Below are 115,343 nucleotides of genomic sequence, written 5' to 3' on the forward strand. Positions count from 1 at the left end.
ATGACAGCCTACGGAGAACTCGACCTCATTAAGGAATCCATGAACTGGGGAGCCGAGCGTTATTTTACCAAGCCGTTTGACGTCTTTGAAGTGCGAGACGCCGTTCAGCAACTTTTAAAGCAGTAAACAAGGAAGAAGTAGCGTAAGTACTGGGTTTTTGATATAGTATAAAGGATATTCGCTTTAAACATTGCTGAGGAGGAATACTAAATGCCATTGGTTTCAATGAAAGAAATGATGATAAAAGGAAAAGAAGAAGGATATGCAATCGGTCAATTCAACTTAAACAACTTGGAGTTCACGCAAGCTATTCTATTAGCTGCACAAGAAGAGAACTCTCCGGTCATTTGTGGAGTTTCTGAAGGAGCAGCCCGTTACATGGGTGGATTCACAACAGTTGTGAATATGGTCAAAGGATTGATGCATGATTACAAAATCACTGTACCTGTAGCAATTCACTTGGACCACGGTTCAAGTTTTGAAAAATGCAAAGAAGCGATTGATGCTGGATTCACTTCAGTTATGATCGATGCATCCCATCACCCATTTGAAGAAAACATCGAAATCACGAAACAAGTGGTTGAATATGCACGCCAACATAATGTTTCCGTAGAAGCGGAATTAGGTACTGTCGGTGGACAGGAAGATGACATCATTGCAGATGGTGTTATTTACGCTGATCCAAAAGAATGCAAGCAAATGGTCGAGCAAACTGGAATCGACTGCTTAGCACCAGCTCTTGGTTCGGTCCACGGTCCTTATAAAGGTGAACCAAACCTAGGATTCGCGGAAATGGAAGAGATCTCTCAGCAATGTGACGTGCCGCTTGTATTGCACGGAGGAACTGGAATTCCGTTAAAAGACATTCAACGTTCTGTTTCACTTGGTACATCAAAAATCAACGTGAACACAGAAAGCCAGATTACATCGGCTCAAGCAGTCCGTGACACATTAAACAACGATCCGGATGTTTACGATCCGCGTAAATACATGGGACCAGCCCGTGAAGCGATCAAAAAGACAGTTATCGGTAAAATGCGTGAATTCGGTAGTTCAGGAAAAGCTTAATAAGAAGACAAAAAAAGATGGGGGAGAAGTTTCCGAAAGGCACCTTCTCTTTTTCCCGTCATACTGGAGGAGAAAAAACTATGAAGTTTTTCATCGATACAGCAAATTTTGACGAAATTAAAGAAGCACATTCGTGGGGTATTCTTTCAGGTGTTACAACAAATCCATCGTTAGTTGCAAAAGAGAAAAACGTTTCATTCCACGATCGCCTAAAAGAAATCGCAGCACTTGTTGACGGTTCTATCAGCGGAGAAGTTATTGCGCTTGATGCTGAAGGCATGATCAAAGAAGGCCGCGAACTGGCTGATCTTGCTCCAAATATTACAGTGAAATTACCGATGACACCAGACGGTTTGAAAGCTTGTTCGGTTCTTGCTTCAGAAGGTAAAAAAGTAAATGTTACCTTGATTTTCAGCGCGAACCAAGCTTTGCTTGCAGCACGTGCTGGAGCGGCATACGTTTCGCCATTCCTTGGACGCCTTGACGATATCGGACACAACGGCATGGACTTGATTGCAACAATTGCTGAGATCTTTGCTATCCATGACATTTCTTCAGAAATTATCGCTGCTTCAATCCGTCACCCGCAGCATGTTACAGACGCTGCTTTGAATGGTGCACATATTGCGACAATGCCAATTAAAGTAATGAACCAAATGTTCAAGCACCCATTAACAGACCAAGGAATCGACGCATTCCTTGCTGACTGGGAAAAACGTTCTGTAGAAGATGCTGTAAAATAAAGAAAAACTTCAATATAGTGGGGGCCATCTCCCGCTAATTGATAGTTGATCCAATCGGACTTTTATGGTCAGTAGACTTCCCGCTAGCATAAGTAGGAGTCGTACTTGACCGTTAAAGCGGGATACAGAGAAACTTCAATCAGTGGAGCTTCTCCGCTGATTGATAGTTGATCCAATCGGACTTTTATGGTCAGTAGACCTCCCGCTAGCATAAGTGGGAGTCGTACTGACCGTTAAAGCGGGATAATTTAAAGTTGTGATCGGCCATCATTTCAAAAGCCGAACCAATGGAACTTTTCAAGACAAACAAGCTGTCCGAAAAGTGGATAAAGGAGAAATTTAATGGATGTTTATAAAATAAAGGGCGGCAACCGCCTTTCCGGAACAATAAAAGTCAATGGCGCTAAAAACAGTGCAGTAGCCTTGATTCCTGCTTCGATTTTGGCGAACTCGCCAGTATCGATCGAGGGATTGCCGGGAATTTCCGACGCATGGACACTAAAGAGTATTTTGGAAGAAATCGGCGGGGAAGTGACATTTGAAGACGGAACGATGAATATCGATCCGACAAAAATGATTGATATGCCTTTGCCGAATGGCAATGTGAAAAAATTGCGTGCTTCCTATTATATGATGGGAGCAATGCTTGGCCGCTTCAAGCATGCGGCGATCGGTCTGCCGGGCGGCTGTTTCTTAGGACCCCGTCCAATCGATCAGCATATTAAAGGGTTTGAAGCGCTTGGCGCCAAAGTGACGAATGAACACGGTGCCATCTATTTGCGTGCCGATGAACTTCGCGGAGCTAAAATTTATTTGGACGTTGTCAGCGTCGGGGCAACAATCAACATCATGCTGGCAGCTGTTATGGCCAAAGGGCAAACGACTATCGAAAATGCTGCAAAAGAACCGGAAATCATTGATGTCGCGACTTTATTAACCAATATGGGCGCGAAGATCAAAGGAGCCGGAACAAATGTTATCCGGATTGATGGCGTGGAAGAATTGCACGGCACCAATCATACAATCATTCCTGACCGCATCGAAGCTGGTACTTTCATGATCATGGCAGCCGCAGCAGGAGATGGTGTGACCATCGATAACGTAATTCCTTTCCATATGGAAGCGTTGACTGCTAAACTGCGTGAAATGGGCGTAGATGTCCAGGAAGGCGAAGAATCGATTTATATTCCTAAATCTGAAAATTTGCATGCTATTGATGTGAAGACATTGGTTTATCCTGGATTCCCAACAGACCTTCAACAGCCGTTTTCTGTGCTGATGACCCAGGCTCAAGGATCTTCCATGATTACCGATACGATTTACTCTGCGCGTTTCAAGCATATTGATGAATTGCGCCGGATGAATGCAAGCGGGCGTGTTGAAGGAAGAGCGGCAATTATTACAGGTCCGACTCCACTGACATCTGCAACCGTAGTAGCATCCGATTTGCGCGCAGGAGCGGCTTTGGTTATTGCTGGACTGCTGGCAGAAGGCGAAACTGAAATTCGCGAAATTTACCATATCGAACGGGGCTACTCGTCCATTATCGAAAAATTGCGGGGCCTTGGTGCCGATATCCGGAGAGAGACGATTGATCCGGTGACAAGCATGAAGTCCGACCTTAGCCAGGACGCAAATTGATTCTCTTTTAGCATAAAATTATGTGCTACAATTAATGAGGACATAGCTAAAGCTGAACGGGAGGAACAAATGGTATGGAACGAAGTCTATCAATGGAATTAGTGCGCATCACAGAAGCGGCAGCAATTGCTTCTTCAAAATGGATGGGCCGCGGCATGAAAGTTGAAGCGGATGATGCAGCTACAACGGCAATGAGAACGGTATTTGATACTATTCCAATGCGTGGTGTTGTTGTCATCGGTGAAGGTGAGATGGACGAAGCGCCAATGCTTTATATCGGTGAAGAATTAGGAACAGGCAACGGTCCAGAAGTGGACGTTGCGGTAGATCCTTTAGAAGGTACAAACATTGTGGCAGCAGGAGGATGGAATGCTTTGGCAGTCCTGGCAATTGCTGACCGTGGAAACCTTTTGAACGCACCGGATATGTATATGGAAAAAATTGCGGTTGGGCCGGAATCAGTAGGCAAAATCGACATTAATGCTCCAGTCATCGACAATCTTCGTGCAGTGGCAAAAGCCAAGAATAAAGATATCGAAGAAGTTGTAGCTACAATTATGGATCGGCCACGCCACCAGGATATCATTGATCAGATCCGTGCAGCCGGAGCCCGTATCAAATTGATCGACGACGGCGATGTCGCCGGTGCGATTAATACGGCATTCGACCAGACAGGCGTTGACATTCTATTCGGAACTGGCGGAGCACCTGAGGGCGTAATCGCTGCAGTCGGCTTAAAATGCCTGGGCGGCGAAATCCAAGGGAAACTGGTTCCACAGAACGAAGAAGAAGCGCAGCGCTGCATCGATATGGGTATTGATGTGAGCAAAGTTCTGATGATGGATGACCTCGTCAAAGGGGACGATGCTATTTTTGCGGCTACAGGCGTTACAGACGGTGAATTATTAAGAGGTGTTCAGCTGAAAGGCGGTTTCGCGGAAAGCCATACATTGGTTATGCGTGCGAAATCAGGAACAATCCGCTTTATCGAAGGGCGTCACAGCCTGCAGAAAAAACCAAATCTCGTAATGAACGATTAACGATCCTACTTCATAAAATGAGTCCGGCAATTTGCCGGACTTCTTCTTTAAAGATCTTCTCAATCATTCACTACTGATCCTCAAATCTTATAAGTTGAATCAAAAAAGTATTTTGCACATTGCGAGTTCAAAGCGAGCCAATGTTTTCTCCCTGTTTTATAAAAGTTGTAAACTAAGATAGGGGAAACTGCCTCAGTATAAGTAAAGTTAAAGTACGAGCATAGAGTTTTCAGAAATGCTTTTATAAATATTACTGGGTGAGGAACATTACTTCAACTTATGGAATAAATGATGTAAAAAAATAGTGCCTTCATTCAACTTATCTACAATCCTTAAAAATAATACGAATAAGTGTGGTGTCCGATACATGGCAACGATAACGATCTCCGCTTTGGAGAATATGACTTTAAAAGAGCTTTATAATCTGGCAAAAGAATACAAACTGATCAACTACAGCAAGCTGACCAAAAAAGAACTGATTTTCGCGATTTTGAAAACACGTGCGGAACAAGAAGGTTTCTTTTTTATGGAAGGTGTTTTGGAGATCATCCAATCAGAAGGCTTTGGCTTCCTGCGTCCGATCAATTATTCACCAAGCTCACAGGACATCTACATTTCCGCTTCCCAAATCCGTCGTTTTGATTTGAGAAATGGCGATAAAGTTTCGGGTAAAGTGCGTCCGCCGAAAGAAAATGAACGTTATTTCGGCTTGCTTCAAGTGGAAGCAGTAAATGGTGAAGACCCGGAAGTAGCCAAAGAACGCGTTCATTTCCCTGGATTGACTCCACTTTATCCAGACCGCCATATTCGTCTGGAAACAACGCCAGCTCATTTATCCACTCGGATTATGGATTTGGTTGCGCCTGTAGGCTTTGGGCAGCGTGGACTTATCGTTGCACCGCCAAAAGCTGGGAAGACGATGTTGCTGAAAGAAATCGCCAATTCGATTACAACCAATCATCCGGAAGCGGAATTGATTGTCCTGCTGATCGATGAGCGTCCGGAAGAAGTGACGGATATCGAGCGTTCGGTTAATGCGGATGTGGTGTCTTCGACATTTGATGAAGTTCCTGAAAATCATGTCAAAGTTGCAGAACTTGTGCTTGAACGTGCCATGCGCCTTGTTGAACACAAGCGCGATGTTGTTATCTTGATGGATTCCATCACGCGTCTCGCCCGAGCATATAATTTGGTCATTCCACCAAGTGGTCGTACACTATCAGGAGGGATTGATCCAGCAGCTTTCCATAGACCGAAACGCTTTTTTGGAGCGGCCCGCAATATCGAAGAAGGCGGCAGCTTGACGATTTTAGCGACAGCTTTAGTAGAGACCGGCTCACGTATGGACGAAGTCATTTACGAGGAATTTAAAGGGACAGGCAATATGGAATTGCATCTGGACCGCTCTTTGGCTGAACGCCGCATTTTCCCGGCACTTGATATTCGCCGTTCCGGCACACGCAAAGAGGAATTGCTGATCGAACCCAAGCAGCTTGAAAAACTTTGGTCGATTCGTAAAACCTTCTCGGATTCACATGATTTCGGGGAGCGCTTCCTGAAAAAGCTGAGTCAAACGGATACGAACGAAGAATTTTTTGAGCAATTGACTACGGAAATGAAGACCCACCGCAGCAATAAGAAGATGATTTAATTGCTTGCAAATGATGCGGGAATTTGATATGATTATGAGAGTGAATTAAAGCAAAGCTATTGCATATACGGTCTAAAGAACCGTGTAAGGCAATAGTAAAAATAGATTAAACTCTGTTCCAGATGGTTCAGGGCGAGAGGAGAAAAAATTATGAAAACAGGTATTCATCCAGATTACAAACAAGCTACAGTAACTTGCTCATGTGGGAACACTTTCACAACTGGTTCTGTAAAAGAAAACATCAACGTTGAGCTTTGCTCTGAATGTCATCCATTCTACACTGGACGTCAGAAATTCGCAGCAGCTGATGGCCGCGTAGACCGTTTCAACAAAAAATACGGCTTAAAAGAAGAAATCAACGAGTAAATAAAAATATACCTGCCTAGCGCGAAAACGCCTGGCGGGTATTTTTTTTTCGTCTTATATCTGAAAAACAGCTTACATATTCCGAAAAATAGCAAGCAACCGTATTATTTTGGTATGATTAAAACAACAAAGTGTTTGAAAGGGGTCTCACCTATGTATGTCATGAAACAAACAGGATGGGTCGAATTGATCTGTGGCAGCATGTTCTCCGGGAAATCGGAAGAACTGATCCGCCGCGTCCGCCGTGCTCAATTTGCAAAACAAAAAATCGCTGTATTTAAACCGAAAATCGATGACCGCTACAGCAAAGAAGCGGTAGTTTCGCATAATGGAACAACTGTAATCGCCTTGCCAATTTCTCATTCTACTGAGATGTGGGAGTATATTACCGATGAATTCGATGTCATTGCCATAGATGAAGCTCAGTTTTTTGATGAAAACATTATTGAAAATGTACAGAAACTGGCTAACCACGGTTTCCGAGTCATTGTTGCTGGACTGGATCAGGACTTTAGGGGTCTTCCATTCGGGCCCATGCCATCTCTGCTGGCAATTGCTGAACAAGTAACAAAACTTCAAGCCGTCTGCACAGTTTGCGGATCTCCGGCAAGCCGGACACAGCGTCTCATTGACGGAAAACCGGCAGGATCTGATGACCCGACAATTCTGGTCGGCGCATCAGAAGCCTACGAACCGCGCTGCCGCCATCACCACGAAGTGCCGACTGGCGTTACTGTTAAGTGAATAATAACTAGTTTTAGTAGTTCTAAAGAAATCATTTAGAGCGGAAGCTTTTTGCTGCCTCCGCCGCCTTCTATACTTCCATTTAAGAGTCATAAGAATAATGAGTTAAAATGACAATTCCATTTAAACTTACGATAAATCTATTATTGAATCATATTGAAAACTTGATTAATAATTTCATTTACTATGATATGGAGCAAATTAGCGGAGACTCCCGCGGAAAAGCGAAGTGGCGAAATCCACTTGAGCGTCATACTCAAGTTAGTCCGGCGCAAGCCCGCAGGAAAGCGGAGCTAGTTTGCGGAATATCAATTTTAACTGTAAAAAAATAGAACTCGAGGTGACACCCATGTTTGATCGATTACAATCAGTAGAAGATAGATATGACCGTTTAAATGAATTACTGAGCGATCCTGACATCGTCAGCGATACCAACAAGCTGCGCGAATATTCAAAAGAACAATCCGACCTGCAGGAAACGGTCGAAACTTACCGTGAGTATAAAGATTTAACAACACAATTGGCAGAAGCAAAAGCCATGTTCGACGACAAGATGGACGGTGACATGCGTGAAATGGTCAAAGAAGAAGTCAATGAATTGGAAGGGCAGATTACAATTGTCGAAGAGCGGCTGCACAAGCTGTTGATTCCAAAAGATCCAAACGATGATAAAAACGTCATCATGGAAATCCGTGGTGCCGCGGGTGGAGATGAAGCGGCCTTGTTTGCCGGCGATCTTTATCGCATGTACACCCGGTTTGCCGAAACAAATGGCTGGAAAGTACAAGTGCTGGATTCGAGCCCAACCGGCCTGGGTGGATTCAAGGAAATCGTCTTTATGGTTACAGGAAAAGGCGCTTACTCGAAGTTGAAATACGAAAATGGAGCCCATCGCGTACAGCGTGTTCCAGAGACAGAATCTGGCGGACGCATTCATACCTCTACAGCTACGGTTGCTTGTTTGCCGGAAGTTGAAGAAGTGGAAATTGATATACATGAAAATGATATCCGTACAGATACTTACGCATCTTCCGGCGCTGGGGGACAATCGGTCAACACGACAATGTCAGCTGTCCGCTTGACGCATATTCCAACAAATACTGTGGTAACGTGTCAGGATGAAAAATCACAGATTAAAAACAAAGCAAGTGCAATGAAAGTATTGCGTGCACGCGTCTACGAGAAATTTCAGCAGGAAGCTCAAGCTGAGTATGATGCGGTCCGGAAATCGGCAGTTGGAACGGGCGACCGTTCTGAACGGATTCGGACATACAATTTCCCTCAAAACCGTGTGACGGATCACCGGATCGGTTTGACGATTCAGAAGCTGGACCAGATTCTACAGGGCAAAATGGACGAAATCATCGATGCCTTAATCGTAGAAGAGCAGTCTGCGCGTATGGAAAGTTTGAACAATGACCAATCTTAAGTATGTTTATGAGGCCCTCAAGAGGGCTTCTTCTTATTTAGAGGAGAACGGACGTGAAGAAGGAGCTGCACGCATTCTTCTTCAACACGAATTGGGCCTCTCGTATTCAGGTTTAATTGCTGCGATGCGCGACGAAATCAGTGAAGAGCAGTTTAAAGAGTTCTGGGTGAAAGTTGAGCAGCACGCTACCGGAATTCCGGTGCAGCATTTGACCGGAAGTGAAGAATTCTATGGAAGAAACTTTCTGGTGAGTCGGGATGTATTGATTCCAAGGCCTGAAACAGAAGAGTTGATAGAAGAAACTTTACAGCTGATTAATCGCTATATGGCAAAAAAAAAATTGGCCATCGCCGATATTGGAACAGGAAGCGGTATTATTGCCATTACGCTTAAATGTGAGTTGCCGGAAGCACAAGTTACAGCGACTGACATTTCCCAGCCCGCACTGGAAATGGCAGCCCGAAATGCCAAGCGTTTGGATGCAGAAATTGATTTTCGTTTAGGAGACTTAGCTGAGCCAATTGAAGACGAAAAATGGGATGTCATTATATCCAATCCGCCTTATATTGGTTATAGCGAAGCAGCTGGTTTGTCAGACAGTGTCAGGGAGTTTGAGCCGCATCATGCTTTGTTTGCGGATAAGGAAGGCCTCGCTCTTTACGAAAAAATGGCAATGCAATTTCCGAAATTGCTCAATAATCCAGGTATTATCGGATTTGAAATAGGTTATCAACAGGGACCAGCGGTCGAAAAGATGCTAAAAGACGCTTTTCCCACAGCCATCGTTTATAGTAAGAAAGATATCAACAAGAATGACCGGATGGTTTTTGCCATAATAGAGTAAGTTACACACAAATTACGCACAAACGACAATGGTTTATCCACTGTTTGTGGATAAAAGGTGAAAAACCCTGATAAATAGGAGTTGTTCATGTGAAAACGGAAATTATTTTTGTGGATAAAAATGTGGATGAAGAAGAAAATTATGCACAGGCTGTGGAAATCCTGCGTGATGGTGAAATTGTGGCATTTCCGACTGAAACGGTTTATGGATTGGGCGCAGATGCTACAAATCCGGAAGCGGTCAGCAAAATTTTTGAAGCAAAAGGTCGGCCTTCGGACAATCCTTTGATTGTCCATGTCGATTCAAAAGAAACCGCTCTAAGTTATGTACAGGAAGTTTCACCAAAAGCGCTGCAATGCATGGATGCATTCTGGCCAGGCGCCTTAACGCTGATTATGCAGGCGAAACCTTCGAGATTTGCGAGCAATGTTACTGCAAATCTTGATACAGTCGGGATTCGTGTCCCGAATCATCCAGTGGCATTAGGGTTGTTGCGCAAGCTGAAATTGCCATTGGCGGCTCCAAGTGCCAATACCAGCGGCAAGCCCAGCCCGACTTTGGCAGAGCATGTCTATCACGATATGGAAAGTAGAATTCCTTTGATTTTAGACGGTGGAGCGACAGAAATTGGCATCGAGTCAACAGTTCTGGACATGACCAGTGAACCGCCGGTCATTTTACGCCCCGGAAAAATTTCAAAAGAACAAATTGAAAACGTCATCGGCACGGTTCGATCCGCATCTGAAAATAAAAACAATGTACCCAAGTCTCCAGGGATGAAATATGCCCATTATGCGCCTACGGCTCCATTGTATTTGATTGAGAATGAAGAAGGTTTGATTGAAAAAGCGATTGAGCACGTTCAGAAAAAAGGGAAAAAAGTGGCTGTTATCAGCGCCACCGAATATCCGACAGCTGACTTTCATTTTCCGCTATCCATGGAAACCCTATACGCCAGTTTGCGGAAATGCGACTCGACAGATGCCGACTTGATTTTGGCATCCGTCGAAAAAAATGTTCAATCCAGTGATGCACTGATGAATAGGCTTGAAAAAGCAGCGGACCATAAATGGTTCAGCTGATTTATTGAAAGGAGATGCAGAATGAGGATTCTTTTTGTTTGTACAGGCAATACATGCCGAAGCCCGATGGCTGAAGCCATTTTGACTGCCAGAAATCTGACGGGAATCGAAGCTCGTTCTGCAGGCATATATGCAGGCAGAACACCGCTCTCCCAAAATGCGCATACTGTGTTAACCCAACAGCAAATTTCTTTTACCCATACCTCTAAGCCGCTCGATACGGAAGATATGTTATGGGCAGAAGTGATCTTAACGATGACCAATTCACATAAAATGACGCTTTTGCAGGCATATCCTGAAGCCGCTACAAAGCTTTATACGCTAAAAGAATTCACCGAAGGTTCTGCAGAAGATATCAGCGATCCTTACGGAGGTCCACTGAAACTTTATGAGGATACATTTCAGGAACTCAAGGCTTTAATCGATAAATTAATCGTCAAAGTGACATGAATGAAAAAGACAGACATGCTCAATGAGGCTTAGTCTGTCTTTTTTGCGTAAAAATGATAGAATAAATTAAAAGCGTAAAGGAAATTCGGCATAATTCGACAATGGCGCTTTTGCTGATTTATAAATTAGAGTTTAAGAAAAGAGGGTATATCATGAGAGTGGCAATTTCATCAGATCACGGCGGCAATACTTTGCGAAAAGAAATCGTTAACCTAATGAACGAAATTGGGATTGACTATCAGGACTTTGGTCCGCATACAGACGATTCAGTAGATTATCCAGACTATGCAAAACCGGTTGCTGATCGTGTAGCAAACGGGGAATTTGAACGGGGAATTTTAATATGTGGAACCGGCATCGGCATGTCCATCTCGGCCAATAAAGTCAAAGGCATCCGTTGTGCACTTGTTCATGATGTGTTCAGTGCAAAAGCGACCCGAGGACATAATAATTCAAATATCTTGGCGATGGGTGAGCGTGTTGTTGGACCAGGACTTGCGCGTGAGATCGCCCAAACTTGGCTGACGGAAGAATTTGAAGGCGGCAGACACGAAAAACGCATCCAAAAAATCACAGACCTCGAAAAATAAGGAGGAGTCGGCATGCAAACTTTATGGCAATTACAACTTGAAGAGGTTTTAAGCGAATTAGAGCAGCAGATCGAATTCAGGAAAGGCCAAGTGTTTGTAGTCGGCTGCTCAACATCAGAAGTAGCAGGAAAGCGGATCGGAACCGGTGGCGGTTTGGATATAGCAGAAAGCCTGTTTGAGCCTTTGGAAAAATTTGCGGCACGCCATCATATCTTCCTGGCGTTTCAAGGGTGCGAACATATCAACCGTGCATTGACGGTGGAGCGGCAGGCAGCTAGTAAATATGGCTGGGAACCTGTTTCGGTGATTCCGGTAGCAAAAGCGGGTGGTTCGATGAGCGCATATGCTTTCAGTAGTATGGCCGACCCGGTCGTAGTGGAAGAAATTCAAGCCCATGCGGGAATCGATATCGGACAAACAATGATTGGCATGCATTTGAAAAGAGTTGCCGTTCCACTGCGAACATCTGTTAAACTAGTAGGTGAAGCGATTGTGGCAGCTGCAACTACACGTCCGAAATTGATCGGCGGTGAACGTGCGAGCTATAATCGTGAGCTTGTTCAATCACGGGAGGGATATACAGATGGAATTGATTAAGGCGCAAGACCCAGCAGTATATGAAGCGATGAACGCAGAAAAAGGAAGACAGGAAGCGAATATCGAATTGATCGCTTCTGAAAACTTTGTCTCACAAGCAGTTATGGATGCACAAGGATCAGTATTGACCAACAAATACGCGGAAGGCTATCCGGGCAAACGCTACTACGGAGGCTGCGAATTTGTGGACGTTGTTGAAAACATTGCCCGCGACCGCCTTAAGGAAATTTTTGGCGCGGACCACGCGAACGTTCAACCACACTCAGGATCACAGGCCAACATGGCTGTTTATACAGCAGTTTTAGAAAAAGGCGATACCATTCTTGGGATGAACTTGAACCATGGCGGGCATTTGACACATGGCAGCAAAGTGAATTTCAGCGGTATGCAATACAACTTCGTTGAGTATGGTGTTACAGAAGAAGAGCAATTGATTGATTATGAAGCAGTCCGCCAGGCAGCATTGGAACACAAACCGAAAATGGTGGTTGCTGGAGCAAGTGCTTATTCACGTCAATTGGATTTCGCTAAATTCCGCGAAATCGCTGATGAAGTTGGAGCATACTTGATGGTTGACATAGCTCATATTGCCGGTCTGGTCGCTACTGGAGCTCATCCTAATCCTGTCCCTCATGCCCATTTTGTTACATCGACGACGCATAAGACACTTCGCGGACCACGCGGTGGGTTGATTCTCTGCAATGAGGAATTTGCGAAGAAAATCGATAAAACTATTTTCCCGGGAATTCAAGGCGGCCCGCTTATGCACGTAATCGCAGCAAAAGCTGTAGCATTCGGTGAAGCGCTGCAGCCGGATTTCAAAACCTATATTGAACAAGTCGTGAAAAATGCTAATGCACTCGCTGAAGGTTTGATTTCAGAAGGTGTGGACATCGTCTCAGGCGGGACAGATAATCACTTGCTGCTGCTCGACCTCCGCTCGTTGAAACTGACAGGGAAAGTCGCAGAGCATGTGCTTGATGAAGTTGGTATTACGACAAATAAAAATACTATTCCATTTGATCCGGAAAGCCCATTTGTCACTTCCGGCATCCGACTTGGAACTGCAGCCGTTACATCCCGTGGTTTTAAAGAAGAGGAAATGAAAGAAATTGCTTCTATTATGGCAATGCTTCTGAAAGACCCGGAAAATGAATCTGTCAAGAAAGATGCTGCAGAACGTACAGCCAAATTGACTGCTGCGCATCCACTATATAAATAAGTGAATACAGCTGCCGGAGCAATAGTTCTTGGCAGCTGTATTTTTACTCTACATAAGCTATACTGAAGGCCTAGCATGTCAAAAGATTCAAGAAAAAAATGTCTAAAGAAATCCCAATTACCCACTATTGTTTAAAGTTTCCATAAAATTCTTAGTTTTGTCTTGAATGGCATAAGAGGTATAGGAGAGCAATTTCTTTTATTCATTTAAATACATAGGATTTCAACAGGAGGGACGCGTCGTATGCACACGCATGAATTGAAGAGAGATAAAAAAGTAATCATGGAGTGGTTGCGCCGTCTTGGTGTTGAATTCCATACATCGTTTTTAGTAGTTAATTCGGAGATGGAAGACCAGCCTATTGTTTATGCCAATGAAGCTTTTTACAAAATGATTGGCTATAGCGAAGCGGAAACGCTCGGACGAAACGGCCGTTTTCTCCATGGAGAAAAAACGGCAAAAGAAGCTAGTGAGAAAATTCGCGACTGCGTGGACTCGGGAGAAAGCGGCATCGTTGAAATCGTCAATTACCGAAAAAATGGTACGCCTTTCTGGAACGAAATAACAGTCCAGCCTTTGTCATTTCCAGAGAAAAATTTTAAGTTCACCTTGATGCTGCAGCACGACATCACCGACCGTAAGCGTGCGGAGGCTCTGATTAAGCTCCAAAAAGAGACCTATACAGGAATTGAAAAAGGCTATATGCTCAGCATGCTCTTGCAGAATATTTGCCAAACCACCGAATCTTTCTTCATTGACGGTGCAAAATGCACCATTCTTTTGATTGATGAAACGGAACTTTACAAAATTGGCGCAGCGAATTCCATGCCGAAGGATTTCCAGGAGGCTATCAATGGACTTGTGGTAAAAGAAGATATCGGAACTTGCGGTGCAGCCTTTCATAAGCAACAACCGGTGATTGTCGAAGACATGAGTACGGACTACCTATGGCGAAATCATCAGCAATTGGTGGAAGAGTATGACCTGGTCTCGAGCTGGTCAATTCCAATTTTCAGTGTAGAGGGAACTGCCATCGGTACGTTCGGCATTTACTTTCCTGTGGCATTGTCTCCGCATGAAAATGATTTGGAATTTATGGAGGAAGTCGCTTCGATTGCCTCACTGGCGATCAAATACTCCCGGCAGCAGGAAGAAATTTTGCAGCTTGCTTATACCGATGGAAACACGGCGTTACCCAACCGCAATTATTTCAGAACCGAAATTGCTGAATTGCTGATGGAAGAGAAGGAAGGCTTTGTCGCTTTTCTTGCCACAGATGAATTTACCAAAGTAGTAGATCAATACGGCCATCACGCAGGTGATACCATCATACGTGAAATCAGTAAACGTTTGATGCTGACACAAAACTCGGCGAATGATTTGATTGCGCGCTTTTCGGATTCCACACTTGCCATGTACAGCATGACCCCGTTCACAAGAATTCCGGAATACCTGGATCAGCTTTTGCAGGGACTGGTCGAACCTATTACTGTCGGAGACATGGAATTGTTTTTGACCTTGAAAATGGGTGTTGCTATCGTTACACCTCATCAGAGAGATTCGGAAGAATTAATCCGGTGTGCGGACAGCGCATTGTCGCAGGCCAAGCTTCAAACCGGCGAAGCGATCTGCTATTTTGAAAGTGAATACGATGAGTTCATGATGAAGGATTTACGTGTTGCAAACGAATTGACAGCGGCACTCAGACGCAATGAAGTCGGTGTTCATCTGCAGCCGAAAGTCGACTTGGCAACTGGTGAGATTATAAGCTTTGAAGCGCTGGCCCGTTGGACATCACCGGATCTTGGCACGATCCCTCCGGATGTCTTTATTCCAGCTGCAGAAAAAAACGGCAAAATTCGTATGTTGGAGCAGAATGTTTTGAAGCAGGTGCTGGAATGGATGAAGAAAAGAGCGGACCAAGGCTTGAAGCTTCGGCAAGTGGCCATCAATATATCGGCCGATCATTTTTTTCATCATTCCTTCGTCCCCTATTTGATGGACATGACAGCCGCATATGGCATCGATTCTCAGTGGATTCAATTGGAAATCACTGAACGCATCGGTTTTGTCGATATCGAAACGGCGAATAAAGTATTCAAGCATTTAAAACATTGCGGCTTTACGACATCGATCGATGATTTTGGAACCGGTTATTCTTCGCTCAGCTATTTGCAGAAGCTGCCTGTCGAAGAACTGAAAATTGACCGTTCCTTCATTTCAAATATGGAAGAAGCCGGTACTTTGGCAATTATCCGGACCATTATCCAGCTCGCGGAAAACTTGGACTTGCGTGCCGTTGCAGAAGGTGTAGAGACGGAAAAAGATCGCCAGACCTTGCTGACCCTAGGATGCAAAGTGGGGCAGGGGTATTTGTTCTATAAACCGATGCCTCTTAATGAAGCGTTCTTATTATAGAAGAAACGCTTTAGGTTGAAGAACTTTATAGGTGCCGATAAGATTTGATGATTGATAGGAAGAGCTGCTTCATGAAATGTCTTCTAGGAAGTTCGCAGATCAAACTTCTGGCATTCAAATAAAAGCTTAGAGACCGTAATTTATAAACAAAGTGAAAAAAACCGGGGAATTATTTCCTGGTTTTTTTCTTTGGAGAAATAAAGCATAGGCGAAAATAACTGAATAATGACAAAGCGGGATCTGGCAACTTGAGCCAATGATTTTCTGTTATACTATTTAAGATAATGTTCAAAAAGGAGAGATAGGCCGTGGGAAAAGTATACGTTTTTGATCATCCGCTGATTCAGCATAAGCTGACGTACATCCGTGACAAGTCGACAGGGACGAAAGAGTTTCGTGAATTGGTTGATGAAATTGCTACATTGATGGCTTTTGAAATCACACGTGATTTGCCGTTGCAGGAAATCGAGGTAGAGACGCCGGTTCAACTGGCAACTTCCAAAGTTCTTGCAGGAAAAAAATTAGGTGTCGTACCTATTTTGCGTGCAGGCATCGGCATGGTCGATGGAATTTTGAAACTGATTCCAGCTGCTAAAGTCGGACACATCGGTTTATACCGCGATCCGGTTACCTTGCAGCCGGTCGAGTATTACTTGAAATTGCCTTCCGATGTACAAGAGCGGGACTTCATCGTTGTTGATCCAATGCTTGCGACAGGCGGTTCTGCAATCGAAGCAGTCAACTCAATGAAAAAACGCGGCGCTACGAAAATTCGTTTCATGTGCATCATTGCAGCTCCTGAAGGTGTAGAAGCACTTCAAGAAGCGCATCCAGATGTCGACATCTACATTGCAGCACTTGATGAGAAGTTAAACGAAAAAGGATACATCGTTCCAGGTCTTGGAGATGCTGGAGACCGATTATTCGGAACGAAATAAGAGAGCGGGGTACATCAGCTTGACGAAAAAATGGAAAGTAATGACGATATTTGGTACGCGTCCAGAAGCCATTAAGATGGCACCGCTTGTGTTGGAACTTCAAAAACACCCTGAGACCATCGAACCGTTGGTAACGGTGACAGCACAGCACCGTGAAATGCTGGATCAGGTGTTGGATACGTTTCAGATCACGCCTGATTTTGATCTGAACATCATGAAGGACCGCCAGACATTGACCGACGTCACAATGCGGGCAATGCAAGGGCTGGATACAATCATGAAAGAAGCCAAGCCGGATATCGTACTCGTGCACGGCGATACAACCACAACCTTCGCTGCCAGTCTTGCTGCTTTTTATAATCAGGTGGCCGTCGGACATGTGGAAGCAGGTTTGCGTACGCACAATAAATACTCACCTTATCCAGAAGAAATGAACCGTCAGCTGACGGGAGTCATGGCGGATATTCATTTTTCGCCAACTGAAAAATCTGCTCAGAATCTGCTGGATGAAAACAAGAAAGAAGAAACAATCCATATCACGGGCAATACAGCCATCGATGCACTTCAAACAACCGTGCGCGAAACATATACGCACCCAATTTTGGAGAAAATCGGCACTGACCGCATGATCCTATTGACGGCACACCGCCGCGAGAACCTCGGCCAGCCGATGCGCAATATGTTCCGGGCCATTAAACGCCTGATTGAAGAGCACGATGATATTCAAGTGGTTTATCCGGTACATATGAACCCTGCTGTGCGTGAAGTGGCAGACGAAGTATTAGGCCGTGATCCACGTATCCATTTGATTGAACCGCTGGAAGTTCTGGATTTCCACAACTTTGCGGCTCGCTCGTTCTTTATTCTGACTGACTCAGGCGGAATTCAAGAAGAAGCGCCTTCACTTGGCAAGCCGGTACTGGTCTTGCGCGATACGACTGAGCGTCCTGAAGGCATTTCTGCTGGAACCTTGAAACTTGCAGGAACAGACGAAGAAACGATCTACGGAATGGCGAAAGAATTGCTGACGGATGAAGAAGCTTATAAAGCCATGTCCCAAGCATCGAATCCATATGGAGACGGCAAAGCATCCGCCCGGATCGTTGAAGCATTGCATGGTTATTTTTCAAAGCTGTAAAGAAAAAACAGCCGATTCCGCATTTCTTTTCAAAGTTTGTCGACAATATGTCAGTGGAAAATCGCTTGTGAAGTTTTTCACTTCTACTAATTGACATGATTTTACCCCTATTGTATGCTTACAAAGGGTATGCATGAGAAGGTTTTCTTACATAGATTATGTGGTCTTGGAAGCCTGATGCGACTGCTCTTTTTAAGGGTTTAATGTCAAATCAACGAAGTTCGAGGGAGTTATCATGCGCCCAACAAAAAGTCCCTTACAAGCGATGGCAATTTACAGCGCCATCCTCTCACAACTTGTCGGGTCCGTGCTCATCGGTGTGTTCACAGGTATGTGGCTCGATGAAAAAGTCGGAACCGCACCGTTTTTCATGATCATCTGCCTATTCATAGGCATCGCTGCCGGTGTTTGGGCAATGCTTCAGACTGTCCGCAAATTCGAATCAGGAGACAAGTAGAAAATGGATGGACTCAGGGAGATTTATACAAGGCTGAAAAAGATGATTTTTTTCATCTGGGCGTTCTGCGTTATTGGTTGGGGGTTTACCCCTTATCAAGAAGTGTTCGCAGGTCTCATAATCGGAACTTTGTTCGGCATTTACAATATGTGGATCCTGGTTCGTCGGATGGAGAAATTCGACCGTGCGGTGGCTGAAGGCTCGAAAGTTCGTTCGCTTGGAACGGCATTGCGGTTTGCATCAGGTGTTGCAGCTGTGGCGATTGCCATTTTATTCGCAGAGCACATTCACTTGGTCAGTACGGTAATTGGGTTGATGGTCCCTTATGTTCTGTTATTAACAGAGCGGATTGTTTATCACGTGAAACACCATTAACAAAGTGGAAAGAGAGGTGAAACTATCGTGGAACATGGCGCTCCTATGCTCGAGGTGTTCGGGATCTGGTTCAACTTATCGAACGTTATGATGCTACTTGTGGCCGCTCTTATCGTATTCCTTATTGCTTTTTTCGCTACACGAAACTTGCAGCTCAAACCGACGGGCATGCAAAACTTCATGGAATGGATCATGGATTTCGTGAAAGGGATTATTAACAGCAATATGGACTGGAGAGATGGTGGCCGATTCCATGTTCTTGGAATTACTCTGATTATGTTCATTTTTGTTTCGAATATGTTAGGGCTTCCATTTGCAATAGTTGTCAATGACAATCTTTGGTGGAAATCACCGACAGCCGATCCTACGGTAACAATGACGTTAGCCGCAATGGTACTCATCTTGAGTCATTATTACGGCATCAAGCTGAAGGGGTTAAAAGGATATTCAGCCGGCTACATCAAGCCAATGAAATTCTTATTCCCACTGAAAGTCATTGAGGAATTCGCAAATACGCTGACACTCGGTCTGCGTCTTTACGGTAACATCTATGCGGGGGAAATCTTGTTGACTTTGTTGGCAGGCCTCGCATCAGCAAGTATTTTCGGATTTGCAGCAGCCATTCTGCCAATGATGTTATGGCAAGGGTTCTCGATCTTTATCGGGGCGATCCAAGCGTTTATTTTCGTTATGTTGACGATGGTCTATTTATCGCATAAAGTTGCCGACGACCATTGAGTATAAAACTGCTCGTAGAGCAAACAAAAAAACAACTATCCTGAGGAGGACACATTACAATGACAGGTTCATTAGGTTTATTAGCAGCAGCAATCGCAGTAGGTTTAGCAGCACTAGGTGCAGGTATCGGTAACGGTCTTATCGTTTCAAAAACAGTTGAAGGTATCGCTCGCCAGCCAGAAGCACGCGGCGTTCTACAAACAACAATGTTCATCGGGGTTGCATTGGTTGAGGCATTGCCGATCATCGCCGTAGTTATCGCGTTCATCGTTATGAACCAATAGTATTTATACAAAAAGTTAAATGGTGGGGATGCTTCGATATGGTTTTCGCCATTTAAACTTGTATGAAGCAATTTGCTTTTGAAAATCCATCTTACACAGACAAAGATCTTACTATAGAAGAAATTGTATTTTAGGCTCTTGAAGGGAGTGAAACAATCGTGTTTTTTGATCACCTCGTACTCGGTGCAACCGGGGAGTTTTTGAATATTGGAGACATTATCGCAACACTTGTCATCTTCATTTTGCTAATGTTGCTTTTGAAGAAATTCGCATGGGGTCCTTTGATGGGCGTAATGCAACAGCGTGAAGATTTGATCAAGAGTGAAATCGAAACTGCTGAAAACAGCCGTCTAGAATCACAAAAATTGCTTGATGAGCAGCGCAGCCTTCTAAAAGATGCGCGTACACAAGCACAAGAAATCGTCGAAAACGCTAAAAAGCAAGGCGAAGTTTCGCGTGAGGAAATCATTACGACAGCGCGTGCTGAGTCTGGCCGCATGAAAGAAGCTGCGGTTCAAGAAATTGCCAACGAAAGAGATAAAGCTATTTCAGCTGTTCGTGAAGAAGTTGTGGCATTGTCATTGCTTGCTGCTACGAAAGTGCTTGAAAAAGAAATCTCTGAGGAAGACAACCGCCAGTTGATTAATGAAACGATTGCGAAGGCAGGCGAAGTTCAGTGAGTCAAGTTGCAGAACGCTACGCTCTAGCATTGTTCCAAGTCGCTCAAAAGCATGAATCGGCTTTGGAGGTAGAACAGGATCTTCGTGAAGTGAAAAAAGTCTTCGAAATGACTCCGGAGCTTTACAATTTGATCATTTCTCCAAAACTTTCAGCTGATAAAAGAACAAACTTGATCAATGAAGTATTTAAAGAAGCGAATCCGCTTGTCGTAAATACACTTCAATTGATGGCAGAACGCAAACGATTGAATGAAGTCGGCTCTATGGTTGACGAGTTCGTCGCATTATCCAATAATGCACAGGGAATTGAAGATGCAAAAGTATATTCTACACGTCCTTTGACGGAAGAAGAGCGCGCATCCATTTCTTCGGTTTTCTCAAAGAAAATCGGCAAACAATCTTTACGAATTGAAAACATCATCGATCCATCGTTAATCGGCGGATTGCGTCTTCAAATCGGAAACCGCATTTACGACAGCAGTGTGAGCACCAAATTGTCACGCCTGCAGCGTCAATTAATCGGTTAATTTATGAAATTATGAGAGGGTGACATACATGAGCATCAAAGCTGAAGAAATCAGCGGTCTGATCAAACAACAGATTGAAAATTATCAATCAGAGATGAAAGTTGACGACGTTGGTACAGTAATCACCATTGGTGATGGTATCGCGCGCGCTCATGGCCTCGACAACGTCATGGCTGGAGAACTTGTAGAGTTCTCAACTGGTGTCCTTGGTATGGCGCAAAACTTGGAAGCCAACAATGTTGGTATCATTATCCTTGGCCCTTACACAGACATTAAAGAAGGCGATGAAGTACGTCGGACTGGCCGCATTATGGAAGTACCGGTAGGACCTGAACTTATCGGACGTGTAGTAAATCCACTTGGACAGCCTGTTGACGGTCTTGGACCAATCAACACGACAAAATCTCGTCCAATTGAAAGCCCTGCTCAAGGGGTTATGGCCCGTAAATCGGTACATGAACCACTTCAAACAGGCATCAAAGCGATTGATGCACTTGTGCCGATCGGCCGTGGACAGCGTGAATTGATCATCGGTGACCGTCAGACAGGTAAAACTTCTGTAGCAATCGATACGATCTTGAACCAAGCTGACCAAGACATGATCTGTATTTATGTTGCAATCGGACAAAAAGAATCTACTGTACGTAACGTAGTAGAAACTTTCCGCAAAAACGGAGCGCTTGATTACACAATTGTTGTAACGGCTTCCGCTTCACAACCAGCTCCATTATTGTTCCTTGCTCCTTACGCGGGCATCACAATGGCTGAGGAATTCATGTTTGAAGGCAAGCACGTGTTGATCGTCTATGATGATTTAACAAAACAAGCATCTGCTTACCGCGAACTTTCACTATTGCTTCGTCGTCCACCAGGCCGTGAAGCTTACCCAGGAGACGTTTTCTACTTGCACTCACGGTTGCTTGAACGTGCTGCGAAGTTGAACGAAACTCTTGGAGCAGGATCAATCACAGCATTGCCGTTCGTTGAAACTCAAGCTGGCGATATCTCTGCATACATTCCAACAAACGTTATCTCGATTACGGATGGCCAGATCTTCCTTCAATCGGATCTATTCTTCTCAGGTGTACGCCCAGCAATCAATGCGGGTCTTTCTGTATCACGTGTTGGTGGTTCAGCTCAGATCAAAGCAATGAAAAAAGTTGCGGGTACATTGCGCCTTGACTTGGCTGCTTTCCGTGAACTTGAGTCATTCTCTCAGTTCGGTTCAGATCTTGATGCTGCGACTGCTGCGAAACTTGAGCGCGGGAAGCGTACAGTTGAAGTCTTGAAGCAGGACTTAAACAACCCGATCAAAGTTGAAAAACAAGTTGTGATTTTCTATGCGTTGACTCGTGGATTCCTTGACGACATCGCCATCAACGATATTTCTCGCTTTGAAGCTGAATTGACAAGCTGGTTGGATTCTAACCACACAGACATTTTGGATACTATTCGCACAACTCAAGGTTTGCCTGCTGACGACGCATTTGGTGCAGCGATCAACGAATTCAAGCGCACATTCGCAAAATCAGAGTAAAGAGAAACTGTATTCAGTGGGGGGCTTTAACCCCACTGAATACTAGTTGATCCAATCGGACTTTTACGGTCAGTTGATCTCCTGCATGTAAATGCGGGAGACATACTGCCCGTTAAAGCGGGGTAATACCGGGTTCGAATATGAAGAAAAAATAATAAGGTGGTGAAATACCAGTGGCATCTTTACGCGATATAAAAACACGTATTACGTCAACCAAGAAAACGAGCCAGATTACACGAGCCATGCAAATGGTTTCGGCATCTAAACTAAGCCGTGCGGAAGTGAACGCGAAAGCGTTCGTTCCTTACATGAATAAAATACAGGACGTGGTAGCATCCATCGCAGCTGGGTCTGCGGACACAAGCAACCCGATGATGACTGCACGCCCTGTAAAGAAAACAGCTTATTTAGTAATCACATCGGATCGTGGCCTTGTAGGCGGATATAACAGTAATATTCTTCGTACTGTCATGAACAGAATCCGTGAACGGCATACATCCAATGACGACTTTGTTATCCTAAGTGTCGGCCGGAAAGGGAAGGAATTCTTTACAAAACAAGGAATGACCATTCTCGAAAGTGCAATTGCGCTTCCTGACCATCCGACATTTTCGGACATTAAAGAAATAACGCGCAAAGCTGTTGGTATGTTCTCAGATGGTACGTATGACGAAGTCTATATGTATTACAATCACTTTGTTTCAGCTATTCAACAAGAAGTCACAGAGACAAAAGTCTTGCCGCTGACGGATATTCAACCGACAGGGTCTACTGCATCGTATGAGTTTGACCCTTCAGCAGAAGCGATTTTGGAAGTTCTTCTTCCACAATACGCGGAAAGCCTGATCTTTGGGGCCGTTCTTGACGGCAAAGCAAGTGAACATGCTGCATCCATGACTGCAATGAAGAGCGCGACCGATAATGCGTCTGACTTGATTAATGGATTGACACTTCAATACAACCGTGCACGCCAAGCGGCAATCACTCAGGAAATCACTGAGATTGTCGGCGGAGCAGCTGCATTGGAATAAAAAATGGAAGTGCCCATGCAGATGGGCACTGAAGTTTGCTTATCTATAAATTGCGAACATCCCTGATGGGGAGTTCTAAAAAAGTAAGACAGGAGGGAACAGCATGAACACAGGACACGTTCTTCAGGTTATGGGACCGGTTGTAGATATCAAGTTTTCTAATGGTCAACTTCCAGCTATCTACAATGCCCTAACTGTAAATATTGATCGTCCCAACCAAGCTCAAGTCGTATTAACGCTTGAAGTGGCTCTTCACCTTGGTGACGATTCAGTACGCACAATCGCAATGGAATCCACTGATGGATTGCAGCGTGGTTCAGTAGTAACTGACTTGGGCAGAGCAATTTCTGTTCCAGTTGGAGATGTAACATTAGGCCGTGTATTCAACGTACTTGGCGAGATTATCGATTTAGGGGAAGAAATTCCGTTAACAGAGCGCCGTGATCCAATTCACCGTTCAGCACCTACATTCGAACATCTTTCTACAGAAGTTGAAATCCTTGAAACAGGTATTAAAGTTGTTGACTTGCTTGCCCCTTATATTAAAGGTGGTAAAATCGGTCTCTTCGGTGGTGCCGGTGTAGGTAAAACAGTTCTTATCCAGGAATTGATCAACAACATTGCTCAAGAACACGGTGGTTTATCCGTATTCGCTGGTGTTGGCGAACGTACACGTGAAGGAAATGACTTATTCCACGAGATGAGCGATTCTGGCGTTATCAAGAAAACGGCAATGGTCTTCGGCCAGATGAACGAGCCGCCAGGCGCACGTATGCGTGTTGCTTTGTCCGGTTTGACAATGGCAGAATATTTCCGTGACGAACAAGGCGCGGACGTTCTTCTTTTCATCGACAACATCTTCCGTTTCACACAAGCAGGATCTGAAGTATCGGCACTACTTGGCCGTATGCCATCAGCCGTTGGTTACCAACCGACACTTGCTACAGAAATGGGTCAATTACAGGAACGTATTACAACTACAAGCGCAGGTTCAGTAACATCGATCCAAGCGATTTACGTACCAGCCGATGACTATACGGATCCGGCTCCGGCTACAACTTTCGCCCACTTGGATGCAACGACTAACCTTGAGCGTAAACTTTCTGAGATGGGTATCTACCCAGCGGTGGATCCTTTGGCTTCAACTTCACGTGCATTGTCACCTGAAATTGTTGGCGATGAACATTACAAAATCTCACGTGAAGTTCAAGAAACGCTTCAACGCTACAGAGAACTACAAGATATCATCGCAATCCTTGGTATGGATGAGTTAAGTGATGAAGACAAGCTGACGGTTAACCGTGCACGCCGTGTCCAAAACTTCCTTTCTCAAAACTTCCACGTTGCTGAACAATTCACAGGCCAAAAAGGTTCTTATGTTCCTGTTCAAGAAACGATCAAAGGATTCAGAGGAATTCTTGATGGAAAATATGACCACTTGCCAGAAGATGCTTTCCGTTTGGTCGGACGCATTGAAGATGTTATTGCAAAAGCAAAAGGCATGGGCGTAGAAGTCTAAAACCAGGGACCAGGAGGGAAAAAAATGAAGACCATTACAGTCAATATTGTCACTCCCGACGGCCCGGTATACGATTCAGAAGTATCTATGGTTATTGCAGTTACAGCAACAGGCGAAATGGGCGTTCTGCCCGGCCACATTCCGACAGTCGCTCCTCTTGGAATCGGTGCAGTCCGATTGAAAAAAGAGAACTCGACAGAATTGGTTGCTGTAAACGGCGGATTTCTTGAAATTCGCCCTGAAAAAGTGACCATTCTTGCACAATCGGCTGAACGCGCTACAGACATTGATCTGGCACGTGCTCAGGAATCCGCTAAACGTGCAGAAGCACTTTTACAGGCAAATAAAAATGAAATCGACTTTAAACGTGCAGAATTGGCGTTAAAGCGTGCGATGAATCGTATCAACGTTTATGAGGGTAACATTTAAAGAAAAGCGAAAGCGCCTGTGTAGATTCGACGTGCATAAGGCAGACCAGCGAAGTGGCGCTCTTTGCCACCCAGCTGGGATGACTTATGACCCTAGAATCTAGGCGCTGAAGCTAGACAATAAAGAAAAGCGTAAGCGGCCGTTCAACTCCGACAGGCTTAAGGCAGAATGGCGAAGCGGCGTTCTTTGCCGCATAGCCAGGCTGACTTAAGACCCCGAGGAGTTGGCCGCTGAAGCTGGCCAATAAAGAAAAGCGAAAGCGGCCGTTCAGCTCCGACGGGCTTAAAATGAATTTCCGAAGCGGCGCTTTTTGCCGCATAGGAAGGGCAGCTTAAGTCCGAGGAGTTGGCCGTTGAAGCTGGACAATAAAGAAATGAAGCGGACAGAAGGGCATTCGACTTTTGTCCGCTTTTTCTATTTTAAATTAAAGCAGATCATTTTAGAATTCTGACCTGAAGTTAAAGATACAGCGAGACATGAGAGTAAAATAGAATGATAAAAATAAGAGCATAAGGTTTCAAAATTCGTTGAACCAATTTCAAAGAATATAAAATTCGCTTGCGAAAGGATGGATAAGATGGAAACCATGATTGGTCAAACAGCTTTAATATCAATTTTCAGTCACATTTTCTTCACGGGCGTCGCTTTTTATGCAATGCGTGCTGTAATGTTCGAAAAATGGATACACAAACATCATGTGCTGCAGGCACAAATTCTTTATATTTTTCTCAGCATTGCGATCGGGACCATGGTATCTACTTTTTTCCTAAATATTTCAACTTGGTCAAGGCAATTGCCTTATTTGTTTTAAAATTGCCGTTTTGCCATGGCTCTGAAGCTCATGGCTATGGCAAAACGGCAAAAATTTTATTTCCTAGGAAATAAATTCGTGTATAATGTTTAAGCATAGGATAGAGGGGAAAAGGTCTAGTAGCTCGAAGTTAAAATGTGACTTTTAGCCCTGACGGACATAAAAAGAGACAGCTTCTCGAATAATGTTACGCGTTGATGAAAAAATAGCGCAAAATGTGAGTATAGTTGCTTGTTTTTTACTAAATAAAAAGTTAGTATAAGTAAGGTTTTGTTTCTAAATTATGACATTGGACTTTTAAACGTATATGGATACATATAGATGACTATTAAACACATGGAGGGCATATCAGTGGATCAAATTATTGTAAAAGGCGGCCAAAAATTAAAAGGGAAAGTACGGGTGGAAGGTGCCAAAAATGCAGTTCTTCCGGTATTAGCTGCGGCTTTACTAGCTTCAGAAGGCAAGAGTATCATCAAAGAAGTACCTAATTTAGCGGATGTTTATACTATTCAGGAAGTGTTAAGAAGCTTGAACGTTTCCGTTGAGTACTTTCCCGAAAAAAATGAAATGCTGATCGATTCTTCAGCAACTTTATCAAGCGAAGCGCAATTTGAGTATGTGCGCAAAATGCGTGCTTCGATCCTGGTAATGGGACCAGTCCTTGCGCGTAATGGATTTGCTCGTGTAGCTTTACCGGGTGGTTGTGCAATAGGGTCACGTCCGATCGATCAACACCTAAAAGGTTTTGAAGCGATGGGCGCGAGCATTACGATTGGAAACGGATTTGTGGAAGCAAAAACAACTGGCCGTTTACGCGGGGCAAAAATCTATTTGGATTTCCCGAGTGTAGGGGCAACTGAAAACATCATGATGGCTGCCGCTTTGGCAGAAGGTACAACACTCATTGAAAATGCTGCCAAGGAGCCTGAAATCGTTGACGTAGCAAATTACATCAATGAAATGGGCGGCCGCGTTATCGGTGCTGGTACAGATACAATGCGTATCGAAGGCGTAGAAGAATTACATGGCGCTGAGCATTACATTATTCCGGATCGCGTTGAAGCAGGTACATTTATGGTTGCAGCTGCAATCACAGAAGGCGATGTTATTATTGAAAATGCTGTGCCTGAACACATGACAGCATTAATTTCCAAAATGGGTGAAATGGGTGTTGATATTCAGGAGACAGAAGAAGGGTTACGCATCCGCGCAAACCGTCCACTTCGCTCTATTGATATTAAAACAATGCCGCATCCAGGTTTCCCAACTGATATGCAATCACAGATGATGTCATTGATGCTGACTGCTACAGGTAACGGCATCTTGACAGAAACCGTTTTTGAAAACCGCTTTATGCACGTGGAAGAATTCCGCCGCATGAATGCATCGGTTAAAATTGAAGGACGTTCAGTAATCATGGAAGGTCCCTCATCACTTCAAGGAGCTGAAGTTGCAGCTACGGATTTAAGAGCCGCAGCCGCATTGATTCTAGCTGGACTTGCTGCAGACGGAATTACACGGGTCAACGAACTTTATCATTTAGATCGTGGCTATGTTGACTTTCATTTAAAACTGGAAGCCTTAGGCGCTGATATTGAGCGGGTAACGGTTGAACAGGCTGAAGAAAAAGTTGAGCAATTGGTCTAATCGTTTTATATAGGGCTTGCGGCGCTGGTTATCAGCTTCGCAAGCTTTTTTAATGTTATTGTATGAATTGATGAATTTTTGTCAATGCGATCCTCACTATGATAAAATATTCAGTTAAGAGAATCTTTTTTAATACATAAAAATGTAGAGAAACTCCAATCAGTAAGGTCTTTACCCTTACTGGTTGATGAGATGGGATTAATGGTTCAGAAGGAGTGCGGGCTTGATGTTTTCAAAAGATATCGGAATTGATTTAGGAACTGCGAATGTATTGATATATGTTAAGGGCAAGGGAATCATCTTGAACGAACCTTCAGTAATGGCAATGGATCGGAAGACCAATCAGGTGCTGGCTGTCGGGAAAGAAGCACGCAAAATGATGGGGAGGACGCCCAAGCATATTGATGTAATTCGGCCGTTGAAAGATGGAGTCATCCATGATTTTGATGTCACTGAAGCGATGCTAAAGCATTTTATTCACATCTTGAAATTGAAAGGCTTCATGACGAAGCCGCGTATTTTGATTTGCTGCCCTACGAACGTCACAAGCATTGAACAGAACGCTATTCAGGAAGTCGCTGAAAAAGCGGGTGGAAAGAGAGTGTACGTCGAAGTGGAACCGAAAGTTGCTGCCATCGGAGCCGGCTTGGATATTTATCATCCGAATGCCAGTATGGTGATCGATATCGGCGGCGGAACAACGGATGTCGCCGTTTTGTCCATGGGTGACATTGTCACAAGCGAGACGATTAAAACAGCCGGTGACCGGTTTGATCAGCAAATCATGAAGTACGTCAAACACCATCATAAGTTGTTGATCGGAGAAAAGACTGCTGAAAAGATCAAGATTGAAATCGGTACAGCAATCAAACGCGCTGAAGAAAAGAAAATGGAAGTCCGTGGCCGTGATATGATGACTGGTTATCCGAAAACGCTGGTCATCCATTCGATGGAAATTGAACAAGCCTTGAGAGAATCGGTTCGAACGATTGTGGAGGCTGCCCGGATGGTATTAGAGAAAACACCACCGGAATTGGCTTCAGATATTATTGAAAGCGGAGCAATTTTGACAGGCGGTGGCGCTTTACTCGATGGACTGGACCAACTGCTGGCCGAGAAGTTGGAAATTCCGGTTTCCATTGCGGAAAATCCAATGGAATGTGTCGCGCTGGGCACCGGCTTAATGCTGGAAGCAAAAGAGAGCATCTTTCGCCAAAAGAAACAAAGCCAAATTGCAGATAGCAAAAAAAGCGTATTCTAGTTATAATAACTACAGTTTGTATAAAGTGAAACTTCACTCAGAGGGAACGCATCTCTACTGAGTACTAGTGAGATGAGCGAACTTTGCCCGTATTTCGGGAATTCAGTAGATGGAAAGGTTGACGGAGTGAATGGCTGAGCTGAAAAAAAACTTTCCTATTCGGAAAAAAGCTAAAAAAGAAGCATCAGAAACTCAAGAGCCGAAAAAGACATGGTGGGTTCAAATCCGCCTGTTTCCAATCTGGCTCCGTATTGTCATTGTGATTGCGCTAATCGCCTTAGCCGCTGTTTTAGGGGCGATGGTGGGCTTTGGTGTCATTGGGGACGGTAAACCGGCCGATGCACTGAAATGGGAAACCTGGCAGCACATATTGGATATTATGAGTGGAAAATAAGAGGAGATGAATCGATTGTTGACAACAGAACAAGTTCAAGCAATTTTACCGCACCGCTATCCATTCTTAATGGTGGATCGCATTTTAGAAATCGACGCCGGTAAAAAAGCTGTAGGATTAAAAAACGTATCAGCAAATGAAGAATTTTTTAATGGGCATTTTCCTGGCTACCCGGTAATGCCGGGTGTCTTGATTGTTGAAGCGCTGGCACAGGTTGGCGCAGCCGCTGTCCTGCAGCTGGAAGCCAATAAAGGCCGTCTGGCGTTTTTCACAGGCATCGACAACTGCCGCTTTAAACGTCAGGTCGTACCAGGTGATCAATTGCGTCTGGAAGTCGAATTGACGAAATTGCGCGGTTCTATGGGCAAGGGCCATGCAATTGCCACTGTAGATGGTGAAATCGCTTGTGAATGCGATATTCTCTTTGCATTAGGACCAGTTGCTGAAAAAAAGTGATTCCAAGCAATACAACGATAGTGACAAGACTCACTGCATCCACATAGAAAAAAAGCAGTTCCTGAAAGTCATTTTTTTGACCTTCAGGAACTGCTTTTTTTATTGATGGCGATTACTCGTTATGATTTTGACTCGTCTTTGCGAAGACCCGGACGCGTACGCATATCGGTTTCAAAGCGATCCAGCAGCTCCTGTCCTTCAAGTCCATCTTCCAATAGCTCTGAAAGCAGGGTTTCCGCGTATTTCCGGCGAGCCCGTTTCAAGGTGCCTTTCATCAATACGGAAATATGATCACCCATAATTTTTACAGCATGGACTACCACTTCAAAAGGAGCCGGTTCATTTCCTGGATAGGAGATCACGACCTGGACAGCTATCGTTTCCTCGGTTTGCTTTAAGCTTTCGAAGGTTTCGTGGTGTGACAAGTCGACCAGCATTTCAAGAATCCATGAACGTTCATTGTTTTCCTGGTTGATGATGATGCCGTCATGTACTGGATAATCGGCGACTTCATCATCTTTTTCAATCCCCAGTGACAGCATTTTAAATGTTTTCATTCAGCGATGCCTCCAATACTAGCTTTGTTTCAGTATAGCATATAGAAGATTTTGCGGGCGAACGGAAAATAGGCTGCGAAAAAAACGGATATTCTTCTAAAAGTCATTTTTAATTCAAGACATCATTTTGTGGAAACTCAATCATTTCACCAAATACAACCAGAAATAATTTTTGGGAAGACTCCAAAAATGAAATATGGAAGCGGAAAATCCCTTAAAAATTATTTTTCCGGTTTTGCAAAGAATTCAATCTTCTTAGTATGCTTCATGTAAGCGAAAGGGGGTGAGAAAATGAATCAAGTCGGAATTGTAGGGCGTTTAACCAAAGATCCAATCATGCGTGTGATGAATGAAGGCCGCGTACATACTTCCTTCATCGTAGCAATTTCCCGGAATTACAAAAACCAGAAAGGAGAGACAGAAACAGATTTTGTTCTTTGTTCTACTTGGGGGAAGCCTGCCCACAATGTCTCGAAATACTGCGTCAAGGGTTCACTGGTCGCTGTCACTGGCCGTCTGCAGTCGCGTTCTTACGACAAAGAAGACGGAACACGCATTTACGTGACGGAAGTGCTTGGTGATCAAATTCGCTTCCTCGACAGAAGAAAATCACAAGAAGAAACCGTCCCTCAGCAAGAAATACCGCAGTCTGATGCAGACTTCGATTTTCAGCCGCCGGGGACGGAACAAGTAAACGTATAAGCAACTAAAAAGGAGGCACTTAGCGATGCCAAAAGATGTACAGCTGCAACTGGAAGTGCATATGGAGCAATTGATCAAACTAACCGCTTTGCTTCATCAACGTTTGGCAGAGGCGGAGCGGGAACTAAGTGAACTGAAATCGATCTTCCGTTCCGTTCAAAAAGGGTGAGTATTCACGTCTAAAAGGGGAATCCGGCCAGGTGGGGACCTGGCCGGATTATTTAAAGCTCGTTAAATTGAATAGGTGAACAGTTCCTTCAGATCGTTATCCGAAAGCTCGGTCATCCACTGACTGGATTGAATGAATTCTTCAGACATCGATTGCTTCTGCACCAGCAGGGAATCGATTTTTTCTTCAATTGTCCCAATGGTCACGAATTTATGGACATGGACGAATTGAGTCTGTCCGATGCGGTAAGCACGGTCTGTTGCCTGGTTTTCAACAGCCGGATTCCACCATCTGTCCGCATGCAGTACGTGTGTCGCAGCGGTCAAGTTAAGCCCAGTCCCTCCCGCCTTCAGAGACAGGATGAAGATCGGGAATTTACCGGCCTGGAAAGAGGCAACTAAAGAATCACGCTGTTGTTTCGGCATGCTGCCCGTTAGGAATGGCACTTCATGGCCATACAGTTCGTTGATGGCCTGCTGCAGCAAATGCCCCATCCCAATGTATTGGGTAAAAATCAAACATTGTTCCCCGCGTTCCGCAATTTCCCCGGCCAAGGTCACAATGCGCTCCAGTTTTTGAGAACGGGGCATGATTTCAGCGGCGCTCGTATACGGCTCTTTTAAATACAGAGACGGATGATTACATAGCTGCTTTAACTTGCTCAGCATTTTTAATACAAGCCCTTTTTTCTCGAAACCTGTGAGCGTCTCCATTTTCTGCACCGTATCCTGAACGAGACCTTCGTATAGTGCGGCTTGTTCCGGCGTCAGTGGACAATACTCCAGTTGTTCCTGCTTTTCTGGCAAATTCAATTGCAGATCCGGATCTTTCTTCGTCCGGCGCAGCAGGAACGGCTGAATCCGCTGACGTAATTTTTCTTTATGTTCTTCAGAATTATCGCGTTCAATCGGAATCATAAAGTTTTCCTGGAATTGCTTAATGCGGTACAAGTAGCCTTTATTAATGAAATCGAAGATCGACCATAATTCAGACAGGCGGTTTTCAATCGGTGTTCCTGTCAAGGCAATATGATGATCACCCTTGAATTTCCGGATTGTCCGCGATTGTTTGGTATACATATTCTTGATGTTCTGTGCTTCATCGAGTGTAATGCTTGCCCAGTGCAGGCTCTGCATTTCCACGTCGTCAGAAGACGCGATGCCGTAAGTCGATAATACGACATCCGGTTTTTCTTCCGCTAAAAAGGCAGTGAATTCTTCGCCTTTCGGCCGGATGCTGCCGTAATGGGTGACAACTTTCAAATCAGGCGCAAAACGCTCCAATTCTTTTTGCCAGTTGCCGAGTACGGAAGTCGGGCAGACAATCAGTGATGGCCGCTCCGGATTTTTTCCATGGACGTGGAGCAAATACGTAATGAGCTGAACGGTTTTGCCCAGCCCCATATCATCCGCAAGACAAAGGCCAAAGCCTTCTTCGCGCATGAAGACCAGATAATCAAAGCCGATTTTTTGGTAAGGACGCAACTCGGTCAGCAGATTCTGCGGCAGGACCGTTTCCGGCAAGTCGCGTTTATCCAATAACTTATCAAGCAAAGTTTTCAGCGATCGGTTCAAATGGAATTCAACCAGTGGATCTTCTTCATCCGCTGTCTCCTCCAACATGATTTCAGGAACGTTCTGGAACAGCATGTCTTTGATGGTCCAGTCCGCATCTTCGGCTTCTTCAATCATCTTGCGCAATTGCATCAACAAGTTTGAATCGACGCGCACCCACTCATTGCCGATGCGAATAAATTCCTTGTTGTCGGTAACAAGGCGCTGGAAATCCTGCATGCTGAGTTCATGCCCGTTCAAGGAGAACTGCCAGTCAAAATTGATAATCTGGTCAAGTCCGACAACCGACGCTTTCTTGATCGGTGAGTTGACATTGGCTTTGACGCGGATTTTCGATTCCTGGACAGCTTTCAACCATGAAGGGATTGATACTTCAATGCCGAATGCCTGCAAAATTTCTGCATCGTTGCGCAGAAATTCAAGAATTTCCGCATCGGTCCATTCCACCCGGTAAAAGCGGTCTTCGTCATACCGATCGACAGAAGGGCACAAGCTCAACAGCAAGGATTGACGTTCTTTAATGTCTTCTGCAAAAGGCCGCCACTTTTCCGGAAGGGCCTTGTCGATCGGTTCATCTGCACGTCGCTTGGAAGGGGACCAATAAACACTGCCCCGTTTTGAGCGCATGACGACTTTGAAGGACCAGTATTCATCCGCATCCGGTTCGCTCAATTGAACAGCGACAACGTAATCATCCGCATCCGGCAAACCTTGCCAACCAGCCTGTTGGACAAATCCTTGGATATAAGGCAATTGGGCAACGGATAAACCTTTCTGGCGCAATTGATGCTGAATGGTATCGCCAAGGAAAGCCCGGATTTCGTCGTCGCCATATTTGTCGCTAATGATAATCTCACTGCCTTCAACAGAAACATGATCCCATAAATCGGGATCGCTTAACGAATCGGCTACTTTTCCAGCTAGCTTTAACCAGCTTTCATCTTCTGCACGCTGCCCGGCAAACGTCACATAATGGTGAGGTTCGCTTTGGAACAGACGGACAAAATCAGCAGGAGTCAGCACCAGATCTAAGCCATCAGTCTGTGCCGTCAATCCGAAGAAGCTGTCTTTATCGAGAAAATACAAATACGGTTTCCAGATTTCCGGAGGAATCCGGTTGCCGGCTTCATTGGTCGCCTGGATACGGAAAAGTTCTCCACGGTTGATTGTTAAATAGTAGAGGCGGCTTCCTTCAGTTTGGAATTGATTCATATAAGATTTCCTTTCTCGATCTCTTCCTGTAGTGCACGCAGGCGTTTGTTCTGTGTGCGGATTTCATTGATGTACGCTGTCCAGAACTCCATTTGGCCGCTCTTTTTGCAGGCGGCTTTCATCTTTTTCCAAATGCGGACAGCCTGTTTATAACTCGGGCGATTGCGTTCTTCAAGATGAGCGAGTGCGTACCGGTGGAATAGCGGCAGTACATAATCCGGTGCCGCTGTCTGCACTTCTTTGAGCCCACATTCTTCAGCGAAATACAAAGGCGAATTATGAAGATGGTGCAGCTCTGCCCACTGTTTGTATAATTGCTTTTCGATTAAATAAGCGGAATAGGCGGGGAGCCCGTAATGGCCAAATTGCTTGAACAAGTCTTCCCAGTCCAATTCGCTCAACTCGATTTGAGAAAACAAACGGCTCAGTGTCCGTACATATTGGTGACGATACTGCGTATAGAGCCCTTCAAACAAGAAGGTTTTCACATGCGGTTTGATTGCCATCAGAATAGTGGTCAATGCTTGCCGATGGTTTTCTTTTTCAGCAAGAACTGCAAGTTCGACCCAGTCATGCGTCTCATTGGGTGAGATTTTTTTAGCATCCAATTCCTTTTTCAAAATGATCGCAAAAAAGGCTTTTAGCCGTTCATCAGGATTTTTCAGCGCAGTTAACTCTTCTTCGCGCAGCTTGTTGTTCGTGAACAGATTGTTCCAAAACAATTGATAAAGGGTAAAACGCTGTGAAAACGAGCTGTCTTTCACTTCCATGAATTCACGGATCAAGGTTTTCAGGTGTTCAAAAAAAGCATCTGCTTCGAATGTGCGGTGCTGCCCACGCAGCTGGCCCAGCAAATCGCGTAATTCATGCAGTTCATCGTCAAACCAGGTCTTAAAGAACGAATGATGGACTTCTTGTGTGCCCGCGATAAAAGTCGACCACACCTCTGTCAATGAAATAAAATGGGCATAAGCGCGGTAAAGCACCTTCCATTCACGTTCCAACGGCACATAGGATAAAGCGTTTTTTAGACGGCCATCATACATTTGTTCAAAATAGAAATAATTGCGCGTAGTATAATCTGGAATGGCATCACGCCAGATGCTGCGAATCAATGTCGTCCACTGCTCAGGAGAACGTTTTTCCGCCAGCAAGGTTAGCTGCTTGTTTTCCGGCTCCCGCCACGAAGCAACCCATTCGGAGAGAGAACCGATTTTTTGGTAAAGCGCAAAAATGACCGCCAGCCGGTGTCGGCACATCGAGTCCTGCGGACAGGCGCAAATTGCCGTAAGTTTATCGAAATTAAGTATTACTTTTACTGAATGTGCATCTTTGACAATTGCTTCAAGCAAGAGGCGTTCTTCATTGAACGACTGAATCTGTACGCCGTCATGGCGCACTAAAAAGACTGCTTTTCGAACCATTTCCTCATCCAACGCACGCGTCGGTAGAAGTGATTTGTCGATAGCAGCCATATAATTGTGAATCGTATCTTCGAATCTTTTCGCCAGGGATTGAACCGTAGCCATATGCATCGCCCCAAAATAAACTTTCCTTCTATTATACGACTTTCTGACTGCTCCGTAAACGATGAAGAATAGTTGTCTATTTTATAAGCTAGAAAAGCGCTGCTTTATTTTTAGTGAGTCCTTGTTTTATGTAAATCAAATGGTATTATAAAAGTAATAAAGGCCTAATTAAATTGTTTTAGATAGGAGAATGATAGTTGCTCAATTCGTTCGTTTTGGAAATCCCCGACTTGCGTTCCGTTTTGCATCCAAAGGACGTCGTGGCTTGGGAAGTAGTCTATGCAAAGGCTGAATTGGTATTTGGTAAAATCAGCTGGCAAATTTCTTCAGATGGTGAATGTTACAGTATCCCAAACCCTCGATTGTTTCCGGAGTACCTGGAGCAAATACAGGTCGATTTCAAAATGAACCGAATCATCTTTTACAAACGGCAACTATCTGATGAAGAATTCCATAGCCTGGTTACATACATTATGGAAAAAGTATCGCTTTACATCAATCCGAACGAAATGCATTTCATGGTAACTCCGCCGCGCCATCGCCATCAGCAGCTGCGCACTAAAAAATAACCAATTTTTTCGAAACCCCTCAGATCCATTCCCTTTACTCAGGATGATGTGTGGGGTTTTAAATTAGAAAAATGCGAGCTTTTATACAGTTAAGTCTGGAAGGTGAGGGTAAAATTATAAAACTTGCCTTAACAAAACAGTTTTAATATCGCTAGGATGCTTTTTACTATAGAAAAAACCTGTAAGAACGAGCAAAAAGAGATGACTTCTCTACAAGAGACAGTTGTCTCTGACAATTTTTTTAATAAAAAACAATTTTTTTCGTAAAAATGTGTGACAAAAATGTGCCTATAAACGTCTATTATATATACCTGTTCTCATGCAATTCTATTCTCGAAAAAAGGTTTTTATGGTATGATATATATAATCAGAATATTACAAAAAGATGGGGGTGAGTCAGATGTTGCATGTGAAGCTCATGAAGCCGTTCTACACAAAGAAAGAAGGGCATTTGGTGAAGTTCGTGTTTGCTTATCAGTACTTCTCTATCATGAAAGACGACGAGCTGTTTCATTTCATTCCTGTGGAAGGAAAAGAGATTATCGTCAACCTTAATACGTTCCAAGTAGAAAATCTCTCTGAAGTCTTTGTCTTCCAAAAAGGTAATCGCTTTATTCGCTTGCCTCTATACCAATTGTTGCTCGTGTCGGATATTCACAGACATCTCCAAGCGATTTTGCAGGAAGAAAGAGCCGAATTGATCGAAGTGAACGATCAATCGAGAAAAGAAGCGGCCGACGCCATTTATTTTCTTGAACAGGAAAACTACAACCGCATGATCGATGAAGCATTAAGCGCGGGAGACCGAGCGATGTTCGATGAATTAATAGCCCAACAGCGGGAATCACAACAACTACATGGAGGTTTGTAAAGTGAAATCAGCAGCCTATGGATAACGTACGCCTTTCCGGATCAATCAATGGGGAGGCGTTTTTGTATGCGAAAAAAAGCACATTAAAAGCTCTTTTCCGCTTGATAGGGAAAAGAGCTTTTAGGTTTCTGCGTTCTTCATAGGTCACCCCTTACATTAAAGTATAAAAATTGATAAATAACATGACTGCCGTCGAGCCAGCTACTCCGATTGCAAGATCTCCCCAGCCGAGTTCAAGTACTTTGTCGAAATTCATCACGATCCGCTCCTTTACGATTGGGTGTTATTGATGGAAGATCTTACAGGTAAGTTACCATGTGCAATAACTTGTTTTCAGTATAAATAACTGATTCATAATAAACATCGTCCAAAATGACTAAAAATTCTAAAAAATAAAATAAAAAGAATTTTTTGTCCAGATTTTTGTCAATAGAGTGGCTACCGCTGGATTGAACTATGGAGCGGGTATTGGTACATTGAGTCATAGGGAGAGTGTAAATAGCCAAGGGAAGGAGTCTTTAAGATGAAATTCTATTTATCGATGGATATGGAAGGCGTCACAGCCTTACCGGATTATACATATGTAGATTCCAATGAAGCCAATTACGAACGAGGGCGCCGATTAATGACGGAAGATGCCAATGCCATCATCCGTGGTTCAGTTGACGCTGGAGCCCAAGAATTTTTGGTTAACGACAGCCATTCGAAAATGAACAACTTGATTGCTGAAGAGCTGTGTGAAGAAGCGGACTTAATTACGGGCGGAGTCAAAACTTATTCGATGGTCGAAGGCTTGGATAATCGTTTTACCGGTGCATTTTTTGCTGGCTACCACGCTCGCGCAGGGCAAAAAGGGGTTATGGCACATTCGATGATATTTGCGGTTCGCACAATGTGGATTGATGAAGTGGAAATCGGAGAACTTGGCTTTAATGCCTATGTGGCCGGCTACCACGGAGTCCCGGTTTTATTGGTAGCGGGAGATGATTGCGCATGCCGGGAAGCGGAAGGCTTGATTCCGAACATTACAACAGCAGCAGTCAAACAGTCGCTGACGCGTTCGGCTGTCCGAACGATGCATCCCAAAAAAGCACAGCGGTATTTGCGTGAGCAAACCATTAAAGCCATCGAGAACCGAAGAAATGTCAAACCCCTGGTGCCGCCAGAAAAGCCGCTGCTGAAAATCGAGTTTACCAATTACGGAGAAGCGGAGCTAGCTGCTATGATGCCAGGCTGTGAACTAGAGAAAGGAACGACAATTGTACGTTTCCAGGCGAAAGATATTTTGGAAGCCTACCGCGCCATGCTGGTGATGACTGAGTTGGCGATGCAGGCGAAATTCTGTTGAACCGGGGTTGGGTTAAACGGTTTGCCATAAAGGTTATAATGAAAAGAGCATGAAATTATAAAAAAGGAGTAGATCATTTTGCGTAATATGCCGAAACGACTGAAAAAAGGGGATACCGTTGGCGTAATTGCGCCTTCTAGTCCGCCAAATCAAGAAAATTTGCAGAAAGCCTTGCCGTTTCTGGAGGCGCTTGGATTGAAAATTAAGCTGGGCAAATCACTCGATGCGGCATACGGTTATTTAGCTGGTACCGACGAAGAGCGATTGGCCGACTTGCATGCCATGTTTGAAGATCCGGAAGTGTCAGGCATTATATGTGCTGGCGGAGGATTCGGTGCAGCGCGCTATGCGGACCAAATCGATTATGCCATGATCATGGAAAACCCAAAAGTGTTCTGGGGATATTCAGATATTACATTTTTACATACCGCTATTGGGGAATACGCCAACTTGGTAACCTTTCATGGACCAATGCTGGCGTCGGATGTCGGCAAGAAGGAATTCCACGAACGCAGCGGGCGCATGTTCGGTCAATTGTTCGAGCCATTCGAGCTGCATTATACGGAAGAAGTAGCGCCTCTCGAAACGCTTGTAGGCGGAGTCGCACAAGGTGAATTGGTCGGGGGCAACTTGTCGCTGATCCGCAGCGCAATCGGCACCAAATTTGATTTAGACGTCAAAGGCAAAATCCTTTTGATTGAAGATATCGATGAAGAGCCTTACGAAGTGGATGAAATTCTCAACCAATTGCGGATGGCGCGGAAATTCGATGAAGCAGCGGGCATTGTCATCGGTGACTTTAAAAATGCCGAACCGAAAAAACGCAAGCCCTCATTGACGTTGGACGAAGTATTCAGCCACTACTTCAGCGACTCGAAAATCCCTGTCGTCAAAGGCTTTAAAATCGGCCATTGTGAACCGCATTTCTCCGTTCCGCTTGGTGCGCTTGCACGACTGGATGGGGACGCCAAAACCTTGACCATTCTGCCGGGTGTCGAGTAACGACTGTCGCACTCCGTGGGAATCGGCCATCAATCGACAAAACAGAATAAAACGATGAAATCAAGAACGAAATGGAGTGAAGAGCTTGCTGCAAACAGAATCGACTGCATGGGTATGCAGTGTTCCAGTCGCAACCGTCTGGACCGCGCCTGAAAAAGCGCGTCCCGTCGATACGGAGAGCATCGCTGAAAACCCAAATATCAATAAATGGCTGCAGGAAATGAGCCGCGAGGACAATAAAGATTTGACTGACAGTGGCCGCATCCAAACGCAGCTTCTCTACGGGGAGCCTGTGCTGATCGAAGAAGTGGTGGAAGGCTGGGCAAAAATCATTGCACTTTGGCAGCCGTGCCACAAAGATGAGCGCGGATATCCAGGGTGGGTGCCCGTCAGCCAATTGAGGGAAGTAGAAGCTTTAAGTGAGCTGGGCTATGCCCGTGTAAAGGCAAATAAAGCGCAGCTCTGGACAGCAGAGTTCAAACCGTTAAAAGCAGTATCCTTCAATACCTTACTGCCGGTCAAAGAGCTCGGTGACTTTATTCGGCTGCAGACACCGGATGGCGATGCCATGATTATGTCAGAAGCGGTAGAAATCGTGGCTGGATACAACCGGGGGCCGCAAGGGGACGGTATGGACATCGCAAAGTTGGGGGCCGGATTTTTGGATCTGCCTTATTTATGGGCGGGCATGTCGAGCTATGGCTATGACTGCTCAGGATTTACTTATAACCTGATGAAAGCGAATGGCATTATCATTTCACGCGATGCTGCTGACCAGGCTGAGGAAGGCATCGAAATCGATCAGCAGGAGCAAAACTCCTGGCATATCGGAGATTTGCTGTTCTTCGCCTATGAAGAAGGAAAAGGAAGCATTCACCATGTAGGTGTCTATTACGGCAATGGCTTAATGCTGCATTCGCCGACTCCCGGAAAAGCGGTTGAAATTATTGAACTCGCCGGCACAAAACATGAAATCGAGTTATGCGCCGTTCGACGCTTTACAGAAAAAGAAGACCGGGACCAATGAAGAGAATTCCTCTCTGTATTTTCCAAACCATCGACTGTCACCGACTTTGAGAACAAAGTCATACTGTTCTTAAGTTGGCTTAGAGGTGAAATGATTGGCGAATTGTGATATAATATATAGATAGTGTTTTAAAAAGAGAGGCGTGGTAATGATGGCATTCCAACCCCATGAAAAAGAAGTATCAGAATTCGTAGCAGCCCGCTACATTGGCGAATGGATTTCTTTCACTCGCAACGGCGTCGATGTTAACGGCACCATCTTTAAAATTATGGACAACTCGGTGATTGTTGAAATTTCACCAGAAGACGCAAAAGAAATTGGTGCGGCATCCAATATGACCGTAATTTCACATAAGAAATACCGTATCGTCGAAGCATAATTTGCTGAAAAAGACTGTTCATCATGAACAGTCTTTTTTTTTGTATGTTTGGAAGCAGTTTTGCAGAGGTTCTATAATGGCTTCGCCGCCTCCGGAAAGCATCCGCCTGGAGTGCATTCCTACCCTGCCACAACATTACTTCATCTCTCTTCAACCACACTCCTATGTCTTTTGGCTCAAACGTTTCAAATATTGTAAAATGTACCAGCTAATGCGTTCCAAAGAAGAAGCTTTTTTGGTAAAGTAAAGTGAAGCAGAACGTCAATTGCCTTGAAAGGACATACGCGCATGATATCAGACTTTAGATTCTGGCACTTTTTCCCAAGACAAGGACAACTTATACATAATATACAACATACCGAAATGCGCAATATCAATAAGCGCATCGCCTGTATCATTGCTATTGGCCTCTTGGTATTTGCCATCAGAGAGATATGGGGCATGAACACCGATTCGCTGACGCCGCTGCTGGCGGCAGGCATGTGGGATGCCTATACACTGGCGCGTTGGACCTCGCTTTTAGGCACGCTCTTATGGGCAGGTTTTTATTTGGCATTCCATCTGTATGGGGCCGCTTTTTTATTCAGCAAGATCCTGAAGATGCCGTGGCGAGCAGCGATTATTATGCAAACTTATGTCACTGCTTTACTGGTCATCGAAAAAGGCTTGATTTTTCTATTATTTGCACTGACCGGCTATACGATGTCCGTATCAATTTTCTCGTTCGGACCGATTGCTGCCACGTTCTTGGATAACAACTTCTTAATTTACTTTTTCAATCAACTGACATTATTCACTTCCTTGATTATTGCGGTTCAGTACCGTTTTATCCGCAGTTTTACGAAAATCAACCCAAAACTGATTTTATTGGGCTTGATTTTGCTTCACATCTTCGCCGCTTTGATCGTAGCGTCATTCAGTCTTATTCCGGTGGATGATATGCTCAGTGGCTTCATGGAAGGAGGGAATCCGTTTGAATAGATTCTTTTTTGTGGGCTTATCTGTTGCAGTCATCGCTTTTCTCACGGCCAACACCCTGTTAATGTTTGGCGACAAAAGCATCCTTCCTAAAAGTGTTTACGTCAGTGACTACGAACAGGCCTATACGCGTACATACGAAACCAATCTGTTCAAGGAAGCATTGACGGCACCACAGGGAACTGTGGAAATCTATGTGCAGAACCATGAAGCGCTTCAGCAATGGATGGTGAATGAAGGCGACACCGTAACCGCAGGATCCGAGCTTGCTATGTTGAATGAAGCCGAAACAGAAGAACAGCGTGCCATTTGGGAAACGCAGAAAACCGCTTTGGAAGGACAGCTGGCAGAAGTGAAAAGCTCACTTGCTACGCTCCAACAAGCAAGAGCTGCTCAAGGGGGACCTGTCTCCCAAGACGCAACCGATAATTCCGAAATCACCGATGAAAACGATGAAACCATCAAATTTGATGTAAATGTTTCTGTAGGTGTCGCAGTGCCGCAAGACGGCTCTTACGCCGCAGGCATTGCTCAGGCCGAGCAGCAGCTGGCTTCCATTGAATCGCAGTTGGCGGTGCTCAATGCACAGCTCTCACAAAGCCTGTCGAATCCGTCTGTCATCAGCCCCGTAGATGGAACCGTAGCCAAGATCAACCGGGATGCCGAACCTTTGAGCATTGAAATCTATTCAAACGAAAAAGTATTCCTCAGCTATGTGCTGGAAGACGAATGGCCGCTCGTTGAAGTGGGAGATCCGGTCAAAATTGACGGCGAAGGTTTGGATGGTGTTAACACGGGAACGATTCAAAGTGTTTCCGAGATGCCAGCTGAAGAGTCTAAGTGGCTTGAAGCCTATCATCAATTAGATCCGAAAGAACAGAATAACCCGCTGGCTTATTACGAAGTGCGGATTGCGATGGATACACCGATTGAAACGCCAATTCCTTATGGCAGCAACGTCAACACATCGATTACTTTGGAAACAGCCGAGGATGCCGTTGCACTTCCGACTGCATGGCTTTTCGACTACGATGGAGTTGAAGGAAAAGCCCATACCTTGAACATCAATGGCCGTCCAAAAGCAGTGGGGGTAGCGGCAAACTTTGAAGATGGTGCAAAAACTGTGTTGACTGAAGGACCAGAAGCAGGAACGGTGATCATCAATGAAGACAAACTGGAAGTATTTGTGTCGCCTCCTAAAGTCTTCATGCCGTTTCCAGATCGTCAGCCCAATTTCGAATACGCCAAGAGTACGTATTGGCGGGCATATGTCGAATATTTGCTTGCCCGATAAAATTAGTCGAATTAACCCGAAAGCAGCTGCTTTCGGGTTTTTCATATTTAAAATAAAGGAAAAAGAGGGTTAATCTCCTGGGACCAATAGTGTACGATATATTCATGCAAAGTGAAATAACGCAGCGGACATCCGCTTACTGCGTACTGATTTATCCATTCTTAAACAGAATGGAACAAGTAATTGAATGGAGTGTATACCATGGAAGAAACGGATTGGCGATTTAAAATAGCCCATCGGGAAGCATGGATCGGCGTCGGTTTGGCGCTGTTCAACTTTGTCTGGTGGTTTGGATTTGCATACGGCATGGGTTCACGGCCGGTTGAAGAATATAGCTACGTTTTCGGTTTGCCCGATTGGTTTTTCTACAGTTGTGTCGTCGGCTTTTTGCTGATTGCAGTACTGGTCATTGTCATCGTGAAATTCTTCTTTGTAGAAGTGCCATTTGAGGAAGAGGAGGATTCACAATGAATTATGCTGTATTGGTCCCAATGATTGGCTTTTTGCTGGTCATCTTCTTTATCGGCTATTGGGCGAGCCGTAAGCTGTCGTCGTCTTCCAACTTCGTCAGCGATTATTTTCTGGGCGGCCGTGAACTCGGCGGCTTCGTGCTGGCGATGACGATGGTCGCAACCTATGGCAGTGCGTCCAGTTTTCTGGGTGGACCCGGAACAGCCTACACAATGGGGTTCGGGTGGGTGCTGCTGGCAATGTCGCAAGTGGTCACTGGCTATTTTGTGCTGATGATTCTCGGCAAAAAATACGCCATCATGGCACGCCGCTACAAAGCAGTTACCATGATTGATTTTTTAAAGTCGCGCTACGATAGTACCGCAGTTGTATTGCTGTCGGCATTTAGCATCATCATTTTCCTGTTTTCGGCCATGGCTGCGCAGTGGATCGGCGGCGCACGTCTTGTGGAATCACTGACGGGCTTATCTTATAATTCGGCTTTATTTTTATTTGCTGTCAGTGTGCTTGTCTACGTCACCATCGGCGGCTTCCGGGCAGTTGCATTGACCGATGCTGTGCAGGGGGCGGTCATGCTGGTCGGGACCCTGGTGCTGCTGATTGCTGTCATCATCGCGGGTGGAGGCATTCCGAATATCGTCAATGATCTCATCAATGAAAACCCGAACCTGGTGACGCCTTACGGAGCGGCAGGTAATTTAAGCGCCGCCTATGTGTCATCGTTCTGGATTCTGGTCGGTGTCGGCGTTGTCGGCTTGCCGCAGATAGCCGTACGCGCTATGTCCTACAAAAATTCGCGCTCGATGCATCGTGCCTTGATCATCGGGACAATCGTCACCGGATTCATTATGCTCAATATGCATTTGATCGGTGTTTTTGCGCGTCCTGTACTTCCGGGAATTGAAATCGGCGACAAAGTCATTCCGCTGATTGCGCTCGAAACGCTGCCTCCGTGGGTGGCTGGCATTGTGCTTGCCGCTCCGATGGCGGCTATCATGTCGACGGTCGATTCTTTATTGCTGCTGGTCAGTTCGTCGATCGTTAAAGACGTCTACTTGAATTACGTCAAACCGGATGCAACATTAAAAACCATCAAGCGCATTTCCTTCGGTGTCACCGGCCTGCTTGGCATCATCGTCTTTTTATTGGCCTTAAATCCGCCGGAGCTGCTGATTTTCCTGAATTTATTTGCCTTCGGGGGATTGGAAGCGGCTTTCATTTGGCCAATTGTGCTAGGGCTGTATTGGAAATGGGGCAATAAATACGGAGCGATTGCTTCAATGGCAACAGGAATCGTCAGCTATATCGGGCTGCATTTCTACAATCTGGAAAACGGCAACCTGTTTGGTGTTCATACAGTGACTTTGCCGGTGCTGCTGTCGCTCACTGCCTTTATCGTGTTTAGTTTATTGATCGGCAGGAAAGCATATAATTACAATATTTCTGCCCACAAATAAACCTTTGAACATTTACAGATGCCGGAAACAGGCGTAAAATACAGGCTTATATTCGTTTTGTTGAAAGAAGGTTTTTGTACTTGAACCAATGGAAAATTTACGGCATCTTAACGGCAGTGATGATCGTCTGGGGCTTTAACTTAGCTTCTGTTAAATATATGGTGGAATTTGTAGAGCCGGTGACCTTAACGGCGTTCCGTATTTTATTGGCTGGCTTATCCGTCATGGCAATCTTGGCAAGCTTTAGAATGCTGCGGTGGCCAGCTAAAAGCGACTGGAAATTCATCTTTCTTGGTTCGCTGCTCAATGTTGTCAGCCATCATTACTTTCTATCAAACGGCTTGTCCTTAACCACCGGTTCGAATGCCGGTTTGATTCTTGGCACAGGGCCGATGCTGACGGCGGTACTGGTGTCGCTTATCATGCGCAACTATCCCTCTAGATTGCAATGGATTGGTGTTGTGGTCGGGTTTGCTGGTGTCGCGGCAACGGTATTGGTAGGCAATGGGGCTGCAACCGGCTTGAATGTCGGTGACATTTTCGTATTTATTTCGATTTTGGCGCAGGTATTGAGCTATATCGTCATTGCCCGTGCTGCACGTTCCCTGGATCCCCGCCTTTTAACAGGCTATATGTTCGTGGTGGGTGCGGTCGTTCTGTTTATCATCTCGCTTATTCAGGAACCGGGAGGAATGCAGGCGTTCGCTGCCGTTCCGACGTCGTTCTGGATCGCTTTCGGGTTCTCAGCGATGCTTGGGACAGCCGTGGGCCACATGCTTTATAATTATTCCATCGGACAAGCAGGGCCGACAAAAGCCGCAATCTTTATGAATCTCAACACTTTATTTTCATTAGTCGGGGCCAGTGTGATTTTAAATGAAAAAATCACAGTCGGCCACATCTATGGATTGGTATTGATTGTTATCGGGGTACTGTTCGGTTCTGGTGCAGCGGAAGACCTGTTGAAAAAACGTAGAAAGCGGCTCTCGCATTGAGCCGTTTTTGTATGGATTGATTTACTGAAGTTGACCGACAAGGGCATATTTTTGCAGCCTCTTTTTATTTAGCATAAAGTTAACTATAATAGAAGAAAGTTAGTCAGCAAAGAACAACCAGAGGAGTGAAGAGCCGTGGCCACATTATGGGGAACGCCAGAGCAGTTAGAAGAATTATTGTGTGAACTTGTCAGTTGGAAAAGCCTGACTTTGACAGATGGGGAAGTGGAGTTTGCCTATAAACTGAAGGACAAACTCATGGAGCTTCCATACTTCCAGGAACATCCGGAATATATCGGTTTGGGTGAAGTGAATTGGGAGCGGCAGAACGTTACTGCTCTCTATAAGCATCCGGAAGCGGTCGACACCATCGTTTTAATCAGCCATTTCGACACGGTGCATACAGGAGAATACGGAGATTTGGAACCTTTGGCGTGCAGTCCCTATAAGCTGGCGGAAGCCTTCAAGCTGATTCGCGACGAACTTGACGCGGACACATTAAGCGACCTCGATTCCGGAGAATACCTCTTCGGGCGCGGGACGATGGACATGAAAGCAGGGCTCGTTCTGCACATGGCTTTAATCGAAAAGGCCTCAATCGAAAAATGGCCAATCAATCTATTGCTGATGACTGTACCGGATGAAGAAGTCAACTCAGCAGGCATGCGCTATGGCGTGGCTAAGCTGCTTGATTTGGAACGGGAGCACGGACTGGAATTTATCCTGTTCCTTAACGGTGAACCGGTTTTTGCGATGAAACCCGGCGACAAGGCACATTATCTCTATACAGGATCAATCGGCAAAATCATGCCATCGGCGCTGTTCTACGGCAAAGAAACGCATGTCGGCGAACCGCTGTCGGGCATCACATCGAGCTACATCTCGACGTACCTGACACATCGCATGGAATGGAATCCGGCTTTCAAGGAAATCGTTTACGGCGAAACAACGCCGCTTCCGGTAACCCTGACGCAACGTGATATGAAATTGTCTTATTCTGCACAGACGCCTTACCGTACTTCTGCTATGTACAATGTGTTCATGATGGAACGCAATGCAGAAGAAGTGTTCCAGATTTTTGAGAATGTCGCAAAAGAAGCGGCTGCCCACTGCGAGCGGGATTACCACGCTATGTGCGAACGCGAGAACATCCAGCCGGTCGGTCCTATTACGGTCATGCGCTATGAAAAACTGATGGAATACGCACTCAATAAATTCGGATACGACTACATTACCGATTTGCTGCACGATACTTTGATGCACCCTGAATGGGACGTTCGGGAAAAATCCATGCACGTCACGGATATCCTGCTCATCAATTGCCAGGAACTGACGCCGGCCATGGTGCTGATGTACGCACCGCCTTATTATCCGCCAGTCAATTCATCAGAAAATGAACTGGTAAAGCTTTGCGTCGAACAAGTCACAGCCAATGCTAAAGAAAAGTTCAACTTGGATATCGAACAAGTCCATTATTTCAACGGCATCTCAGACTTGAGCTACGTCAATTACAACGACCAAACGGGCGGCTGGATAACCTACGAAAACAACACACCCGTCTACGGCGATTCCTACAGCATCCCGTTTCAAGCAATGAAAGAATTGACCGCGCCCGTTTTGAACGTCGGCCCTTATGGCAAAGATGCCCATAAACGAACCGAGCGCCTGCACATCAAAAACACATTTGAAGAAATGCCTGTTTTATTAGAAGAAATGATTTTGTCTATACCTGTGAAAAGCCGCCATTGAGGTGGCTTTTTTGGTTTATGGCTTTTCGCAAGCGAAAAGCGTTCTTTAGGGCTTGGCATCTGTGTACGTGAAGTGAGTTCAAAACTCATTTTTGGGAGCTATGTAGTGTTTAAAAATGAGTTTTGGATATAAATGGTAATTATTATCTGCTCCTGATAAACTAGTGAGAAAAGGAGGGAGTTCATGATTATTAAATACCGGAAAGAACCAGTTAAAATTCTGGGGTACGAAGCTTTGCTGAAAAGATTGCCGCCCAATCACCTGAAAAGAGCGGCCGTGAAAAACAGCCTCAATAGCGCAAGGGCAGGCTATGGAGGAGAAGAACGCTTGGATCGTGCCATGGAATACTTTGATCCGCCCTATTCCCATCAAATCATCCAGGATTTTTCATTGCCGGCTCCGTACAAAATCCAAGTGGATACAGTTGTGCTCACACAAAGCGGCGTATTCTTGCTGGAAGTCAAAAACATCACCGGAAAACTTCAATTCAAACAAAACCCGAGCGTGCTCCACTCAATCCTCTCAGATGGAAAAATCAAAAGTTACAAAAGTCCGATTACCCAAATGAACGAAACCTCGATGCGCCTTCGCATGTTTTTGAAACAGCTTGGCTGTCCGTTGCCGGTCACCAGCATGATCGTTATTTCGTATCCCTCGCAAATTGTAGAAGATGCACCGGCCACTGCACATGTTTTATCGGTAGGGGAAGTTAATTACTATTTATCGGAGATGACACAAGCAAATCCGGTTCTTTCTATAGAAGAACTCGATTCTCTTGGCCAACAATTTCTGAGCGCCCACCAAGACTACGAACCATTTCCACTGGCTCCAAAGTTTCAAATTGATCTATCAGACATCGAACCGGGCGTCTTCTGTCCGCGCTGTCTTCTTGGAAAAATGACCAAGACGACACTGGCATGGGAATGTGAGACGTGCAGACTGATCAGCCGGAACGCGCATGTCCATGCGCTCGACGAGTGGTTTATGCTAATGAAACCGACAATTAGTACAGCTGAATGCTGTGAATTTATTGGACTAAAAAGCCTCGATGCAGCCAAGCATTTCCTTCTCAAAAACGGCTGCCAGCCTATAGGCAGCCGGCGGTATCGACAATATGTCCGCAAACCAGTGATCAAATAGAGGCGTTACCGGTTAGAATTGCGAACACCCGGGTTGAACGGGCGAACACCCGGGTTGAAACAGTGAACACCCGGGTTGAACAATTTCACCCAGGTTGAGAAAGCGAACACCCGGGTTAAAACAACAAACACCCGGGTTGAAACAGTAAACACCCGGGTTAAAAACAAAATCCAATCACCATTTCTCCACAAATCTCCTCTTTCCTCATGTACAATCAAACTATCAGACCGTATTTCTCATTCCGAAGGAGACGACTACATGGACATCAAACAGCAAATACTTGATTACTTCAACCATTTCCACAGCCATCCGGAAGTTAGCTGGAAAGAGGTAGAGACCACCAGGAAACTGGCAGACATCCTGAGCGACCTTGGAGTTGGGCATCGCACATTTCCGGATATTACCGGAGTGATTGCTGAAATTGGTGAAGGAGAGGAAATTGTCGCCGTGCGGGCAGACATCGATGCACTATGGCAGGAAGTGGATGGCAACTTGCAGGCGAACCATTCATGCGGACACGACGCCAATATGGCGATGGTTCTTGGTGCGCTTTTGTATTTAAAGGATGAAACCCTGACAAAACGTGTGCGTTTTATTTTTCAGCCGGCCGAGGAAGTGGGCAATGGCTCGCTGTCAATGATTGAGCGGGGCGCGATTGATGGGGTATCACATTTATACGGTGTTCATTTGCGGCCGATCGAAGAGCTGCCTTTTGGTAAAGTAACACCTGCGCTCCATCATGGATCGGGCATCTTTCTGAGAGGGAAAGTTACAGGAGTGGACGCACACGGAGCGCGTCCTCATCAAGGCAAAAATGCTATCGATGTTATTGCGGCTATTCATCAATTTGTGAAATCCATCTATTTCTCGCCGTTTGAATCGTATTCTGCAAAGCTGACGCACATCCAGACAGGCGGAGACAGCTTGAACATTATACCGGGAAATGCGAAATTCGCATTGGACGTCCGTTCCCAATCAAATGAATTGATGGCAGAACTTCAACAGAAAATTGCGGAAGGCTTAATGGCCATTGCCGACTTGCATAACGTGGATATTTCGTTTGAATGGACCGACTATACGCCTGCTGCAGAAGTATCGGAAGTGGCGATGAAGATTGCAGACAGCGCCATACGGGAAACGCTTGGGGATCAAGCGACAGCACCGCCAATCCACACAACCGGAGCTGATGATTTTCATTTTTATACAATCAAAAAACCTGAACTTCATGCAGCGATGATTGGAGTGGGGGCAGATCTTTCCCCGGGGCTTCACCATCCGGATATGACGTTTAACCTCGATGCCTTGCATATAGGAGCGCGGATTTTAGCCAATACTTTAAAAGCTACGTAAGGCAGTATTCCCCGGGAAATAACTTAAAATACTAATAATTCTTAAAGAGAGCAATTACATGGTATGATGAAGCCAGCCGATATCCGAGACCCTCTTTGACTAGAGGGTCTCATTTTTATATCAGATGGCAAAGAACGTTTTCTGCTGGTGGAAATAGGGTATTGTTAACAAGTTTATTAAAAAGGGGAGAAATTGTAATGGATGCTTTTTTAGATGGAGTCACGTGGTTCGTTGATAACGTCAATACTTTGCTCTGGACATACATACTGATTGCACTTTTAATGGGCCTTGGCCTTTACTTCACTATCCGCACCAAATTCGTCCAGGTTCGCTTATTTGCCGAAATGTTCCGCGTCATCACCGAGAAAAAGGATGGGGAAAGCGGTGTGTCCGCTTTCCAGGCATTCACGATCTCAACCGCTTCACGCGTAGGGACAGGTAATATCACAGGAGTCGCCTTGGCCATCGCCATTGGCGGACCGGGTGCCGTTTTCTGGATGTGGATGGTCGCCTTAATCGGTATGGCCACAGCTTTCATTGAAAGCACCTTGGCGCAGGTCTACAAAGTCCGCGACGGTGAACAATTCCGCGGAGGACCGGCGTATTACATGGAAAAAGCGCTTGGCAACCGTAAACTCGGAATTGTCTTCGCGGTTCTATTGACACTGGCTTTCGGTTTTATTTTCAACTCTGTCCAATCAAATACGATTGCTCAATCGTTCGAGGACGTCTTTAATATCCCGGATTGGTCTGTTGGGTTAGGACTTGTACTATTAACAGCTGTCGTCATTTTTGGCGGGGTTAAACGTATTGCCAGCGTTACACAAGTGGTTGTGCCAATCATGGCAACCATCTATATCTTTGTAGCGTTGTTTATCGTCATCACCAATTTCACTGAAATCCCAGCAGTCTTCACCTTGATCATGCAAAGTGCATTCGGCCTTGAAGAAGCAGTAGGCGGCGGAATCGGTGCGGCCATCATGCAAGGGGTGCGTCGAGGCTTGTTCTCGAACGAAGCGGGTATGGGTTCTGTACCGAACGCAGCAGCTTCGGCCAACGTTTCGCATCCAGCGAAGCAAGGTCTTGTGCAAAGCTTGGGTGTTTTCTTTGACACGATCGTCATTTGTTCGGCAACTGCCTTCATTATTATTTTGGCAGATTTGTATTCAACAGGAGAGCAGGAAGGGATCTTGTTGACTCAAGCTTCACTGAACGTCCATCTTGGCAGCTGGGCACCTTACTTCCTGGCCATCGCCATTTTGTTCTTCGCTTTCAGCTCAATCATTGGAAACTATTATTACGGTGAAACAAATATTGAATTCATCAATGCCCACGGCGGCTGGCTGACAGCATACCGTTTCGGCGTTTTAGCTATGGTGATGTTTGGTGCATTGGCACAGGTTCAATTGGTCTGGAACATGGCCGATCTGTTCATGGGCTTCATGGCTGTACTCAACCTGGTAGTCATCGCCTTGCTCGGCAAAATCGCCTTCAAGGTACTGGACGATTACACAAGCCAACGCAAAGCCGGCAAAAACCCGGAGTTCTTTGCTAAAAACATCTCTGGATTGAAAAATACGGAATGTTGGGGCGATAAAGACGACCGCCACGAATAACTAAACAAAAAGACCTTTTCGCCATTCGGCGAAAAGGTCTTTTTTTGTCTTCTAGAAGATAATTGGTTTTGCTGATTTTGATTTCGAAAGAGACTTGGCATTGCGGTGATTCTCTTCAACTAATTGGTCCTAAAGAAAACAAAGGAATTAATATACCCTTATTTCCTAATATTAAACAGTAGAATAGGCTATGTTACTCAATTGTAATATAACTGTAACATAAAATGGTGGTTTTTACTGATACAATCAAAAATATACTAAATAAACAACTAACGGTAGATGCCTGATCATCATCCCGAAATTCAAACGAAGAGGTGCCAAGTGAAGAAACGTTTAATGCTTATGATAATCGCAGTTCTTTTATTATCAGCCAACCCATTCAACGCTACCGAAGCCAGTGCAGCAACACCGAACGAAATTACAACATATGCGAACAAATTCAAAGGAACACCTTATAAATTCGGAGGAACGACGCCATCAGGCTTTGATTGTTCTGGATATTTGCGTTACGTCTACAATAACTTTGGAATTTCGATTCCAAGAACTGCCGCTGAACAATACAAAATTGGAACAGGCGTCAGCAAAAGCAATCTTAAAGAAGGCGATATGGTCTTCTTCTCAGGTACATACAAAGCAGGAATCTCACACGCCGGCATTTACGTGGGCAATGGCAATTTCATTTCTGCAACAAGCAGTGGTGTAACGATCGCCAACTTGAACACAAATTCTTATTGGGCTCCAAAATATACAGGCGCACGCCGTCTGAATGAAGTCAAAGATTCAGCGACACCCGTAGCAAAACCTGTGTCAAAACCGGTTCTTGCAGTTGGCCAGTATTATGATGTACCTACCGGCTATTGGGCAGCTAATGAAATCAAAGTCCTGACGGCAAAAGGTGTTCTTACAGGAGATGGCAGTGGCATCTTTAAACCGAATGATAATGTATCTAGAGCAGAAGCGGCGACAATCATCGCTAGAGCACTGAAGCTGGCACCTGTTAAAAGTTCAGCTTTCAAAGATGTACCAGCATCGCATTGGGCAGCTGGCAATATCAATGCAGTTATGAAAGCGGGCATCGTCAATGGACGCTCACCTGGCTACTTTGCGCCAAACGAATACATCACACGCGGTGAAATCAGCAAACTGCTAACGAATGCATTTGGAATGACGAGTGCAGCATCTTCTTCATCGGCGTCCTTCACAGATATTAAAGGCCACTGGGCTGAAAGTTCCATCATCACCTTGGCTGCTAATAAAGTGACGACTGGCCATAAAGACGGGTCATTCCAGCCGAACGCGAATGCAAAAAGAGCAGAATACACAGCATTTGTTTATCGGTCTATTGAAAACAACTAATACGAATCGCTATTTAATAAATAGAAAAACTGCAGGCCGCTCGGAAAAACGAGCCAGCCTGCAGTTTTTCTATGGAGAAAATCATAGAGATCCGGACAGAAAAAATGATGAACCATCCAATAACCCAAAACAAAAAAGCCTTAGGCAAACCGGTCATTCGGCTTGTCTAAGGCTTTTGCTTATTTTAATGCATTGCTCATCAGTTCAGCATTTTCTGAGCGTGTAATAGGGTTTAGCGGACGGAATGTGTTGTCTTCTTTGTATCCTTTGACGATATTATTGGAATAGGCAGCTTGGATGGCGTCGTAGTAATAAGCCGTTTTGGAAACGTCTGTGAAGTTGAATTGCTTCGTGCCAGACAGTCCATATGCCGCCTGCATAACCAGTGCCATATCGCCTCGTTTGATTGGATCGTTCGGACGGAATTTGCTGCCGCCCACACCTTTGATAAAGCCAAGCTCATAAGCGCTGTTGATATAGCCAGCTGCATAAGAGTCTTTAGGAACATCACTGAAATAGTGGTTTTTATTGGTCTTGTTCAAGTTTTTAGCGCGTCCAAGCATTGTCACGGCTTCTGCACGCGTAATGGTGGCTTCAGGGCGGTAAGTGCCATCCGGAAAGCCCGTGACGATGCCGCGGTCGAAGATTTTTTTAATCGGTTCGGTGTACCATACGCCATACTTCAAATCCGGGAACAATGCCGCTTTTACCTGCAGGGATTGAACCAGTCCGTTACCGTACGTATTGTCGCGGCCTTTTACTCCAAGGTCCATAGCTGCACGTTTAACCGTTTCACGCAATTGTTTGTTTGAAAGATGCGGATAAGCTTCCATGTATTGTGCAAATGTACCGGCTACAAAAGGAGTGGCGACAGACGTTCCTTCAGAGATCGAATAATCTTCTTGTGTAGCTGTTTTTGAATCAGTAAAGCTGCTTAAGATGTTTTCTCCAGGTGCTACAAGTTCTTGTGAAGCACCGTAGTTCGAGAAGTAGGACAGTCTATTGAGCTGGGAGACTGATCCGACAGCGATGACAGAAGGGAAGCGCGCCGGATACAGCACATCGCTGTACAACCCGCTTTCACGCTCGTTTCCGGAAGCGGCAACGATAAGAATGCCGGCATCATAGGCCTTTTTCGTGATGTTCCGGAGACTTTGATCATCAGTAACGGTCGTTAAGCTCATATTGATAATGTCTACTTTTTGATCGATGGCCCATTGAATGCCTGCCACTACGCCTTCTAAAGTGCCTACGCCTTTAGAGGTCAGCACTTTGACTGAGTAGAGCTGGGCATCCGGAGCCACACCGACTGTGCCGATTGAGTTGTTCAGGGCGCCGATGACGCCTGCCACATGGGTACCGTGTCCGTTGCCATCAGTAAAGGCGCTTGAATTTTCGACTTTGGATATGCCCCCGGCAACTTTCAGGTCAGGGTGTTTCGAATTGATTCCCGAATCAATGATGGCGATTTTCACGCCTTTTCCGGTATAGCCAAGACTTGAAGCGGTATTCGCTTTGACGCTTCGGTAGCCCCAAGTGGTTGTTTGAGCAGCCGCTTTGACCTCCGAGTTTTCTTCTATATATGCAATAGAAGAATCGTTGCTGGCAGCCTGAAACATTGCTTCATTTGGCAAAGTGACAGAAACGGCGGAAATGGCATCGAACTCTTCATGGATTTCGGCGCCCATTTCTTCGAGCAGTTCGTAATCGATTTCTTCTTTAAATGAAATGATCTTGCGTTCCGATTCGTTTTCAGCAGCCGAAGCACTAGTGGCCCACCCACTGAGAAGAATTGCGGAAATTGCTAAAAATGATAACTTCTTCAATAGAATCCCTCCTGCATACAATAAACTTTCCTGTAAGTATACAATAAAAAAACGGACTTAAAAGTCCGTTTTAAAAATTAATTTTTTGCTTTCCAATTGTAATAATCTTCGATTCCTTCAGCAATGGCTGAAGCTGCGCGATCTTTGTAAGTACCAGATGCCAATTTTGCTGCATCATATTGGTTGGTGACAAATCCTAATTCCACTAAAGCAGCTGGAAGCGGGTTCGTGCGGATGACCTGGAAACCGTAGTTCTTAACACCGCGGTTCGGGTGGTCCATCGCTTTGTACAAGCGGTTCTGGATAAAAGTAGCTAATTGTTTGCTGTCGTTGCCGACTGAAGCGGAATAGAATGTTTCAGAACCACTTGCTGCTGGAGTAGCGGCATTCGTGTGGATGCTGACAAATGCATTTGAACCGCTGGCAACGCCTTTATCGACGCGTGCACCTAATGTATGGAAAACATCTGTTGAGCGGGTCATATAAACTTTAATGCCTTTTGCTTTTAATTTTGCTTCTACACGTTTTGATACATCAAGGTTAATGTCTTTTTCGCGTAATCCATTCGCTACTGCGCCAGGATCCGTGCCGCCGTGTCCGGGGTCAAGTGTAATAAAACGATTGTTGGCTGCAACTGGAACAGCTTTTGCCAAGTAGGCTTTATGAACATAGCCAGTCAAGCTGCCGCTCATGCCGTAAACCCAATCACCGTTGTAGCCGTAAATGCGGAAGGGTGCGCCGGTGTTCAGTTTGCCGACAGCTGAATAGCTTGTGCTTGGTCCAGTGCGGACATTCAGGCTATTGACAGTAACCGTCAAGTTATCAACCGCTACATTCTTATACGTTACTTTAAAGTTAGAGTTAAGGGCGCGGGCCAGGAAGATAGCGAATTCCCCGCGGATCAATTTTGAATTTGGAGAATAAGTTCCGGTGCCTGTACCGTTTGAAACACCGGCAGTTGCAATTTTGTTGACTGCAGTATAAAGACTTGCTGAACTAGAGTCGGTTTTAATGTCTGTAAAGAAGACATTGCCGGTTTTAGAGTAGTTGAACGCGCGGCTTAAAAGGAAAGCCATTTCTCCGCGGGTCATTGTATCGTAAGGACGGAACGTGCCGTCTGAATTTCCTGTGATGATTCCTTTATCAACAGCTGATTGAATGTATCCTGAGCTATAACGTTTTGGATCCACATCTGAAAATTTTGTTGTGCGAGGTGTGCTGCCCAAATTCACTGCCCGGCCGATTAAGACAGCGGCTTGCTCGCGAGTTACTGCCTGCTCGGGTCCGAATGATGTCTTAGTAATTCCGTTAATCAGGCCTCTATTCCATAAATACAAAATTTCTTCATCAGATGATGAAACATCTTTGAAAGGATTGCCTGCGGCGGATGCAGATTGTATACCAAAGCTTGAGATCACAAAAACAGCAGCAACTAGAAACAGGATCATTTTCGAAAATACATTTTTCATGAGATTGTCATTTCCTCCTAGTGATTTCTATCTGTAGTGATAATAGCAGATATTTATTCAAATAAATGTCTTTTTTTTATAAATAAGAAAATAGTATGGTTTAAAAGTTGTATTTTTGGATTGTGATTTTAGAGCTAATACTTAGTACCTATAAAAATGTTAAAAATAACAGAGTAGTCCAAAAATTAAACAGAAAAAACGTAAATAATAAAAATATGTCTTTACTTACTTAAGTAGTCTAATGGTACACTCATATAGGACAAGTAATTACTTATCCATTTAAAAATGGTTAAATATAGATATTAAGAAGTATAGTATGCCCAGCTGAAATGTTTTAAAGTTATCATTACATTCGCGGCATCAAATTCTTAGTGTTGTGAACAGTAAAATTTTGTCTAATTTATAAGAGGGGGATTTATTAAGATATGAAAAAATTACTATTTGGTTTTATGGCAATACTGATGGTGTTTTCGGCTTTCACTCCAGAGACTGCAAAAGCAGCAGATGATTTGACCGGTCACACTTATGAGGCTGAAATAAGAGAGTTGATGAAACTGGGGGTCATTACCGGATATAATGATGGAACCATCCGTCCTAATCAACAAGTAACACGCGCTGAATTCGCGAAAATGGTGGTTCAATCCTTTGAACTTGCTCCGCCTGTAGAAAGCGCATCAGTTGAGAACGCTGGGTTTGCTGCGGCAGCAACTGCCGCGACTGTGAACTTCAAGGATGTTCTTCCTGGAGACTGGTTTTACAATTCCATTTCCACTGCTGTAGATGCCGGTATCATAAAAGGCTATCTGGACAATACATTCAGACCGAATGAGCTGATCAACCGTGAACAAATGTCGACTATGGTATCACGGGCACTAAAAGCTAAAGGCATCGTGATCAATGTTTCTGAAACCAAAGCAATGGATTTTATAGATGAAACTGAAATAAGAGCTGAACATAAAGACGACGTTCGTATTCTGTCCCACCTGGGAATCATTACAGGAAATCAAGACAAAACCTTTAAACCGAAAGACGGTTCAACCAGATGGATGGTGGCGATAGTCATGTTGAGAGCGAGAGAGCAAGTTTTCCCGCCAAAAAACTTAGAGTTCCAGGCATCTTCAGTAGCGGCAGATAAGACCACTGTCGTCAAACAGTTTGATACGTTTGATCAAGCGAAAGAATATGCCTTGAAAAATTCAAAGGTTCAGGCTGTTGAACGCAGCAACCAGATTCTTTGGATGAATAAAGGAATTGTTACAACAAATGCCTTTACGGAAATTTATCCGACAGAAAGCCTGAAGGCCGGAAGCAGTACATTCCGTCCTTACGTACCAGCAAACACCGAATTGAAGTTTCTGGACGCGACAGCGACTACGGTCAAAGTGGAACTTGCCGGAAAAGTCGGCTATGTCAGTTCAAAAGTGGTTCGGTTAATTCCGGAAGTGATGCAAAAAGGCCAGTCTTATTATGAAGTATCCGGAGGCAGCCTGGTTCATAAACTCTATAACCACTCCACTGGAAGCTATTCATCGACAGGCATCATCGGCAAAGCGCCAAAAGAATTTGTCAGCGGCATGAGATACTATAGCTGGGACGGTTCTACGTTTACAAACGCATCTGGTGCTAAAGTGGCGGACAGCCATCAATATTTCAACATGTTGCCGCTTCAGTCTGCCACCAACTATACGGCTGCGGAACTGGACAGCTACTTGAAAGATAAATTTCCGTACTATAACCAGACAGCAAACGGCAAGAAATGGACTGTCAGTCCGCTTGTCGGATCCGGTAAGTTCTTTAAGGAAATGGAAAAGACTCACAAGATCAATGCGCTATACCTGATGTCTCACGCTATCCACGAAAGTGGCTGGGGAACCAGTAAAATTGCTCAAGACAAGCGCAATCTATTTGGCTACGGCGCAGTAGACGGTGACGCTTATAACCGTGCATATTCCTATGCTACATTCAGAGAATCGATTGAAGACGCGGCTATCCGCATCAACAAGGGCTACCAAGTTCCGACTGGCGGCTATTACAACGGATCCATTCTTGGGAATAAAGGCATCGGCATGAACGTCCGTTATGCATCGGATGCTTTCTGGGGAGAAAAAATTGCGGGACATATGTTCCGCGCAGATAGTCACCTTGGCAATAAAGACTTGAACAAGCACAAACTTGGCTACACAACGACAGCTCCACTGAATTTCAGAAAAGATGCAAGCACAAACTTTGCTTCCATCTATACATTGAAAACGGCAGGGGTTCCAGTCCTTATCAACAATGAAACAAAAGCGTCCAACGGAGCATTATGGTATGAAGTGGCATCTGAAGACAAAGCCTATACGAAAGCTTATGTCCACGGCGACTACATCAAAATGCTGCCGGTTGCGCAGTAACATAATTTACACAATCTTAATGGAAGAACCCCGTATTCAAGCAGTCATAGCTTGAACACGGGGTTCTTCTTTATGTTATACTAGCCTAAGATATTTTGCCCTAAAGAGGAGATTAACCATGACTTCAAAATTCGTCCACATACTGGGAGTGCCATTCATCAACACATCCCAGACAGATTTTATCAACACTTTGCAAGGCCATGTCGAAAGACAGGAAAAGACATTTGTCGTTACAGCCAACCCGGAAATCGTTATGCATTCCTTAGAAGACGAGCAGTATAAACAGACATTGGCAAAAGCTCAATACATAACAGCCGACGGCATTGGCATCGTCAAAGCGGCTGCAATCGTCGGAAAACCGCTTCCTGAGCGCGTCAGCGGCTACGATTTGATGCTCGACTTGCTTGAAGTGGCAGACAAAAACCACTCCAGCATCTTTTTTCTTGGAGCAGCTGAAGAAGTGCTTCAGGAAACCGTTAAGAAAGCCAAACAGAACTACCCAGGCATCAAAGTTGCCGGAAGCCATAACGGCTTTTTTGACTGGAATGACCATCTGTTGCCGCAGCAGATTAAAAATGCGGCTCCGGACATCGTCTTTGTGGCTCTCGGGTTCCCGAGGCAGGAACAATGGATCGGCGCCCATATTGATGAATTCGATAAAGGAATCTTTATCGGCATCGGCGGCAGTTTTGATGTCTTTTCCGGAACCGTCAAACGCGCACCGGAACTCTGGCAGAAGATGAACCTGGAATGGTTCTACCGGCTGGTCAAACAGCCTTCCAGATGGAAACGCATGCTGGTGCTGCCTAAATTCGCAGCGACTGTGATCGGACGAAAGGCTTTACGCAAGTAATGAAAAATACCTTAATCAAAAGTACATTAATTTTATCAATTGCAGCATTGCTTTCTAAAATACTCGGCAGCTTATTCCGGATTCCGCTTCAAAATATCGCGGGAGATGAAGTGCTGGGAATCTTCACTTTGGTGTATCCGATCTATATGGTCGCGTTGACCTTGTCCGTTGCCGGCATCCCGATTGCCATTTCCAAGCTGATTGCGGAAGCCCGGGCCAAAAACGACCAGCAGCAAGTCAAGAATATCTTTTTTACTTCCGGTATTCTGGCGCTGTTTTTCGGAGTTACAAGCTTTCTGGTCATCTACAGCTTTTCCCACCAAATTGCAGCGGTGCTGGGCGGCGAAACAACGCGCCTTTCCTTGATCGTCGTATCCTGCACCTTGCTGGTCGCACCCTATATGGCTGTATATCGCGGTTATTTTCAAGGACATCAAGACATGACCCCCACTGCGGTGTCTCAAGTCATCGAACAATTTATCCGTGTCGGCCTGATCTTGCTGATCGCCGTGTATATGGTGAATCGCTTCTACAGCGATGAGCAGGTAGCCGGAGGCATCATGATCGGCTCTATCATCGGGGCAATCGGCTCATTTATCTATCTGCGGATTCTCTATAACCGTTCGTCGGTGAGAGTCGACAAGCAATTGCCTTACAAACTGTCGAATTTCAAATCGACGGCTAAGAACATTTTGATGATTTCAATTCCCATCTGCATCGGTGCAATCACAATGGCTTTGTTAAACTTGGTTGATTCCGTTACGATCCCGACAGCACTGAAAATGCACGGGGAAGCTACAGAAGACATCAATTCGCTTTACGGCATCTACGGCAGAGGACTGGCGCTTGTTCAAATCGTTACGGTTTTTGCAAGTTCAGTCATTTTGCCCTTGATTCCATCCATTTCAGCGAAATTGGCACAGAACGACAAGATAGGATCGACTAAATTGATCGAAAGCACTTTTTTCCTGACGTATTTATTATCGGTGCCGGCCGCCGTTGGCTTGGTCGTCCTCACTTTGCCAATCAATCTAGGCCTGTTCACCGATTTGCAGGGAAGTACAGTGCTGGCCATCGTATCGTTCAGTTCGCTGTTCACCTCCTTGACCGTACTCGGTACAGGTGTGTTGCAGGGGATCAATAAAGCCCGTCTCGGTGCCTGGATTATCGTCATCGGAGTTTTGATTAAATTGGTTTTAAATTTTGTCCTGGTCAATTTATACGGTTTGGAAGGCGCAGCCATTTCGACAGCAGTCATCTATTTAATTCTGTTTGTCTTGAATGCTATTGCCATCCGCAAATATACAGGGTTTAACTATTTTCCGAAAAAAACCGGTACAATTATCTTCGCTTCACTTGTCATGGGGGCAGCCATTTGGCTGCCAAGTTACCTATTGGATTTTGAAGAGCTGTCCCGAATGGCAGCTCTATTGTATGTAGGAGCGGCAGTAGCAGCCGGCGGCATCATCTACTTTGTCCTATTGCTGGTGACAAAAGCAGTGGACCAAAGCGTATTGCAGCGCATTCCTGTCATAAATAGATTCATCGCCAAGAAATAACGCCTGCTATCCAGGCCAAACCAAGAAAAGTTAAGGGTGTGTACTTACGTGAAGAAAGTGTTAATCGGAATCCTCCTTGCCGCCTTGCTATTGACCATTCCATCAGTAGTCCAGCGCATACAAATAGAAGAATCGAATAAGAAAATCGAAACCATTGTTCCCTACAAACTGACGACGCCTTGGCTGATCGAAGACCCTGAACTGACGCCGGAAATGATACTGGCGGATTTCAAGAACGCAGGCATCCAAAGTGTCAGCCTTGAACCGGATACCATCAGCTCGTTGGAAAGAAAAGGGTTGATTACTGCTGTCAGTACCTCCCGTATGCGGGAACATCTTTTACTGACGCGGCAAGATTCATTGGAAGATCCTTTTGATCAACCAGGATTATTTATCCATTCAAACGGCTCTTTTAATTTCGAAGAAAGTACAGCAGAACTATTTGAAGAAATATATACCATCACTGTTAGTGGTGTAGAATACGTCTACATTCCAGGAGCAGCAAGCACGATCTTATCGACACCAATCGGCTATGACCCCGAAGTTATTGCATCGATTCTCGATGCCGGCCTGACAGTAGTGCCGCGGCTCAGCAACTATTCGGACGAAGCTCAACTTGAACGGATGATCGATGAACTTCTTTCTATTAAACAATCCGGCATCAACAAAGTGCTGTTTAACGGTGTTGCTGTTCCAGCGGCTTCCGATCCAGTTCGGCTGAAGGAGTTCGGCGCCCAGCTGAAAAATGCAGGCTACGGCTTGATGAGCATCGAGTTTGCCAATCAACAAGGGTTAAATCAACTCGCTTATGTCAATGACCTGAACCTGGTGCGTCTCCATAGCCTGGCTGTTGCTGACGGCAATATCGGAGAAAGTGCAGAAAAAATTGTCCGTGCTGCAAAAGAACGCAATATGCGGGCATTTTTCCTCAACGTAACCCCGGGGGAATATGAAGAGGCATTGCCTGTCCTACAAGAGCTTCAAGCGGAAGTAAATGAAACTCTGCCAGACAGTTTTGTTCGAGGAGAATCGCGTACTTTTGAAAGTTATAGCGTGCCGTTATGGCAAACCATCGTAGCATTGCTCGGTTCTATCGCCTTTCTGACACTGGCGGCCCAATCAGTCTTTAAAAATAAAAAACTGACACTCGCTGCTTTAATCGGTTCGACCGTGTTTGCCCTTATTTATCTAGTGACCGGACAAAGCATGGTACTCAAGGCGTTCGGTTTGGCCATCGCCATCACCACGCCAATCTGGGCAGTCTTATTGAAGAAACAACCGGAGAAAAAATGGTACCTGATCAGATCTTACGTACAGGCTCTTGGCATTTCAGCCATCGGCATATGGCTGATCGTCGTCTTGCTGAACGGCAATCAATACTTGCTCGGCATCGACTTGTTCCGAGGGGTATCATTAATCTATATCGTTCCGATTGCGTTTATTACACTTTATGCAGTCTGGGGGAATATCAAAAATCTTTTGAACATGCATGTGATTTACTGGCATGTGGTGGTCATTGCCGTAATAGCGGGCATCGCTTTGTATTACTACAGCCGTACAGGGAATGCTGGGGAAGTATCTTCAATTGAGCTTCAAGTCAGATCATTACTGGAACAAATTCTATATGTAAGACCAAGAACAAAAGAATTCCTGATCGGCTTTCCATTATTCATCTTGGCGCTCCATGTAGCGAAAAGTTATCCGAAAGCATACTACTTCTTGCTTATTCCAGGAGTCATCGGGTTTCTGTCCTTAGTGAATACATTTACTCATCTTCACATTCCGCTATTGATTTCATTGCTTAGAAGTGGTTATAGTATAGTTTTCGGGTTTATAATAGGACTTGTCCTAATCTGGCTATATGAAAAAGTATGGAAGAAAATGGCCAATATCATCAGAATGAGGTGGCAGGAGTGAGAGTTGTTTTATCAGGATATTATGGTTTTGACAATGTTGGAGATGAAGCAATTCTCTACGCCATTATCCATTCCCTAAGAGAGTATTACCCAGGAATCGAAATTTACGTTCTATCAAATAAGCCGGAAAAAACGGCTGAAACCTACCGTGTCAAAGCCATCAACAGATGGAGTTTGAAAGAAGTGCGTGCAGCGATCAAATCTTCGGATGGTTTAATCAGCGGAGGCGGCAGTTTGCTGCAGGATGAAACCGGACGGAAAAGCATCCCTTATTACGCAGGTGTCATGAAGATTGCCCAGCAATTGAAAAAGCCTGTATTCGTCTATGCGCAGGGAATGGGGCCCATCAACAGCAAAGTCAATCAAATGATCGTCAAGCATGTATTGAACGCAGTGACCCTATTGACGGTGCGCGATCAGCAGTCTAAACAGCTTTTGGAGAAAATCGGCGTTCGTTCTCAAATTGACCTGGTGCCGGATCCAGTGATGGGCCTCGATGCCAGCGATTTTCACAGCAGCTGGCTCCAGCAGCAGAACTTCCAGAACAAAGTCATCAGCGTATCGGTCCGTGACTGGGCCAACGACGTTTATGCCTTCCATGAAATCGCAGCTGGACTTGATCAATTAGTAAATAAAGGGTACGAAATCGTCTTTGTTCCGATGCACGGCAAACACGATTTCAAAACCTCCCAACAAGTTGAAGAGATGATGAAAACCAAGGCATATGTTGCACCACACGACAGCACAATCCAAGAGAAAATGGCCATTATCAAAGAGTCAGATGTTCTGTTTGGCATGCGCCTGCACGCCTTGATCTTTGCAGCTGTCGGCTATACGCCTTTTGTAGCTTTGTCATACGATCCGAAAATCGACTCTTTCGCAGAAATCGTCGGCCAACCCGTTCTCGGCCACGTCGAGACGAAAGATTGGGACCAAGCCGATTTGGTGAAAGCCATCGAGAATATCTTTACCGACTATCCGAATGAGATGGAAAAAATAAAAAAAGAGGTCACACCTCTCCAGAAAAGCGCCAACGAAACAGCTCGCGCAGTCATCAATTCCATTGAATCTTCATCTGCCAGCCCAGCACCACTGGCATACTCAGCAAAACCAAAAGAAAAAATCCGCTAATCAAACAGGCTGTCTAAAAGGGTACCCACCTTTTAGACAGCCTGTTTTTATATTAAAGAGCAAGGAACTTATGAGAAGGTGAAAAAATCAATCGAAGAGCAAGGAGAACGTTAAACCTTCAGTTAAATTAGTCGCCGCCTTTCGCTCTTTCTTTTGAATAATGATATATAAAAATTCATATCAACAAAGGAAGCGTGAAATCATTCTACAGAAAACAAAACATTTTGCACAGCCTCCTTTACACTAAGCGAAGGCGCGTGCCCCATCGCGCCAAGCAATTCCAAAACCGACTTACCTTACCTACCAGACACAAGTAGGAATACTCTTTAACTAACCCAACACCCAGCTGAGCTGCGTCAACGGAGGGGACGGAGCCGTAAGACTGGCAAGCGAAGCGCAAGCCTGGCTTATGGCGGGAGTCCCCTCCAAAGCAGGCGAAGCGCTTGTAAAACCACACGAAAACTACTTCGTTATTTCCAGCGAAGGCGCGTGCTCCACCGCCGCCAAGCGATTCCAGAACCGCCTCTAAGTATCAAGAAACACAAGTATAAACTCTAACTACTAACCCAACACCCAGCTGAGCTGCGTCAACGGAGGGGACGGAGCCGTAAGACTGGCAAGCGAAGGGCAGTCTGCCTTATGGCGGGAGTCCTCTCCAAAGCAGGCGAAGCGCTTATAGAACCCCCAAAAAACTACTTCATTACAAAAAAATACAAAATCAAAAAAAAGACACCCCTCAAAAGGGATGCCTCTCACTTGCTATACTTTTGCTTCTTCTGTCTCTTTCGCTTTCCGGGCTTTATTCCACACCCGGTTGCCTTGGCCGAAGAAAATCCAGCTATGCGGCACAAACTCGAAGAACAGGCGGACGACCAGCCAACTGCTGAAGAACGTAATCAACAGCGTGATCAGCTGCCATGTATGGAAGATGATCGGTTCGCCGCTTGATACCAGCGCTCTTAAAATCATTAGGAAAAATGGATGGATCAAGTACATGCCGAACGACACAGCTCCAATTTCAAACATGAATTTTTTAATGCGCGGCAGATTCCAGGTCTCCAGGAAATGGACGAAAATGAAAATCACCGCGGCTGCCAGGAGGGCATGCATGCTCCAGCCAAACTCGATCCATTTGCTGTTGCCCGTCCATTGGTCGGTTCGGATATCATAATAGATGCCGACATAGAAATAAATCATATAGAGATACGCCGCCACAATCAATGCAATGACAGGCCATACCTTCCGCCAATTGCCAATCCAAGCGGCGACTTTTTCATAATAGATGCCAAGGAAGGCGCCAAAGAAATAGAACATGATATACGTCAAAGCCACAGAAGCTTTAGATGGCACCTGCAAATAAGCAGAATTCAACAGCACCCAAGACCATTGGATAACAAAGCCGAGCGGAATCGCGTATCTTCGAATAAAGGCAAACTTTTTGAACAGGTATAAAAGGAACGGAAACATCAGGTAGAACTGCACACTGACAAAGACAAAATACAGATGAGTATGTGCTTTGCCTGTTGCCAGGGCCCCCATAAAATTCTCAAACAACATGGGAATGTCCGCAAAATTGTTGTTCAGATAGGCCTTAAGAAAAAAATAGAAAGCAGAAAAGACGATATAGGGAACCAAAATGTACAGGAGGCGTTTCTTATAGAATTTCTGCAGCAATTGAACCGTCAGATCCCGGTGGTAATATGTATAAAAGAGCACAAAGCTGCTCAGGAAAATAAAGACAGGTGTTCCGATTTTCCCGGCAATATTAAAGAAATTATAAATGATGAAGGGGAAGGAGTCCGTATTAGTTGAAACGGCGCCGGTGGAAGACGAATGCACCGCAAATACTCCAAAGAGGGCAAGAACCCGAGCGTATTGAACCTCATTCAAATGCTTTCTGTTTAGTGGATTCATAATTCACCGTTCTTTCTGCATAATATGAGCTGTTTTAAAAAAGCACCATTACTATGGTACCATGTTTCTCGACACTATAGCTTAACGGAATGCATACATTATTTTTTCGTAAAGTTTGTAAAGAGAATGTGATGAAATTGCTTTAGTTATAATTTTGCTATTGTTGAAAAAATTTCGACATGCTACACTGAAAATGAATGAGGTCGCTCGGAAAATGGATGTTTTTCCTGAATTTGCACTTCCATTTAACTAGGTCATAATATCCATGCAGTTTTTGGGCGCGACGGTTCAAAAAAATTAAAGGATGGTGTCGGATGAAAGGAAAAATGTTTAAATCAGCAGTTGCGGTTGCGTTAACTGCAAGTGTAGTGGGTGCTCAGTCGCCTGCAACAGCAGAAGCAGCAGAAGGGGATTTTGAACTGACGATCATGCACACGAACGATACGCATGCGAATTTGGACAAAATTGCAAACCGCGCAACACTCGTGAAGCAGATTCGCGCAGAAAAACCGAATAATTTATTGCTTGATGCAGGGGATGTTTTTTCTGGAACGCTGTACTTCAATACGTTTGAAGGGCAGGCGGATTTGCCATTCATGAATTTGATGAAATATGATGCCATGACTTTCGGGAACCATGAATTTGATTTAGGATCAAGCGAACGCGGCCATCAGTCTCTTGCTGATTTTGTTGAAGGTGCAGAATTTCCATTCGTCGCAGCAAACGTCGATTTTGCCGGTGATGAGATTATGGCTGGCTACCAAAACAAAGTTTATACAGCCGATTACAATAACGGCGAAATCTACAATGGTGTGATCAAGGAAATTGACGGCGAAAAAGTCGGGATTTTCGGATTGACTACGGCAGAAACAGCTTCTATTTCAAGTCCGGGAGAAATCACTTTCTCCAATTATATCGAAGCAGCACAGGAAGCCGTTGAAGCATTTGAAGCAGAAGGCATCAACAAAATCGTTGCGTTGACGCATATCGGCTTTGACGATTCAGCTGAATTCGATAACGATCGCTTGCTTGCAGAAGCGGTTGAAGGCATTGACGTTATTGTCGGGGGGCACACCCATGCAAAACTGGAAACACCATTTGTCTTTGATGGAAACACAGACCCGACAGTGATCGTACAGGCAAACGAATACAATAAATTCCTGGGTCAATTGGATGTAACATTCAACGCAGAAGGCGTCATCACTTCGCATACAGGTAAATTGCATGACGTCAACGCAGAAGGCATCGTTGCAGATGCAGAAGCTGCTGAACTTCTTGCACCATATGCAGCAGATGTTGAAGAAGTGAAGAACCAGTCAACGGGCGCTACCGCTGAAGTCTTTCTGAATGGCGGACGCAATGAAGGTGGGGTCCGTACTTCTGAAACAAATCTTGGCAACTTGATTACTGACGGCATGCTTGCGACAGCAAAAACAATTGATCCAAACACAGTCATTGCTGTTCAAAACGGCGGCGGTATTCGTGCATCGATCAACGTTGGCGATATCACAGTTGGAGAAGTTTTGACAACTATGCCATTCGGCAACGCATTGGCGATTATGAACTTGACAGGTGCCGAGCTGAAGACAGCACTTGAACACAGCGTTCGTCAGTTCCCGGCTGAAAACGGCGGTTTCCTGCACGTTTCAGGATTGGAATTCTCGTTTGATCAGTCAAAACCGGCAGGATCACGCGTGACATCGGTCAATGTGGTAACGGGCAATGTCCGTGCGGCACTTGAGGAAAACAGAACGTACAAAGTGGCTACCAACACATTCACAGCTAAAGGCGGCGACGGGTTTACATCATTCGAAGCAGCTTATAAAGATGGCCGTGTCAGTGAGCCTGGAAACATCGACTATCAAATGTTCATCGACTACATTGCTTCATTGGAAACTGTAAAACCAGAACTTGAAAACCGCATCAACCCAACGATTCCATTCAAAGACATGACCATGAATCGCTGGTCGTATCCGTATGTGAAAGATGCTTTCCACAGAGGCTTGATCAACGGGACAGCGCTGGATACTTTCTCACCAACACGTGAATTGACGCGCTGGGAAGCTGCGACACTTATCTATCGCTTAATGGGTCTGGAATCTGCTGAAGCTTCAGCTTCGCCATTTACTGATATTTCGGATCTTCCAACAGCTCGCCAGCAAGAAATCAATGCTGTATTTGCTGAAGGCTATATCACAGGGAAGACAGCAACGAAATTCAACCCGAGAGAAAAAATCTCCCGTGCGCATTTTGCCTTGCTGTTGAACCGCGTCTATGAAAAAGTGAACGGCGATTACACAGTTGACGAATACGCTAAGTATTCCGATTATGGCAAACACACTGCTGAAACAAAAGAAGCCATCACGCTTTTAGATGATCTTGGAATTGTCGAAGGCTACAACGGCAAATTCATGCCGTCTAAATTCACATCACGTGAAGAAACGGCTAAGATGCTTTCATTGTTTGCACCGCATACAACGAAATAAGTATGACCTCAACCCTTTACTGGCCAGCTTGGCAGTAAAGGGTTTTTTCTATCACATCTATACAAATGCGACTGAGCCTGCACGTATTATTTTTCAGCGAAGTCAGTTACCAAAGCTAAGCTATTCAAAAGAACAGTGAATATTTTACATTTGTTAAAATTTTATAAGGAAATTGATAGAAAATTTACAAAAAATATATAAAGCGCTTCCAGTTTTCGCGTATAATAAAAATGCATCAAAAATACGAAACAGGAGTGAAGAATTTGTCCAGACATGTATTCAGTAAAATTCTTTTAAGCCTTGTCTTGGCTTTGTCTGTGGTGCTGCCATATACGGCAACGTCGGCAAATGCTGCAGAACCGATTACGGTGGCTGACGCGATTGCCAATAACTCGGGCTCAGCAACAGTGAAAGGCTTTGTTGTAGGAACAGCCAGCAGTGGAAGCAGTTACGATCAGACAGCACCTTTTACAGTTGCCACCAATCTTGGCCTTGCCGATTCTCCGGATGAAACAGATCCAACGAAGATTCTACCTGTCCAATTGCCATCAGGATCTGTTCGTGCAGGCTTGAACTTGGTAGACAACCCAACAAACTTTAGAGCGGAAGTAACGATTACAGGAAATTTGGAAGCCTATTTCCAAGTTCCAGGCCTTAAATCACCAACTGCTTTTACAATAGTATTTGAAGGCGAAGCGCCACCCGAAGCAACTGTCGTTGATTCATTGGCAGAAGCACGCACAATGGCGGGCGAACTGATCCAAGTTGAAGCAACGGTTACAACCGGAACAGGATTCTGGGGCGGAAACGCATTTTACGCACAAGACGGAACAGCTGGAATCTATGTTTATACATCCAGCGCAGCCGTTGCACCGGGAGACATCGTCCGGTTGACAGGTACAGTTTCTGAATACAGCGGCGAATTGCAGCTTCAGCCGAATACAATGGAAGTTTTGTCTTCGGACAATGAACTGCCTGCAGTCCAGACCGTAACGCCAGCAGGTGTCAATGAAGACACACAAGGCGAGCGCGTTGAACTGCAGAACGTCACCATCACGGGATTAAAATCCGTAAACGATTACGGAACGTTCGAGTTTTCGGCAAAGGCTGAAAATGGCGAAGCAATCACTATTCGCAACGATAACCGCAACGGACTGACATTTGATCAGTTTACGAAGCAATACAAAGAAGGCGATTTGATTCATGTAAACGGAATCGCTTCGAAATTCAATAGCTCTTATCAAGTGAAAACACTTGGCTTCGAAAGCTTTGAACTTGTCAACAAACCAGCAGTCTACACAGACACTTTCCCGGGCGTCGTTTCGGAAAATGCTGAAATCACCTTGGCTTCAGGCTGGGAAAATGCCAGCATCTACTACACGCTTGACGGCTCAGCACCAACAGCTGCAAGCACAGAATACACAGCACCAATTGTTTTGACAGAAGACACAGTGATCAAAGCCATTGCGGTCGCTGACGAAACATCTGAAATATTTACATTCAATTACACCGTCCTGAAAACTGCGGATTTGAGAATTCGTGATCTTCAGGGATATGACCATTATTCAGATTACGAAGGCGTAGCCGTCAATGAAATCGTTGGCGTTGTTACACACCTTTACAACTCAGCAAACTTTGTTATTCAGGATACCGAGCCGGATAATGACTTGACCACTTCAGAAGCAATCATGGTCAATAAAGCTTCCAACGGACTGCAAGTCGGTGACCTGGTAACGGTCAGCGGTACAGTGGAAGAGCATTTCCAGGAAGGCTATTCGGACATGAGGCAAAATGATTTGCCGATTACACGCATCCGTGCAACAGAAGCAGTCAAGACAGGAACTGCACCACTTCCGGAGCCGATCATTATCGGTGAAGATGTGTCCCCGCCTACGAAAATTATCGACAATGACGGATTAACGGAATTCAATCCCGAAGAAAACGGTATCGACTTCTGGGAATCATTGGAGTTGATGCGCGTTGGAGTAGCGGATGCACAAGTTGTTGGACCGCAGAATTACGGTGAAGTCATCGTCGTTTCGAAAAACGCAACCAATAACGATTTCCATAAACAAGGCGGAATCTTGATTGCGGAAGACGACTACAACCCTGAACGCATCATCCTTGATTTCGATAACGAGAACTATGTCGCGAAAGCCGGAGATACTTTTAACGGAACCCCAGTTGGCGTTTTAGGCTACGGCTTTGGCAATTACAAACTGTGGGCAGAAGAAAGCGACATCCCTGAACTTGTAGACGGCGGAACGGAGCCGGAACAAACGTGGATCGTCAACGAAGAAGACAAATTGACAGTGGCTGCTTACAATGTAGAGAACTTCTCTGCAGACCCAAGCCATACTTCTGATGCAAAAGCACAGCGCATCGCAGAATCATTTGTGAACGACTTAAACTCACCGGACGTTATTGTGATGGTCGAAGTGCAGGACAGCGATGGTCCAATCACTTCAGGCAACAGTGACGCAACGGCAAGTTACGAACGCTTGATCAACGGCATCAAAGCAGCAGGCGGCCCAACTTATGCTTGGACGGACATTGCCCCTGAATACAACAAAGACGGCGGACAGCCAGGCGGGAATATCCGCGTCGGCTATCTTTACAACCCTGAGCGCGTAAGCCTTTCAGAAGGAACAAAAGGAACGGCCACACAAGACAACTCATGGATCGACGGCGAACTTGCCTTGAATCCAGGACGCGTCCAGCCAATCCCGATGCCGAACACACGCAAACCGATCGCTGCACAATTCGAATTCCAAGGTGAACAAGTCGTCGTCATCGGCGCCCACCTGAACTCTAAAGGCGGAGATCAGCCACTATTCGGCAAAAACCAGCCGCCGCTTCTTGGCTCTGAAGCAGAGCGCATCGAGCTGGCAAAAGCCATCAACGGCTTTATCGAAGAAGGACTTGAGCAAGATCCAGACCTCAACGTCATCGTTGCAGGCGACATGAACGATTTTGAATTTACACCAGCTCTTGCCGCATTGAAAGGCGATATTCTGACGAATAAAGTCGAAGACGTGCCGTTAGAAGACCGTTTCTCTTATTATTACCAAGGCAACTCACAGGTTCTTGACCACCTCTTGGTAACCAATAACCTGGCAGACCGCACGGAATTGGACATGGTCCATATCAATGCGATGTTTATGGAAGAGCACGGCCGTGCATCGGATCACGATCCATTGCTGGCACAAATCGCATTTGAAAAAGATGCAACTCCGGAAGTGCCAGAAGTTCCAGAGAAGAAATTCCCATTCACGGATGTCAGTGACAAAGCTTGGTCATACCCATACATTAAAGATTTGTTTAACAGAGACTTGATCAAAGGGAAATCCGAAAAAATCTATGCACCAAAAGAAAACTTGACGCGTATGCAGGCGGTAACGATCCTGACACGCATCATGGAATTGGAAATCAAAGGAACTGAGAAATCGCCATTTACGGATATCTCAAACATTCCACCAATTCACCGCAATGAAATCAATGCAGCCTATCAAGCGGGCATCATCAACGGAGTGACGGCAACGAACTTCAAGCCGCTAGATTACATCACCCGTGCCCAGTTTGCATTGATGCTGAACCGCGTGTACGAATTGGAGAACGAAGAGTATCAAGTCGACAATTACGCACCATTCAGCGATTACGGCAAATTCAACAAAGAAACAAAAGAAGCCATCACGATGCTTTACGACTTGGAAATTGTAGAAGGCTACAACGGCAAATACATGCCAGCCAAGTACACGACACGCGAAGAAACAGCGAAGATGTTCTCACTCTTCCGTCCATTCGTAGCTAAATAAAATAAGGTTTTCTAGCAGCCCGATCAGATTTTCTGATCGGGCTGTTTTTATGTTTTTTAAAATAAAAATGAATGGATAGAGAGTAAGAATCTCAATATTGTATGCGGGTCTATAAGTCGCTTCGGCCGCTCTGGAGTGAGTTCCCACAATAAGCCGGACCGCGCTTCGCTTGTCAGTCTTATTGCTCCACCCACTCCGTTGACGCACCTCAGCTGGATGATGTTTTTATAAACCAAATTGATATCTGCATACTGCAATAAGTAGGGAGCGGTTCTAAAGCCGCTCGGCAGCGATAGTGCACGCGCCTTTGCTGAGGTATTAAATGAGAGGAAGAATGAAAAAAAAGTTCTATCTCATTCTTTTAGACTTAATATAGTGATCTCTTATTTCACATTTTATTAATAGATGAAACTTAAAGAAAGAGCGAAAGGCGGCGACTCCCGCGGGAAAGCGGAGTGATGAGACCCCGCAGGAGCTTGCGACGAGGAGGCTCAGCGCTTCGCCCGCAGGAAAGCGTCCGTCTGCAGCGAATTCTCTTTCCAAAACGATTATTCTCTATATAATTTTAGTTTTCAAAAAATATTTTTTTAATTCGACAAACTAAATAATATCAAGGGTTATCTAGTAAAAAACTCTTAAATAACACCCAATTACATGAAAAATCACCCAATTAAGATTTGCATGAATGAAAAAATATGGTAAATTTAAGTTGTTGTGCAATTATAAAAATTCTCTATAATTGCGAATTAGAATCGAAGGGGGAAAAGAATTGACCAAGTTAAAACCGATTTTATTGCTGGTGATGGTCTTCATGATGACATTCAGCTCAGCTGTTTTTGGCCTCACCGGGGTCTCGGCAGCCGTGAATTCATCAACTGTACCGAACGTGGAATTGAAAAAAGGGGAACTGGAAGTACCGGAGAAATTCGTTAACCCAGAAGACCCGGAAAAAGAAGTACGTGTGATCATCGAGCTTGAAAAAGCACCGGCGATTGAAAACGCTACCGAAAAAGGCGTGCTTTACAAAAACTTACCTGAAAAACAAAAGGAAACATTGGAAGCTGCAGTCGTAACGGGTCAGGAATCCGTTCAGCTGTCAATCGCTTCAATTGCTCCACGCATTACATACCTTGAAAACTTCACGACGGTGTTCAACGGATTCTCCGCTGAAGTCGAAGCGGGCCAAGTTGAGGACATCGCGAAATTGAACGGTGTCAAAGCGGTCTATGAGTCGACTGAGTATCAGCGTCCTGAAGCTCAGCCGGAAATGAAATACTCGAAAGAATTGGTTCAGGCGCAACAAGCTTGGACAGATTACGGCTACCGCGGCGAAGGATTGGTTGTCGGTGTCATTGACACAGGAATCGACCCAAGCCACAAAGACATGGTCTTGACAGACAACACAACGGGCGACATCACGAAATCCGATGTAGCGGCGCTGGTTGCTGACAAGTCTATAGAAAACGGTAAATTCTTCACTCCGAAAGTGCCATTCGGCTACAACTACATGGACGGCAACGAAGAAATTCTTGACCTTGGACCAGAAGTATCTATGCACGGCATGCACGTTGCCGGAACAGTAGGCGCTAATGGAAACGAAGAAAACGGCGGCATTAAAGGGGTTGCACCGGAAGCGCAGCTATTAGCGCTGAAAGTATTCGGCAACGACCCGCTTTACCCGTCGACTTACGGCGATATCTACATCAAAGCGATCGATGATTCGATCAAATTGGGTGCAGACGTCATCAATATGTCTTTAGGCTCAACTGCAGGATTTGTGGATTCCTCAAACCCTGAACAAAAAGCAGTTGAAAGAGCGACGAACAACGGCATCCTGGTTTCCATTTCTGCAGGGAACTCAGATATGTTCGGATCGGGTTATGCGTATCCGCTTCCAGACAACCAGGATTACGGGTTGACAGGATCACCAAGCACGTCAATCGATTCATTTGGCGTAGCGTCATTTGAAAACGACATCATTACGGCGAAGAGCTTTGCTTACCAAGTGGACGGCGCACAAGCCGGACGCGGCATGTATTTGCTGGCCAATGATGCAGACCCTGAGAATTTGCCAAATGAAAGCTACGAAGTCGTGTACGCAGGCCTCGGGAAACCATCTGATTACACAGGCAAGAAAATGGCTGGTAAATTTGCATTGGTGTCACGCGGCGAAATTGGCTTTGTTGAAAAAGGCTTAGCAGCACAAGCGGCTGGCGCAGTCGGCGTCATCGTTCACAACAACACGACTGGCACGATCAGCATGGCATCAGATCCGGCGATCAAGATTCCATTTATGTCAGCGTTGCAAGCAGACGGCTTGGAAATGAAAGCTCAATTGGATGCAGGCAAAAAAGTCTCTGTTTCATTTGACGGCGCATTCCTTGAAACACCAAACCCAAGCAAAGGCAAAATGAGCAGCTTTACTTCTTGGGGACCAACGCCGAACCTTGATTTCAAACCTGAAATCACAGCGCCGGGCGGCAATATCTTCTCGACTTTGAACGATGATACGTATGGCTTGATGAGCGGTACGTCAATGGCGGCTCCTCACGTTTCAGGCGGAACGGCATTAATGTTCCAGCGCATCGAAGAGCTTGGCCTGCAAGGCCGTGAGCGCGTTCAATTCGCGAAAAACTTGATGATGAACACAGCAGATCCTGTGGAATTCAGAAAAGATGAATTTGTATCTCCACGCCGTCAAGGTGCTGGGTTGATGCAATTGCATGATGCTTTATCGACAGACGTAATGCTGACGAATAAAGCGACAGGCGATGCAAAAGTGGCCTTAAAAGAAATTGCAGGTGATAAATTCACGTTTACATTGGAAGCTGAAAACTTCTCTGACGAAGCGGCAACTTATGCTGTGGATGTAAATGTTCAAACAGACAACACTACAAAATTAGGCGAAAAAGTAATTACTGCACCAAATAATACAGGTTCATTTGTGGTAACAAAAGATGTAACAGTAAATGCTCCCAAAACGGTTACCGTACCGGCAAATGGAACAGCAGAAGTGGCAGTAACGGTCGACGTGTCAGCACTTAAAGGCATGCCGGAATATGCAGCTTTCACAAACGGATTCTTTGTTGACGGTTTTGTCACCTTGACGGATGAAAACGAAGAAGTGACTGGCAACACAGAATTGGTCGTTCCTTACTTCGGCTTTAACGGCGGATGGGACGATGCCAGCATCTTTGATGATTTTGCATGGGAAAAAGATTCCTATTACGGAATCACGCAATTAGCGGACGATAAAGGAAATGATATTACAGGCGGTACACACGCCGGCAAATTCGTTCCCGAACGCTTCGCATTTTCACCGAACGGCAATGGACTGCAGGACATGGCTATACCTGTTTATTCATTGCTCAGAAACGCCAAGCAATTTGAAGTCAATGTATTGGATGCAACGGGCAAGAAATTGCGTACCATCCGTACAGCTTCAAACCTGACGAAACATTATTCAACCACTTCATATTACACATTCAACCCGCTTAACGGCTGGGATGGAATGATTGACGGCAAGCCAGCGAAAGATGGCAACTACCAGATCGAGCTGCGCGCAGTCATTGATTACCCGAATGCAGAATGGCAGTCCATCACTTTCCCGATTATCGTGGACACGGTAGCACCGGAAGCTGCAGCAACTTATGACGCTGCAAGCAAAACAGTAAATGTAGCGAAATTTGCGGATAACGCTTCAGGCGCTGGCGCGGATCGTTGGGAAGTATTCGTCAACGGCAAAGAAGTGACGGAGAACGAAACAACTCCGGCAGATGAATCTCTTGCACCAACAACCACTTCTTACAAAGTGGAAGCTCCCGTAAAAACAGGCGACAAATTGACAGCGGTCTTCTACGACATTGCTGGCAATACAACAGAAGTAAACCTTACAGCTGCATCGAAAGATGAAACAACAGTACCGGTCATCTTCTTTACAGAACCGCAAACCTTGAATATTTACGATAAAAAAGAAGTCCTGGTTTCTGGTCGTGTAGAAGACGATTCGAAAGTGGTTTCCTTGACAGTCAATGGTGTCAAAGCGAAAGAATTTGACGGCACCAACTTCAAGCACACTGTAACATTGAAAGACGGCTCTCAATACGTAACCGTCAAAGCAGTGGACGAGTTCGGCAACGAATCGGAAATTCGCCGTCAAATCCTGGTCGATACAACGCCAGCGGTCATCACGTTAGTGGATGCACCGAAAACAGTAGGCGCCAACACATCTGAAGTCGAAGTGACATTCAATGTCAAAGACAATATGGATGAAATCGCAGCTTATGTAAACGGCAGCGAAGTCTTCAAAAAAGAAATGTCTGAGCCATACGGCAAAGCAAGCTTTAACCAAAACATCAAAACCAAAGTGCCAGTCAAGAAAATTGGCGCGAATGAATACACCTTGTCGGTGACAGATGCAGCCGGCCATGTCACTGAAAAGAAATTCACCATCACCAAAGAAACAAAAGTAACATTTACCGATATCCAGACACATTGGGCAAAAACCCAAATTGAAGCACTGGCTTCACAAGGGATCATCAAAGGGAAGACGGATACACTGTTTGCACCAAAAGCAGATTTGACACGCGCTGAATTCGCAGCCTTGCTGGTCCGTACACTTGAATTGCCATTGAAAGACTACGAAGGCACATTCACAGATGCAGACCCAAGCAACACGTGGGCTTCAAAAGAAATCGAAGCCGCTGCCCGTGCAGGCATTGTTCTCGGATTGCCGAATAACAAATTCGATCCGAAAGCACCGATCTCCCGCCAGGACACAGCCGTGATGATCATGCGTGCTGTAGAATATCAGGAAGCGTCATTGCTTGAAGGCCTGGACACAACACACAAATTTGCGGACAACGCAAAAATTAAAGCATACGCAAGCGAATCCGTTCAGCAAGCATATGCACTTGGCCTCATCACTGGCCGCGATAACAACATCTTTGATCCATTAGCAAAAATCACTCGAGCTGAAACAGCGGCTGTCCTTTACCGCGCACTCGAAAAGATGGAGCTGCTGGACTAACACATTATATAGAAGAAACTTTTACGTTTCTTCTGTAAACAGCAACAGGCAAGCAATCAGAATTTTGATTGCTTGCCTGTTTTTTTATTTGGAAGTCAGTAATGAGAGGGGGAGAAATCGCTGCAGGCAGGCGATTTTAGAACCGCATCCTGCAATATTACAACATGCAGATATCGATCTGCATATAAAACATCACCCAGCTGAGGCGCGTCAACGGAGTGGGTGGAGCAATAAGACTGACAAGCAAAGCGCGGTCCGGCTTATTGCGGGAACCCACTCCAGAGCGGCCGAAGCGATTTACAAGCTCTCAAAAACTTCCTCACCATCCGAGCGAAGGCACGTGCACTGTCGCGGCCGAGCGCTTTTAGAACCACTCCCACATATTCATAACATAAAAGTATTGATTCCCCATAAAACACCAACGTCCAGCTGAGGCGCGTCAACGGAGTGGGTGGAGCAATAAGACTGACAAGCAAAGCGCGGTTCGGCTTATTGCGGGAACCTCCTCCAGAGCGACCGAAGCGATTTACAAGCTCTCAAAAACTCCCTCACCATCCGAGCTAAGGCACGTGCACTGTCGCTGCCGAGCCCTTATAGAACCTACTAAAGTAAAATCCATAAAAAGGAAAAAAGGAGAGACTCTAAAAACCCGAATTACCTAAAAAATTCGAAGAAAAATAACAAATAAGATAGCTTTGGAACCATGGACTTTTGGTTGATTAACTGGAAAAATGAAGTTGACTTAATTTTTTGATTATTTAGATAGGTATTTAAGGAAGAGGAGGAACAAGTATGAAAAAATTGTTAGTGTTTTTCGGGATTTTATTATTATTAATGAGCAGCCTGGGCGGATTCAGTAGCTCCCAGGCAGTAGCAGCGCCAGAGCCGGAAGTGAAGCTGGCGCAGACTTTGCTCAAACCGGAATCGCCGAAAGAGAAAGTGCGGGTCATTATTGAGCTGAAAGAAGAACCTACGATTGAAGCAGCAACGAAAAAAGGGATGCTCTATAAAGAGTTGCCGGAAAACGAGAAACAGCAAATTGAAGCGGCTGCTATAGCGAAGCAGGAAACGGTGCAAACGGCGATTACCAACGTGGCACCGGCGATCGATTACCTGCAAACTTTTACAGCGGTCTTTAACGGCTTCTCTGCGGAAGTCGAAGCGGGGCAAGTAGCGGAAATTGCAAAGCTGCCGAGTGTCAAGGCAGTATACGAAGCGACCGAGTATAAACGTCCTGAAGTAAAACCGACAATGAAGTATTCAAAAGAACTGGTTCAGGCGCAAGAAGCTTGGCGCGATTATGGGTTTAAAGGAGAAGGCATGATTGTGGGGGTCATTGATACGGGCATCGACCCGAGCCATAAGGACATGGTGCTGACCAACAATACGACAGCTTCTTTGACACAGGCGGAAGTGGAAGCATTTATTTCCGACAGTGCGATTGAAGAAGGCAAGTTCTTTACACCGAAAGTGCCGTTTGGCTACAACTACATGGATGCCAATACGGAAATCCGCGACATCGCACCGGGTGCATCGATGCACGGCATGCACGTAGCGGGTACAATCGGCGCCAATGGCAATGAAGAAAACGGCGGCATCAAAGGGGTGGCTCCGGAAACGCAGCTGCTCGCACTGAAGGTATTCGGCAACGATGCTTATTACGCATCAACGTTCGGAGACATTTACATCAAGGCGATTGACGATTCCATCAAACTGGGGGCTGACGTCATCAATATGTCTCTCGGTGCCACAGCGGGATTTGTCGATACCTCAAGTCCTGAACAGCAGGCGGTGGAACGGGCGACAAACAACGGCATTTTGGTCGCCATTTCTGCGGGTAATGAAGATCTGCGGGGCTCAGGCTTCCTGGCACCGTTTGCGGAAAACCAGGATTACGGGCTGATCGGTTCTCCGGGAATCGCTGTGGATTCGATGGGCGTGGCTTCATTTGAAAACACGATGATTACAACCAACAGTTTCGCTTATCAAGTAGACGGGGTACAGGCGGGACGTGCACTGTACCTGCTGGCAAATGATGTAGAGCCCGAAAGCCTGCCAGCCGATTCCTATGCAGTCGTCGATGCGGGGCTTGGGCAGCCGGCTGATTTTGAAGGAAAAGATGTGACTGGAAAATTTGCGTTGATTGCGCGCGGTACGATTCCGTTTACGGAAAAAGCGTTAGCGGCTCAAGCGGCAGGTGCAGCAGGTGTCATTATCTACAATAATACGAGCGGACCGGTTAATATGGAGTCTGATCCATTCATCACCATTCCGTTCATGTCGACCCTTCAAGCAGACGGGCTGGCAATGAAAGCGGCGCTTGATGGCGGCAAAGAGGTCACAGTCGTCTTTGATGGAGTGAAATTGGAAACGCCAAACCCGAACGCTGGGAAGATGAGTGAATTCACTTCATGGGGACCAACGCCAAACCTTGATTTCAAACCGGAAATCACAGCACCGGGCGGCAACATCTTTTCGACTTTTAATAACGATGAATACGGATTGATGAGCGGCACATCGATGGCGGCCCCGCATGTGGCCGGCGGAACAGCATTGGTGTTCCAGCGCATCAACGAGCTCGGTCTTGAAGGAAGAGATCGTGTGGAATTCGCGAAAAATCTGATGATGAATACGGCTAACCCTGTTGAACTGGTAGCTGGCCAATACGTTTCTCCGCGCCGCCAAGGGGCCGGATTGATGAAGTTGCATGATGCGCTGTCAACTGACGTGATGCTGACAGATCAGAATACGGGCGATGCCAAAGTGGCTTTGAAGGAAATTCAGGATAACCGCATGACACTGACGCTGCAGGCAGAAAACTTCTCGGATACCGCCGCGACGTACGCTGTAGCGGTCAACGTTCAAACCGATTATGTCATTAAGCACCCGGAGCGGCAGATTGATATTACCGACCCGAACCGCTCGGGCTCAAGAGTGGTGACCGATTTGGTCAACATCTCTGCACCTGATACGGTGACGGTACCGGCAAACGGCTCTGCAGAAATCCAGGTGACAATTGATGCTTCAACTTTACAGGGACGTCCTGAATTTGCGGCGTTCACCAACGGTTACTTTGTTGACGGGTTTATTACCTTAACGGACAGCAATGAAGGGGTGACCGGCAATACGCCGCTTGTCGTTCCGTATTTCGGCTTTAACGGCGAATGGGACAAAGCCCCGATTTTTGATGACGTGGCATGGGATCCGGGCACAGTTTACGCCTCGACATTCCTAACTGACGATTTCGGGATGATCATCACCGGCGGCAGCCACCAACAAGGCTATGTTCCGGAGCGCTTTGCCTTTTCTCCAAATGGCGACGGCACCCGGGAATCGGTCATTCCGGTGTTCTCGCTGCTGCGGAACGCCAAACAGCTGGAGGTAAATGTATTGGATGCTGACGGCAATAAGCTACGGACTTTGCAGACCAGCAAAAACCTGGTGAAGAATTTCTCTGCTGAGTTTCCTTATTATTACGACCTGCTCAACGAGTGGAACGGGGAAGTGCTCGGCAAAACAGTAGAAGATGGCAAGTATCAGCTTCAGATGCGAGCCGTCATTGATTATCCGGATGCCGAATGGCAGTCGCTGACCATGCCGATCCTGGTCGATACAGTGGCGCCCCAAGCGACGGCTGCATTGAATGCGGAAACCAAGACCGTAACGGTGACCAGTTTTGAAGATAACGCGGGAGGCGGAGGTGCGGACCGCTGGGAAGTGTTCCTGAACGATGTCGAGCTGACCGAAAATCAGGAGACCTTTGAAGACGAGTCGCTCGCACCGGGCACTACCAGTTACGTCGTGCCGGTCGATATTAAAGCAGGTGACATGCTAAAAGCGGTATTCCATGACACGGCCGGCAACAAAACCGAAGTTCCGCTGACAGGCGGGGTAGCCGACACGGAAAAACCGGCTGTATCCATCATTTCGCCCGGGCTCTTTGAAGTGCTGAGCACGAAGCGAGTGGATGTATTCGGCAGTGTCGAAGACAAATCACGCATTGTCTCCGTGACAGTCAACGGCGAAAAAGCCGATCGCTTTGACGGCTGGTTTTTCCAGCATTCCTTAACGCTGGAAGACGGCCGCAATGACATCTTTGCCAAAGCGATAGACGAAGCCGGCAACGAGCTCGAAGTACGAAGCCAAGTCTTGATTGATACTCAGCCAGCTACACTCGAACTGCGGGACGTGCCGGAAACGGTCGGAGCGGATCAGGCTAGTGCTGAAGTGACATTCAACGTAACTGACAATATGGACGCCATCAAAGTCTATTTGACCGACAGTGAGGTCTACAGTCAAGAGATGACCGAGCCATACGGCGAAGGTACATTCGATGAAGACATCACCATCACTGTTCCTCTCGAAAATCCGGGCGAAAACGAGTTCACCTTGAAAGTCGTCGACGCAGCGGGGCACATCACAGAAGAAGCGTTCACGATCACGAAAGAACAATAGTCCAAAAGCCGGGAGCATATTCCCGGCTTTTTTTATTTGGCAAGTGTTTGAGTGCTTTTGAATTGTTTGGGTGCCTGGCACCCAAACAATTCAAAAAAAATATTTGAAGCCCAATTGGTCAAATTTTAGAAAAAGTGATGGTGAAAAGTCATTTTTGCACGTTTTTCCCTAAGCAAAACTAAGTTATTGCCTTTTTGCAACAATTGACGAAGATATGCGTTCTTTCTACTATAGGGAGGAGACTGAAGAAGGAGTGTGATAAAGTGGGAAGAAACCGACGCATTTGGAATCCGAACGCCTATGAACATGTCGTAATGAGAGGCAACAACAGGCAACCAATTTTTCAAGAAGAGGCGGATAAAGCAGCTTTTTTAAGGGTATTGACTTATGCTCACAGCAAATACCCCTTTACGATTCTGGCATATTGCCTAATGACCAATCATTATCACTTATTGGTGCGATCGCCTGAAGTGCCGTTGGGAAAGTTGATGGCGATCATCAACAAACGATACAGTGATTATTACAAGAAGAAATACACATACACCGGCTATTTCTACGAAAGCCGCTACTACTCCGACAAAGCCATCACCCCTAAAAGCATTCTTGCCATCAGCCGCTACATCCACAGAAACCCCATCAATACCACTAAACCGATGGTGAACGACATGAAGGATTATCCGCACAGCTCCTACCGGTTATACGCAGAGTCACCTTATTCTCCATATGAATTCCTCGACTTAACTTATCTGCCTACAATTTTACACCCCCCATACTCCAGCTGCCTAGCGGATTATTTGCTGTATTGTGAAAAGAGAGATCTTCTGGAGATTGGACAAGAAGATTAGGCAATTGAATTGAGCGAGAATTGAGTGCGTGACTGGCACCCAAACAATATAATATATAATAGAAGCAAAAGGGATAAACTGGATAAAGAAATAGGGCCGGCTTTACGGCGGCTCTGCCTGTACCAGAAGAAATTGTTTTAGTGCCAGGCACTCAAACATTACCAAACAAAATACCCAAACAATACATCCAGCACAAAAAAGGCGGGGGTTAGATGAAAAAAGTTGTACTGCTATCGATGGCTGCTTTCGTTACAATCGTTATTGGGATAATTGCCTGGGCCTTCATCAGTCCTTTCCTCAATTCCCAAAGCGAACACCGGGATACTGAACAATTTATCGAAGAGAAGTACGGAATAGACGTCGAAATCATTAGCACCCCCGAGCGGGACCCTTTTGTAGGAGATAGTGGCTATCGAATGGCTCCCAAAGGACGGGAAGAGTTGGTCTTTACCGTCGAGGTATCGGTCGAGAACTATGCCACCATTTACCGGGATGATTACAAGGTGGTTCTTGGAACATACGAGGCACGGCAACAGGTGGAAGAATTAATGCCGCAAATCGAGGCGCTCGGATTCTCTGCTCCTGCTGATCGGGAAATGATGAGTCATATCTTGAAAGATATCCGAACAAACGAAGCGGTCCGCTGGCTGGTTCTGGAGACCGAAACCAACTACGAGACCCTCGAACTGGCTGAGGTCGAACCCGTAAAACAACTCTTGGATCTGCAGCAAGAAAACGGAATCGACATCAACAGAATCAGCCTTGTCAGTAAACAAGTAGAGGCAGGCTTTACACTGGAACTTCCCGAACTGGATAAGGAAGATCAAAATGTCGAAGAGCTTCATGCTTTCATTATTCGAAAAAATCCGTACCTAGTCGACGAAGAGATGATCACCAATTCGCAGGATGCGGCCACTCAAGCAAAAACAGACCGCTTTCGCTTTTTCAACGAAAAGGATGACCATTGGATGACTTGCCAAAAAGTCAATGCACGGAGCAAATGCATTAGTTTAAGAGCAACAGTTACTTTCAACGAAGGCCAGTTGAGCAAACAGAATCCGTATCTGAAAGAAGACTTGGAAGCAATATTCGGCTTTTTCGAAGTTATGGAACCCGCTCCTGTTAATGTAGACTTGTTGTTAACGGATGCTGCCTGGGAAAAAGACCCGATTTATCTGTCGTCGAGTGAGCGAGAAAGCTACGCATCAACCGAAGAGTTGATCGATGAGCTGCTGCGGGAATAAGGGTCGAATTGTGTGGAAATTGTGTGCGTGCCAGGCACCAAACCCATACACCCAGTTAGAAAAATACAAAAAGGGGGTATTAGATGAAGAAAGTCGTCCTGCTGTCCATGACTGCGTTCATCGCAGTCATACTCGGAATCATTGCTTGGGTGTTCGTCAGCTATTTTATCAACTCCCAAGCCGAAGACCGCAACGCTAAAGAGTTTATCGAAGAAAAATACGGAATGGAAGTTAAAATCGTCGACGAAAAGCCAGCCGACTTCGTGGACTTTCACACCTACCAGATGGCTCCTACAGAACAAGAAGACGTGGTCTTTACCGTCGAGGTGTCTGAGGAGAACTATTCCACCATTTACCGGGACGATTACAAAGCTGTACGCAAGGAGCATGAACTTCATCAGCAAGTGGAGAAGCTGATGCCGCAAATTGAGAGAATTGGATTCTCAGCATCTTCACCCGATGAACGGGTAGAGCATGTCGTGAAAGACATGAGGACAGGTGAGGCGGTCCATTGGCTGAATCTGAAGACGGACAAAAGCTATGAAACCATCGAACGTGCTGAAATCGAGGAACTGAAAAGCCTACTGGATCTGCAGCGGGAAAACAACATCGATGTCCAAAAAATCATTATCGAAAGCAAAAGAGAAGAGCATTTCGTGGTACTGGATATGCGCGAAATGGGAGAAGTCCAGAGTATCGAAGACGTGGAGAAGTATGTCATTGGCAGCGATCTAAGATTAGCAGGCGAAAGAATGCAAGCCAAATGGCAAGACGCGGCCGCGCAAGCTGAAACGGAACGCTTCCGTTTTCACGACCAATGGAACGATCAATGGATCAGCTGCCATCAAGTCAATGACGCCGGCGATTGCGTCAACCTCTTAGCGAATGTCACGTTCTCGCCCGGCGAGCTCAGCAGGCAAAATCCGCACCTCGAGGAAGACTTGGACGCCATCTTCAATTTCTTTGACAGCATCGAGCCCAAGCTGATGACCGTTGACCTGGTAATGGTCGACCCGGAGCGGGAAGGAGACCCCGTCCGCTTCTTTTTAAAAGAACGCAAAAATTATGAATCGACCCAACAATTGATCGATGATCTCGTAAAGGAATAGAAAGACTTCGGTAAAGTGAAACCATTCGCAAGACGAGCCGTCTATAATGGAAACCAGAACGTAAAAGTGAGCTGATCGCAATGACCCGAAAACCATCGCCTAAAATCAATAAGAACAATCGAATTATCGCCGCGTTGTCGGCTGTGTTGCTGCTGATGATCGCATTGGGCGTTTATTTGCTGCTGGGTTCGGAAAATCCAGCTCCTGAGGCAGAACCGCAATCATCCGAAACGGAGGAAACAGCTTCACAACTCCCGGAAGTTGAAACGGCCACCGAACTGGCTTCCATGATCGCCAATGCCAAAACGCATGTCTATACCCTCTACACAGACCTGGAGCAGGGCTCAGGCTTTCTCATCAACACAGAAGGCGATATCTTGACGAATGCCCACGTAGTCCTGGATGCGTCCTATATTACCGTCAAAAACAGCGACGGCCAGGAATTCAACGGCAACATCATCGGCATATCCGACACCCAAGATCTGGCGATTGTCCGTGTGAACGAACTCGCCGGCAAAGAGCCGTTGGAAATTGAAATGGTGCCCGTCGATATCGGTACGCCAGTCGTCGCCATCGGCAGCCCTGGCGATCAAAGCAATACAGCCACCACCGGCGAAATCACCGCCACCGATCTTGATTTTGTCGACCAATTCGAATACACCGGCCTCTACGAAATGAACGCAGAAATCGCCCAAGGCTCCAGCGGCGGTCCGCTCATCGCAGCCGACACTGGGAAAATCCTCGGCATCAATTCCATCATCCTCGAGGAAAAACCGGGATCCGGCTACGCTATCCCGCTCTACAGCGTCTGGGATCAACTAACCGAATGGGTGGAAAATCCGATTCCCATTGAAGAAGAGGAAATCGTGCTGCAGGATGTCAAAGATGCCTATTTCGCAGACGATTTGCTAGAAGACTTTATTGCAGCCTATTACGAATTAATCCCGTATTCGCTCAACGATGCGGAATCCTCTTATTACCTGTCCTATATCCTGCCGGGCAGCGAAGCGGTAGGGGAAGCTACCGAGTTGGTCGAAGAATACGCCAGCGAAGGCCGCATCTATGACACCGTCGAACCGGCCATTACCGCTGTGGAAATCAATGAAAACAGCGCAACCGTCGAAGCTGAAGCCCAGTTCACCTACCACGAAGAAGTGAGCGGCGAGTCGTCAACCATTTCCCACGAAGGCGTCTACACCGTCGTGATTGACGAATACGGAGACTATCAAATTGAAAATATCGTGAATGAATAAAAGGCAGGCTCATAGGAGCTTGCCTTTTTAATGTGTAAATACAGTTTTGAAAGAGTTTAGTTCCTATTCCTAACGAAGCTATGCAAACAGCTTCTATTATAGAGGCATGTATTTCATGAAAAAGGGGAAGGAGATAAAAGTAATAATGACGCACAGCAACAAAAATTAACCCTAGCAAGTATCCGATTTGTCATTCTCTAAGCTCATCGTCTAAATTCAATCCGGCTACTTTATTCAACTTTTCCCGAATTCGTTTAACTGCATTACAGTTAGGGTCCCAATAGGCATAAAAGAAAGAGCGGAAAGCGTCCACCTGCAGCGAATTTTTCTCTGGCACCGTCTGTCTGCAAGCCAATTCTCACCCCGTTACTAAATAAAAACCAAAATAAAAAGGGGACCAGCGAAGGTCTGCTTTCAGCAGACATTCGGGTCACCCTTTGGGAATACCTATTTGATTAGAAACGTTTGAAGCTGTGGAATTTTTTGCCCCAGTATGGATCGTTCATGCTCTTAACTTCAGCTTTCGCTCCGCCAGAGTGTACGAACTGGTTGTTGCCGATGTAAATCCCAACGTGTGAGATCCCAGCGCGGTACGTGTTAGCAAAGAATACCAAGTCGCCTGGTTGTGGGCTGCTGACAGTGTATGTTTCAGCGAATTGTGAAGTCGTCGTACGTGAAACGCTCTTGCCGGCTTGTTTGTATGCGTATTGAACAAATCCGCTGCAGTCAAATCCTGCACGCGTTGTGCCGCCGAATTTGTAAGGAATGCCTTTTAGAGACAATGCTGCTGATACAACTGATGAAGAAGATGCTGTTTTTACAGAAGCTTTTTTAACAGTAGTAGAAGTAAGCAATGTGCTCAATACCCATCCTGATTTACCGTTGACTTTCACTTTGTACCAAGTCGATTTGCCGACTTTCTTTTGATGAGTAGCTGTAGCGATTGATCCTTTTTTAGCCATTGTAACAACTTTGTATTTAGTTCCCGCATCTGCGCGGACGTTTGAGTTGTATTTCATTTTGAATGTGCCTGATTTAGCAGTTGCTTTGCTTGCTGCAACCTGCTCAACAGTCGATTCAGATGTTTCGTATGATGTAGGTGCGTTATCTTGTGTAGTTTGTGCTTGTACGTCCGTGGTTGAGTTAGCAAATAGCAATGATCCGGCTGCGAGTAAAGTAAAGACTAGTTTTTTCATTGTTGTTGGTTCCTCCAATATTTTTATTATCCAAGTATATGAATTAATAATATTTTGCTCTGTCATTTACTATATAGACAGAGCATCGTAAAAACAACGTCAATTCAATTGCAGTTATATTACAGTTGTATAACAAAAAGAATTCAAGCTCCAAAACCCTAATATAGCAGGCTTTTTAAGAGGCGAAAAAAAGTTAAAAAAGGTTTATTTCTTTGAAAAAAGGGTTTTAATTTAAAAAATAGGGATTTTAGTTACGATTAATCTCCTAATAAATCCAAAATTTAAAATGTTTCCAGCTTTATTTTAGCTATGCAAGATAAAAAAATACAAAGTTACCTTAGACGATATCGCAAAAAGCCATCTAGCATGGATTTTACACAATTATTTATCAAAAAAATAAGATACTATCTTAATAATGAGAAAACTTAGATTACAATAACATTTGTTAGGTGCGATTTTGACAGAAAACCGTCAACTTCTTACAATAAAATAAATTAGAAAATTCAGAAAGTTGGTGAAGGCGATGAAAAAGATTCTTTCCATTGATGGCGGAGGTGTGCGAGGCATCATTCCTGCCATGCTGCTCGCGGAAATTGAAGCGCAGACCGGAAAGCCGGTTGCTGAACTGTTTGACTTAGTTGTCGGGGCTTCAACTGGAGGCATCCTGGCACTCGGGCTGGTTGCGCCAGACAGAAAAATTCCCGAACAACCCCGCTATACAGCAGACCAGCTTCTTGGATTTTATTTAGAAGAGTCGCATGAAATTTTTGATAAAACGTTTTTTTATAAAATCACCCGCGGTATTTTCGCGCGGCGCTACCATGCGCGCGCCCTGGAAAAAGCTTTAAAGAAATACTTCGGGCACACCATGCTTTCCGAAGCGTTAAAAGATGTCGTCATTCCCAGCTATGAAATCCACGGGCGCTATACAGCCTTTTTCAAGAGCCGCGACGTCCACACGAAAAAAATTGAAAAAGATGTATTAATGAGAGATGTGGCACGCGCCGGCTCGGCAGCACCGACTTATTTTGTACCGAAAAAGATCAAAGCTTATCCAGATGCCACTTTTATCGACGGCGGCGTTTTTGCCAATAACCCGGCCATGTGTGCCTATGCTGAAGCTAAAGAGATTTTTCCTGATGAGGACGATCTGCTCATCGTGTCGCTCGGTACGGGAAATCCGCAGCTGACCATCAAATTCGGCAACTTCAGAAACTGGGGGCTGCTCGGCTGGGCACGTCCGCTCTGGTACATCCTCATGGACGGCAGCTCGGATGTGGTCGACTATCAATTGAGATATGTCTTGCCGGAAAGAGAAGAAGTAAAACGCTATTACCGCTTCCAGATCGAGTTGCTGCAAAAAGGCACAGAAAAACTCGACGACGGTTCTGAGGAAAACCTCAATGCCCTCGTTGAACTCGGCCAACAGCTCCTCGACGAACAGCGCGAAGACATCCGCAGACTCTGCCGGCAGTTGCTGGAATAAAGTCTGTCATACAGTTGTAATCATTTCGTAGTGGCTCAATTCCCGGCGACAAGCTAAACTAATAAAGGCATTATGTTTGGGGCGACGATTTTTATCGAGTTTTGCATATTTTTAAATTGCCAAATTGAATAAAACGTGAAAAGTCATAAAGACTTGCAGCCGAAAGCGAAGCCGGTTCGCCATCTTATAACAACAAACAGAACATTAAATTTACCTATAGATAAGAAGGAGTTGCCCAAATGACCAGAAGATATGACTATATGGATTGGCTGCGGGTCTTGTCGATTTTCGTAGTTGTCGGCATCCATGTAGTATCAAAAATCATCAACAATACGACCACCGACGACTGGATCTGGCAGTTTGCCAATGTCTTTGATGCCGGCCTGCGCTGGTGCGTACCGATTTTCTTCATGCTCAGCGGTGCTTTGCTGCTGACGCGTGATAAAGAAGAAAGCGTTTGGGAATTCCTGCGCAAGCGGTTGGCGAAAGTCGTCATCCCACTCATTTTCTGGAGTTTCATCTACACGCTGTACAACATCTACCAGCTGGGCGAATCGTATACCGCGTATGAAATCCTCGTGCAGTTCCTGACAGACGACATCTATTACCACTTGTGGTTTTTATACACCATCACCGCCCTGTATCTCATGGCCCCATTTTTGAAGCTGCTGGTCACTCACATGGACAAGAAAACCTTCCAAGCCTTCTTGCTGTTCTGGATAGTCTTTTCCTGTTTCCTGCCGTTCCTGCCGAGATTCTTCGACTTTGAACTCGCCATTACACCGGGACTATTCGAACCCTATATCGGCTATTTCCTGCTCGGCGCTTATCTCGTGCTGTACCCGGTGCCGAGAAAATACTTATGGCCTCTCGGTGGACTTGCCATCATCGGCTATTTCGTTACCTTATGGGGCACCTACTATTTGAACGTCGGGCTGCCAGCCGACGAATTCGATGCTTTCTTCTATGAGCATTACCGTCCGAACGCCTTGTTCATCACGCTATTTATTTTCGTTGGATTCCAGCATATGGCGAAAAGGATCAAACCGAATCCGCTGATCACACGCATCAGCACCGCCACATTCGGCATCTACGTCATCCATCCGCTCATCCAAGTATATTTGAATAAATTCTTTGGGCTGAACGAAACCACATTCAACCCGATCATCAGTGTGCCGCTCGTCTGGATCATCATCTTCGCCATCTCTTTCGGAATCATCCTGGCAATGCAAAAACTGCCAATCGTCAACCGATTAGTACCATAGGAAAAAAGCCCGTCTTCTTATTGAGAAGACGGGCTTTTGTGAATTTGCAATGGGGATGTGAGAGAGGCAATAGATTTTTTGTTGTTCTACAAACGCTTCGGCCGCTTTGGAGTGGGTTCCCACAACAAGCCAGGCCAGCTCTGCTTGCCCGTCTCATCGCTCCACCCACTCCGGCTACGCGCCTCAGCTAAATCACTGTTATATACCTAAAGCTTCTATAAGTGTTTGAGGTAATTAACTAGATTGGGTTCTTGACCCTCTCGGCAGCGAAAGTGCACGCGCCTTCGTTTGGTAAAGAGGAAGAAGAGATATTTTCGTGAATGAAGAATTGAAGTGGTAAATGCTAAACCATTAAGTATTGCTCGCTCTAAGTAAAAGCGATCCCATCAAACTCAAAATTAACAACAAGAAGAACCCTTAGAGAAAGAGCGGAAGGCGGCGACTCCTGCGGGGAAAGCATGAGCCGGAGCCACTGGACTGAGCAAAGCGAAGGAAGCGGCAGAGGCCATGCCCGCGGAAAGCGTCCGCCTGCAGCGATTTCTTTATCCGGATACATCTACACAATTTTACAAACTCCACTCACTATCTTTACAAAAATTAGGTCTCTGCTCACATTCCATTTCGGAAGCCGAAGGGTATACTGGAATTGTTCCGCAATTCTAATTACGAGGAGATGGACTAATGACGATTCAGAAAAAGCTTACAGCCGTGACGGCAGCCTCCGTCTTGGCAATAAGCAGCTTGGTGGCTGCAGGACCTGCACTGGCGGCTCCTGACGCATCCGCAAAAGCAGTCTCAGAAAAAGGTCAAGGCAACGGCAAAGGAAACGGCTGGGGCAAAGGTGGAAATCCGAAGAACGCACACGAAGTCTCGCTGCAGATTCTGGGCACCTCCGATCTTCACACCAATTTCGTCAATTACGATTACTACCAGGACAAAATCTCAAACTCACTCGGTCTTGCCAAAACCGGTTTGTTGATTGAACAAGCACGCGAAGAAAACAGCAACACCTTGCTCTTCGACAATGGAGACCTCATCCAAGGGACACCGTTTGGCGGCTATAAAGTTTCAGTCGATCCACTGGAAGACGATGAACTGCATCCAGCATACGCGGCACTCGAATCATTGGATTTCGATGCCTCCACACTCGGCAACCATGAATTCAACTTTGGTCTTGATTACTTGGACAACGCACTCGAAGAAGCGCCGTTCCCGGTGCTGAACGCCAACGTCTATGACGCAGAAACCGGCGAAAACCGCTACACGCCTTACACCATCATCGACAAAGGAGTCGTTGACAGCAAAGGCAGAAAACACACCATCCAAGTCGGCGTCATCGGTGTCGTGGCACCTCAGATTATGAAATGGGACCGCGCCAACCTCGAAGGGAAAGTCGTTGCGGAAGATGCAGTGGAAACCGTCGAGAAATTCCTTCCTGAAGTCGAAGGAGCGGGGGCCGACGTGGTTGTCGTCCTGTCGCATTCTGGGATGGGCGATGAAACCCACGAAGTCGGGGAAGAAGACATTACCTATCAGCTGACGGAAGTGGAAGGCGTTGACGCCATCATCACGGGGCACAACCACGACGTGTTCCCAGGCTCATATTCAGAACTAGCCAACGTCGACCAGGAAAATGGCTTGATCAACGGCACACCTGTGGTGATGCCTGGTAAATTCGGCAGCCATTTGGGTGTCATTGACCTGACACTCGTGAAAAAAGGCAACGACTGGAACGTCACGGACGAACAGGCAGAACTTCGCGCCATTGATTCAACGACTGATGAAGTAGCAGAACAAGTGGTTGAAGCTGTCAAAGAAGCGCACGAAGGAACAATCGAATACGTGCGCAGCCCAGTCGGCGAAACAACTGCCCCGATCAACAGCTACTTCTCATTAGTGAAAGACGATCCATACATCCAAATCGTCAACAACGCGCAAAGCTGGTACGTGGATCAAAAGAGAGCCGGTACAGCCAATGCAGAACTGCCGCTCTTATCAGCAGCGGCTCCGTTTAAAGCAGGAGGGCGCAACGGCGGCGATTATTACACCAATATCGAAACGGGCCAAATCGCCATCAAGAACGTAGCGGACCTGTATGTCTTTGACAACACGGTATTCGCCTTGAAGCTGACAGGTGCGGACTTGAAAGAATGGCTCGAGATGTCAGCCGGACAATTCCTGCAAGTGGACCCGGCAGCAACAGGCGAGCAGCAGCTCATCAATCCGGATTTCCGTACCTATAACTTTGATGTCATTGACGGCGTCACCTACGAAATTGACATCACGCAGCCGGCGAAATACGATGCAGACGGCAACACGGTCAATGAAACAGCCAGCCGCATCCAGAACCTTTCTTATGAAGGAACGGCAGTCGCAGCTGACCAGGAATTCCTGGTAGTGACGAACAACTACCGCGCAAGCGGCAACTTCCCGGGTGTCCGGAACGCTACAGAAACAATCGACTATGCGTATGAAAACCGCCAAGTCATCCAGGATTACATGGAGGAACTCGGCACAATCGATCCCTCTGCTGATGGCAACTGGTCATTCGCACCGATCACAGGCGACCCAAGCCTCGTATTCGAAACTTCAGCAGCAGCCCAGAGCCTGATTCCCGCAGACAGCGGCATCAGCTACCTGGAAGCAGCAGCAAACGGTTTCGCTAAATACGGAATCACGATTCAGTAAAAGCAGCAAGCATCCTGAAAAGGGTGCTTGTTTTTTTTGTGGATAATACTAGCTTCTACAGTCGCCGCGACTTGAATTTTCGCAAATTCAGCCTACCGTTTCTTAGTAAATAAAAGACTCCGTAAAAACCACTTTCTTCTATAGAAGAAAGACCAGCTTCTTCTTGTCAAGGAAGCTTAAGGAAGAAACACTTTTCCAATGCATTGTCGCAAACCAGCTGTCCAAATGGCCTCCGCTATTATCTTGTCTCCCTAAAGTGATTTTTATCATCCACCCTCCAAAATGCATTAAAAGCTGAATGCTCTATTAGACCTAAAAAGCCATACAAGAATAAAAAAGTATATGCCAACTAAAGGTGTTAACATTAAATATCTTCCATTTTAACGTATAATCCTGACTACTTCGAAAAAATATGTATCTAAAGACTGGTAAATTTTATAATTAGTAATGCAAATTATCCATTTCTGTTGTATAATAATTAAATATTTAGAAAACAAGAACTTTTAACCTAATTTTAACTCTACTAATCTATTATAGAAAACATTCGTAGGATAAAAGATTTATATAGGTTATGATTTAAAGTGACCAATGCACCCTATATCTTCAAAAATCTAGTGAGCGAGGTGAAGGACAGTGAGCGCCAAGACAATACTTGTCACAGGAGGCCACGGATTTATCGGCTCCAATATGATCCGTTATTACTTAAACAAATACCCGGGCTATCAAATTATTAACATTGACTACAACACAGAAGCAGCCAGTCCGGCTAATATTGACTGTCCGGAAGTATCAGCGCGCTATTCATTCCACCGCGTCGATATCCGCAATGCGTACGCCATTAACCACTTATTCGAGCTCTATGAAATAACCGATATCCTCCACTTTGCGGCAGAAACGCGCGACATCGACAGTGTCGGAGAGATTCGCTTGTATGAACAAACCAATGTACTGGGCACCTTGAATTTGCTGCAGGCCGCACAAGACAACTGGATGAAAAAAGAACATCAACCCAAAACAGCTTATGCCACGTCACGCTTTCACCACATTACTTTGGCAGACACCAAAGATGACAGCTTATACAGCTTCAGCAAAACAAAGACCGATGCACTGGTGTTGGAATTCCATGAAAAATACGGCTTGGAGGTTGTCACTACCGCAAGCCCGAAAGTTTTTGGACCGATGCAGAAGGAAAGCGAGCAGATTCCGACTTGCATCCGACAAGTGCTGAACGGTGAATCCATAATTGTTGAGAAAGAAGAACAGCTGCGCGATTGGCTTTTTGTCGGCGACTTATGCGAAGCAATCGATACGGTTTTTCATTTAGGAGAAGCTGGTAAGCTTTACGCAACAGGTTCTACCGCAAGCCTCACGGACGGAGAACTGATGCAGGAAGTTGCTTCACTGCAAACGGATTTCCCGGGAAATACAGAAGCTGTTGATCAACCGAAAAAGATAGAATCACACGCCTTTAAGGCAAGCAGATCTCAAATTCCTGGATTTGAACCATTCACATCTCTAGAAACAGCCTTAAAGATCACCATTGACTGGTACAGCAAAAAATACAAATACGCAAGCCTGTAAAGGCCATTCCATCAGATGAGGTGAACAGATGATTACATTCAGTAATGACCATTTTTTCGAATTCGAAAAGCCTGCTCGTCCCGTCAAATCGATTGCACTTATCCACAAGAATATGAAACCAGGCGGCGTAGAGATGTTGATTGTCCGTATGGCCAAATGGCTGAGCGCGCGCGATTACAAAGTGACGTTGTTCTTGTTCAGCAGCGGCGGACCTTTGTTGCGTCAATTGGAAACCGTTAAAAACGTAACCATTGTAGTCGATGAAGATTCAAGCGATCCTTCAGTGAATCTCTGGCTCGTCACCAAAATGCTGCAAATGCGTTTAGACGATAAGTTCGATCTTGTTTATTCGTTCGATCCGAAATCTTTTTTATTGTCGTATTTGTTGCCGGCTAATAAACGGATGTCTGGTGTCTATCATCCGGAAAGCTATAAAAAAGAGCGCATGAGCTCGGTCATCAAAACCTTAAAAGTGATCGATCCAAAATTCTACAAAAAGTTGATGTTCATGAACCCTTCCATTAAGAAGGTTACGGAAGAGGCCATAGGGGAGCCGCTAAACGACACGATTTTCCCGCTGCCTTTAGACTTTTGTCCACCATCCGTCAACTTAAGCAACTTCCAGTCACGCCGCATCGTCTCTATTGGGCAGTTGGCGCATTTCAAAACCTACAATTACTACATGGTCGATATCATGGAAAAGCTGATTGAGATCGATCCATCCTTTACATACCATATATACGGAACGGGGCAAGGGGAAGACACGCTGCGCGAGAAAATCGCTGCGTCTCCATCGCGTGACCACATCTTCATGCACGGCGCCATTACGTATGAGGGGAAGAAAAATGCCTTGCAGGATACGTTTTGTTTTGTCGGCATGGGAGTGCCATTGATTGAAGCGGCAGGCTGCGGAATTCCAGCCATCACCGCTAAAATAAACGACCGTTTCGGATTGACAGAGGGCTTCTTGGATCAATTGCCGCCTTACGAAAGCGGAGATTCGTTCTCGGAGCATAGTGATCTGTTCAGCGTACAGTCTCAAATTGAGAAATTGTTGCTGAATGAGATTGAATATCTCAAAGTTTCCAAACAAGGCCGGATAAAAGCCCATACCGAATTCGAAAGCAACCAGGTTATGGAAAAATTCATCAAAGAAGCAGAAATGAAGACGGCTGCGTTCAGATTGCATTGAGCTCCATTCAATGCATTAGCGATTTAAATTACTGAAATTTCAAATAATATGTATATGTAGTCTGAATATCATAAATTTATAAAAATAAACATGCCATTTAGACTAGTAATATCGACTTACTAGGACTATAATAGATATATGAGCAGGGGGAAGATACGCAAGACCTATATAAATTCAATGGGAAGTGAGATGAAGGCCTTATGATGAAATATGACTCTTATAGAGAGAAAATAGAGCAGCAGCATAACAAAGCCTTAGTGGAAGTCATTAAAGACTTTTACATCGAACAGGACTTGGGCCCATCCGTGAGCGCCAAAAACCTGGGAATACCAAGACGAGTCTTTATGCACTTTGTCCAAGCATACGGGTTGAGAAAACTGAAGTTCGAGAATTACAAAAAAAAAATGATCTTTTTGCCGGAACGTCAGATGGCCCGGTAAAATAAGCATTGCGCAAAACCCCATTCCTGATCACAGGAATGGGGTTTTGTTTTGGGTAGGGTTTAGAAAGTAATGATAGAAGAGGAGTAGGGGAAAGAAATCGCTCCAGGTGGACGCTTTCCGTGGGCACGGCCTCTGTCGCTTCCCTTGCTCCTGCGATCACGTCGCAAAGTGAAAAACCTTTGCTGCGCTCAGTCCAGTGGCTCGGCCTCGTGCTGCTCCCGCAGGAAGCGAGCCGGGCTGTGCCTGACTCGTTTGCGACGAAGCAGCGCAGCGATGCAGGAGCATATCTTTGCCCTTCGCCGCCGTGCGCCATTTCTTTATGTTTTCTCATTTTAAAAGTAAGATCAAGAAAGTGCAGTGTTCTAAAGGGGGAAAAGTAATCAAGGCGTTCTCTCTTTAAGCGAAGGCGCGTGCACCACCGCGTCAAGCGGTTCCAGAACAACTCTCCTATTATTCCTTCATAAAAGTATGGGAATAAGTTTATAAAACCATCACTCAGCTGAGGCGCGTAAAGGGAGGGGACGGAGCGATAAGACTGGCAAGTGAAGCGCTGCCCGGCTTATCGCGGGAGTCCACTCCAAAGCGGCCGAAGCGATTATAGAATAACTCGAACACTTTCGAAAAAGAAAAAGCGCAATCCCTTTACAGGACTGCGCTCACCTATCTTACATCTCCAAATGCTCTTTCAAAGTCGTTTTGATCTCTGCCAATTCAGCATCATCCATCATGTAATACCAGATGCCGTTAATGGTTTCTCCGTAGCCATCTTCAACCATCAGTTGATCAACCGTACCAATCGCATCACGGTAATTCGATTGGACGTCCATCATTTCATCAAACGTCATATTTGTGCGGACGTTGTCACCGAGGGCGGTGAAGATGTCCTTGTAGTTTAGCAGGCTGTTGACTGATGCGCCTTCTTTCATGATGGCTTGAATCACTTGTTTCTGGCGGTTTTGACGACCAAAGTCACCTTCCGGATCCTGCTTGCGCATGCGGACATACCCCAATGCTTCTTCGCCATCCAATTCAATCGTGCCTTCAGCATATCCATCAAACGCTCTTGTGTTGTTCACTTCCACACCGCCGACTGCATCGACAATGTCTTTAAAGCCTTCCATATTCACTTGCATCACGTAATCAATCGGAATATCAAGTAAGTTTTCCACGGTAGCCATCGACATTTCAATGCCGCCAAATGCATAAGCGTGGTTAATCTTATCCATTGTGCCGCGACCGATAATCTCGGTATACGTATCACGCGGAATCGATACCATCTTTGTCGATTTCTCTGCTGGGTTAACGGTCATGACAACGACTGTATCCGAACGACCGCGGTCGTCTTCGCGTTCATCGACGCCCAACAACAAGACGGAGAAGGGATCTTCTTGATTCAAGTCGATTGCTTGGTCCGTTGCGCGTTTTTCCGAAGCTTCGCGATCGATTGGTTCGTGCATTTCATCCAATGTATTGGTGAAGCTATTGTAGATTGTAAACAAATAGATGCCAAGACCGATGACGATCAATGCAAGAATCCCAACAATCCACGGCCATTTTTTCTTCTTGTTCTTTTTCTCTCTTCTTCCCATTATAAAAATTCCCCTTTTAGTCAGCGATAAAAAACGCTTCTAATTCTTCTGCCCATAATCCAGCGCCATTGTCATTTGGTAATCCATCTTCCGTTAAATAATTCTTCAACTCGACATCGTCTGTATCCGGCCATGCAGACCAGTGGTCAATATAAGCATAACCATTGTTCGCGGCAAATTCATCCAATGCAGTGACCTGGGCTAAGTAATAGCCAGCACCGTAAATCGGCTGCGGAGGATGGAGGACAAGTACCGCATCATCTACTTCGGCAGTCATCGCTGCATCAAACGCTTTGATGTGCTCACGCTCCTGTTCGATGGCAATACGGTCATTGTTCATCAAGGTCATTGGCTCGAGCAACACCAAATCATATCCGGCAGACAAGTCGACATTTACCAGAAATTCAGATGTCCTTGATACTGAAACGATATCCACTTCAATAAAGTTTCCGTATGTTTCTTCTATAGAAGACTTTAATTGCGCTGCATAACCAGGTTGCCCCGATTCAAGTGCCGCAGAACCGGCAATCAGCATCTTCAGGCTCTCACCTTCGCTTCTATCTAAAACTAGCTGCTGGACTTGCTCGTCCATATTGGCAGTCAGTTCTTCAATGTTCACAGAAGTTTCATTCGTCGTTTTTGTTTCTGTAGCAGAAGCCTCTTCTTTAGTGTTATCGGCACCCTGTGAATTCGCTTCCTCAGGCTTCTCCAACACATTCTCAAGCTTGTGCTGCCAAGTTAAATAACTAAATACTAGTGCAATGATACAAATAATAACAGCAAATACTGCTCCAATTTTATATAATTTCATCGTATACTCCTTTCAAAAAACACCCATACTTACAAATAAAGATAGCATAAATCATTCTAATAGCCTATAAATCTTTTTAAAATTGGAAGTTCTTTCGGCTCTTTCCTATGCTATACTATTTTATGTTGTTTATGAATCAAAAATGATAAGAAATTGAAAATAAAAGGAGATAATCACTACATGGAAGAAACCATCAGTTTACAAGACCTGTTTAAAACGCTGAAAAAACGGGCTGGGCTAATTGCTCTTATGACTCTATTAGCCATTACCATCGCAGGAGTTGTATCGTTTTTAGTCCTCACTCCAATGTATGAGACTTCCACACAGATCCTGGTCAACCAGGAAGCGTCGGATGCTGCCCAATTGACGAACCAGAACATCCAAACCGACCTTCAATTGATCAATACATATTCAGTCATCATCAAAAGTCCAGCGATTTTAGATGAAGTGTCAAGTCAGTTAAACCTTGATATGACCGTCGAGCAGCTGAACAATAAAATCACCGTCGCTACCGCTGAAAATTCTCAGGTGGTTAATGTTACGGTTCAAGACGAAGATCCGGCGCAGGCAGTAGAAATTGCCAATACGACAGCTCAAGTTTTTGAAGGCGAAATTATGGATTTGATGAACGTCGACAACGTTTCAATCTTATCGCCGGCTGTATTAAAAGAAAATCCATCACCGGTTGCACCAAATCCAATGCTGAATATGGCGATTGCCGCAGTCATCGGATTGATGCTTGGAGTAGGAATCGCATTCTTGCTTGAATACTTGGATACATCGATTAAGACACAAGAAGACATTGAAGAAATTCTGGGTATTCCTTTACTCGGAGTCATTTCACCTATTAAAGAAGAAGCAAAATTAGAACAATCGACAACATCAAGCAGAAGGGCGGGATAACACAATGGCGAGAAAGAAAAAAGTCCTGCAGGAAACTGCACGTAAACTCATCGCATTTACAACACCGCGTTCGTTCGTATCGGAACAATTCCGTACCTTGCGTACAAACATAAACTTTTCATCACCGGATGCAGAAATCCGTACCCTTGTTGTCACTTCAGCAGCACCTTCGGAAGGAAAGTCGACAACTTCGGCAAACCTCGCAGTTGTTTTCGCACAGGAAGGCAAAAAAGTATTGCTGGTGGACGCCGATATGCGCAAACCTACGACGCATTATACATTCCGTATGGGGAATACGGTTGGTTTGTCTAGTGTATTAACACGTCAAAATGCTATCCAAGAAGTTATCCGCCCAACGGCAGTTGAGCGTTTGGATCTGATGACATGCGGACCAATTCCGCCAAATCCAGCTGAGCTATTGGCTTCCAAGTCCATGACAGCCTTGATTGAGCAGTTGAAAGAGGTTTATGACCTAGTCATCTTCGATGCGCCGCCTGTTCTTTCTGTAACGGATGGACAAATCTTGGCGAATAAATGCGAAGGCACCATTCTAGTGGTTAGCTCAGGAAATACCGAAAAAGAAATGGCGTTAAAAGCAAAAGAAGCCATTGACTCTTCAAATAGCCGACTAATTGGTGCGGTGTTGAATAATTACGCTCTGGCAAAAGACAGCTATTACTATCAATATTACGGAAATACAGAGTAAAAAGGGCTTCCTTTTTACTTTTTTTTAAGCATCAAAGGAGGATGACACAATGATCGACACGCACGCCCATATCCTGCCCGGACTCGACGACGGAGCAGAAACGATGGAACAGACAAAACGGATGCTTGAAAAAGCAGTCGAAGAACAATTGACTGGCATTATTACCACACCTCACGCCTTTCACCCGAACTTCAATACCAACCTCGCAGCCTTAAATAGACAATTGGAGCTGGTCAATAGCTATATTGCACAAGAGCAGCTGCCGATTAAGATATATAGCGGACAAGAATGCCGTCTAAGTGAGAAATTGCCCGAGAAGCTGGCTGCAAAAGAAGCATTGACGATGGCAGGTTCTCGTTACGTACTATTGGAGTTGCCGTCATCTGGAATTCCTGCATATACGGTACCCATTATCCAGCAATTGATTACCCGTAACTATGTACCGATCATCGCGCATGCTGAGCGCAACCAAGGAATTATTGAAAAGCCTGAACGCTTGAAGAAGCTGTTACTGCATGGTGCGCTGGCTCAAGTTACAGCAGGGTCCGTTGCGGGCAGTTTCGGTAAAGCGATTCAACGCACAGCAATGAGTCTGATTGATGCGAATTTGATTCATGTTTACGGGTCAGACGTACATAGCTTAGACAAGCGACCATTCCTTTTTAACGAAGGTCTCGATTACTTAGAAAAGAAGAATCAGCACGAAATGGTCGATATTTTCTTGGAGAACAATGATCGTATCCTGTTGGATGATCATTTACATGTATTAGAGCCAGAAGACATCCGTAAAGGTAAATGGTGGAATATATTTGCATAAAAAACAATAAAAAAGTATTATTTTGTTTCAAAAATCCTATCATTTCCATTTCATAGTATGTTAGAATGAGAAAAGATTTTTACCCATATATGAATAAAGTATTGGATATCGAAAGGATTGACCTCTATTGTCTTTGAAAAACCGTGTCTCATTACTCTTAATAGTCGATTCATTTATCGTTTTTTTCTCTGTATTTGTCGGCTATTACGTGCTGTATCCCTACAATGCCGTATTACAAAACAAATTTCTTCTAGCAAGTGCGTTGACAATCTTCATCGCACACCACGCTTTGGCCATGTATTACGGTCTGTACCGAAAAGTCTGGGAGTATGCTTCGATTGGGGAATTAACTTCCATTTTCAAAGCAGTCAGCTGGTCAATACTAGTGATTGGATTGGTGCAGTATCTATACCGTGGAGATGTTCTGTTTCGTGCATTGGCTATTACCTGGATGCTTCATCTCATCCTAATTGGAGGATCACGCCTGTCTTGGCGCTTGTTTCGCGACAAGAAAATCAAACATAAGAATTCTGACTTAAAGCGCACCTTGATAGTCGGAGCAGGAAAAGCTGGAACTTTAGTGGCGCGCCAATTACTGACGAATCCCGAAAACGGCTTACTGCCGGTCTTGTATGTTGACGATGACAAGAACAAACAAGGTCTTGATATTTATGGGGTACGGGTGATACACGGAAATACAATAAACGTTGCCGACATCGCGAAGGATAATCTGATCGACACCATTATCATCGCGATTCCGTCGCTCGGTAAACAGGAAACAGCTGAGCTGATCAAAACCTGTATGGACTCGGGTATTCGTACACAGACGATTCCGATGATTGAAGACATCATGACAGGTAAAGTATCGGTGACAGATATCCAGGACGTTAAGATTGAAGACCTATTGGGTCGCGACGAAGTTAAGTTAGATATGGACAAAATCGCGAATCAGTTAACCAGTAAAACAATTCTTGTTACAGGTGCCGGGGGTTCGATAGGATCAGAAATATCCCGACAAATTGTACGATTTGGGCCGAAGAAGTTATTGCTTTTAGGACATGGTGAAAATTCAATCTATCTGATTGATATGGAGCTCCGGCAAAAACTGTCTCCTGATACAGAAATTATTCCAATCATCGCGGATGTCCAAGATCGCGAACGCATAATTGACATCATGAATACATATAAACCAGATGTGGTCTACCATGCAGCAGCGCATAAACATGTCCCCTTAATGGAAGGAAATCCGATGGAAGCAGTCAAAAACAATGTCTACGGAACGAAGAACGTAGCGGAAGCCGCTCATCTAAGTGGTGTAGGTAATTTCGTTATGGTTTCGACTGATAAAGCAGTAAATCCACCGAACGTCATGGGCGCAACAAAACGCTTTGCTGAAATGATTGTTCAAAATCTCGCGAAGCGGAGCGATACAAAATTCGCAGCGGTACGATTTGGTAATGTTCTGGGATCTCGTGGATCAGTAATTCCTCTATTTAAGAAACAAATTGCGGCAGGCGGTCCTGTTACTGTAACAGATCCGCGCATGACTCGTTACTTCATGACGATTCCAGAAGCTTCGAGACTTGTTATTCAAGCGGGGACCTTAGCTGAAGGTGGAGAAGTATTTGTCTTGGATATGGGCGAGCCTGTTAAGATTGTTGACTTGGCTCAGAACCTGATCCGTTTGTCTGGCTATGCAGAAGGCGAGATTGGCATCAATTTTTCAGGTATTCGTCCTGGAGAGAAGTTGTTTGAAGAATTGTTGAATGACAACGAGATTCAAACCGAGCAGGTATTTCCGAAGATTTATATTGGGAAGGCGAATCCGGTAAGTGAAGGCGAGTTGACTTATTTGCTGGATAAGTTGCCTGATATGCGGAATGATGAGGTTAAGGAAGTATTGGTTTCTTTAGCTAATAGAAAGAATATTGATTTAAGAGATAAAGAGTTACTGAAAGTAAGTAATTAATAGAAGAGATAATTTCCAAATAAACTAGATGGATAGGTTGAGGAAGGATGCAAGAAAATGGCAGAGCGGATTTTTCTTTCATCGCCACATATGAGCGATGAAGGCTATGAGCAGCATTATGTAAAAGAAGCATTCGATACTAATTGGATTGCGCCTCTTGGTACAAATGTAAACGAATTTGAAAATGAATTAGCAGCTAAAGTAGGTTCGAAAGCTGCAGCAGCACTGTCTTCCGGTACCTCAGCTATTCACTTAGCTTTAAAAGCAGCGGGAGTCAAAAAAGACGACATCGTTTTTTGTTCAACATTGACGTTCTCGGCAACAGCGAATCCAATTATCTATCAAAATGCCATTCCGGTTTTTATCGATAGTGATTATGAGACATGGAATATGTCACCGAAAGCATTAGAAGAGGCTTTTGAAAAGTATCCTCAAGTTAAAGCTGTATTGTTAGTCCATCTATATGGTTTATCGGCAGATATGGATCAAATTATAGCACTTTGTAAAAAATATAATGTTGCATTGATTGAAGATGCGGCGGAATCGCTGGGAACTTATTATAAAGGTCAACACACAGGAACATTTGGGGACTACGGAATCTTCTCTTTTAATGGCAATAAGATCATCACCACTTCAGGTGGTGGGATGCTTGTATCCAACAATGAAGAGCGTATTTCAAAAGTTAGATTCTGGGCTACACAATCTAGAGACCAAGCGAGACATTACCAACATAGCGAATTAGGTTTTAATTATCGAATGAGCAATGTGGTTGCGGGTATCGGTAGAGGTCAGCTTAAAGTGTTGGATGATCGAGTGGCGAAGAAAAATTATATATACAATTTTTATAAGAGTAACCTTAGTGACCTTGAAGGTGTAGAATTCATGCCGGGCAATGATTGGGACAAACCGAATTACTGGTTGAGCGCCATGACATTGACTGGTAAGGTTCGTCCGGTTGAAGTAATGGATGCTCTTGAAAAAGTGAATATTGAGTCACGACCTGTTTGGAAGCCAATGCATATGCAGCCTTACTTTGAGAAGTATGACTTTGTCGGGACGGATGTCTCTGAAAAATTGTTTAAGAATGGAATTTGTTTACCGAGTGATACGAAAATTACGGATGAGCAGTTAGAAAGAGTAATAAAGATTATTCGAGAGTTGTGGGAATAAGTATGAACGGAACAAATGGTGGGATATACAAACAATTTTTGAAACGTCCAATGGATTTTATTCTTTCTTTAATAGCAATTATCGTTCTTAGTCCAGTGTTCTTTATTGTGGCGGTTCTTGTTCGGACAAAATTAGGAAGTCCAGTGCTATTTAAACAAGAACGACCAGGATTGAACGAAAAAATTTTTTCAATGTATAAGTTTCGATCGATGACTGATCAAAGAGATTCAAAGGGAAACTTATTACCTGACAGTATTCGTTTGACCAAGTTTGGTAAGTTCTTAAGATCGACTTCCTTAGATGAACTGCCAGGCCTTTTAAACATTTTAAGGGGCGATATGTCCATTATCGGACCAAGACCTTTATTAGTTCAATACTTGCCATTGTACAATGAGTTTCAAAAACACCGTCATGATGTTAGACCTGGCTTGTCAGGATTAGCACAGGTAAATGGTCGTAATGCAATTAGCTGGGAAGAAAAGTTCAAACTCGATGTAAAATACGTTAACAAAGTTAGCTTTATAGGCGATTGGAAAATTATATTTCTTACATTGAAAAAAGTATTTATTCGAGAAGGTATTAGTTCGGATACTACTGTTACTATGGAAGCTTTTAAAGGGAATGATACGTATGAACAAAGTTGAGAAAGAAAAACTTCTTATAATTGGTGCTAGCGGCCACGGGAAAGTAGTAGCTGATATAGCCTTTAAGATGAATAAATGGCAACGTATTGCTTTTTTAGATGATGATGAGACTCTGAAAAAATCCCTTAGTCTTGATGTGATAGGAAACTCAAAAGATTTGAAGACATATGTTGATGAATGGGATATCTTTGTGGCTATAGGTAGCAATTCCACAAGAGAGAAAATTCAAGAAGCATTAAATGATTTAGCAGCAACTATACCAGTATTAATTCACCCACAAGCCGTTATTGGAGAAGAAGTCGAAATAGCGAAAGGTACAGTAGTGATGGGGGGTGTAATTATTAACTCTTCAACTAAAATCGGAAGAGGTTGCATCATTAATACTGGATCTACTATAGATCATGATAATTTTATTGAGGATTTTGTTCATATCTCTCCGGGGGTTCATTTAGCTGGGACGGTAAAAGTAGGCAGTCGCTGTTGGTTAGGAATAGGTAGTATTGTTAGCAACAATATATCTTTACACAGAGATTCCAAAATCGGTGCAGGTGCAGTAATGGTGAAAGATACGATAGAATCTGGTCTATATATTGGGGTTCCGGCAAGGAGAGCATAGAATATGAAAAAAAATGTATGGATATGGAATCATTATGCAACAAATATGTTTAAAGACCAAGCAGGCCGACATTATTGGTTTGCGGAAAATTTAAAGAACGAAGGATATAACCCTACTATTTTCTGCGCATCAACAATACATAATTCTGATGAAAGTATTGATACCGGAAATCAAAAGTACTTAAGTAAAAATTCCGGAGAGATACCTTTTGTTTTTATCAAAACACCTAAATACGGAAATGACGGAAAAAAAAGAGTATTGAACATGTTTACGTTTTACAAGAATCTTTTCGTAGTTGCAAAAGAATATGCTGAGAAATATGGAAAACCAGATGTAATTTTAGCTTCGAGTGTCCATCCTTTGACTATGGTAGCGGGTATAAAGATAGCGAAAAAATTTGGTATACCTTGTATTTGTGAGGTAAGAGATTTATGGCCAGAAAGCATAGTAGCATATGGTGTATTAAGTAGAAAAAACCCTTTTATAAAAGCTTTATATCAAGGTGAAAAGTGGATTTATCAGAATGCTGACTCTGTAATTATGACTTGGGAAGGCGGAAAAGATTATATAGTTGATAAGGGCTGGAAAGAGGAAATCGATTTAAAAAAAGTTAGTCATATAAGTAACGGTGTAATAATAGATACTTTTGATAAAAATAGTTTGGAGAATAAAATAAGTGACTCGGATTTGGATAGCCAAAAATTTAGAAATATAGTTTATGCAGGATCTATAAGAAAAGTAAACAATATTGGAATGCTTTTAGATGCAGCTAAGATTATTCAGTCCGAAGGAATAGAAGATATCAAAATACTCATCTATGGTTCAGGCGATGAAAGTGAAATGTTAAAACAGAGATGTGAAATAGAAAATATAAATAACGTTATTTTTAAAGGTAGAGTTGAAAAAAAATATATTCCAGCAATTTTAAAGAAGTCACATGCTAATATTTTACATAATTCTAGCACTTCATTAGATAAATACGGTCAAAGTCAAAATAAGTTTTTTGAATATTTAGCTGCTGGAAAACCTATAATTCAAACCTATTCTACCGGTTACAGTATTTGTGAGAGTACTAAATGCGGAATAAGTGCTATTAAACAGAGTCCTGAAGACATTGCCAAAGCAATTATTAGACTTTTCGAAAGTGAAGTTGGCAGCCATGAAATGGGTAATAATGCAAGAAAAGTAGCTTACACTTATGATTTTAAAGTATTAACTAAAAAGCTTGTTGAGGTAATTGAAAACATATAAAAAGGGGATATAAGAATGAAATTATTTGAAGAAATTATAAAAAATAAAGAAAAAATAGCTGTTATTGGTTTAGGTTATGTGGGTATGCCAATAGCAGTTGCATTTGCAAAAAAAGTAAAAGTAATTGGATTCGATTTAAATACTAGTAAAATTGATTTATATAGATCAGGAATCGATCCAACAAATGAAATTGGTAATGAGGCTATTAAGCATGCAAAAGTCGATTTTACGTCAGATGAGGTGAAATTAAGAGAAGCTAAGTTTTTTATTGTAGCAGTCCCTACTCCTATTAATTCAGATAAAACTCCAGACTTAGCACCTGTAGAAGGGGCAAGTAAAATTATTGGACGAAACCTTAGCAAAGGTTCCATAGTGGTATATGAATCAACAGTATACCCCGGGGTTACTGAAGATATATGTATTCCGATTTTAGAAAAAGAGTCCGGACTAAAGTGCGGAACTGATTTTAGTGTAGGTTATTCCCCAGAGCGTATTAACCCGGGTGATAAAGTACATACTTTAGAAAAAATAATTAAAATTGTTTCAGGAATTAATAAAGAAAGTTTAGAAGAAATCGCCAAAGTATATGAACTTGTCATTGAAGCTGGAGTACATAGAGCAAGTTCTATAAAAGTAGCAGAAGCAGCTAAGGTTGTGGAGAATAGTCAACGTGACATAAATATTGCATTTATGAATGAACTTGCTATGGTTTTTGATCGTATGAATATTGATACTAATGAAGTGATAGAAGCGATGAACACTAAATGGAATGCTTTAAAATTCTATCCAGGCTTAGTTGGGGGACACTGTATAGGTGTAGATCCATATTATTTTATATATGAAGCTGAGAAGTTAGGATATCATAGTCAAATTATACTGTCTGGTCGAAAAATTAATGATGGTATGGGGAAATTTATAGCAGAGGCCACTATAAAAAAATTAATACTTGCAAACAAAGTTGTAAAAAAAGCAAAAGTAGTAATATTAGGACTTACATTTAAAGAAAACACTCCAGATACAAGAAATTCTAAAGTAATAGATATTATTGAGAATTTAAGAGAATATGGAATAGATCCGATTATAGTGGATTCTGAAGCAGATCCAAAAGAAGCTAAAAGAGAATACGATATTGAATTAACTAATTTTAATGATGTCAAAGATGCTGATTGCTTAATTTTAGCTGTGGCACATAATGTGTTCAAAGAAATTTCACTTACTAAACTGGATTCTCTGTATGGAAAAATGGAAAAAGAAGAAAAAGTACTCATTGATATAAAAAGTATATTAGATGAAGAAGAAATTATAGACAGAGGCTATAGTTACTGGAGATTGTAGAATATTAAAAGGAGGGCTGGTTAAAATAAAAATTCTACATGTAAATTCCTACTTTAATGGAAGCCTTTTTTATAAAAACTTATATGAAAAACAAATTCAAAAGAAGATGGATATAGAAGTCTTTGTTCCGATAGCGAAAAATGATAAGGAAAACATTTCTAATCATGGGAAATATATAACGGTAAGCCCTAACTTCAAAAAAATAGATAGATTTTTTTATCATATAAAACATTATAAGATTCACAAGAATCTTCAAAAAAAATATGATGTAGAAAATTTTTCTCTAATACATGCTCATTCTCTTTTTTCTAATGGATATATAGCAATGAAGATGAAAAAAAAGTATAGTTTGCCTTACATTGTAGCTGTGCGAAATACAGATGTGAATATATTCTTTAAAAAAGTAATTTACTTAAGAAAAACTGGGGTTAGTATATTATTACACGCACAAAAAATCATATTTTTATCAGAAGCTTATAGAGAGGTTGTTATTGAAAAGTATATTCCCGAACTTAAAAAAGAGGAAGTGAGAAAAAAATCCGTTGTGATTCCGAATGGAATAGATGATTTTTGGATAAATAACTTAGGGAGTAACAGAAGTTTAGAAAAAAACTTTAATCTCAAATTACTATATGTTGGTGAAATCAATGAAAATAAAAATATAACAAGTACACTTCAGGCTATAGAGTTGCTAAAACAAAAAGGTTTCTCAATTGAATTTACTATAGTAGGAAAAATTACAGACGAAAATATTTATAAAAAAATTACAGAAAAATCTTATGTGAATTACATAACGCCTCTCAAAAAGGAGGAGTTATTACATGTATATAGAAGTCACGATATATTTATCATGCCTTCATTAAAAGAAACCTTTGGATTAGTATATGCTGAAGCTATGAGTCAAGGGTTGCCAATTATTTATACAGAAGAACAAGGATTTGATAGACAATTCGAAAATGGTTTTATAGGATACTCAGTAAACCCGCTCGATTCTAAAAATATTGCCGAAAAAGTTCTTGAAATTATAGATAAATACAATTATTTGTCTATTAATTGTGTGTCGAGTATTGATAAGTTTAATTGGTCTAATATTGAAGGTACATACAATGAAATTTATACTAGTGTAGTGTCGGAAAAGGAAGATATAAATGAATGATTACACGATAAACTTAAACAAAGTGACACTTTTTTTCGTTCTTTTCTTATCAATACTTCCATTTTTAAATATAGGTTCTTTTGGAGTACCCGTATTGTATTTATTAACACCAATTGGAATGTTTATATTATTAATTCTTCTACTAGGAAAAATTGCAATTCCGTATGTGTTAAAGCCAATTTTAATTATTTGTGGAATGATAGTTTTAGAAGTTTTTCTTTCAGCTTTCTACGGTTCAGTTTCAGCCTTTGGGACTTTTAAATTCCCGACAGATTCTATTCAGTATATTGTGCGCTTTTTGTTTTTAATTTCATTTTCGATAATATTTTATAAGAATAAAGTAGATGCTAAAGTTTTTATTAAATACTTTTTAATAGTCGCAAACATAGGTATGTTGATAGGTGTTTTACAGTGGATACCTTGGGCAGGAAGGTTATTTCTTGTAGAAATGTATCCTTTCACAAAAGTAGATATTCAGTTAGCTCATCTAGATAGATCCTTGCATGCAATAAGAGTTCATGGAATAGCACAATTTGCCACAGCAAATGGTGGACTAGCCACTTTCTTTTTTATATTTGCATATTCTGTATATAAATACTCTAGTCATTACAAACTACTTTCAATTTCTCTGATATTTCTTTCTATCTTAAATATAGTCACCAGCCAAGCCAGAGCAGGGATGTTAGCTCTTGTATTTGCTGTAATTTTATTATATTTGATAGATGTCTATATTTATAAAAAAAGTTTTAAACCTACTATATACTTTTCTGTTTTGATAATAGTCGTCTACGCTTTTGGATATTCTTTGTACCAAGCAGGGAACGAATTTGTTGAAACTATAGTATTTAGATGGACTGAGTTATTTAAAACAAATGGCGGTGAAAGAACAGATCAAATAGAATATGGAATTAGTTTATTAGATAGCCCCATGGATTATTTATTTGGATTATCTAAAGTATTTCAAAGCCAAGGAGATTTAAATTTTTTCATTGAAGTAGAACCAGTAAATATACTAGTTCTTTATGGAGCAATAGGATTTTTCTTTCAATATTCTTTAATATTATTTATTTCAATGTATTTCCTGAAAAACATCAAGAGAAACATAAATAATAAAGAAGTTCTAGTATTAATCATAGCTTCTTTAGTAGGTCTTTTAAGTTATCAAGTTTTTTCTACAGGATACTATTTTTATAGAGAAATAAGAGTTGGCCTATTTCCATGGATTTTAATGGGTGTGGCAATTGGAGTTAACGAAATGTATAAAAAAGAAGAGATATCTGCGAATCAAAAAAAAATTAATTTTAAATCCTAAGAGAGTTTTGTAGTAGATAGGAGAAATAAAGCATGCGTAGTAATATTATTATATTCTCACATAATACACATAGTTTTTTAAAAAATGAAATAATTTATGCAGCTAATACATTTAAAAAAGTCATATTTATATCACCCTATAACGAAGAATTAAAAGAAACTATTAATGGCTTTTCGAATGTGGAATACTTATCTTATAACAGTATAACTTTACGAAATAGTTTATTGAAATCTATAAAAAAAGTTACAAACAAATATGTCCTAATTGAATTATTCGAGGGAATTCGAAGTGGATTATTTACAAAGTCATATCTGAAGAGAGTATTAAGTTTTTTGGCATTTCAAAAAATGTTTGATGATTTTTTAGAAAAAAAAATTAAAGTTTCTAAAGAGGATTCAAAAAATTGGGTTTTTTATTCTGCATGGTATTATGGAACGGCCTTTGCAATGGCGTTATCCAAAAAAAAATTACCTGATATCAAAGTAATTTCATTGGCCCACTCTTTCGAAATTGATAGAGAAAAAAATCTCTATACAAACTTACTGTTTAGAAAGCTATATCACCCCCTATTGGATCAAGTTAGCTTTATTAGCAGAAACGTATTCGAAATGTATAAGACAGATGTAGTAAATCCTTTAAAACTTACTTTAGAAAATATAAATATTAACTATTTAGGAACAAAAAAATTATTAAAAGGAAAAAGTGTGGCTTCGGCAGATAACAAGTTAAGAATTGTATCATGCTCTCACCTAGTTCCGATAAAAAGAATAGACATGATATTTAGAACTTTAGATGATATGACTGGGATTGAAATTGTATGGACTCATATTGGAGACGGCACTGAGATGGAAAAGGTTAAGAAGCTAGTTAGCTCAAAAAAAAATTCTAAACTGCAAGTAAACTTACTCGGATCTATAGAAAACAAAAAAATTCATGAGTTTTATATAAATAATCCTGTTGATATATTTATTAATACTAGTGCATCTGAAGGGATACCAGTAACTATAATGGAGGCACTTGCTTATGGAATACCAGTAGTCGCTACTGATGTAGGAGGAAATTCTGAAATTGTAAAGAGTGACTTTGGGAAAATTATCAGTAAAAACCCGAATCTTTCAGAAATTGAGGAAGCCATTATTTCTATTAATAATCTTTCAATTGAGAAAAAGGATAATATGAGGTTAAGTGCATCAGAATTCTATCAAAGTAATTTTAACTCGGATAAAATAAGAAAAGATTTCTTTGAAATCTTGAGTGCAGATTAATGTAAGAAAACAGTTCTTAAAATACAAAAAAATATTCAACTAAATTTAAGTGAAGATAGGAGAAACAATGAAAATATTAATTGAAAACACCGTTCCATTAAATAATGGTGATGCAGCTTTGATTTTTTCAGTAGGTGAAAAATTTGAAGAGAGGGGGCATGAAGTTTATTATAGTGTTCCTCACTTAAAGAAAATCAAGGAAATATATCCAGAAAAAAACTGGATTCAATCCTTTTTACCATTAAGAGTAATTAAAATCCCAGTAGTTGGACTAATTATATTAAGTATGTTGTTGATCTCATCAAAAGAACATAGAAATTTTGATGCAATAATCTCAGCGCCAGGAGGATATATCAATAGCTACTACAGCTTTAAAAGACGTCTTCAATTAATGACTTTATATAAATTTTTATTAAGGAAGAAAATTTATATGTATTCTCAATCTATAGGACCTTTTAAAGGGAAAGACTCAAAAATATTTGCTAAATATGTTAAACACTTTAATTTATTTTATGTAAGAGATGACATTTCTATGAATAGAACTTTGGAGTTAGGAAACTTTAAGAATTTGTATCAAACAAAAGATGCTGCATTTTTATTAGAAACTATTGATTATTCCAAAATCAAGAACAATAAAGTTGCAATTTCAGTTAGAGAGTGGAAATTCGATGATAGAAGTGAGAAAGTTTATTTTGATTTAATCAAGAGCATTGTAAATTATTTTTATGAAAACGGATATGAAATTACTTTCCTATCAACTTGTCAAGGAGAGCCTATGTATAAAGATGATTCTATAATAGCAAAGAAAATCTACAGTGAACTGGATAAAAAAATTCAAAATAGTGTAAAAGTGGATGATAGCTTTTATAACTTACAGGATCTTAGAAAAAGACTAACAAATTTTGATTTTGTAGTTGGAACACGTTTACATATGTGTATATTATCATGGTTATCTGGTACTCCTGCACTTAACATTTCTTATGAGGAAAAAGGAAAAGAGAGTTACAAATACTTAAATATCGAGAAATATTCGATAGATTATAACCATTCTGGAGAAATTGATACAGTTTTAAGTAACTTTGTAAACGAAAGAAAATTTTCAGAAGTATTTAAAAAAATCAATTATGTACAAAAAGAATCGAATGAGAACTTTAATAAGTTATATACAGATATTAAGGAGTAAATGCCGTAGTTCAGTAAGATTTCCAGTGTAAACTACTACTCTCTAAAACATTATATTAATAAAACAGAATGAAAGTTGTAAATGTTAAGGAGATAAAATGAATAGTTATAAGAAACTTTTAAATAATTCTTTGATCTTCGCAGTTGGAAGTTTAGGTGTGAAATTAATATCTTTATTTCTTCTTCCATTATATACATTTTATTTGACGCCTAGCCAATTCGGCACTGTAGATTTAATGACCGTAACGGCAACTCTTGTCATTCCCATTTTTACTTTAAGCATTAGTAACTCTATTTTAAGATTTGTAATGGATAAAAACTATGATAAAGAGTCAGTTTTAATCAATTCTTTATTTGTGAGCGCTTTAGGTATATTTGTTTTAATACTAAGTTATCCGCTTATAATATTAATTTTTCCATTTAAAGAATATATTGAGTATTACTACATTTTTTTAGTGGTGCAAATCTTAAATAGTTTACTAGCACAATATGTTAGGGCAAATGGCAGTGTTAAATTATTTGCAATAAATGGGATTGTTACATCGCTACTTCTATTAGTAAGTAATGTGCTTTTTTTAGTAATCTTAGAAATGTCAATTAAAGGATATTTATTAAGTTTTATTACAGCATTTACTTTAAGCAGTGTCTTTATCTTTTTTTACGGGAATATCAAAAAAGATATCAATGTCAAAAAATTTAATAAACCACTTTTAAAAGAAATGTTAATTTTTAGCATCCCCTTAATTCCTAATGCACTAATGTGGTGGATTATGGGGGTATCCGATCGTTATTTAATTACGTATTATATGGGTTTGAGTTCAGTAGGTTTGTACGCAGTAGCGGTAAGAATACCAAGTATTTTAAATATTATTAACTCAGTTTTTTTTCAAGCTTGGCAGATGTCAGCAATTGAAGAAGCTGATTCTAAAGAGAAATCTCTATTTTATACAACAGTATTTAATGTTTTTTCGCTTACAATGCTTATTATGACATCTCTAATACTTCTATTCTTGAAGTTACTAATGGGATTAATTGTTTCAGATGCTTTCTTCGAAGCTTGGAGGTATGTTCCTTTTTTACTTCTTGGAGTTGTTTTTTCTAGTTTTTCTGGGTTTTTAGGTACTAACTATATAGCATCGAAAAAAACTGCGGGAGTTCTTAAGACTTCAATAATAGGTGGACTATTGAATATAACTTTAAACATAATTCTAATTCCAATATTGGGTATTAACGGAGCAGCTATAGCGACGATGATAAGCTTCTTTATAGTTTGGGTATTGAGAATTAGAGATACTAAGAAATTTGTAGAAATAAAACTAAATACATTCAAACTTTCCTTTACAATTTCATTAATTTTCCTCCAAATATTTATCATGTATTGTAATATTAATCAAGGTGATTTATTGGAGTTATTTATATTTATTATAATTGTCTTAATTAACTATAAAGAAATAGTTTTGTTACTTAATAAAGTAAAGAAGAAAGTATTGAAAAAATAAATTTATTTTTTTATTATAACTAAATTATTATTTAAAGATGGGACAATTCTTGAAACTTTAAGTTTAATTTAGTTGAATTATAAGTTTATAAAATACACGTTTAATAACCTAGAAAAGTTACAATATATAGAATCATAGAAGTTTTAAAAGATAAAATAATAGTTAAAACAATTTCAACTTAAGTTTCTTCCTATACTATCTACTACCGTAAAGTAGTTACTGGAGTTTTTTTGAATCTTCGAATAAAAAATATGAAGTTTATAATGAGTGTTATATATAATAAGTAGTAAAAAAAGCTTTAGCTTAGTTGTAAAACTAAGTAGTCTTGAGAAGTTAGATTACGAGAGGTGCAAATATGCGAGTGAAAAAAGCCATCATTCCTGCTGCAGATCTAGGAATTCGATTCTAACCAGCTAAAAAAGCAATGCCGAAAGAAATGTTGCCAATCGTCGATAAACAGCGGTTCAGTAAAGAATTGAAGAAGCTATTGCTTCTGGTATTGAATACATTATCAT

Annotated in this window: 92 protein-coding genes and 2 pseudogenes (1 of these 94 only partly in view); 85 read left to right on the forward strand and 9 right to left on the reverse strand. The window is 43.7% G+C overall.

Going from position 1 to position 115,343, the window contains the following annotated elements; all coding sequences use genetic code 11:
- The 33 genes and pseudogenes from FQV26_RS18965 to fabZ all read left to right on the forward strand — a co-directional run.
- A pseudogene (locus tag FQV26_RS18965) lies at positions 1–126 on the forward strand (response regulator); the annotation flags it as partial.
- 84 nt (positions 127–210) lie between these two features.
- The gene (locus tag FQV26_RS03855; protein WP_146556046.1) at positions 211–1,068 is read left to right on the forward strand and encodes a class II fructose-bisphosphate aldolase; all 858 of its coding nucleotides are present in this window, start codon (positions 211–213) and stop codon (positions 1,066–1,068) included.
- 80 nt (positions 1,069–1,148) lie between these two features.
- Positions 1,149–1,811 carry a fructose-6-phosphate aldolase gene (fsa, locus tag FQV26_RS03860; RefSeq protein WP_146556047.1) on the forward strand — a complete coding sequence of 221 codons (663 nt, stop codon included), beginning with the start codon at positions 1,149–1,151 and terminating at the stop codon, positions 1,809–1,811.
- 342 nt (positions 1,812–2,153) lie between these two features.
- The gene (locus FQV26_RS03865; RefSeq protein ID WP_146556048.1) at positions 2,154–3,452 is read left to right on the forward strand and encodes a UDP-N-acetylglucosamine 1-carboxyvinyltransferase; all 1,299 of its coding nucleotides are present in this window, start codon (positions 2,154–2,156) and stop codon (positions 3,450–3,452) included.
- Positions 3,453–3,526: 74 nt separating this feature from the next.
- The gene (gene glpX, locus FQV26_RS03870) at positions 3,527–4,492 is read left to right on the forward strand and encodes a class II fructose-bisphosphatase (protein ID WP_146556049.1); all 966 of its coding nucleotides are present in this window, start codon (positions 3,527–3,529) and stop codon (positions 4,490–4,492) included.
- Positions 4,493–4,859: 367 nt separating this feature from the next.
- Entirely contained in the window at positions 4,860–6,143 is a 1,284-nt protein-coding gene (gene rho / locus FQV26_RS03875) for a transcription termination factor Rho (RefSeq protein WP_146556050.1), read from the forward strand.
- Between the two features lie 150 nt (positions 6,144–6,293).
- Positions 6,294–6,509: a 50S ribosomal protein L31 gene (gene rpmE / locus FQV26_RS03880; protein WP_146556051.1), complete on the forward strand. Its 216-nt coding sequence runs from the start codon at positions 6,294–6,296 to the stop codon at positions 6,507–6,509.
- Between the two features lie 153 nt (positions 6,510–6,662).
- Positions 6,663–7,253 carry a thymidine kinase gene (locus tag FQV26_RS03885; RefSeq protein ID WP_146556052.1) on the forward strand — a complete coding sequence of 197 codons (591 nt, stop codon included), beginning with the start codon at positions 6,663–6,665 and terminating at the stop codon, positions 7,251–7,253.
- A gap of 349 nt (positions 7,254–7,602) precedes the next feature.
- On the forward strand, positions 7,603–8,682 hold the full coding sequence (gene prfA, locus FQV26_RS03890; protein WP_146556053.1) for a peptide chain release factor 1: 1,080 nt from the start codon (positions 7,603–7,605) through the stop codon (positions 8,680–8,682).
- Positions 8,669–9,526: a peptide chain release factor N(5)-glutamine methyltransferase gene (gene prmC / locus FQV26_RS03895; RefSeq protein WP_146556054.1), complete on the forward strand. Its 858-nt coding sequence runs from the start codon at positions 8,669–8,671 to the stop codon at positions 9,524–9,526. The genes prfA and prmC overlap by 14 nt, the downstream gene beginning before the upstream one ends.
- Before the next feature lie 89 nt (positions 9,527–9,615).
- Positions 9,616–10,608 (forward strand): L-threonylcarbamoyladenylate synthase, encoded by a 993-nt coding sequence (locus FQV26_RS03900; RefSeq protein WP_146556055.1) that lies wholly within the window; start codon positions 9,616–9,618, stop codon positions 10,606–10,608.
- Positions 10,609–10,629: 21 nt separating this feature from the next.
- Entirely contained in the window at positions 10,630–11,058 is a 429-nt protein-coding gene (locus FQV26_RS03905; RefSeq protein WP_146556056.1) for a low molecular weight protein arginine phosphatase, read from the forward strand.
- Between the two features lie 152 nt (positions 11,059–11,210).
- Positions 11,211–11,648, forward strand: coding sequence for a ribose 5-phosphate isomerase B (rpiB, locus tag FQV26_RS03910; protein ID WP_146556057.1), 438 nt, complete (start codon positions 11,211–11,213; stop codon positions 11,646–11,648).
- 12 nt (positions 11,649–11,660) lie between these two features.
- The gene (locus tag FQV26_RS03915) at positions 11,661–12,245 is read left to right on the forward strand and encodes a TIGR01440 family protein (RefSeq protein WP_146556058.1); all 585 of its coding nucleotides are present in this window, start codon (positions 11,661–11,663) and stop codon (positions 12,243–12,245) included.
- Positions 12,232–13,467 carry a serine hydroxymethyltransferase gene (gene glyA / locus FQV26_RS03920; RefSeq protein ID WP_146556059.1) on the forward strand — a complete coding sequence of 412 codons (1,236 nt, stop codon included), beginning with the start codon at positions 12,232–12,234 and terminating at the stop codon, positions 13,465–13,467. The genes FQV26_RS03915 and glyA overlap by 14 nt, the downstream gene beginning before the upstream one ends.
- Before the next feature lie 243 nt (positions 13,468–13,710).
- Entirely contained in the window at positions 13,711–15,885 is a 2,175-nt protein-coding gene (locus FQV26_RS03925) for a bifunctional diguanylate cyclase/phosphodiesterase (protein WP_146556060.1), read from the forward strand.
- A gap of 308 nt (positions 15,886–16,193) precedes the next feature.
- Entirely contained in the window at positions 16,194–16,823 is a 630-nt protein-coding gene (upp, locus tag FQV26_RS03930) for a uracil phosphoribosyltransferase (protein ID WP_146556061.1), read from the forward strand.
- A 19-nt stretch (positions 16,824–16,842) separates the two neighbouring features.
- Positions 16,843–17,961, forward strand: coding sequence for a non-hydrolyzing UDP-N-acetylglucosamine 2-epimerase (gene wecB, locus FQV26_RS03935; RefSeq protein WP_146556062.1), 1,119 nt, complete (start codon positions 16,843–16,845; stop codon positions 17,959–17,961).
- A gap of 235 nt (positions 17,962–18,196) precedes the next feature.
- Entirely contained in the window at positions 18,197–18,418 is a 222-nt protein-coding gene (locus FQV26_RS03940) for an AtpZ/AtpI family protein (RefSeq protein ID WP_146556063.1), read from the forward strand.
- A gap of 3 nt (positions 18,419–18,421) precedes the next feature.
- A complete protein-coding gene (locus tag FQV26_RS03945; protein WP_146556064.1) occupies positions 18,422–18,793 on the forward strand; it encodes an ATP synthase subunit I in 372 nt (123 codons plus the stop codon).
- 27 nt (positions 18,794–18,820) lie between these two features.
- On the forward strand, positions 18,821–19,531 hold the full coding sequence (gene atpB / locus FQV26_RS03950; RefSeq protein WP_146556065.1) for a F0F1 ATP synthase subunit A: 711 nt from the start codon (positions 18,821–18,823) through the stop codon (positions 19,529–19,531).
- A 59-nt stretch (positions 19,532–19,590) separates the two neighbouring features.
- Positions 19,591–19,815, forward strand: coding sequence for a F0F1 ATP synthase subunit C (atpE, locus tag FQV26_RS03955; protein ID WP_006829234.1), 225 nt, complete (start codon positions 19,591–19,593; stop codon positions 19,813–19,815).
- A gap of 158 nt (positions 19,816–19,973) precedes the next feature.
- Positions 19,974–20,495 (forward strand): F0F1 ATP synthase subunit B, encoded by a 522-nt coding sequence (gene atpF / locus FQV26_RS03960; protein ID WP_146556066.1) that lies wholly within the window; start codon positions 19,974–19,976, stop codon positions 20,493–20,495.
- Positions 20,492–21,022 (forward strand): F0F1 ATP synthase subunit delta, encoded by a 531-nt coding sequence (locus tag FQV26_RS03965; protein ID WP_146556067.1) that lies wholly within the window; start codon positions 20,492–20,494, stop codon positions 21,020–21,022. Before atpF ends, FQV26_RS03965 begins: the two co-directional genes overlap by 4 nt.
- A 28-nt stretch (positions 21,023–21,050) precedes the next feature.
- The gene (atpA, locus tag FQV26_RS03970; RefSeq protein WP_146556068.1) at positions 21,051–22,559 is read left to right on the forward strand and encodes a F0F1 ATP synthase subunit alpha; all 1,509 of its coding nucleotides are present in this window, start codon (positions 21,051–21,053) and stop codon (positions 22,557–22,559) included.
- A gap of 173 nt (positions 22,560–22,732) precedes the next feature.
- A complete protein-coding gene (atpG, locus tag FQV26_RS03975) occupies positions 22,733–23,590 on the forward strand; it encodes an ATP synthase F1 subunit gamma (protein WP_146556069.1) in 858 nt (285 codons plus the stop codon).
- A gap of 103 nt (positions 23,591–23,693) precedes the next feature.
- Positions 23,694–25,109, forward strand: a complete 1,416-nt coding sequence (gene atpD / locus FQV26_RS03980; protein ID WP_146556070.1) for a F0F1 ATP synthase subunit beta — start codon at positions 23,694–23,696, stop codon at positions 25,107–25,109.
- A gap of 24 nt (positions 25,110–25,133) precedes the next feature.
- Positions 25,134–25,538 carry a F0F1 ATP synthase subunit epsilon gene (locus tag FQV26_RS03985; RefSeq protein WP_146556071.1) on the forward strand — a complete coding sequence of 135 codons (405 nt, stop codon included), beginning with the start codon at positions 25,134–25,136 and terminating at the stop codon, positions 25,536–25,538.
- Between the two features lie 577 nt (positions 25,539–26,115).
- Entirely contained in the window at positions 26,116–26,349 is a 234-nt protein-coding gene (locus FQV26_RS03990; RefSeq protein WP_146556072.1) for a DUF1146 family protein, read from the forward strand.
- Positions 26,350–26,700: 351 nt separating this feature from the next.
- On the forward strand, positions 26,701–27,999 hold the full coding sequence (gene murA, locus FQV26_RS03995; protein WP_146556073.1) for a UDP-N-acetylglucosamine 1-carboxyvinyltransferase: 1,299 nt from the start codon (positions 26,701–26,703) through the stop codon (positions 27,997–27,999).
- Between the two features lie 226 nt (positions 28,000–28,225).
- Positions 28,226–29,260, forward strand: coding sequence for a rod shape-determining protein (gene mreB, locus FQV26_RS04000; protein ID WP_146556074.1), 1,035 nt, complete (start codon positions 28,226–28,228; stop codon positions 29,258–29,260).
- A gap of 130 nt (positions 29,261–29,390) precedes the next feature.
- Positions 29,391–29,654, forward strand: coding sequence for a DNA-directed RNA polymerase subunit beta (locus tag FQV26_RS04005; RefSeq protein WP_146556075.1), 264 nt, complete (start codon positions 29,391–29,393; stop codon positions 29,652–29,654).
- Between the two features lie 15 nt (positions 29,655–29,669).
- The gene (gene fabZ, locus FQV26_RS04010; protein WP_146556076.1) at positions 29,670–30,110 is read left to right on the forward strand and encodes a 3-hydroxyacyl-ACP dehydratase FabZ; all 441 of its coding nucleotides are present in this window, start codon (positions 29,670–29,672) and stop codon (positions 30,108–30,110) included.
- 119 nt (positions 30,111–30,229) lie between these two features.
- On the opposite strand, the gene FQV26_RS04015 is transcribed toward fabZ, so the two are convergent.
- Positions 30,230–30,667 carry a YwpF family protein gene (locus FQV26_RS04015; protein WP_146556077.1) on the reverse strand — a complete coding sequence of 146 codons (438 nt, stop codon included), beginning with the start codon at positions 30,665–30,667 and terminating at the stop codon, positions 30,230–30,232.
- Between the two features lie 291 nt (positions 30,668–30,958).
- Here FQV26_RS04015 and FQV26_RS04020 point away from each other — a divergent pair, with 291 nt between their 5' ends.
- On the forward strand, positions 30,959–31,369 hold the full coding sequence (locus tag FQV26_RS04020) for a single-stranded DNA-binding protein (protein ID WP_146556078.1): 411 nt from the start codon (positions 30,959–30,961) through the stop codon (positions 31,367–31,369).
- 25 nt (positions 31,370–31,394) lie between these two features.
- A complete protein-coding gene (locus FQV26_RS18685; protein WP_169314366.1) occupies positions 31,395–31,538 on the forward strand; it encodes a hypothetical protein in 144 nt (47 codons plus the stop codon).
- A 62-nt stretch (positions 31,539–31,600) separates the two neighbouring features.
- On the opposite strand, the gene FQV26_RS04025 is transcribed toward FQV26_RS18685, so the two are convergent.
- Together FQV26_RS04025 and FQV26_RS04030 are read right to left on the reverse strand one after the other, a co-directional pair.
- Positions 31,601–34,324, reverse strand: coding sequence for a DEAD/DEAH box helicase (locus FQV26_RS04025; protein ID WP_146556079.1), 2,724 nt, complete (start codon positions 34,322–34,324; stop codon positions 31,601–31,603).
- Positions 34,321–35,853, reverse strand: coding sequence for a hypothetical protein (locus FQV26_RS04030; RefSeq protein ID WP_146556080.1), 1,533 nt, complete (start codon positions 35,851–35,853; stop codon positions 34,321–34,323). Before FQV26_RS04030 ends, FQV26_RS04025 begins: the two co-directional genes overlap by 4 nt.
- A gap of 197 nt (positions 35,854–36,050) precedes the next feature.
- On the opposite strand from FQV26_RS04030, the gene FQV26_RS04035 reads away from it, so the two are divergent.
- From FQV26_RS04035 to FQV26_RS04110, 16 genes are all read left to right on the forward strand, one after another.
- A complete protein-coding gene (locus tag FQV26_RS04035) occupies positions 36,051–36,422 on the forward strand; it encodes a hypothetical protein (protein ID WP_146556081.1) in 372 nt (123 codons plus the stop codon).
- 400 nt (positions 36,423–36,822) lie between these two features.
- On the forward strand, positions 36,823–37,293 hold the full coding sequence (locus FQV26_RS04040; protein WP_146556082.1) for a transcriptional regulator: 471 nt from the start codon (positions 36,823–36,825) through the stop codon (positions 37,291–37,293).
- Between the two features lie 523 nt (positions 37,294–37,816).
- Entirely contained in the window at positions 37,817–38,641 is an 825-nt protein-coding gene (locus FQV26_RS04045; RefSeq protein ID WP_146556083.1) for a M55 family metallopeptidase, read from the forward strand.
- Between the two features lie 78 nt (positions 38,642–38,719).
- Positions 38,720–39,643 (forward strand): S66 peptidase family protein, encoded by a 924-nt coding sequence (locus FQV26_RS04050; protein WP_146556084.1) that lies wholly within the window; start codon positions 38,720–38,722, stop codon positions 39,641–39,643.
- Between the two features lie 85 nt (positions 39,644–39,728).
- Entirely contained in the window at positions 39,729–40,670 is a 942-nt protein-coding gene (locus tag FQV26_RS04055) for a C40 family peptidase (RefSeq protein WP_146556085.1), read from the forward strand.
- A gap of 148 nt (positions 40,671–40,818) precedes the next feature.
- On the forward strand, positions 40,819–41,049 hold the full coding sequence (locus FQV26_RS04060; protein WP_261384256.1) for a YkvS family protein: 231 nt from the start codon (positions 40,819–40,821) through the stop codon (positions 41,047–41,049).
- A gap of 288 nt (positions 41,050–41,337) precedes the next feature.
- Positions 41,338–42,030 carry a hypothetical protein gene (locus FQV26_RS04065; protein WP_261384257.1) on the forward strand — a complete coding sequence of 231 codons (693 nt, stop codon included), beginning with the start codon at positions 41,338–41,340 and terminating at the stop codon, positions 42,028–42,030.
- Positions 42,023–43,321, forward strand: coding sequence for an HlyD family secretion protein (locus FQV26_RS04070; RefSeq protein WP_146556086.1), 1,299 nt, complete (start codon positions 42,023–42,025; stop codon positions 43,319–43,321). Before FQV26_RS04065 ends, FQV26_RS04070 begins: the two co-directional genes overlap by 8 nt.
- A 201-nt stretch (positions 43,322–43,522) precedes the next feature.
- Positions 43,523–43,792 carry a YhdT family protein gene (locus tag FQV26_RS04075; protein WP_146556087.1) on the forward strand — a complete coding sequence of 90 codons (270 nt, stop codon included), beginning with the start codon at positions 43,523–43,525 and terminating at the stop codon, positions 43,790–43,792.
- Positions 43,789–45,249 (forward strand): sodium/pantothenate symporter, encoded by a 1,461-nt coding sequence (gene panF / locus FQV26_RS04080; RefSeq protein ID WP_146556088.1) that lies wholly within the window; start codon positions 43,789–43,791, stop codon positions 45,247–45,249. The genes FQV26_RS04075 and panF overlap by 4 nt, the downstream gene beginning before the upstream one ends.
- A gap of 80 nt (positions 45,250–45,329) precedes the next feature.
- Positions 45,330–46,244, forward strand: coding sequence for a DMT family transporter (locus FQV26_RS04085; RefSeq protein WP_146556089.1), 915 nt, complete (start codon positions 45,330–45,332; stop codon positions 46,242–46,244).
- 135 nt (positions 46,245–46,379) lie between these two features.
- Positions 46,380–47,993 (forward strand): M20/M25/M40 family metallo-hydrolase, encoded by a 1,614-nt coding sequence (locus FQV26_RS04090; protein ID WP_146556090.1) that lies wholly within the window; start codon positions 46,380–46,382, stop codon positions 47,991–47,993.
- 183 nt (positions 47,994–48,176) lie between these two features.
- Positions 48,177–49,133, forward strand: coding sequence for a nuclease-related domain-containing protein (locus FQV26_RS04095; protein ID WP_146556091.1), 957 nt, complete (start codon positions 48,177–48,179; stop codon positions 49,131–49,133).
- A gap of 258 nt (positions 49,134–49,391) precedes the next feature.
- On the forward strand, positions 49,392–50,483 hold the full coding sequence (locus FQV26_RS04100) for an amidohydrolase (RefSeq protein ID WP_146556092.1): 1,092 nt from the start codon (positions 49,392–49,394) through the stop codon (positions 50,481–50,483).
- 197 nt (positions 50,484–50,680) lie between these two features.
- Positions 50,681–52,099, forward strand: coding sequence for an alanine/glycine:cation symporter family protein (locus tag FQV26_RS04105; protein ID WP_146556093.1), 1,419 nt, complete (start codon positions 50,681–50,683; stop codon positions 52,097–52,099).
- Positions 52,100–52,420: 321 nt separating this feature from the next.
- A complete protein-coding gene (locus tag FQV26_RS04110; RefSeq protein WP_261384258.1) occupies positions 52,421–53,455 on the forward strand; it encodes a C40 family peptidase in 1,035 nt (344 codons plus the stop codon).
- 179 nt (positions 53,456–53,634) lie between these two features.
- On the opposite strand, the gene FQV26_RS04115 is transcribed toward FQV26_RS04110, so the two are convergent.
- Positions 53,635–55,281 carry a S8 family peptidase gene (locus FQV26_RS04115; RefSeq protein WP_146556094.1) on the reverse strand — a complete coding sequence of 549 codons (1,647 nt, stop codon included), beginning with the start codon at positions 55,279–55,281 and terminating at the stop codon, positions 53,635–53,637.
- A gap of 77 nt (positions 55,282–55,358) precedes the next feature.
- The gene (locus FQV26_RS04120) at positions 55,359–56,750 is read right to left on the reverse strand and encodes an N-acetylmuramoyl-L-alanine amidase (RefSeq protein WP_146556095.1); all 1,392 of its coding nucleotides are present in this window, start codon (positions 56,748–56,750) and stop codon (positions 55,359–55,361) included.
- A gap of 425 nt (positions 56,751–57,175) precedes the next feature.
- Here FQV26_RS04120 and FQV26_RS04125 point away from each other — a divergent pair, with 425 nt between their 5' ends.
- From FQV26_RS04125 to csaB, 5 genes are all read left to right on the forward strand, one after another.
- Positions 57,176–59,143 (forward strand): S-layer homology domain-containing protein, encoded by a 1,968-nt coding sequence (locus FQV26_RS04125; RefSeq protein WP_146556096.1) that lies wholly within the window; start codon positions 57,176–57,178, stop codon positions 59,141–59,143.
- Between the two features lie 118 nt (positions 59,144–59,261).
- Positions 59,262–59,996: a WecB/TagA/CpsF family glycosyltransferase gene (locus FQV26_RS04130; protein WP_146556097.1), complete on the forward strand. Its 735-nt coding sequence runs from the start codon at positions 59,262–59,264 to the stop codon at positions 59,994–59,996.
- Positions 59,996–61,555 (forward strand): putative polysaccharide biosynthesis protein, encoded by a 1,560-nt coding sequence (locus FQV26_RS04135; protein WP_146556098.1) that lies wholly within the window; start codon positions 59,996–59,998, stop codon positions 61,553–61,555. The genes FQV26_RS04130 and FQV26_RS04135 overlap by 1 nt, the downstream gene beginning before the upstream one ends.
- A 48-nt stretch (positions 61,556–61,603) precedes the next feature.
- Positions 61,604–63,472: a DUF5693 family protein gene (locus tag FQV26_RS04140; protein ID WP_146556099.1), complete on the forward strand. Its 1,869-nt coding sequence runs from the start codon at positions 61,604–61,606 to the stop codon at positions 63,470–63,472.
- Entirely contained in the window at positions 63,469–64,602 is a 1,134-nt protein-coding gene (gene csaB, locus FQV26_RS04145; protein ID WP_146556100.1) for a polysaccharide pyruvyl transferase CsaB, read from the forward strand. The genes FQV26_RS04140 and csaB overlap by 4 nt, the downstream gene beginning before the upstream one ends.
- 759 nt (positions 64,603–65,361) lie before the next feature.
- Here the strand turns inward: csaB and FQV26_RS04150 are convergent.
- Positions 65,362–66,516, reverse strand: a complete 1,155-nt coding sequence (locus FQV26_RS04150) for an acyltransferase (protein ID WP_146556101.1) — start codon at positions 66,514–66,516, stop codon at positions 65,362–65,364.
- A 314-nt stretch (positions 66,517–66,830) separates the two neighbouring features.
- Here FQV26_RS04150 and FQV26_RS04155 point away from each other — a divergent pair, with 314 nt between their 5' ends.
- The 8 genes from FQV26_RS04155 (at position 66,831) to FQV26_RS04190 (ending at position 86,752) form a co-directional block, all read left to right on the forward strand.
- Positions 66,831–69,002 carry a 5'-nucleotidase C-terminal domain-containing protein gene (locus FQV26_RS04155; RefSeq protein WP_146556102.1) on the forward strand — a complete coding sequence of 724 codons (2,172 nt, stop codon included), beginning with the start codon at positions 66,831–66,833 and terminating at the stop codon, positions 69,000–69,002.
- Between the two features lie 254 nt (positions 69,003–69,256).
- Positions 69,257–72,817, forward strand: coding sequence for a DUF6359 domain-containing protein (locus FQV26_RS04160; RefSeq protein ID WP_261384313.1), 3,561 nt, complete (start codon positions 69,257–69,259; stop codon positions 72,815–72,817).
- A 769-nt stretch (positions 72,818–73,586) separates the two neighbouring features.
- Positions 73,587–77,846 (forward strand): S8 family serine peptidase, encoded by a 4,260-nt coding sequence (locus FQV26_RS04165; protein WP_146556104.1) that lies wholly within the window; start codon positions 73,587–73,589, stop codon positions 77,844–77,846.
- A 792-nt stretch (positions 77,847–78,638) separates the two neighbouring features.
- The gene (locus tag FQV26_RS04170) at positions 78,639–82,301 is read left to right on the forward strand and encodes a S8 family serine peptidase (protein WP_146556105.1); all 3,663 of its coding nucleotides are present in this window, start codon (positions 78,639–78,641) and stop codon (positions 82,299–82,301) included.
- Between the two features lie 263 nt (positions 82,302–82,564).
- On the forward strand, positions 82,565–83,146 hold the full coding sequence (locus tag FQV26_RS04175) for a transposase (protein ID WP_146556106.1): 582 nt from the start codon (positions 82,565–82,567) through the stop codon (positions 83,144–83,146).
- A 212-nt stretch (positions 83,147–83,358) separates the two neighbouring features.
- A complete protein-coding gene (locus tag FQV26_RS04180) occupies positions 83,359–84,390 on the forward strand; it encodes a hypothetical protein (protein WP_146556107.1) in 1,032 nt (343 codons plus the stop codon).
- A gap of 83 nt (positions 84,391–84,473) precedes the next feature.
- Positions 84,474–85,499, forward strand: coding sequence for a hypothetical protein (locus tag FQV26_RS04185; RefSeq protein ID WP_146556108.1), 1,026 nt, complete (start codon positions 84,474–84,476; stop codon positions 85,497–85,499).
- 80 nt (positions 85,500–85,579) lie between these two features.
- Positions 85,580–86,752 (forward strand): trypsin-like peptidase domain-containing protein, encoded by a 1,173-nt coding sequence (locus tag FQV26_RS04190; protein WP_146556109.1) that lies wholly within the window; start codon positions 85,580–85,582, stop codon positions 86,750–86,752.
- 455 nt (positions 86,753–87,207) lie between these two features.
- Here the strand turns inward: FQV26_RS04190 and FQV26_RS04195 are convergent, their stop codons facing one another.
- Positions 87,208–87,948, reverse strand: a complete 741-nt coding sequence (locus tag FQV26_RS04195) for a C40 family peptidase (protein ID WP_146556110.1) — start codon at positions 87,946–87,948, stop codon at positions 87,208–87,210.
- 523 nt (positions 87,949–88,471) lie between these two features.
- Between FQV26_RS04195 and FQV26_RS04200 the strand changes: the two genes are divergently transcribed.
- The 6 genes from FQV26_RS04200 to FQV26_RS04225 all read left to right on the forward strand — a co-directional run bounded on the left by FQV26_RS04200 (position 88,472) and on the right by FQV26_RS04225 (position 96,600).
- Entirely contained in the window at positions 88,472–89,434 is a 963-nt protein-coding gene (locus FQV26_RS04200) for a CBASS cGAMP-activated phospholipase (RefSeq protein ID WP_146556111.1), read from the forward strand.
- A gap of 239 nt (positions 89,435–89,673) precedes the next feature.
- Entirely contained in the window at positions 89,674–90,699 is a 1,026-nt protein-coding gene (locus FQV26_RS04205; protein ID WP_146556112.1) for an acyltransferase, read from the forward strand.
- A 681-nt stretch (positions 90,700–91,380) separates the two neighbouring features.
- On the forward strand, positions 91,381–93,387 hold the full coding sequence (locus FQV26_RS04210) for a bifunctional 2',3'-cyclic-nucleotide 2'-phosphodiesterase/3'-nucleotidase (RefSeq protein WP_146556113.1): 2,007 nt from the start codon (positions 91,381–91,383) through the stop codon (positions 93,385–93,387).
- Positions 93,388–94,020: 633 nt separating this feature from the next.
- Positions 94,021–94,968 (forward strand): GDP-mannose 4,6-dehydratase, encoded by a 948-nt coding sequence (locus FQV26_RS04215; RefSeq protein WP_146556114.1) that lies wholly within the window; start codon positions 94,021–94,023, stop codon positions 94,966–94,968.
- Between the two features lie 28 nt (positions 94,969–94,996).
- Entirely contained in the window at positions 94,997–96,160 is a 1,164-nt protein-coding gene (locus FQV26_RS04220; RefSeq protein ID WP_146556115.1) for a glycosyltransferase, read from the forward strand.
- A gap of 203 nt (positions 96,161–96,363) precedes the next feature.
- Positions 96,364–96,600 (forward strand): hypothetical protein, encoded by a 237-nt coding sequence (locus FQV26_RS04225; protein WP_261384259.1) that lies wholly within the window; start codon positions 96,364–96,366, stop codon positions 96,598–96,600.
- 668 nt (positions 96,601–97,268) lie between these two features.
- Here the strand turns inward: FQV26_RS04225 and FQV26_RS04230 are convergent.
- Both FQV26_RS04230 and FQV26_RS04235 read right to left on the reverse strand, forming a co-directional pair.
- Positions 97,269–98,192, reverse strand: a complete 924-nt coding sequence (locus FQV26_RS04230) for an LCP family glycopolymer transferase (RefSeq protein ID WP_146556117.1) — start codon at positions 98,190–98,192, stop codon at positions 97,269–97,271.
- 16 nt (positions 98,193–98,208) lie between these two features.
- The gene (locus FQV26_RS04235) at positions 98,209–99,003 is read right to left on the reverse strand and encodes an SGNH/GDSL hydrolase family protein (RefSeq protein WP_146556118.1); all 795 of its coding nucleotides are present in this window, start codon (positions 99,001–99,003) and stop codon (positions 98,209–98,211) included.
- A 180-nt stretch (positions 99,004–99,183) separates the two neighbouring features.
- On the opposite strand from FQV26_RS04235, the gene FQV26_RS04240 reads away from it, so the two are divergent.
- The 15 genes and pseudogenes from FQV26_RS04240 to FQV26_RS04310 all read left to right on the forward strand — a co-directional run.
- Positions 99,184–99,906 carry a YveK family protein gene (locus tag FQV26_RS04240; RefSeq protein ID WP_146556119.1) on the forward strand — a complete coding sequence of 241 codons (723 nt, stop codon included), beginning with the start codon at positions 99,184–99,186 and terminating at the stop codon, positions 99,904–99,906.
- A gap of 4 nt (positions 99,907–99,910) precedes the next feature.
- Complete coding sequence (locus tag FQV26_RS04245; protein WP_146556120.1) at positions 99,911–100,612, forward strand: CpsD/CapB family tyrosine-protein kinase; 702 nt, start codon at positions 99,911–99,913, stop codon at positions 100,610–100,612.
- 49 nt (positions 100,613–100,661) lie between these two features.
- The gene (locus FQV26_RS04250; protein ID WP_146556121.1) at positions 100,662–101,429 is read left to right on the forward strand and encodes a tyrosine-protein phosphatase; all 768 of its coding nucleotides are present in this window, start codon (positions 100,662–100,664) and stop codon (positions 101,427–101,429) included.
- Positions 101,430–101,556: 127 nt separating this feature from the next.
- Complete coding sequence (locus FQV26_RS04255; RefSeq protein ID WP_146556122.1) at positions 101,557–103,398, forward strand: polysaccharide biosynthesis protein; 1,842 nt, start codon at positions 101,557–101,559, stop codon at positions 103,396–103,398.
- A 57-nt stretch (positions 103,399–103,455) separates the two neighbouring features.
- Positions 103,456–104,568, forward strand: a complete 1,113-nt coding sequence (locus FQV26_RS04260) for a DegT/DnrJ/EryC1/StrS family aminotransferase (RefSeq protein ID WP_146556123.1) — start codon at positions 103,456–103,458, stop codon at positions 104,566–104,568.
- A 2-nt stretch (positions 104,569–104,570) separates the two neighbouring features.
- The gene (locus tag FQV26_RS04265; RefSeq protein WP_146556124.1) at positions 104,571–105,212 is read left to right on the forward strand and encodes a sugar transferase; all 642 of its coding nucleotides are present in this window, start codon (positions 104,571–104,573) and stop codon (positions 105,210–105,212) included.
- On the forward strand, positions 105,199–105,828 hold the full coding sequence (locus FQV26_RS04270) for an acetyltransferase (protein WP_146556125.1): 630 nt from the start codon (positions 105,199–105,201) through the stop codon (positions 105,826–105,828). Before FQV26_RS04265 ends, FQV26_RS04270 begins: the two co-directional genes overlap by 14 nt.
- 3 nt (positions 105,829–105,831) lie before the next feature.
- Positions 105,832–107,079, forward strand: coding sequence for a glycosyltransferase family 4 protein (locus tag FQV26_RS04275; RefSeq protein WP_146556126.1), 1,248 nt, complete (start codon positions 105,832–105,834; stop codon positions 107,077–107,079).
- A gap of 15 nt (positions 107,080–107,094) precedes the next feature.
- Positions 107,095–108,414 (forward strand): nucleotide sugar dehydrogenase, encoded by a 1,320-nt coding sequence (locus tag FQV26_RS04280; protein WP_146556127.1) that lies wholly within the window; start codon positions 107,095–107,097, stop codon positions 108,412–108,414.
- A gap of 31 nt (positions 108,415–108,445) precedes the next feature.
- Positions 108,446–109,570 (forward strand): glycosyltransferase family 4 protein, encoded by a 1,125-nt coding sequence (locus FQV26_RS04285; protein ID WP_261384314.1) that lies wholly within the window; start codon positions 108,446–108,448, stop codon positions 109,568–109,570.
- On the forward strand, positions 109,563–110,882 hold the full coding sequence (locus FQV26_RS04290; protein WP_146556129.1) for a hypothetical protein: 1,320 nt from the start codon (positions 109,563–109,565) through the stop codon (positions 110,880–110,882). The genes FQV26_RS04285 and FQV26_RS04290 overlap by 8 nt, the downstream gene beginning before the upstream one ends.
- Positions 110,883–110,914: 32 nt before the next feature.
- Complete coding sequence (locus tag FQV26_RS04295) at positions 110,915–112,147, forward strand: glycosyltransferase (RefSeq protein ID WP_146556130.1); 1,233 nt, start codon at positions 110,915–110,917, stop codon at positions 112,145–112,147.
- A gap of 67 nt (positions 112,148–112,214) precedes the next feature.
- Positions 112,215–113,330 carry a polysaccharide pyruvyl transferase family protein gene (locus tag FQV26_RS04300; RefSeq protein WP_146556131.1) on the forward strand — a complete coding sequence of 372 codons (1,116 nt, stop codon included), beginning with the start codon at positions 112,215–112,217 and terminating at the stop codon, positions 113,328–113,330.
- A 97-nt stretch (positions 113,331–113,427) separates the two neighbouring features.
- The gene (locus FQV26_RS04305; protein ID WP_146556132.1) at positions 113,428–114,828 is read left to right on the forward strand and encodes an oligosaccharide flippase family protein; all 1,401 of its coding nucleotides are present in this window, start codon (positions 113,428–113,430) and stop codon (positions 114,826–114,828) included.
- A 355-nt stretch (positions 114,829–115,183) separates the two neighbouring features.
- A pseudogene (locus FQV26_RS04310) lies at positions 115,184–115,343 on the forward strand (UTP--glucose-1-phosphate uridylyltransferase); it runs 721 nt beyond the window's last position.

Origin of the sequence: Planococcus sp. CPCC 101016 (assembly GCF_007859295.1) — a bacterium.
Lineage (GTDB): Bacteria > Bacillota > Bacilli > Bacillales_A > Planococcaceae > Planococcus.

Coding starts and splice junctions, on each gene's coding strand:
- FQV26_RS04295 (WP_146556130.1), top strand. CDS start 110,915: ATGCGTAGTAATATTATTATATTCTCACATAATACACATAGTTTTTTA.
- prmC (WP_146556054.1), top strand. CDS start 8,669: ATGACCAATCTTAAGTATGTTTATGAGGCCCTCAAGAGGGCTTCTTCT.
- FQV26_RS04250 (WP_146556121.1), top strand. CDS start 100,662: ATGATCGACACGCACGCCCATATCCTGCCCGGACTCGACGACGGAGCA.
- FQV26_RS04220 (WP_146556115.1), top strand. CDS start 94,997: ATGATTACATTCAGTAATGACCATTTTTTCGAATTCGAAAAGCCTGCT.
- atpE (WP_006829234.1), top strand. CDS start 19,591: ATGACAGGTTCATTAGGTTTATTAGCAGCAGCAATCGCAGTAGGTTTA.
- FQV26_RS04290 (WP_146556129.1), top strand. CDS start 109,563: ATGAATGATTACACGATAAACTTAAACAAAGTGACACTTTTTTTCGTT.
- FQV26_RS04240 (WP_146556119.1), top strand. CDS start 99,184: ATGGAAGAAACCATCAGTTTACAAGACCTGTTTAAAACGCTGAAAAAA.
- FQV26_RS04205 (WP_146556112.1), top strand. CDS start 89,674: ATGACCAGAAGATATGACTATATGGATTGGCTGCGGGTCTTGTCGATT.
- prfA (WP_146556053.1), top strand. CDS start 7,603: ATGTTTGATCGATTACAATCAGTAGAAGATAGATATGACCGTTTAAAT.
- FQV26_RS03855 (WP_146556046.1), top strand. CDS start 211: ATGCCATTGGTTTCAATGAAAGAAATGATGATAAAAGGAAAAGAAGAA.
- FQV26_RS03940 (WP_146556063.1), top strand. CDS start 18,197: ATGCGCCCAACAAAAAGTCCCTTACAAGCGATGGCAATTTACAGCGCC.
- FQV26_RS03885 (WP_146556052.1), top strand. CDS start 6,663: ATGTATGTCATGAAACAAACAGGATGGGTCGAATTGATCTGTGGCAGC.
- FQV26_RS04305 (WP_146556132.1), top strand. CDS start 113,428: ATGAATAGTTATAAGAAACTTTTAAATAATTCTTTGATCTTCGCAGTT.
- FQV26_RS04065 (WP_261384257.1), top strand. CDS start 41,338: ATGATATCAGACTTTAGATTCTGGCACTTTTTCCCAAGACAAGGACAA.
- FQV26_RS03905 (WP_146556056.1), top strand. CDS start 10,630: ATGAGGATTCTTTTTGTTTGTACAGGCAATACATGCCGAAGCCCGATG.
- FQV26_RS03990 (WP_146556072.1), top strand. CDS start 26,116: ATGGAAACCATGATTGGTCAAACAGCTTTAATATCAATTTTCAGTCAC.
- FQV26_RS04245 (WP_146556120.1), top strand. CDS start 99,911: ATGGCGAGAAAGAAAAAAGTCCTGCAGGAAACTGCACGTAAACTCATC.
- FQV26_RS04260 (WP_146556123.1), top strand. CDS start 103,456: ATGGCAGAGCGGATTTTTCTTTCATCGCCACATATGAGCGATGAAGGC.
- FQV26_RS03865 (WP_146556048.1), top strand. CDS start 2,154: ATGGATGTTTATAAAATAAAGGGCGGCAACCGCCTTTCCGGAACAATA.
- atpA (WP_146556068.1), top strand. CDS start 21,051: ATGAGCATCAAAGCTGAAGAAATCAGCGGTCTGATCAAACAACAGATT.
- FQV26_RS04170 (WP_146556105.1), top strand. CDS start 78,639: ATGAAAAAATTGTTAGTGTTTTTCGGGATTTTATTATTATTAATGAGC.
- FQV26_RS04095 (WP_146556091.1), top strand. CDS start 48,177: ATGATTATTAAATACCGGAAAGAACCAGTTAAAATTCTGGGGTACGAA.
- FQV26_RS04015 (WP_146556077.1), bottom strand. CDS start 30,667: ATGAAAACATTTAAAATGCTGTCACTGGGGATTGAAAAAGATGATGAA.
- FQV26_RS04235 (WP_146556118.1), bottom strand. CDS start 99,003: ATGAAATTATATAAAATTGGAGCAGTATTTGCTGTTATTATTTGTATC.
- FQV26_RS04230 (WP_146556117.1), bottom strand. CDS start 98,192: ATGGGAAGAAGAGAGAAAAAGAACAAGAAGAAAAAATGGCCGTGGATT.
- FQV26_RS04300 (WP_146556131.1), top strand. CDS start 112,215: ATGAAAATATTAATTGAAAACACCGTTCCATTAAATAATGGTGATGCA.
- FQV26_RS04025 (WP_146556079.1), bottom strand. CDS start 34,324: ATGAATCAATTCCAAACTGAAGGAAGCCGCCTCTACTATTTAACAATC.
- FQV26_RS04040 (WP_146556082.1), top strand. CDS start 36,823: ATGTTGCATGTGAAGCTCATGAAGCCGTTCTACACAAAGAAAGAAGGG.
- FQV26_RS04125 (WP_146556096.1), top strand. CDS start 57,176: ATGAAAAAATTACTATTTGGTTTTATGGCAATACTGATGGTGTTTTCG.
- FQV26_RS04225 (WP_261384259.1), top strand. CDS start 96,364: ATGAAATATGACTCTTATAGAGAGAAAATAGAGCAGCAGCATAACAAA.
- FQV26_RS04150 (WP_146556101.1), bottom strand. CDS start 66,516: ATGAATCCACTAAACAGAAAGCATTTGAATGAGGTTCAATACGCTCGG.
- FQV26_RS03915 (WP_146556058.1), top strand. CDS start 11,661: ATGCAAACTTTATGGCAATTACAACTTGAAGAGGTTTTAAGCGAATTA.
- panF (WP_146556088.1), top strand. CDS start 43,789: ATGAATTATGCTGTATTGGTCCCAATGATTGGCTTTTTGCTGGTCATC.
- rho (WP_146556050.1), top strand. CDS start 4,860: ATGGCAACGATAACGATCTCCGCTTTGGAGAATATGACTTTAAAAGAG.
- rpmE (WP_146556051.1), top strand. CDS start 6,294: ATGAAAACAGGTATTCATCCAGATTACAAACAAGCTACAGTAACTTGC.
- FQV26_RS04030 (WP_146556080.1), bottom strand. CDS start 35,853: ATGGCTACGGTTCAATCCCTGGCGAAAAGATTCGAAGATACGATTCAC.
- FQV26_RS04210 (WP_146556113.1), top strand. CDS start 91,381: ATGACGATTCAGAAAAAGCTTACAGCCGTGACGGCAGCCTCCGTCTTG.
- FQV26_RS04200 (WP_146556111.1), top strand. CDS start 88,472: ATGAAAAAGATTCTTTCCATTGATGGCGGAGGTGTGCGAGGCATCATT.
- FQV26_RS04075 (WP_146556087.1), top strand. CDS start 43,523: ATGGAAGAAACGGATTGGCGATTTAAAATAGCCCATCGGGAAGCATGG.
- FQV26_RS03945 (WP_146556064.1), top strand. CDS start 18,422: ATGGATGGACTCAGGGAGATTTATACAAGGCTGAAAAAGATGATTTTT.
- FQV26_RS04195 (WP_146556110.1), bottom strand. CDS start 87,948: ATGAAAAAACTAGTCTTTACTTTACTCGCAGCCGGATCATTGCTATTT.
- FQV26_RS04100 (WP_146556092.1), top strand. CDS start 49,392: ATGGACATCAAACAGCAAATACTTGATTACTTCAACCATTTCCACAGC.
- FQV26_RS04155 (WP_146556102.1), top strand. CDS start 66,831: ATGAAAGGAAAAATGTTTAAATCAGCAGTTGCGGTTGCGTTAACTGCA.
- FQV26_RS04185 (WP_146556108.1), top strand. CDS start 84,474: ATGAAGAAAGTCGTCCTGCTGTCCATGACTGCGTTCATCGCAGTCATA.
- FQV26_RS03925 (WP_146556060.1), top strand. CDS start 13,711: ATGCACACGCATGAATTGAAGAGAGATAAAAAAGTAATCATGGAGTGG.
- FQV26_RS04120 (WP_146556095.1), bottom strand. CDS start 56,750: ATGAAAAATGTATTTTCGAAAATGATCCTGTTTCTAGTTGCTGCTGTT.
- FQV26_RS04020 (WP_146556078.1), top strand. CDS start 30,959: ATGAATCAAGTCGGAATTGTAGGGCGTTTAACCAAAGATCCAATCATG.
- FQV26_RS03985 (WP_146556071.1), top strand. CDS start 25,134: ATGAAGACCATTACAGTCAATATTGTCACTCCCGACGGCCCGGTATAC.
- FQV26_RS04060 (WP_261384256.1), top strand. CDS start 40,819: ATGATGGCATTCCAACCCCATGAAAAAGAAGTATCAGAATTCGTAGCA.
- FQV26_RS04270 (WP_146556125.1), top strand. CDS start 105,199: ATGAACAAAGTTGAGAAAGAAAAACTTCTTATAATTGGTGCTAGCGGC.
- glpX (WP_146556049.1), top strand. CDS start 3,527: ATGGAACGAAGTCTATCAATGGAATTAGTGCGCATCACAGAAGCGGCA.
- atpD (WP_146556070.1), top strand. CDS start 23,694: ATGAACACAGGACACGTTCTTCAGGTTATGGGACCGGTTGTAGATATC.
- FQV26_RS04130 (WP_146556097.1), top strand. CDS start 59,262: ATGACTTCAAAATTCGTCCACATACTGGGAGTGCCATTCATCAACACA.
- FQV26_RS04005 (WP_146556075.1), top strand. CDS start 29,391: ATGGCTGAGCTGAAAAAAAACTTTCCTATTCGGAAAAAAGCTAAAAAA.
- FQV26_RS04275 (WP_146556126.1), top strand. CDS start 105,832: ATGAAAAAAAATGTATGGATATGGAATCATTATGCAACAAATATGTTT.
- FQV26_RS04105 (WP_146556093.1), top strand. CDS start 50,681: ATGGATGCTTTTTTAGATGGAGTCACGTGGTTCGTTGATAACGTCAAT.
- FQV26_RS04045 (WP_146556083.1), top strand. CDS start 37,817: ATGAAATTCTATTTATCGATGGATATGGAAGGCGTCACAGCCTTACCG.
- FQV26_RS04280 (WP_146556127.1), top strand. CDS start 107,095: ATGAAATTATTTGAAGAAATTATAAAAAATAAAGAAAAAATAGCTGTT.
- glyA (WP_146556059.1), top strand. CDS start 12,232: ATGGAATTGATTAAGGCGCAAGACCCAGCAGTATATGAAGCGATGAAC.
- FQV26_RS04190 (WP_146556109.1), top strand. CDS start 85,580: ATGACCCGAAAACCATCGCCTAAAATCAATAAGAACAATCGAATTATC.
- FQV26_RS04135 (WP_146556098.1), top strand. CDS start 59,996: ATGAAAAATACCTTAATCAAAAGTACATTAATTTTATCAATTGCAGCA.
- FQV26_RS04180 (WP_146556107.1), top strand. CDS start 83,359: ATGAAAAAAGTTGTACTGCTATCGATGGCTGCTTTCGTTACAATCGTT.
- fsa (WP_146556047.1), top strand. CDS start 1,149: ATGAAGTTTTTCATCGATACAGCAAATTTTGACGAAATTAAAGAAGCA.
- FQV26_RS04265 (WP_146556124.1), top strand. CDS start 104,571: ATGAACGGAACAAATGGTGGGATATACAAACAATTTTTGAAACGTCCA.
- FQV26_RS18685 (WP_169314366.1), top strand. CDS start 31,395: ATGCCAAAAGATGTACAGCTGCAACTGGAAGTGCATATGGAGCAATTG.
- rpiB (WP_146556057.1), top strand. CDS start 11,211: ATGAGAGTGGCAATTTCATCAGATCACGGCGGCAATACTTTGCGAAAA.
- mreB (WP_146556074.1), top strand. CDS start 28,226: ATGTTTTCAAAAGATATCGGAATTGATTTAGGAACTGCGAATGTATTG.